Below are 115,343 nucleotides of genomic sequence, written 5' to 3' on the forward strand. Positions count from 1 at the left end.
GGTGAATCTTGTGTTGTGATTTGTCCTGCGGCACCGAACCGCGCGGCGGCGTTGGCGTCGGCATCTGACTGATAACCGAAAATCGCGAGTTCTTTTAGGATCATCTCACGGACTGGCAGTGAGTTTTCGCCAATTCCACCCGTGAAAACAATCCCATCCAAGCGAGATAAAGGCACCATGTAACTTGCGATGTATTTTGCGACGCGATAAGCAAACATTTCCAGCGCGAGTTGCGCACCTCTGTGGCCTTCTTCCGCGGCTTCAACCAGCCCACGACAATCATTAGTGAGCTCAGACACACCAAGGAGCCCTGCTTTATCGATCAGCTCATGATGGATTTGATCCATACTGAGGCCTTTTTTCGATAAAAACTCTAGAATAGATGGGTCGATATCACCACAGCGAGTGCCCATCATCAGACCGGCCAATGGGGTGAATCCCATGCTGGTATCGACACTTTGACCGTCTTTCACTGCACACAATGACGCACCATTGCCCAAATGCACCGTGATCACGTTGGTTTGTTCTGGTGCTTGTTTTAGCCATTTTGCTGCTTCTCGGCTGACATAATAATGGCTGGTGCCATGAAAACCATAGCGACGAATGCCATAATCATTGTAGAGCTGACGCGAGATCGCGTAGTGATACGCTTTTTCCGGCATGGTTTGATGGAATGCAGTGTCGAAAACCGCGACTTGAGGAAGGTTGGGGAAAGCTTTACGCGCGGCATTAATACCAACGACGTGAGCGGGGTTGTGCAGTGGCGCCAAGGATTTCAAGGCATCGATCTGTGCAAGTACGGCATCATCGATAAGCGTCGCCTGACTGAAGGTTTCGCCACCATGGACCACTCGGTGCCCAACAGCTTGTAATTTATCACTGAGTTGGTTGTTTTCGATAAGGCCCACAATAATGTCCATGGCCTCTTGATGGTGGTCGCTTCCTGCACTCAATGTCTTTTCAGTTTTGTTGCCGTCGACTTTCCAGCTCATGCATGCGTCATCACGACCAAAACACTCTCCGGCGCCTGAAATCACAGCATCGCCTGTTTGCGCGTCCATCAGTGCAAACTTTAAAGACGAACTGCCTGAATTTATAACGAGTACCAGTGCATCACTCATAGGTTTACCTTATTGGTAGAATTGGGATCGCGGCTTGTGGCCGCCTCTACATTATTAAAATATTTTTGAATAATTCAACTATCGTTATAGTGATAGCATAATTGCCCAACAATTTACTGCGTAAGATCAAGCTAAGTGCGCATCAACTAGGCAAAAACAAGAATGACAAGTAACCAACGACCCCCATGGTGCTGATTACTAGCGACATAATCGTGACGACTTTGCGGTGCGCGCGAAGTGTCTCCATCATATGCAAAAGGAGGTTGGTCCTTGGTGGTATCACTCCAAGGCGGTGCGCATATTCATCCGCTTGCCGCTGATGGCCTTGCTCGCCCAATATATCGAGCAAATGTTGAACATGAGCCACCGAGCAGTGCCGCAGAACACCCATAGATTCCTCGATTGGCATTACGGTGAGTAGCTCGGCTTGCCGAGTTAATTCGTATTGTAAAAAGGCATTACGAGCCGCGACGATCTCGGAGGTTGAGAAAGTTGCAGTGTTATCAAGGGTGTTGTTCATTACCGTCATGGCGAATCTCCCGATTGGCAACAGGTAACGACCATCAACAACGTCTAGCGCCTAAAAGGCAGCATTATGCGTTAGAGCGAGAGGAGAAAAATAAAGCAGGTGGGGCCAGCTATCAACAACGGCTGGTAAACTGGCAGAGACAATACCAACGGTCGCTATTTTTCTCCGTTTCGACTCGGAGGATGGTCGGTATTGTTCATAATTATCTCCAAAAAATGTATTGCTTTGAAAGCATGATTAATATAACAAAAAAGTTACGCTCTGTCTGTCAGTTGGGCGTTAATTTTATCGCCGCGTCTGCTMGCTAACCTGATCGGACCGGGCACTCTATACAGTTACTTCGCATGCCCCTCACTTTTTTGACGGCACAGTAACAGGCTCGCACCTAATAATTGCGAAAAAGCGACGGTGAGATCCGTTTGCATATGCTGCTCACACTCTTTTTGTAAGGCTTTTAGAATTCTAAATGCGGCACCATTGTCCGCTTTACCACTAATCAGTAGATAGAAACAGAGTTTGAGCGTGGCTTTGAAGTCACCGTTTGCATGCATCGCCTGCATCCAACTGGTCATAAACGCATTTATGGTGCTGGTTGTATCAAGCGGCATGCGCAAGCTGTCGACGATAAACGGCTCCAGCGCGACCATAAAATCTTGTTTTCGAGGAAAATGATGACTAATCCCGGTACGCGATACGCCGGTCGCCTCGCTTAGCGTGGTATACGACATTCCCTCATAGCCAAGCATTAATAATTGGTGTTTCGCCTCTGCTAGGATGAGCTCAATGGTCTGTTGCGTTTGCGCTTTACTCCGTTTAGGCATATGTAACCTGTTCTCCCGTCAATCGCCACTGTTGGCGCAGTGCTGTAACGCGCGCCCGTCTGGCTCGCACTTGCGTCTGGCTCGCGATAAAGCCTAGCCCTTAGTAAAAATAGTACAGACTCACCAATAAAGCCTGACAGTAAACGTCTTATGTGAATACGGAGGCCGATCAAGCTTTTGGCATTGGCTCCTGAAAATGGGGTAAAAAAACTGAAAAGTCAGGCAAAAAACACCGCAAATAGTGTCATCAGTCATAATTTAGACAGTCGTTTAAATGATTATCTTGCGTATGGTGCCCGAAGATCCGTAAGTTAACATTATTATAACGTTTTAACGTATCTCCACGTTGCGACAATGAGGAAGTCCAATGTCACATATCAAACCACATGATCAGATCTTACGTTGGGCCGATGAGCGCCCAAACCATGTTTTTCTGCGCCAAATCCACGGGCGCCGCTTTCATGATTATACCTTTGCCGAGGTCGCCGAGCAGGCCCAGAAAATGGTAACAGCGCTCCGCGATATGGGGCTTAAGCCGGGTGACAAAATCGCACTGATATCAAAAAACTGTGCTGAGTGGTTTATCGCAGATTTAGCAATGATGATGGGAAGCTACATAAGTGTGCCCATATTTCCTACCGCGGGCACCGACACTATCGATCATGTCATCAACCACAGCGAATCGAAAGCAATGTTTGTGGGTAAATTAGATGACAGTAAAGCGCTAACGGCCTCGTTAGAAAGTCTGCCGAACCTAAAAACAATTGCTCTCCCTTATCCTACCGTAAACTGTCATTACGAATGGCACGATCTGATCGCCAACCACGCACCGTCAGACGAACGTCCTGTTCATCTTGATGGCGATCTCATGTCGCTAGTTTATACATCGGGCACCTCAGGGCCGCCTAAAGGAGCCATGTTAAGCTACGGCGGTTACTGCTGGTCTGCGCAACGGTTGATCGATCATATTGGTATCGAACCTGACGATCGTTTGTTCTCTTACCTACCACTGGCCCATATTACCGAGCGTGTATACATCATGGGGTCAGCCATTATCGGCGGGATCCCGACGGCATTTCCTGAATCACTCGATACTTTCATTGAAGATGTCAAAATGCATCGCCCAACCCTGTTTATTTCGGTCCCGAGGCTTTGGACCCTATTTCAACAGCGAATCCAGGAGAAGCTGCCGGACGGTAAGTTGAACCTACTGCTCCGTATTCCGTTAGTGAGTACGATCGTCAAAAATAAAGTCGCTAAAAACTTAGGCTTGGATCAAGCACGTGTATTAGGTTGTGGGTCCGCCCCTGTCGCACCGGCATTGCTGGAGTGGTACCGCAAGATTGGGTTGAATGTCACCGAAGCGTGGGGCATGACCGAAAGTTATGCCTACAGCACCATTAATTATCCTTTCCGGGCCGATAAAATTGGTACCGTTGGCAATGCTGGCCCAGGGGTTGAAATCAAGATCGCAGACGACCAAGAAATCTTAGTAAAAAGCCAAGGACTGTTTAGCGGTTATTATAAAAATGAAGAAGCAACCAAAGAAACCTTGGTCGACGGTTGGTTGCATACTGGTGATTTAGGGGAGCTCGACAGCGATGGCTACCTCAGTATCTCAGGGCGCAAAAATGATACGTTCAAAACCGCCAAAGGTAAATTTGTCGCCCCTGTACCGATTGAAAAGCGCTTATTTGAATTATCAAACGCTGAAATGTTGTGCGTAATTGGCTCAGGCATGCCAGCACCGATTCTACTTGCGCTCCCACACCATTTCCCTCATTTTGATCGCGCTCGTTACGAGCGTCGAGTAAAAAAAGTGGTGGATACTATCAATGGTGAACTTGAGTCACACCAGCAAATTAAAGGTGTGTTAATGATTAAAGAACCATGGAGTATTGAAAACGGTAAACTGACACCGACCTTAAAAATTCGTCGCCATAAGCTGGAGCAGGAGTACCACGATCTTGGCACTCACTGGCCAAAAGGCACGCTCGTGCAGTGGGAAGAAGACTTGCTATAGCTTCACCGGCGCCCCGTCATCTATGTTGGGGCGCCGCAAGACAATACGATTAGCACCACCCCTTTCTTTTTTCGATGCTATTTTTGATTGGTTCACCGGTAGTTTTTCCATCATTAATACAGAAAAGATATCAAAACCTGACCTATCTCAATGTGCCACAGGCAGGTGTTTGCTAAAGATCGTACCACTGGTTTGCAGCCACGTCTTAAACGTGACGTTATTGGCTGCGTTTACGTAGGGGAACACCATGAAAGAGAACCAAACTGACGCTTGCGATGCTTGCGGTGTAAGTGCTGAGATTGGCTACATCATCTCAGAGGGCGATGATATAGCAGAAGTCACCATTCAAGCCAACAGCCCTGAGGCGATAGCGGCGCGCTTCGAGCAGTATCTTGATCTAGCAAAAAGTATTAATCCTGCTGTGAAGCATGACTTTGATAGTCAGCACATTAAAAACGATGCACTGACGATTAAGATGCAATTTGAATGCAGTGCTGAAAAGCTGATTTTTGAACTGCGTAGCCGCAGTTTGAACAACGCCTAGGCATTAAGCACGCTTTAGTGGCATGCAGGCGATTACGCAGGCTTGCTTCAAAAACGTGAAGCAGGGTGCATATTCACTCACCCTGCTCATTATTTGTCTATGATTCGAGCACCCTGGCTCAGTGAGCGCGCTCGCCGCCGGTTAAAGCCTTAAGCTCTGCCACGCTTCACACATTTCACGGAATGTTGTCGCATCCCCCTCAGGGCGATCCGGATGCCATTTTAGGGCCATCTTCCGCCACTGGCGACGAATTTCATGTTCGCTCGCATTTTCGTCCAAACCTAACACGTTAAGTGCTTTGTTTCGCTCCAGCATCGCAGTCCCTGGCGTATCATTACCGATGTGGCGCTGGTAATGCTTCCAAAAAGAAGACAGCAATTCTTTGACATCATCTTGGCTGGCATCATAGTTGTTCCAGTCCATGTAGTAATCGCGTAATGGATCCTGGTAATCGATTTCTTTGGCCACAAAACCATGACCTCCCACACGCCATTGTAATTGAATATCCATGGATTCAACCTGCAACCATTGCTGGGGCAGCAACATTTCTTGCAGTTGATATAGGGCGTTCATGATCAGGAAATTGCGTTTAAACAGATCAAGATGGGGGTCATCATCGAGTTGGGCCATCATGGTATCTTTTCGCAACTCACCCAGCAGGTGATGCACTTTCCAACTTTGTCGTGTCGACTCTAAAATACTGAGTATCGGCCAAATCAGGGGGTTGTCTATTTCATCCCGTTTTTCAGCAAGCATGACGTTCGTCCTCTGTCACTGGCCAGCTATTTTAAACCGGCACGTCTTAGGTTTGGTCGTAAACCACCTTACTTAAGGTATAAACCAATTCTGAGTGTTTTGTAGTCATAATCGGAAAATCCATTGTTGTTGGCCAGTATACCGCCATTACAATGACACTTTCTGATTGCCGGTTAAAATCTAAGCATATCTGGTGCCAACTTATTTTTTAAAATCATAATGTTCCGTATATTACTGATTAATCGTATAAAGAATCTTTAAGGTTACGTCAGTGAATATATTTACTTGAAAGCACCATGTTTCAAGGCACCACGATGGATTAAGCCTGCATTAAGCAACAGTAAACCGTGCTTACTCGAATACTTTGCGCCATTTAATTCGCATTCTATTGAGAACGCCATTAATCTTGATATAAACATAAAAATTTAATTATTTGATTAATGGCATAAGCTTATGGCATCAACGAGTTCACAATGTGAGGCGTGTAAAAGTGCGCAGCCACTTTCCTTTGCCTTTACGATGGCTTTTCAACCGATCATCCAACTTTCAACGGCAACCGTGTTTGCTTATGAGGCGTTGGCGCGTGGTATTGATGGCAGTGGAGCAGGCAGTGTGTTTAAGCATGTCAACGCAGATAATCAGTATAAATTTGATCAAACCTGCCGAATCAAGGCTGTCAAATTAGCGGCAGATCTTGCAATCCCTTGTTATCTCAGCATTAACTTTATGCCTAATGCTGTTTACAAGCCTGAGCGTTGTATTCAAACAACGCTGAAAGCGGCACGCGATAACCAGTTTCCGCTCGATAAAATCCTCTTCGAGTTTACTGAGGGCGAAGAAGTGCTTGATTACGAACACATTCAACGCATCATTCACCATTATCACTCTCAAGGCTTTCTGACCGCGATTGATGATTTTGGCTCGGGCTATTCGGGGCTAACAGCTCTCGCCAATATCGACACGCATATCATCAAATTAGATATGGCCTTGGTGCGCGATATTGATACGGACACCACGAAACAGGCCATTGTTCGCCATAGTATTGCCATGTGCCGCGAACTTGGCCGTCAAATTATTGCCGAGGGCGTAGAAACGGAAGCCGAGCTTGCTTGTTTAGCCGAACTGGGTATCGATTTATTCCAAGGCTACTACATTGCTAAGCCAGGTTTTGAATCATTACCTGCAATTAATCAATCACCTGGTTTAGAGGCCTTCCATCGTCAATAACTCGACGGGATGGCGCACTAACAATAAAACGGCGAGCCGACACGCTCGCCGTTGCTGTTTATTGTTCCTTAACGAATGACAAGCTACGCTTTTGAGAGAATGAATAAATCCCGCAAAGTTTGATTGCATCTTACATGCAAAAATTATAAATTAGCATAATCTAAATAATAAGGAGCGATTGGGAATGAGTAAAAAAGACTACCAAGAGATTAACCAACAACAGTTAGCTCTCAACAAGCAATTTAAGGCACACAGCAGCGAGACACTGACTGCATTTGGCCAGCTTCATCGCGCCGCAATGGCAGAAGGCGATCTCGATGTAAAAACCAAAGAATTGATTGCATTAGGGATTGGGATTGCCGCGCGCTGTGATGGCTGTATCGGCGCACACGTCGCCGCCGCTTTAAAGCACGGCGCGACTAAGCAAGAATGCGTAGAAGCAATTAATGTTGCCATTGTGATGGGCGGTGGTCCGTCGTTGATTTACGGCTCTCAAGCTCTGGAAGCCGTCGAGCAGTTGAGTGAGGTGTAACACTTAAAATAAACGACATTAAAAAAGCGCAGCCGCTGCCAACTGCGCTTCTTCATCTATATATAAGCCACCGATTTACCCGCGGTAATACCGCTGCGGCACAAACGGCATTTTTTCGACCGTCATAGGCAATTTCTTGCCACGCACTTCAGCGTATACCTCGGTGCCGGGGGCAATAAACTCAGGTGGGAGGTAACCCATCGCCACGGGCATCCCTTTAGTCGGGCCAAAGGTGCCACTGGTCACGATGCCAATTTGGTTGTCGTCCGCATCAAACAGTTTACTTCCTTCACGGACCGGCGCTTTGCTTTGACCGACTAAACCAATCCGCTTCCGACTCACCGCTTTAGTCGCTATTTGATCCAAAATGATTTGCTCACCGGGAAAGCCACCTGCGCGCTCACCATCAGCGCGACGAACTTTACTGATTGCCCAGATTAAGGTTGCTTCAACCGGCGTAGTGGTGGTGTCCAAATCATGACCATACAGGCATAAGCCACACTCCAAACGCAATGAATCCCGCGCACCTAAGCCAATCCATTCTACTGCCTCATCATCGAGCAACGCTTTTGCCAACGACGCCGCATGCTCGGCCGGCACCGAAATCTCAAACCCATCTTCGCCAGTGTAACCTGAGCGGCTCACCACACACTCAATGCCGTTGACCGTAATAGGCTGAATATCCATAAAGACCATCTCACTGACCTGCGGGTTAAAGGTCGCCAGCACCTCGGCCGCTTTTGGTCCTTGCAAGGCCAGCAAAGCGCGATCGTCAACAACATCAACAGTCACATCCCCTTTAAGATTATCGCGCAAATGCTGAATATCCTGGGCTTTGCAGGCGGCATTGACCACCAAGAACAAGTGATCGCCTAAGTTCGCAATCATGAGATCATCAAGAATCCCACCTTGCTCATTGGTGAATACGGCATAGCGTTGTTTACCTTGAGGGAGATCCAACACATCAACTGGGACGAGCGCTTCTAATGCTTTGGCCGCGTCCGTGCCATGAAGACGAATTTGCCCCATATGAGAAACATCAAACAACCCTGCATGCTCACGGCAATGAAGGTGCTCTTTGCGCACACCCAGCGGATACTGAACTGGCATGTCATAGCCAGCGAAAGGAACCATTTTTGCGCCCATATCAAGGTGCAGGCTGTGTAACGGGGTCGTGAGTAACTCTGCCATTATTCTCTCCATATTGTGCCCGCAGGCATCTTGCCCAAGTTAAGCAATGCGTTTATGTGGTTAGTTAAGACGCTGTTACCCATAAGATCAGTGCATCGTCATCACTGACGGAAGCTAGCATGTGCCCCATGGTGGCGTCGTAATATACGCTGTCACCCTCATTGAGAGTGATCGCTTCATAAAACTCAGAAAAAAATTGGATGCTGCCTTCCAGCACCAATAAAAACTCTTCCCCGTCGTGTCGAATCCAGTCGCTATAATCCTCAAACGCACGTGCCCTGACCCGCGACTTAAACGGCATCATCTTTTTGTTGCTTAGCTGTGTTGCCAATAACTCATGTTCGTAGGTACCCGTAGGGTGTGCTTTTCCCTGACCCGCTAGCGTCACATCTCGCCGACCTGTTGCTTGCCGCTTTTTTGGTGGGGCAAACAGTTGCGGAATATCGATATCCAAGCCGTGCGCGAGTTTCTGCATCGCTTGGAAAGTCGGGGATATCTGTTCATTTTCAATTTTGGATAAGGTTGAACGCGCCAAGCCAGTGCGCTGGCTTGCCTCCTCAAGCGTCAGCCCAAGCCCGACCCTGACGGCTTTTAAACGCGGGCCCAGCCGCAATGGTGCAATGGGTTCGCGCGCGTCACCCTCGCGTTGCGATCGCTCAACCTGCATCGACGGGTACACATCCTGTGTTGATTGGTCTGTTGTCACCTGCTTTCGCCTCTATCGGTTGTCCCGCTGTATTTGCCGCTTTAACACTTTTAACAAAAAAGTTTCCTATCGGAAAATATCGATATCATAAACGTGACCTAGCCAGCGAATTGATCAAGGAAGCCGACCTGTCACTCTCACTCGGCACCTTGAGTTCATCATGATCTTACTCGCAAAAACAAGGTATTACAGAGATATTCATTAATCATTCACTTAATAAAAAGCGAGTATATTCCCCGGCGTTGCTGGCATTGATTTGCAATTTACCCTCGCTTAGGATAAAAAGGCAAACGTTTGCGCCGTTGTTAGATAGTATCAAAAGGAGGAGGTTTTGTCTCCAGGATCACAACATAGGTTTCTTATTGGAAATTTATTTTGCGGAAAAGTGAACGCTTAGGTACGTTAACAAAATGTTTAAATCAACAGTAAGCGCAATCATCGCCAATCTGTTGAATGCTACGTGAAGCAATGTCGGCATCGTCGATGTCAGGACAACAACAATCATGACAACAACGTACCTTACTGATTGAGGAGACAGGCCATGAGTCACAGCATGTTTGACCTGTTTAAGATAGGCGTCGGGCCATCTAGCTCACACACCGTTGGTCCGATGGTGGCCTGCGCACGTTTTAGCCACTATGCGGCGCAAACACTGTCCGTGACCGATATCGAGCGTGTCAAAGTGGACTTATACGGCTCACTGGCGCTCACCGGGAAAGGCCATGCCACCGACGTGGCGTGTGTGATGGGGTTAATGGGCGAAATGCCCGCGACTATCGAATCAGATGAAATCGATACCATGACTAATATGGTTAAAAATGGTGGCGAACTGCCCTTTGCCGGCCGGCATTATATTCGATTTAACTGGGAGGCAGATATTGCCTTTCATTATGATCAGGTTCTCCCCGCGCATCCTAATGGCATGACTGTCAGCGCATATGATAAAGCCGGTGACTGCTTGACCAGCAAGACCTATTTCTCTGTCGGTGGCGGCTTTGTGGTCGAAGAGGGCGAAACGGATGCCTTGGCAACCAATTTCACGCCACCTTATCCATTTGATAGTGCGGCAACGCTGCTGGCGCAATGTGATCGAACCGGGATGAGTATTAGCGAATTGATGTTCACCAACGAAATTGCGCGCGCCCAGTATCATGACTCGGCAGCAACGCATGAAACCGTCAATCAAGGGCTCGACCATATATGGCAAGTGATGCGTGAGTGTATTGATCGCGGGGTTCAACAAGGCGGCGTGCTGCCAGGCGGTTTAAACATTAAGCGACGTGCCAAAGGCATGTACGACGCCATTCACGATAAACAAGCCCATGGATTACCGACAGATACCAATGATTGGGTCAACCTCTTTGCGATGGCGGTTAATGAAGAGAATGCCGCCGGTGGTCGAGTGGTCACCGCCCCAACCAATGGCGCCGCGGGCGTGATCCCTGCCGTGCTTGCTTATTACGATAAGTTTGTCTCGCCCAATAACCCAGACGGGATCCGCACCTTTATGGCCACGTCCGCGGCTATCGGCTCTTTATACAAGACCAATGCCTCGATTTCGGCAGCAGAAGTCGGTTGTCAGGGAGAGATTGGCGTGGCGTGTTCGATGGCAGCAGCCGGATTAGCCGCAGCCATGGGCGCAAGTAATCAACAAATTGAAAATGCGGCAGAAATCGGCATGGAGCATAACCTCGGCCTCACTTGTGACCCGATTGATGGCCTGGTGCAAGTCCCTTGCATTGAGCGCAATACCATGGGTGCCGTGAAAGCGATTAACGCGACTCGGTTGGCAATGGGTGGTGACGGCCAACACCATGTCTCACTCGATAGCGTGATTAAAACCATGCACGAGACCGGCCTCGACATGATGAGCAAATATAAAGAAACCTCACAAGGTGGCCTCGCTACCAATGTGATCCCGATTAATGTTGTGGCCTGTTAGCCACCATCGCCAACAAGGAAAGCGAAATGAAACCGAGCTACCCGAATGTAGAATTGGAGCAGTTTTTCTCCACCAATTTATCGGAATCCGATGGTGCCGTGATGTCCGCCGTGCAAGCCGAACACAAACGCCAACAACAGCAAATCGAGCTTATCGCATCAGAAAACATCGTTTCGCAAGCGGTGATGCAAGCACAAGGCACCTGCCTAACCAATAAGTACGCCGAAGGCTATCCGGGCCGTCGCTATTACGGCGGCTGCGAGCACGTCGATGAAGTCGAAGCCATCGCTCAAGCCCGCGCCAAACAGCTGTTTAGCTGCGAGTATGTCAATGTTCAGCCACACTCTGGCGCACAAGCCAACGGTGCGGTGATGCTGGCGCTGCTGCAACCTGGTGACACTATTTTGGGTATGTCACTGGATGCCGGAGGCCATCTTACTCACGGGGCACGCCCTGCGTTATCAGGCAAGTGGTTTAATGCCGTGCAATACGGTGTTAATCAAGAAACGCTAGAAATTGATTATGACGATGTCGCGGCTCTTGCGCGTGAACACCAACCTAAGATGATCATCGCCGGCGGCAGCGCTATCCCACGCCCAATTGATTTTGCTCGCTTCCGCGCGATTGCCGATGAAGTAGGCGCTTATCTGATGGTCGATATGGCACACATTGCCGGTTTAGTGGCCACCAGCGCCCACCCATCACCACTGCCGCATGCGCATGTGGTCACCACCACCACGCATAAAACCCTGCGTGGCCCACGCGGTGGTATGATCCTCACCAATCACGAGGATATCAATAAGAAGATCAATTCGGCGGTATTCCCCGGCCTGCAAGGCGGTCCATTAATGCACGTGATTGCCGCGAAAGCCGTGGCATTTGGTGAGGCGCTAGAGCCTGAGTTTAAATTGTATATTGATCAGGTGGTTGCTAACGCCAAAGTACTGGCCGAAGTTCTACAAACGCGTGGCTGCGACATTGTCACGGGCGGCACTGACACTCATCTGATGTTGGTTGATTTGCGCCCGAAAGGTCTAAAAGGCAACCAAACCGAACAAGCACTCGAGCGCGCGGGGATCACTTGTAACAAGAACGGTATTCCATTCGACACCGAGAAGCCAATGATCACATCGGGTATTCGCCTCGGTACACCAGCCGGCACCAGCCGCGGCTTCGGCACCGAAGAATTCCGTCAAATCGGTGAATGGATTGGCGATGTATTAGATGCCTTAGTTGAGGAACCAGACGGCAACGCTGAGGTTGAAGCGCGGATTCGTAAACAAGTGCAACAGCTATGTGCCCGCTTCCCACTTTATCGCCAATAAAGGCATAGCAATAAACATCCATATATCAATTACTTAGGATTGTGAGGCGGTAAATAGTATTTGCCTCAATTTACAATGTAAATTGCTCATAAATCGAGCAGTTCGTAATTTAGCAGGAGAGTAGCAAATGGACGCGACACTGAAGTATTCCGAAAGCCATGAGTGGGTCAAAGACAACGGCGATGGCACAGTCACCATGGGGATCACTGATCATGCCCAAGGCCTACTTGGCGATGTCGTGTTTGTCGATCTACCTGAGGTGGGTGACAGTACTGAAAAAGGTGAAAGCTTTTCTCTGGTGGAATCGGTAAAAGCCGCCTCTGATATCTATGCACCGGTTGATGGTGAAGTTGTCGCCATTAACGACGATTTAGAAGACAGCCCAGAGTTAGTTAATGACGAACCTTTTGAGGGCGGGTGGATTGCCAAGATTAAACTCGCTGACGACACCAACTTGGATCATCTGATGGATGCGGATGCTTATGCTGCCGCCATCGACGACTAATTCAGGACGAATATCATGACTAAAACGCGTTTACTCGATAGCTTAGTGGCTGATAACGATTTTATTGCTCGCCACAATGGACCGGATATCAAACAACAAGACGCGATGCTGGCGGCGATCAATGCCACCAGCCTTGAGCATGTGATTGAAGAAACCGTTCCTGCGGATATCCGTTTGCCAAAGCCGCTTAATCTGAGTGCGCCGAAAAGCGAAACCCAGATGCTGGCGGAACTGAGCGACATTGCTGCGCAAAATACGATAAAGCGAAGCTTGATTGGCCAGGGTTACTACCACACTCATACCCCACCGCCTATTTTACGTAATGTGCTGGAAAACCCTGGCTGGTATACCGCTTATACGCCTTATCAGCCCGAGATCTCGCAAGGCCGATTAGAATCCTTACTGAACTTCCAGCAAATGGTGATGGACTTAACGGGGATGGATTTGGCCAACGCGTCGCTGCTCGACGAAGCCACTGCCGCGGCAGAAGCCATGACCCTGTGTAAGCGTGGCGGCAAGCACAAAGGCAACGCCTTTTTTGTTGCCAGCGATGTGCACCCACAAACCTTGGATGTGATTAAAACGCGTGCCAACTTCTTAGGTTTTGACATCATTGTTGATGACACGGACAAGCTGGATCAGCACGATGTATTTGGCGCCCTACTCCAATACCCCGGCACCACCGGCGAAGTGCGCGATCTCAGTGCGCTTATCGCAGAAGCACAAAGCAAGAAGACGCTGGTCGCGGTTGCTACCGATCTGCTTTCACTCACTTTGCTTAAAGCGCCGGGTGAAATGGGCGCGGATGTAGTGATTGGGTCGGCACAACGCTTTGGTGTGCCTATGGGTTACGGGGGCCCACACGCCGCCTTTATGGCGACACGCGACAAGCTAAAGCGCACCATGCCTGGCCGTGTGATTGGCGTATCGGTCGATAGCAAAGGCAAACAAGCCCTGCGCATGGCGATGCAAACGCGTGAGCAACATATTCGCCGTGAAAAAGCGACTTCCAATATTTGTACCGCTCAAGCCTTGCTGGCCAACATGGCTGCTTTTTACGCGGTGTATCACGGTCCAGAAGGCTTAAAGAAAATTGCTCGCCGCGTGCATCACCTCACCGCGCTGTTCGCCAAATCGATACAAGCAGCCGGGTTGAGCCTCGCGCACGATAGCTTCTTTGATACCGTCACGCTCAACACAGGCGAGCAAACCGATGCCTTGTACCAACAAGCGCAAGATGCTGGTTTTAACTTGCGTAAACTGGATGGCCAACTTGGCGCGAGCTTTGATGAAGCGAGCACACTGGCAGAAGTCAATCAACTGCTCACCGCACTCACCGGTCAAGGCGATGCAGGTGCCGTGGCGAGCGACATTGAAGCCGATGAATTTGCCGCGATCCCTGCCGTATGCCGCCGCAGTAGCGCGTACCTAACGCACCCTGTCTTTAACCGCTATCACAGTGAAACCAAGCTGATGCGGTATATGAAGGCGCTGGAAAACAAAGACTTTTCCCTCACCCACGGCATGATCCCGCTAGGTAGCTGTACCATGAAGCTCAACGCCGCAGCTGAGATGATCCCTGTCACCTGGCCAGAGTTTGGCGCCCTGCACCCGTTTGTGCCATTGGAGCAAGCCAAAGGCTATCAAACACTGGGCAAATCACTGCGTGACATGCTGTGTGAAATCACCGGCTACGACGAGATCTCTATGCAGCCGAACTCAGGCGCGCAAGGAGAGTATGCGGGCTTAATCGCGATTCAGCGCTACCATGAAAGCCGAGGCGACAGTCACCGCAACGTGTGCTTGATCCCAAGCTCCGCGCACGGCACCAACCCTGCCTCCGCGGCCATGGTTTCGATGAAAGTGGTTGTAGTAGGCTGTGATGACGATGGCAATATCGACATTGACGATCTGAAAGCCAAGATCGACAAACACCGCGATGCGCTCTCGTGCATAATGATCACCTACCCATCGACACATGGTGTGTACGAAGAAACCGTGCAGCAAGTGTGCGAGCTGGTGCACGAGGCAGGCGGCCAAGTTTACTTGGATGGCGCCAACATGAATGCGCAAGTGGGTCTGACAACGCCGGGCTACATTGGCTCAGACGTCTCGCACCTCAACCTGCACAAAACCTTCTGTATTCCCCACGGTGGCGGCGGCCCAGGTATGGGACCGATTGGCGTGAAATCGCACCTTGCGCCTTTCCTTCCCGGTCATGTGGAGCAAGGCGACGAATTTGCCGTCTCGGCTGCACCAATGGGTAGCGCCTCGATTCTTCCTATTTCATGGGCGTACATCGCCATGATGGGTGAACAAGGCCTGACGCGCGCGACCGAGTTGGCGATTCTCAGCGCCAACTATGTGATGGAGCGTTTGCGTCCCTACTACCCCGTTCTCTATCGCGGCAAAAACGGACGCATTGCGCACGAATGTATTATCGACATTCGTCCGCTCAAAGAGGCATCAGGTATCAGCGAAGAAGACATCGCCAAACGCTTGATGGATTATGGCTTCCACGCGCCGACCATGTCGTTCCCGGTCGCGGGTACGCTGATGGTTGAGCCGACCGAAAGTGAAAGCCAAGAGGAATTGGATCGCTTCTGTGATGCCATGATTGCCATCCGCGAGGAAATTGCCAAGGTACAAGATGGTGAATGGACGCTGGAAGACAACCCATTGGTCAATGCCCCCCACACCCAAGCAGACCTGATGGCTGACGAGTGGTCCCACGCTTATTCACGTGAGCTAGCTTGCTTCCCATCTGCCCATAACAAGGCAAGCAAATACTGGCCATCGGTCAACCGTGTCGATAACGTCTACGGTGACCGCAACCTGATTTGCTCTTGCCCTAGCATTGAAAACTATATGGATGAGTAATCCGTTCCGCTCGCGAAAAGAGTGATGTTAAAGGCGAGCCGCTCGGCTCGCCTTTTTTATGAATGGCTTTCTCTGGGCAAACGCTGACATAAGCGTATGAACTTTTAAATGTCGCTGACATACGCTTGACAGATTGTTCTCCGAACACCGCTACATTCTGTGCCATCTGAAAAAGCAGTATTAAGGCACACTATGAAACCTATCGCTCTCGGTCTCCTGCTCGCACTTGGTCTCACGACTCAAGCGGTGGCGCAAGAAAAAACCAGCATCTCGGCGGGTCTCGCCGTTGATCAACAACTAAGCGCTGTACTGGAAATCGACGATCAATACCGTTTTACCCTCGGCAATGATGGCACCGCATTTGATTATCTTTTTCAACAAGGCACTTTTGATAACCCCGATGTCCCGGTTGATTGGTATGTAGGCGCCGGTGGCTGGGCGGAGTGGGACGACGACTATGGCGTTCGTTTACCGATAGGATTAGATTGGGAAATCACCAAGCAGATCACTGCCTACGGCCAAGTCCATCCAGAGCTTAACTTCCACGGCGGTCCAGAGTTGCAACTTGGCGGCGCGCTGGGCGTGACGTATTCGTTTTAGATAAACCTATGCTCATCACGCCAAACCATGCACATCAGCGAGCCTTATTAGGGCTCGCTCTCATTTAAGGATGATGTATCATCCAGCTATTGCATCCGGCATGAAGAAAATATGTCGTTGTCGGGCTGATAGACACGCGTTTTTATGTCCATCACGCCAAGTAACGAATGAAAAATATTGTCGTGGGAGTAATGGTCTTTCTCCATCGCTTTTTCGCGCAAACACGAGGCATTGAGAGACTTGGCTTACTTAAAACCATCCGAGAGCCATACCATTAGCGGTACTTTCTTTTGATAATCAAGAGCAAAGCGATACGGAAGACCATGCAAGTAAACGCCATTTTCACCCAGTGATTCACCATGATCAGAGACGTACATCATCGCGGTATTATACTGATCGCTTTTATCTTTCAGCGTTTCAATCACTTTGCTCAACACATAGTCCGTATAACGGATGGTGTTATCGTAGCTGTTGATGATAATTTCTCTTTCACAGTTTTCGATATCTGAGCGCGCACAGTCAGGCTGAAAATACGCCATGTCTTTAGGGTAACGCTGAAAGTACGTTGGACCATAACTACCAATGGGATGTAAGAATATGATCCGATTACCTTGCATTTCATCGATATCGTTGTTGATGTGTTCAATTAGGGCCATGTCGTAGCACGTACTTCCATTACACAGTTCATCTTGTCTACGCCTATCAATTTCTATTTTTTTACATTCTTAGCTACGCCCTTATCACCGCCATCGTTTTCTTTCCACAGTATATCTACACCAGCGCGCTTTAAAATATCTATTGCGTTATCCTGGTATTCGGCGCGATGCCGGTCAAAGCTTTCGCGTGGTGATAGAGAAAACATGCACGGCACAGAAATAGCTGTTGCTGTACCGCAAGACGTCACATCGAGAAATGAAATGACACCCTGAGAGGCGGTATAAGGCGTCGTTGGTCTCGTATAGCCGTTTGCTTGATAATTTTGAGATCGCGCTGTTTCACCAACGACAAAGACTAACAAGTTGGGTTTATCTTTTGAATGATGAAGAGCTAAATCTGATTGCTTCGCATCTTCCCCCACGTTTACATAAGGGATGGGAGAGGAAAAAAACCGCTCTTTTACATAGCCAGAAAGACTATAAACATATTGTGTCGGTATAATGAGTTTACGCACTTCGAGAAGTGGGCGCGGAATCATTGTTTCATTCTTACTCTGGCTCAACTTACTCTGCAAGATAAATTTCGACATTACTCCATGACACGGCGGAAACCACGCTCGCGAAAACTGAGCAAGGGAGAAAGTTCTATTTGGAGCATACTTCCAAAGTGCTTTTCTTTGGTGAGTCTATCGATGCACCTCTGCCGACTGGCACAACTGCATCCAGGCCTCGGCGGTGCGTGAGACATAGCGCTCGCCGTGCCAGACTAACCCAAGTTGCCATTCAATCGCCGGGCTTATCGGTTTCACCAGCAATAACTCACTGTCTTCCAAGCTGGCGCTGAGGCGCTGGCACAAGGGCGCAGGTAAGAACGCCACCCCAGCACCACTTTTCACCAAGGCGGCTAAAAAATCCCACTGACTGCTACGCGCGGCAATGGTGGGCTGATAACCATGCTCTTCGCAGCGGGCAATAATCCGGTCGCTTAAGGTAAATTCAGCGCTATACAGATAAAACGGCTCGTCTTTGACAGCCTGCCATGTCAGGCTTTTTTGCGCACGCCACGCGGCTTGATTAGGCAGCACAGCATAAATGGGGTGAGTTTGTAGGGGTAAGCTTTGTAAGCGCTCGGGCTGGGTATCGGTGAGCATGGTGATTGCTAGATCAATCTCACCATTAATCAATGCTTGTTCGGTGCGCCGCCCCCCGTATTCGACAATACTGARCGCCACGTTCGGATATCGCTGGCGGTATTCACGCAACACGTTGGCGTACAGCGGCCCTATCATCGGTGGCATCCCCAATCTAAGCTGGCCGCGCGCCAGTTGGTTGAGATCGTCGAGCTCGGTATTTAGCTGCTCGAACTCAGCAATAATGCTCTGCGCGCGCTGATACACCACCTCACCAGCATCGGTTAACCAAAACCGCCTTCCCTCTCGGTGCAACAACGGCTGACCCACATCTTGCTCAAGATTACGCACCATTTTGCTGATTGTCGGTTGCGTCACATGCAACGACGCCGATGCCGCAGTAAAACTCTGCTTTTCCACCAAGGCAATAAAATAGCGCAACGCACGAATATCCATAAACGGCCCTTAAAAGCTAATCATTAACCATGCCATTTTGGCATAGTTTAAATAAAAAAAAGTCACTTTATTCACTCTCTGCCAAGACGTAAACTATGAGCCATCTCACAGATTCTTGGCACGCTTTCGATGCAATTGATTAAAAACGTCTTACTTACCCTACTACAAGTCTTTGTCCTTGCTGGCATTTGGTTCTTGTCTGATTGGTTGGTCACAACCTTTGCTATTCCGCTGCCAGCCAACCTCACCGGTATGTTGCTGTTGTTAGGCGCATTAATGTTGAAAATTATCCGTGCCGATTGGTTGCGTCGCGGGGCAGCCTGGCTGTTAGCCGAGATGTTGCTGTTTTTTGTGCCGGCGGTGGTGGCGGTGGTCAACTACCAAGATTTATTGCTGCGAGAAGGCGGTAAGATCATGGTTGTACTGATTTTAAGTACCGCGATGGTGATTGCGTCAACCGCTTGGGTGGTCGATAAAGTGTATCGTTTTGAGGTTAAAATGGCGCGCCGCCGCAGTAACCATCACACGCACCACCCTGATCTAAAACCGGAGTGCTAAGCCATGATGTCTGCTTTACCTACTTGGCTTCATGCCTCGTTATTAAGCGTTACCTGCTTTTTAATGACCCTTGGCTTTTATTATATGAGCAAATGGCTGTATCGCCGTCACCCCTCCATTCTGGTAATGCCACTGTTGCTCGCGCCCTTGCTGATTGTCGCGGTAGTGGTTGGGTTTAATATCCCGTATCAAGACTACATGGCGCAATCGTACTGGCTGCTGTGGCTGCTGGGTCCAGCGACTGTGGCGTTTGCGATCCCAGTGTATGATAACCGGGCGCTTATCCGCCGCCATTGGTTATCCCTGTCAATCGGTGTCACTGTGTCGGTGCTGGTCGCGATTACCAGTACTGTGGTGTTAGCGCGGGTGTTTGAGCTGTCTGAACTGCTGCAACGCAGTTTGGCGATGCGCTCAATTACTACCCCTTTTGCCGTAGAAGCCACCAAAGCGATTGGCGGGCAAAGCGATCTCACCGCGCTGTTTGTGGTTCTCACGGGGGTCATTGGGATGGCGATTGGTGAAAGTATTTTGACCGTGATTGCGATTCGATCACGCTTGGGACGCGGCGCCAGTTTGGGTGCATCGGCCCACGGTGCCGGTACCGCTAAAGCATATCAAATTGGTCACGAAGAAGGGGTAGTATCTAGCGTGGTGATGATGATTGCCGGCATGGTCACTGTGTTACTTGCACCTGTGTTAGGCCAGTTGCTTTGGTGATCCTAACCGCTTTAATGATCCTTATATGACTTTGTACGCTATGTAATGCTATCAATAAAAAATGAGTGAGTTGATGAAAGTTTCTGCGCAGTAAGCAGGTCTTACACAGACAAACTCTGATAACGAGGCAATAATGAAACAGCGTAAGTCAATTTGGCGAGTCATCGCGTTCACAATATTCAGCTTGCTATCGATAGCAAGTTATGCGGCGGTAAAAGATACCGCCACCACAGACCAAGGCTACCAAAAGGCGACCCTCGCTGGCGGCTGCTTTTGGTGCACGGAAGCTGATCTTGAAAAGCTCGACGGCGTGATTGATGTGGTGTCTGGCTACTCAGGCGGTGAGCTGGAAAATCCCACCTATAAAGAGGTTTCGTCCGGCACCAGTGGGCATATTGAGGTGATTGATGTCACCTATGACCCAAAAGTCGTGGATTACGAACAGGTGCTGGATCAGTTTTTCCGTCATATCGATCCCACCGATGACCAAGGCTCGTTCGTTGACCGTGGCCCGCAATATCGTCCCGCGATCTTTTATCGCTCTGAAACACAAAAACAAATTTCCGCGGATTTTATGGCGGAAATTGAAGCGTTAGGCGTGTTCAAAAAGCCGCTCAAAACCGAGTTAATCCCGTTTGAGAAATTCTGGCCAGCAGAAAGTTATCATCAGGACTACTACAAAAACCACAGCATTCGCTATAGCTACTACCGCTATGCATCAGGGCGTGACCAGTATCTGGACGAGATTTTTGGTGATGATCGCAAAGACAATCCGGTCACCTTGCGTGAGATGATTGATGCGCAAAAAGCGGAAGAGATGACATCAACGAACACCCGCTACTCGCGCCCCTCGGATGAGAAAATTCGCGCGATGTTGTCAGATATGGAATATGAAGTCACCCAAGAAGATGGCACTGAGCCTGCGTTCCAAAATCCGTATTGGGACAACAAGCAAGCGGGGATTTATGTGGATATCGTTTCGGGCGAGCCGCTGTTCTCATCCACTCATAAATACAAATCTGGTACTGGCTGGCCGAGCTTCACACAGCCCATTAATGAGCAGTATGTGGTTACCAGGCCGGATAACTCCCTGTTCTACACGCGCACCGAGGTCCGCAGCAAAGTCGCCGATTCGCACCTTGGCCATGTGTTTGAGGATGGTCCCGCACCCACCGGCTTGCGCTATTGTATGAATTCAGCCGCGATGCGCTTTGTGCCCGTCGATAAAATGGCCGAGGCGGGTTATGAGGATTATCTCTATCTGTTTGAATAAACCAACCTTTGCGTGATTGGCTTGGAAACCTGCGGTAGAGTACAGCTCTACCGCTTTTTTATGCGAGGCATTGGATGCACACGATATTGATAACCGGATTTGAACCGTTCGGCGGCGAGAGTGACAACCCGTCTTGGCAAGTGGCAAAAGCATTAGAAGGCTGGCAGCCCAATGAGGAGTGCATCGTTAAAGCCGTCCGGCTGCCCTGCACCTTTGAAGACAGCTTACCGACGTTACACAGCGCGTTAGAATCGCTCAGTCCGGTGATGGTGATCGCCCTTGGCCAAGCCGGTGGCCGCGCCGAGATAAGCTTTGAGAAGGTGGCGATCAATTATCAGAACGCGCCCATTCCCGACAACGCCGGTAAGCAGCCGCATGGTACGCCGGTGGTGTCATCTGGGCCCAATGCCTATTTTTCTACCTTGCCCCTCAACCGTTTAGTGAACGCGTTACACGAAGCCCATCATCCTGCCAGTATGTCTTACACCGCGGGCACCTTTGTGTGTAACCAGGTGTTTTATGGCTTGATGCATGCGCTGGCTCATCATTCCGAGGTACGCGCCGGCTTTATTCATATTCCCTACAGCCCAGCACAAGCGTGCAAACATCGCGCCCCGAGCATGCCGGTGGCTGATGTGGTGGCAGCTATGAAGATAGTCATCGAGTTGAGTTTATTGGATGATGATGTCACCACCGTGTGTGAAGGTATGTTGCATTAACGCAGGGTAGATGGCGCTCAGACGATGAAGCTCAAACAATGACGCTTAGTAGGCGGAGCACAGTGGCGGATACCGTGCTCCCAACCTAGTCGCTTAAAACAGCCACTCAGTGACGAGATCGTTGTCGGTCAGCACGCTATCGAGAAAGGCAAACAAGTGCGCATTCATCGGTGCCGTGTCAAAAGCGCGAATGGAGGCAGGGTCTTGAATAAAGCGCTTATTAGCGGCCTCATCCTCTGGATAGGCGGCTTGCAGTAAACCTTCAACCGCCAGAGGCGTCAACTCAAGGTGGCATTGAAAGCCATACACCCGTGGTCCGTACTTCACGATCTGGCGCGGACAGCCTTCGCTGCTAGCCAGTACACGACTATTGGGTGTCAGCCCCGGCATATCATGGTGCCAATGGCCCACAATTTCTTGTGGGGCAAAATGCGGCATATGCTCATCAATATGGCCATCTTCAGTTAACTGGATGGGGAAATAACCAATCTCAGGCTCAGGACTTTTCTGATACGGCGCGCCCAAGGCTTCACCAATCAGTTGCGCACCGAGGCAAATCCCCAATACCGCACTACCTTGCTCGATACACTGCTTAATCAGCGCTTGCTCACGCTGGCTATCAAAATGGGGGCACTCAGACTGTGGCGTATTTGGACTTTGCGGCCCGCCGAGTACCACTAGCAGATCAATGCCTTCACCGCTTTCCGGCAATGGCTCGTCCCGATATAAGTGACTGGTAGTCACATGATAAGCACGCTCATCACACCAACCTAAAATAGCACCTGGGCCTTCAAACGCCTCGTGAATAACAAGATGGACGCGCATTCCTCTCTCCTTGGGATTTGTTTTAGGCACGATGGTGCTAAAGCATACTATATTGAGCCGCGGCCTCAAGCCTTGCCCACCACGAGTGGAGGCCTCGCTAGAAACGCTTGAGTCAACAACTGAAACAGCTGTTCGGTTGTCGGCAGTTCATCTAGGTGCGCCGACAATGGGGTATGCACCTCGGCCTCAATGCGATCGGAGTAACCACAAAGCCGATTACACAGCGATACAGGGGCAACAATATGTTGGCAATCGGCATCAATCAGCAGGCAAGCCTGCGCCAGCATTACCGTTTGTTTGGCTGCGCCCATGCCTGCACCCGCGCCTAAACGCAGAATACGTTGAGCGGTTCCCACCACTTTTTTGCCGGCAATATTGAGGTTGTAGTCACCATCACAATACGATCTGGGCGTATCACCCACCGTGGTCGTAATGCCTAACTGGTGGAAAAAAGACTGTAAAATGGTGCAAAAATACTGGTAAGCCGTCTGGATATGATACGGCGTGTTAGCCGGCCACACCGTCAGATAAGACACGTTAATCACGCCGGGCAGTTGCGGCACCGGCGCGCCGCCAGTTCGGCGGCTCTGTACTTGCCACCCTAACGCTGATAGGGCGCGGAGTAATTCAGGGGTTTGTGGCCATTTTTGGCCCGCCGGCAGCACCAAGGTTTGCGCATCCGGCTGCCAAAGCAGTAATGCCTCGTTGAGCTCGCCCTGCTCTATCCGGCGGATCAGCGCCTGCTCTTTATCGAACGCAGACGCCACCGACAGCGAGGGATAACGCAAAATCGTTTTTTGAGTCGCCATCATGCACCTGCTGTCGTTATATTCCTATTATTCGACTGTTAACCGAACAAACGCTGCCAAATGCTTGGGTTGCGTTTGTCGTGGTACTCTTCACGCAAGGCATCGATTTGGCGCATGCCTTGTTTTGCTTGGTCGAGGTCACCTTGGCTCAGCGCCGTCTCAATCTCATCCAGGGTCACCGCCAGTTTATCGAACCCTTCCATAAAGGTATCCGCTTTTTCTGGTGGGTAGCTGCCGGCTTTGGCTTGCGCGACCAAGGTTTCTAATTTCGCGACCGGTACTTGCATCGCTTCAATGCTTTGTGCACTGGCGGCTTCTTTGAAGGTCATTTTCATTTCTTTCATGATCGGCTTGAGCTCAGTGGCTGACACGTTCAGCGACAGCAACACCGCCACCGCGCTCATAAGTATAACTTTCTTCATTTTTGCTCCATGTAATTGTTTTTTAGCAATAATAATGCGCCATTATATTACTCACTTCTCACGGCATTGCCTAGCTAAGAAGCGTAAAACAATGTAAAGCACTTACACATCTCGCATCCAGGTGGTATGATTAATTGCAAATGATAATGATTTTAAGTTAGATAATATGAAACAGCCTAGCTCTCACCTCACTCACGTTATTGATACCCAAACCGTCACACCCAATATGCAACGCTTGACCTTACAAAGCGACGCATTCGCGAACTTCCCCGCTGACTGTGAAGGCAGCTATATCAAGTTACTGTTTGATAAAGCGGGCAGCACGGATCTGAGCGGAGTAGCAGAAGGCGAGCGCCCCGTAATGCGTACCTACACCATTCGCCGCTTTATGCCTGGCCAGCAACAAATTGAGGTGGATATGGTTCGCCACCAAATCGAACGAACCGACTGTGGCTTTGCCGCGCGCTGGGCACTGAATGCCCAAGTAGGTGATACCATTAACATTGCCGGCCCTGGAACGATTGCGCCGATTAATCGCGATGCGGACTGGTTCTTTATGGCGGCCGATATGACCGCGTTGCCGGCACTATCGGCCAAGATCAAAACCCTACCTCGCGATGCCAAAGGCTATGCGGTGATCCAACTCGATACCGAAGAGGATACTCAACCACTCGACGCTCCCACAGGCATGGAGATCATTTGGCTAACTACCCCGACGTTGGCCGAGACGGTAAAAGCACAGCCTTGGTTAGCCGGGCAAGTGTCGGTATGGTGTGCCTGTGAATTTGAAAGCATGCGCGCACTGCGCCAATACTTCCGCAACGATCGTGATGTTGAGCGCGAGTTTATCTACATCAGCAGCTATTGGAAAAATGGCGTAACCGAAGAAGGCCACAAAGTGATCAAGCGCGAAGATGCAGAGAACAATCAGTAGGCCYAAACACCTAGTTTTTATCGACATTGAGCGTGCTTATCGCGTCTCTAACCGCATAAAAAAAGCGCCGATAGCGGCGCTTTTTTCGATCTTCAATGTTTAGTCGTCAACTTAGTTACCCTGCTTATCGAGCAAATCAAAGAAGAAGGCATATTCCAGTGCGTCTTCTTTAATACGCTTAAAGCGTCCCGATGCGCCGCCGTGGCCGGCTTCCATGTCGGTTTTAAACACCAGCGTATGGTTGTCGGTTTTCAGCTCACGCAGTTTCGCGACCCATTTCATCGGCTCAAAGTACTGCACTTGTGAGTCATGCAAGCCTGTGGTGGCCAACAAGTTGGGGTAGTCTTGCGCGCTGACATTGTCGTACGGTGAATAACTGAGCATGTACTCGTAGTAGGTTTTGTCATTCGGGTTGCCCCACTCGTCATACTCGTTAGTGGTCAGCGGAATCGACTCATCCAACATGGTGGTGACAATATCCACAAACGGCACATGCGCGGCCACCCCTAAATACAGCTCTGGCGCTTGGTTGATGATCGCCCCCATTAACAGACCACCGGCTGAGCCGCCGACGGCAAATACCTTGTCTTTATCGCCATAGCCTTGCGCGGTGAGCGCTTGGGTCACATCAATAAAGTCGTTAAAGGTATTCTTTTTGGTAAGCTTTTTACCATCGTCATACCAAGGACGACCTAGCATTTCAGAACCGCGAATATGCGCAATCGCAAACACAAAGCCGCGATCCAACAAGCTTAAACGCGTGGTGGAGAACGTGGGCTCCATGGTGGCGCCGTATGAACCATAGCCGTATTGATAAAGCGGATTAGTGCCGTCTTTTTTGAAGCGGTCTGTGCGATACACCAAAGACACAGGCACCTGCGCACCATCACGTGCGGTGATCATCACCCGCTCTGACTGGTAGTTGTCCGGATTGAAATCGCCCAGCACTTGGTTTTGTTTGAGCATTTCACGCTCGCCCGACGCCAAGTCAAACTCGTAGTAGGTGCCCGGCGTGGTCAAGCTGGTGTAGTACACACGCACAGCGGTATTATCCATTTCTGCGTTGCCCGTCAGATAAGCCGCATAAGCCGAATCATCAAACTGCAACGGATATTCATCACCGTTAATCAGGTTTTGCACCGTGGTACGCGGCAAGCCATTTTCACGCTGCTCGTACACTAGATGGTTGTCGAACAGGGTGAAATCAACCAACTGCACCTTATCGTTTGGCGCGATCACATCTTGCCATTGGCTGCGATCGTCACGCTCGCTTTGGTGTACCTTCATCAAGCGGAAGTTGACTGCTTGGTAGTTGGTATAGATGTAATACCACTCGCCACGCTTCGCCACTTCATATTCTATGCCGGTTTCTCGCGGATAAAACGTTTGGGCGGTAGCATTCGGATCATTGGCATCCACGAGCGATACGCCGCTGGTTTCAGTGCTGGCGTGCCAAATAAAGATTTGTTCACCGTCTTTGCTTTTGCTCAAGCCGGTGTAGTAGCTGGTATCGGTTTCTTCGTAAATTAAATCATCAGCGGATTGTGGAGTCCCCAAACGGTGGCGATACACCTGATACCCTAGCAAGGTTTGCGGATCTTTTTTGATGTAGTAAAAGGCTTGGTTGTCGTTCTGCCACACAATACTGCTCGAGGCGCCTTCAACCTTATCATCGAGGTACTCACCGGTAGTGAGGTCTTTAACTTGAATGGTATAAACGCGGCGGCTGAGAGTATCTTCTCCATACGCTAATAGGTTTTCGTTTGGACTGACGCTCAGTTGGCCAATGCTGTAAAACTCATGCCCTTTTGCGAGCGCGTTGACATCCAAAATCACCGTTTTGTCGGTGCTCGCAAAGTCTTTCGCACGCACATAGGTGCGATATTCATCGTCGCCTTCCACTTCACTGGAATAGAAATAACTACCTTTTTTTACGGGCACCGAGGCATCGTCTTTGACGATACGCCCTTTGATTTCATCGAATAGTTTGGCCTGCATTGGCTCAGTGTGCGCGAGCACCTGATCGGCATAGGCGTTTTCTTGATTAAGATGAGCGATCACATCAGGATCTTGGCGTGCATCGTCACGCATCCAATAGTAGTTATCCACGCGCGTGTCGCCGTGAATGGTCATTTCATGAGGGATTTTTTTCGCGACAGGCGCACTCAGTTCGCCTGGGCTGGAAGCTTTCACGTGTGACTCTCCTTGAAAACTGCACCCTGAGAGCAAGGACACCGCCAGTGCTCCGGTGAGTAAAATGTGTCGGGACATACTTTTCCTTCAGGTTTATTTAGCCATAACAGTAATTTAACAAACAAGCATCCTATTAATGACCTGAGGGCATCAAGCAAGTTCCAATAAACAATGTTCTTTTTATCGTTCGCCAAATGACTGACTGACACATCGTTTCTTAATACCAGTCCATGTTTTAAGCCTAAAAAAGCTAATTCTTATCTTTTAGCTATAAAAGGCTAATTATAGAAAAGTGAGGCTTTGTGTGATCACAATGCCCACTAATGTCGTGATCACTACCGACAATAACGAACCAATTAAAACGTATTCGGTTAGGCTGCGATCGGCAGAACGCGTCAGCTCACCAAAGCGGAAAATCGACTTAGCTGCCAGGACAAAACCGACGGCCGTATAGCTGCCAAGTAAGGTAAAGGTCAGGATCAAAATACGCTCTAAATAGCCAATCAACGCTCCCGCAGCCACGAGGCCATGATAATCGTGTTGATGATCAGAGGGTGAATCCAACGTGACCGTAAAGCGCTGTAACACATGACCAATCAATACTGATGTCGGCTTTAAGATCAATAAATAGCCCGTGCCAATTACGACGATCTCGCTAAACAGAGGCATCTCGGTCAGTCCAATCCAAGGCGGCTGCGCCACAAAACTCAGGGCAATTAGCCCTAGTACCACAAGGTGTATGCCTTGGCTCACCGTGAAACGGACCAGTGATGACTGCGCGACAAGTTGACCATCAAGCACGGCCACTACGCGCTTGGTGATTATGCCAACCGCCAATACGCCCAACAGCGGCGAGATGTTTTGAGTCCAAAACACCGCAGGCACCAGTAAACATAAACCGTAGAGGAGCGGTCCTACCGTCCAATCCATTATTCGCGCGCGTGGTGTCGATTTCGTCCACCAATTCGTAGGCTGTAGATAGAAATCATAAATAAGATGAGTTAGTAACAAGGGAACCAGCAAAGAAAGGAAGGCCATCATACGTGTGCCCCCACAGTTTGCTGAAACTCGGCCAACAATGCCTCAATAAGCTCCCAGCCCGCCGCTTTAAGGGACTTACTCACGGTTGCATTCGCGACCCCAAGCGCGGCCGCTAACTCGCCGTACGCAAGTGGTTGATCACGCTGTAATAAAGGCAACATCATTTCGCATTGACGAGATGTCACATCGCTGAGTTGCCGGTCAAGATAACGGATCAGCAATGCAAATCTGTCTTCAAGATCGGTATTGGCGCAGAAAAAAGCCAGCCGCTGGTTTTTCATTGCTTTTAAGCCACGACCAGATAACACAAAAGCCTGTCCCATTGACTCTGACACCGACTCACGCAAATCCGCTTGCTCGGCAATCGCAAAGCTGATGCGACAATCAAACGGTTTTCCCAGTGCTTTGATGGCGACACGATACATCACGACATAGTGAAGCGCGTTCGCCACATCATGGATCACAGATTGAAACTCATCACCGCGTATAATGCTGTGCTGATTAGCGCGATGCGCTTGTGAAATATGGGCTTGTATGGTTTTGATTTGCGCGAGTACTCGCTCATACTCATCTCGATTTAAGGCAGTCGAATCCACCAGATCGCCACTGATCACCGCAATGGGTGACTTGCGTGCTGTCGCCATCATTCATCCCTGTTAACCAATTCCGTCAAATTTAGCTTTTTTTGGCAAAAAATACAAATTTACCCATAAATAGCAAAAAGATAGTTCCCCTTGCAGCATTTTCAACAGGGTACTTTTCCCCACACCGTTCGCACCCGTCACGCCAACATGCTCACCATGATGTAGCACTATGCTCGCATCTTGGTACAACACTTTATCCTCAATTTAGAAACGGATGTTTTCAATCACTAATAAGCTCATGTTTCTTATCCATAAAAAAAGCCGGTAACAAGTACCGGCATTTCGTCATCATTAAAATGGATGCATTCTGCTGTGATCAGAATGCAAAAAGGCCGGTGATGGAGCATCACCGGCCTCACTCTCTATCGCGTCTTTACATCAGATACTGGAAGCCCTGCGAAGAGTACGCATGGCAATACCTGATGAAGATGTGATGTTAAGCTCCGAGCAACACTTCATCGTGTATTTGCGCGGAGCCAAGCCTTCTTACGAAGTTCTTAAATAGAATATAAATCATCATAGAGAGTCGAAATATCAACATGAGCGTCGGAGGATAATGAACCTCATCGGTGAAGTCAATTTTGTGCATGAAATCTAAATATGCATACATCAAGCGATATTAGGTATATGCTTGGCGTCATGAGGGACGCTTTCCAGTGCCGAGACGTACACTTTAAAGGTATTTTTTCCATCATACTTCGCCTGATAAAGCGCATCATCGGCTTGGGCCAACAACACCTTGACCATCAATCACTGGTTCGAACACGTCAGCACAATGAATCAGTACTTTATCACCAACAGAATGGCCGCTCGCAACAGCATTACGCCGGCACGAGCATCATCGCCGATTGGGCTGCAACATCAATATGTTGCTCGCTCGAGACCGTGACGCCCGTTAGCAGATCAGTCCAATCATTTTCCAGCGTCACTGAGAGTGATTGAGGATTGAGTGATTTATTTAACACCAATATTCCAGCGTCGCCCCGCTTTATCACCAACCGGTCATCGGTCGCTTCCAAGACACGCATGGGCTCACCATGGGTCAAATTATGGAAGGCGATCATTTGCACCATCTTTGGATCTTTCCACGCATTTTGCCAGCGTGGTTGGCCGTCTTCCCCTTTGATACCACTGGTATCAAGATCGGTATAAATCAGTGGCACGCCACCATCACGCCCCAAGATATATGCGTAAGCCAGCCACTCGCTCGCTTCGTCCATCACCAAATCCAAGAAAACATCATTGTTGGGAATGTCATGGGTAATGGCAAAAGTAATTGCACGCCCTCGTGATAACGCTTGGCCAAAGCAGTAAGGGTCAATCAAGGATTTGAGGCTGCCTGGGTTGGAAAAAGCCTGATAAAGCGTTGAGAACAGCGGAAAGTCGTAGGCACCTAAACATGTTTCTTGTAAATAGGGAGCCAGAAAGAGTTCATACTCTTCTTTGCTTGCGCCACCATCTGTGATGATTTCGCCAAAAATATGCGCATCATGGGTAATATCATCGGTCCACACGCGTTTGAGGTGCTCTAAGGTCATGTGCTTGGCCGCATCAATCCGAAAACCTTTCACGCCAATTACTTTTAACGCCTTAAGGTAGGCACGTTGCTGCGCTATCACATGATCACACACCCGCAGTGTCGGCAACCCCGGATCGCTAGGTCCGCCACTAATGCGCCCGTTTTGTACTTGCCAGGTGTCTTTCCAATCTTGTATGCCAAACGCATCGACGAAGTCCTGCTCAGTAAACAGTGGCTGAGATAAGTCGCCAAATAATGTCAGTTCGCGATAGCGTTCTTCATGGGTTTGATAGGTTGCCATCACCGTTCGGCTTGGATAATTCAAGTCAGTGCGGGCATGCGCCTCATTGGCCATATGATTGAAAACCACATCGACGTACGTAAACACACCAACACGGTTTAACGCTGCAACCATCGCTTTAAAGTCCGTGGTGTTTCCGAGTGCATTTTCAATGACACGATAATCTTGCGGCTGGTACCTTAGCCACCAGCATTCATCTTGCTCGCTTTTCATCGGAGGGGACACCAGCACCGAGCCATATCCTAGCGCGCTGATCTCCGCCGCGCGTTGGGCAATATCCGCGTACTTCCAATCAAAAGCATGCAAGATAACATTGGCTCCCATTGATTGGGTATCTTGTAAACCGTTCATATCTGTCTTCTCATCGCGTTTAGGCATCGACTGTGATCCCGTTGTTGATGGCTAATTCAATAGCCAAAATTATAAACGCTATACACGCGCCGCCCTCCTCCTTTGGCTTCTTGTGTAAGGATGATAAGCAAGGCGTAGTGGGTGTTTGGCTGAGGGTTATCCAGTGTCTGACACGCTTAACCGCGTGATCTCGCGAATGCCAGTGAGTGCGAGCAACGTTAGGTGCGGTAAAGTACTTTAATGATATGCCAGCCGAATTTGGTTTTTATCGGCCCAAGAGGATGCAGTAATTCACCACTGAATACTGCTTTATCGAAAGGCGGTGCCATGTCACCACGACGAAATTCGCCCAGGTCACCACCGCGTTTCCCCGATGGACATTGCGAGTGCTTTTTCGCAAGCGTTTGAAAGTTTGCACCTTTTTTAAGCTGGTCTAGCAAAGAAGTTGCTTGCGATTTGTCTTTCACCAATATATGAAGGGCTGCTGCTTTTTTGGCCATCAGGACGTCTCGTAAAATTAAAGCCGCTTAGTATACCGGATTTCTTCCGCTGGATAACAAGAATTGTAAGGCGACCAGAGCCGACTTATACGAAGGGAACCCAGGCAATGATATCGGCGAAGATGAGGATTAGCACAAAAATCAGCACATATTGATTAGAGGTGGAAACATAAAATAGGAAAAACCCCCCTCCTCCGGCCTTTTTAATGCCAGCTCTATCCAGTTTAGTCATTCCCGACTGCTTTTGGTTGCCATCTATCGCTACCGCATCAACACCCCTTAAAATGCTGATTTGATCGCATTTTTGTGAAAAAAAACGTTAGAGAAAACAGCGCTCATCATCATAAAAAGCATCAAAAAGAGATCTATATCACACTGCTGACACGTTGATATTCATCTGGCTTTAATAATTACACCTCTGATGGTTAAGCTGTTTGTATTGTCTGTTATTTGTGTAAAAACATTGGCAGATGCTTTTACGGGTATAGGAGAGAGAGGCCAGAACTGCCACCTCACTCACTGAGAAAAGGATCTTAATCACACTCTCGTTCACCACGATTGAAAGCTAATCCACATATCGGAGGGACATGATGTCCATTTATAGCCACCTTAAGCAATTGACTGCAATTTCATGCGTTGCCGCCGCATTAGGCTTCTCAGCCATGGCCAATGCCGACACTTGGCGTTATGCCCACGAGGAGTACGAAGGTGACGTGCAGGACGTCTATGCACACAAATTTAAGGAGTACATTGAAGATAACTCAGACCACTCATTGCAAATTTATCGCTTTGGCGAGCTCGGCGAGTCTGACGATATCATGGAGCAAACTCAAGCGGGCATCTTGCAATTTGTTAACCAATCACCCGGCTTTACTGGTTCGTTAATCCCTGAAGCACAAATCTTCTTTATCCCTTATCTGATGCCAACGGAAATGGACACTGTGGTAGAGTTCTTCCGCCAGAGTAAAGCGGTCAATGAAAACTTCCCTGAGCTTTATGAAGAGCAGGGCCTTGAGCTACTCAAAATGTATCCAGAGGGTGAAATGGTGATGACAGCAGACGAGCCTGTCACCGAACCTGCAGACCTGGAAGGGAAGAAAATTCGTGTGATGACTAATCCACTGCTGTCATCTACCTACGAAGCGTTTGGTGCAACGCCAACGCCATTACCGTGGGGTGAGGTATACGGCGCGCTACAAACCAACATGATTCAAGGCCAAGAAAACCCGATTTTCTGGATTGAATCAGGCGGTTTGWACGAAGTATCACCTAACTTAATCTTCACACACCATGGTTGGTTCACCACTGCATCAATGGCGAACAAAGAGTTCTTTGATGGTTTGTCTTCTGATGATCAAGCAATGATCCGTGATGCCGCTGATTATGCCTTCAACGAAACGGTTCAACACATCCGTGGTCTTGCAGAGAAATCGCTCGATAAAATTCAGTCGGCAAGTGACGAGGTGACCGTGACACGCTTGACCGATGCACAGATCGAGAAATTTAAAGCACGTGCACCACAAGTGGAAGAAACCTTCTATGAAATGACCGGTGAAAGCGGTAAAGCACTTCTTAACCAGTTTAAGAAAGACTTGGAAGCCGTTACTAACTAGTTGTCAGTCGTACAGGCACCGCCCCACGCGGTGCCTGTTTATTTGAGGAATACGCAATGACCGATTCCGACTCTCTCAAGTACCACTCCGAGCTACCTGGCCTCCTTGGCAAACTGGATACCCTGATTTGTAAAATCGAATCCTTTATGTTGGCTGCCGGTGTGCTCTTAATGGCCCTGAATACCTGTGTTAACGTTATTGCACGCTTTGGTTTTGGGCAGGGCTTGTTTTTTTCTGGCGAAATCAATCGTATTTTAATTGTTTTAATCACCTTTGCAGGGATTGGCTACGCGGCGAGACATGGTCGCCACATTCGTATGTCTGCTCTGTATGACACTCTGCCTTTCAAAGGCAGAAAAATTCTAATGACAAGCATCGCGCTGATCACAGGCCTTATCATGCTGGTGTTGGCGTATTTTTCTTATCAATACATTGTCTCCGTATATGACCGCGGTCGTATCTTGCCAGCACTTGGCTTCGAGATTTGGTGGATTTATATCTGGGTACCACTGGGCTTTATCGTCACCGGCATTCAGTACGGGTTGACTGTCTATAAAAATCTCACATCACCCGATGTTTATCTCTCCGCTGGCGTGCTTGACGGTTACGCTGAGACTGAAAGTGAAGTTTAAATAGGCACCAACCACTATGGCCATGACTTTAATGCTCATCATGATTGTCTTGCTCGTGCTCGGCTTTCCGATGATGATTCCACTTACGGCTGCCGCCTTAACCGGTTTTTACATGATGTTTGGCGGTGTCGGTCAAATGGATACCTTTATTCAGCAAGTGTTAGGCGGCATTCGGCCTGCCTCGTTAATTGCTGTTCCTATGTTTATTCTTGCTGCTGATATCATGACTCGGGGGCAATCAGCGAATCGCTTAATTGATATGGTCATGACCTTTATCGGCCATATTCGTGGTGGCTTAGCGATCAGCACCGCGACCTCTTGTACCTTATTTGGTGCGGTATCAGGTTCTACCCAAGCCACCGTTGTCGCAGTAGGCTCAGCCCTACGCCCTAAATTGCTTCGCGCTGGCTACAGTGATTCGTTTTCGCTTGCCTTAATCATCAATGCCAGTGATATCGCCTTTTTGATCCCACCCAGTATCGGCATGATTATTTATGGCGTGATCTCGGAAACATCGATTGCTGAACTCTTTATCGCCGGGATAGGCCCAGGCCTAATGATCCTCACCTTCTTCTCGCTTTACTGTTTGTATTACGCCACTGTCAATAAAGTACCAACGGAACCCAAAGCCAGTTGGAGCGAACGTCTCACGGCGACGCGCAAAGCATTATGGCCACTGATGTTCCCACTCATCATTGTTGGGGGTATTTATGGCGGCGTCTTTAGTCCAACCGAAGCAGCGGCCGTGTGTGTGCTTTATGCCATGATTCTTGAGTTTGGCGTATTCCGATCATTGAGCCGTAAAGACGTGTTCATCATTGCACGGTCAACGGGCTTAATCACCGCGGTGGTCTTTATTCTTGTCGGCGTCGGTAATGGATTTTCTTGGATTATTTCATTCGCGCAAATTCCGCAGACCATTCTCGAGGCCGTGGGGATCAGCCAAATGGGGCCGATGGGTGTCTTGGCATCTATCTCTATCGCCTTTTTCGTTGCTTGTATGTTCGTTGATCCGATTGTAGTGATTTTGGTATTAACGCCCATATTTGCACCTGCGATAGAAGCGACTAGTCTTGATCCTGTCCATGTTGGGATTGTGATCACCTTGCAAGTCGCGATTGGCTCAGCCACTCCGCCATTTGGTTGTGATATTTTCACGGCCATTGCCATTTTCAAAAAACCCTATTGGGAAGTTATCCGCGGAACGGGGCCTTTTATCGCGATGCTGCTTCTATCAGCCGCGCTGTTGGTGATGTTCCCGCAGATTGCGTTATTCCTACGTGATATCGCGTTTGGGTAACTAAACAACAGGAGTCATTGATGTTTAAACGAATACTGGTAGCCGTCGATGGCTCATATTCTGCATTAAATGCGTTAGATAAAGCGATTGAGCTGCAGCAACTCACCCATGCTGAACTCTACTTATTGTGTGTGTTTAAACATCACAGCTTGTTCGAGGCGTCATTGTCGATGGTTCGCCCCGATCGATTACAAATCCCAGATCAAACCTTAAGCGAATACGCTCGCAACATTGTCGAGCAAGCCAAGCAACACGCACTTGAAAATGGCGGCGAAGGCGTGCGCGGGTTTGTCAAAGGCGGGCGTCCTTCCAAAACCATTATCAAGTTTGCGAAAAGCAAAGAAGTGGATTTGATTGTCATGGGCGCACATGGCACGCACTCCGATAAAGACGGGATGTTTCTTGGCAGTGTGTCTCACCGTGTGGCAGGGCGGGCACATTGCCCCACGATGGTGGTTTAACCCTGTGTTGATGACCTAGTACCTGTATTAACGGCGTCCCTGTATTGACGGCGTAGTATTGGCCATTCAATCACCCATACTATCGACGATAAAAACGCCGGTCGTTTGAGACCGGCGTTTTTTGCTTACAACGAGGTTTTTCTCGAACAGAACGCAGGCCTATTGAATATGGAAATAGTGGCTATTGAGTACTAAATGCACACCAATCGCTGCGATATAGCCCAACATGATCACCGGCGCCCATTTTAAGTGCCCAAAGAAGGTATATTTACCGTGCGCTTGCCCCATCAGCGCGACACCGGCCGCAGAGCCAAGAGACAACAAGCTACCCCCCACACCCGCTGTTAACGTAACTAACAGCCAGTTACCGTGTGACATCTCAGGGCTCATGGTTAATACCGCAAACATAACAGGAATGTTGTCTACCACCGCTGACAGCACACCGACAAGTGTATTGGCCCAGATCGGATCCCATTCTAAATACATCACATTCGACACCAGCGACAAATAACCAATCAAACTCAAGCCACCCACGCACATCACGACCCCATAAAAGAACAGCAGCGTGTCCCACTCTGCATGGGAAATACGGCGAAAGACATCAAACGGGACCACTGAACCGAGACGACTCAGCGCGGCTTCATCATTTTTGGCTTCAGCAATCGCCCGTTTCCGCGCCAGAGAGCGTGGTAACGTTCGGCGCAAGTAAAAGCCAAAGAATTGTAAATAAGCAAGCCCCATCATCATGCCCATCACAGGTGGGAAATGGATTAAACCGTGGAAGGCAACTGCCGTTGCAATGGTGAGTAGAAAAAGCACCATGATCCGACGCGCACCACGCTTAAGTTCGACATACTCTTGCATCACGTCCGGCTGCGTACGTGGAATAAAGAGTGACATAATGAAGGCGGGGATCACGTAGTTCACCACTGAAGGGATAAACAAAGCACCAAATTCGGTGAAGGTAACCTTCCCCGCCTGCCACACCATTAAGGTGGTGATATCACCAAAGGGACTAAACGCGCCACCGGCGTTCGCTGCAACCACAATATTGATACACGCGAGGTTTACAAAACGTGGATTGTCGCCTCCAATTTTCAACACAATGGTACACATCAGCAGTGCGGTTGTGAGGTTATCAGCAATCGGCGAGATAAAGAAAGAAAGTACCCCAGTAAGCCAAAACAAGGTTCTTAGGTCATAGCCTTTACTTAAGATCCATGCCTTTAATCCATCGAACAGGCGCCTCTCTTCCATCGCCGAGATATAGGTCATTGCCACCAGCAAGAAAAGCAATAACTCTGCGTACTCCAGCAAGTTGTGCTCAAGCGCGGCATGCGCCGGTGCCATATTTCCCCATTGTGAGTATGCAAACCCGATCAGTAACCAAATCAGCCCCGCGGCTAACAATACAGGCTTTGATTTTCTTAAGTGGAGCTTTTCTTCCAACATGACTAGGCTGTAAGCAACCGCAAAGATTGCCAAAGACACATACCCTACCCATGACTGGGTGAGATCCAGTCCGTCGCCTGTTGTAGCGGCAAAAGCCGTTGGCGACACTACCGCCAACGCCGCAACCAAACGCTTCATCCTTGAGCCTCCAAATTTTATTTCCTTATTTTTGATATAACAAACAGCGCGCTCTGTGGCATTCATTCCGAACGATAATTGTTTATTTTGTCGTCTTAGGTCACCACAGAACAAAAACGAACATAATATTAACAAATATGGCGATAACGTCTATTGCTTACTGTAGGGAAACCGCAAAAAAGAGTGACATTTACTACTGTCAAGATTAATAATATCACCTTACTAGTCCATATTCGCTGTCACCGTTGGCAAAAATCGACTAGGTTTAAAAAAAGTGTACGAAATGTGCCATCGCACGCTGTTCGACTAACAATAACAAATAGACAACATCGCAACTGCATCGCCGCGGTTGCGCAAGGATGTGTGGGTAACAAGAAGGGAGTCACCATGAAAACACTGAAAATTGCTGCCGTTATATGTGCAGGGCTCCTATCGCTGGGGCATGCACCATTCGCATTTGCCGAGACCGCTCGCGTCGCCGTATCCCAAATCGTTGAACACCCCGCTCTTGACGCGACCCGCAACGGTCTGCTTGATGGCTTGGAGAAGAAAGGATATATCCAAGGGGACAACTTGTCGTTTAAATATCAAACTGCGCAAGGTAATCCAGCCATTGCGGTGCAGATTGCGCGTCAATATGTTGGAGAACAACCTGACGTCTTAGTCGGTATCGCGACACCATCAGCGCAAGCGCTCGCGGCTGCAACACGCGACGTACCCGTCATTTTTACGGCGGTAACAGATCCTATCGGTGCCAAATTAGTGAAAGATATGGCTGTGCCAACGGGTAACGTCACCGGCTTATCTGATCTTTCTCCTGTTGCCCAGCATGTGGCGCTGGCCAAAGAGCTGCTTCCCAACCTGTCGACGATTGGAGTGGTTTATAACCCTGGTGAAGCAAATGCAGTGACATTGGTTGATCTGTTAAAAGACGCGGCAGCAGAGCACGGGATAAAAGTGATCGAAGGCACGGCATTGAAAAGCGCAGATGTGCAATCTGCTGCGCAAGTTGTTGCCACCCAATCCGATATTATCTATGCGCCAACAGACAATACTGTTGCCAGTGCGATTGATGGTTTAGTGGCCGCTGCAAACTCAGCAGATACCCCTGTCCTAGGTGGATCGACGTCCTATATCCCCAATGGCGCGGTCGTTGCACTTGGCTTTGATTATTACTCCGTCGGGGTGCAAACAGCGGACTATGTTGCGGCCATCTTAGACGGCGAGCCGATTTCATCTCTGCCTGCCAAAGTTGCGGAAGGGTCTGACTTAGCCGTGAACCGTTCGGCTGCAGACAAATTGGGGATCGACGTGCCAGCTTCTATCTTGGATCGCGCCTCACGAATCGTAGAGTAGCTAGGCTCAATCGAGGAGTAGTAAATGACGGCAATTGCGTTTTTCGGCACCCTAGAAGTCGGCCTAGTTTATGGCTTGGTTGCACTGGGTGTCTATCTCACTTTTCGTGTACTCGATTTTCCCGACTTAACGGTTGACGGCAGTTTCCCGATGGGCGCCGCCGTTGCCGCGACGCTTATTGTGGCGGATTATAATCCATGGTTTGCGACCGCAATGGCCATTTTAGCGGGTGGTATCACAGGGTTGGTCACTGCTTTTTTAACCGTAAAGTGTGGCATCCTTAATTTACTCGCGAGTATTTTGACCATGATTGCCGCATTTTCGGTGAACATTCGCATTATGGGGCGACCCAATATTGCCCTACTCGGCGAGGAAACCATTCTAACGCCCTTTGAGACACTCGGTATTGCCTCCGTCTATTTGCGGCCCTTAGTCGTGGGCGTGTTAGTGATTATCAGTGGGCTACTCGTGGTCCGCTTATTAGCCAGTGATTTTGGCTTGGGGTTACGCGCAACGGGCGTTAATGCGCGAATGGTTCAAGCACAAGGCGGCAGCACGGCAATGTACACTTATTTTGGCCTCGCCCTTTCTAATGCCTTTGTTGGCTTTGCCGGTGCATTATTTGCGCAAACCAACAGTTTTGCCGATGTAACCTCTGGCGTAGGGACCATTGTCGTCGGCCTCGCCGCCGTGATACTTGGACAAACATTGCTGCCTGGACGTAAAGTCTGGGTGGCTGTTGTAGCGGTGATTCTAGGTTCCATTTTATATCGCCTCGCTGTCGGGTTTGCCTTGTCGAGCGGCATGTTTGGTCTTCAAGCCTCTGATCTCAACTTGGTTACCGCGGTGCTGGTTGCCGTGGCATTGATCGCTCCCAAAATGCGCCAACAGTATCAAAAGTCCAAACGCGCAAAACAGGCGGAGGTGTCAGGATGATCTCGCTGAACAATATTCAGGTCACGTTTAATCCAGGGACCGTCCTCGAAAACCGTGCTCTGCGCGGCGTAAGCTTAACCATTCCCGAAAACGAGTTTGTCACCATCATTGGTTCCAATGGTGCAGGCAAATCAACCTTACTGGGCGCCGTCACCGGTGAAACGCCGATGATTGGCGGCCAAGTTATGATTGACGATATTAATGTGACCAAGAAGGCTGTGCATCAGCGCGCCACCCTTGCCGCACGCGYATTTCAAGATCCACTTGCGGGTACCTGCGCGTCGTTAACCATCGAAGAAAACTTGGCGCTGGCTTATCGGCGAGGTAAAGGGCGCGGTTGGTCACGTGCGCTTGGGAGTAAACGTCGTCAATTATTCCAAGAGCGCATTGCGATTTTGGGGTTAGGTTTGGAAGATAGACTAGGGGATAGCATTGGTCTGCTGTCTGGCGGTCAGCGACAAGCGGTAAGTTTGATGATGGCCACCTTGTCAGACAGCAAGCTTTTATTGCTCGATGAACACACCGCCGCTCTGGATCCACGCATGGCCGCGTTCGTGATTGATTTAACCAAAACCATCGTCAATGAGTTTAACCTCACTGCCATGATGGTCACGCACTCGATGAAAGACGCACTGGCGTGCGGTGATCGAACCGTAATGCTACACCAAGGTAACATTGTGCTAGATGTCCATGGTGATGAGCGCAAAAATATGGACGTGCCACACCTTTTGGACATGTTCAACAAAGTGCGCGGCGAAACCCTCGCCGACGACAGCTTGCTGCTCGGTTAACTTGCTACGGCGCTTGCTGTTATATAAGCGCCTAGTCATCTATTTTCTATGACTTATTTTTGCTCGGCCACCACTGATTAATCAGGCGTCCTCCTAATGAGGGCTGGTAACGCCAACAGTGATCGAACATGGCCATTAATTCAGGGTTGCCATATTTGGATAAGCTGACGGCATGGAAGCGGTTTTGCCTTACTTTCAATTCCTCGGCTTTTTCGATCATGGTATCGGATTGCTTCGGGGCGATGAAGTCAGAAACCACCACTAAGTCCGCGTTTTGATAGCGTTCACCGGCCATCAGATTAAGCGCTTTTTCGATCACAGGTGCCATATCTGTCCCGCCGTGGAACCGATATGAAAGAAAGCTCATCGCTTCTTGCAAACCGCGCTCACCGGTTAACTCGTAGCTGATATGGTCAGTGGAAAAGAGCATGACATAGCAATCACGATGCTCGGTCGCGGCAATCCGCATCAATACATAGGCGAGTGCTTTGGCGCATTGCTCTGGGAATCCACTCATCGAGCCTGAGGCATCGACGGCTATGATAAAGGGTCCCTTTTTTTGCTCTGGCTTGGATTGACTGGGGGCATACGTCTCTACTTTTTTCCGGCGATGGGCTTGGCCCGTCATTTGATAATTTAGCAGTTGTTTATCGACAAGCTGTTTATAAAAAACAACCTCGAGCGCAGGATCAGCCAGCAATACCGCCTCATTGGGTAAGAGACGGTCAACACGATCACTTTGGCAGATGCCGGTGATGTCATCAGGGACATCAACTTGCTTTTCCGGCACGGTTTTTAGCGTTTCCGTCGGCTGCTCGCTGGGCCCTTGCGCATCAACATGGTTTGCCATTCGCCCTAACTGTTCGGCAATCGCCTGAAGCTCTGGGTTTTTCTCTAAAAAAGTAATAAACCGTTTAAGTAAGGTGACGTCTTGCTGGGAAAGCGAGCTGGCCGCCATATCCCATAGCCGCCCCACTTTGCTGATATCACCCGATTGATCCACGCCATTCATTTTTTGATAGGTCGAGATACGGCGATAGAGATCGTCGAGTAATTTTTGTTTTTGTGCTTCAACACTGTCGGACTGGTTTTTTTGTATTTCCGCTTTTAAATGCGCGTGCCATTTGTTGCAAAAGTACGACTGAAACATAGGATCAGCATGTTGAGCTTGATGGGCTGCGAGCCTTTCTGCCTGCGGATAGAAAGAAGAAACAGATTTTAATTGGCTTAGTAAAGTATCAATGTTTTTTTCAAACGCGCGCGCGGTTTTTTCGGTGGCCTGCTCGTAGTATTGAATTTCTTGCTTCAGAGAGGCTGACAACCCTTGTTGAACCAGTTTGCGCTTTGTTTGCCCCCGCCAGCGGTGAAGCTGTTTTTTTACTGCTCGCTTAATCGCTGGGCTTCGTTCTGTCAACACAAGTAACTGGGGATGAGACATCAACTCTGTCATCGCCGCATCCAGTAACCCAGACTCGGCGAGCATCAACCCCATGTTCAGGCTCTCAGCGCTCAGCATCACTGGCTCCTGAGAAGAACTCACCTAAGCGCGCTAAACGATTAACTTGGCGCTCTAGGTTATTAATCTGCGTTTTGACCTCATGTTCGACGTCGACCAAACTCGCTGACGCGGTTTCAAGCAGATCCGGTTGCGCAAATAAATGGGGCAACCCAGCATTGAGCTGACTGCGCGCGCGACGAATTAAAAACTGCGCATGCTGCAATTGTTCAAGCGCATGATCTGTTTGTTGTGTCCATGTGACCAGCTGTTCCTCGCTCGGATCGTTCACGCCCACCAGGGCCATAGGCACCGGACGATTGGCAATGTCTTTGATGACTAAGGCATGCTGCGCATCCCACTCCAAAGTGAGCCGGCACAGGTGATTGTTTTTATTCACATAGCCATACAAGTCTGTGCTGCCTGTTTTCAACTTTTTCTCAATGTCGGCCGCATCAAGATACACCCAACGACTGTCACCTTTTTCTTGCTCTGAAACCGATGGGTTGGCTCGAAGTAGAACAAAACGAACCAAATCTCGACTTTGGTTGACCGTGAAGCGAGGCGACTGGCTCAAGTCAATCATCGCTTTGCGCGTGAGCCCAGCGTTGGCCGTCTCTTGTCGATAGGTCAGCGCTTCAGCTATGTCTTGCTCAATATCTTCTAACGCCACTTTGACGTCATCGAGCAAGGCAAGCACTTCTTGTTGATCGAACAGAACTTCTTTGGCAAATGCCTGCATCACGGTTTTCACCACATCACGCGATTCTGGGCTATGCCATAGGCAGTCTTCCAGTAACAATAAGTCCAGTGGGGCGACTTCATCACGACCATTGAAAAAAGCGGCCGCTTTTAGCAAACGCACCGCCTTTTTCCACCGGCGATCGGACACATAAAGTTCACTTGGGTCGAATTGTGATTGTTCACTGCCGGCATTTTCTACCCGCTGTTTTAGTGTGTAGAGTTTTTCGAATATCGCATCCGGCAGACCCAAGGTGGGAATAATGGTCTGCCAATCCTGATATTCTTGATGGCTAATTTTCAACTTATCGGCCACCGCCACTTCGTCCTGGCTGGGCTCGGTAAGCATCAGTTTGAAGTTTTTCTTCTCTTGGATACGATTGACGAAAACGCGGAGTAACATGCGATCATAGAGCGCATCAAGGCCACTATCGGGATCAGGCAGTTCATTGGACGCGGTCACTAACAAGCGCATAGGGACAGGATAAACATGCTCACCGTTTTTAAAGGTGCGTTCATTTACAACGGTTAAAAGAGTGTTAAGAATGGCAGGTCCGGCTTTCCATATTTCATCCAAAAATACCACATCAGCATTGGGTAGGTAGCCGTCGGTTAGGCGTACGTATTTGCCTTCATCTTTTAGCGCTTGAATCGAAAGCGGGCCAAACACTTCTTCCGGGGTCGAAAAGCGCGTCATTAAGTATTCAAAAAATTGGCTGTTATCAAACGCCTCGATCAAACGTTTGGCAATATAGCTTTTGGCAATGCCTGGCGGGCCGAGTAAAAACACACTTTCACCCGCGAGTGCGGCCAATAGACACATTTTGATAGTGTGCTCGCGTTCGTATACCCCACTAGATAGAGCATCAATAAGGCTTGCAATACGCTCGGGTAATAGCGCGCGACGGCTGACGGTGGCAAGATTTTGAGACAAGTGGCACTCCGCTATTTGTGGCTAGGTGTCATCGTTAACGCATTTGATTAAAATCGGTAAAAGCTTCACTGCTCTTTAACCATGGCAAGATTCCACTACTTTGCCATTCGCTAGCGGTTTTTATGTGCAAAAAACCGCCTGATATGTAACTTAATATTGCTGTATGTGTCGATATATCATTAGCGCACCGGCTAGATAGTGACATAGATCACCATCAAGTCAATCTTGCCACTTATCGCATTCGCGTTTGAATAGCTTTTAGCCTTTCTGGACAACAGGCCAAGATTGATGGCCGCCCCACTCCGTCCAAGAGCCGTCATACACCGCAAGCGGATAAGCAAAATAATGCTCTGCCACCGCGGCTAAAATACAGGCTGTCACACCCGACCCACAGCTTGCTACGTTCAAACGTGTATCACTGAGGTGAGGTAAAACGATGTTACGCGCTACCTCTTGACTGATCACAAAACCGCGCGGATCGGTTAATTCGCTAAAAGGTAGGTTAATAGCACCGGGCATATGACCACTTCGTATACCTTCTCGAGGCTCTGGCACCTGTGCATAAAATCGTGTTTCAGGACGGACATCAATGACATTGATTGCGGCCAGCTTTTCGGCCAGCGTGTCGCCATCAATGTAACGATACGCTTTAAAATCGGCGTGGTAAGTTGCCTCGACACGCGGCTGAGGCGGTGTATTATCTATCAGCCCCTCTGATGCCATCCAAGCAGGTAGTCCGCCATCAAGAATAAATACATCCCGATGGCCCATCACTTTACACATCCACCACACGCGAGCGGCAGAGAATAAGCCTTGCGTGTCATAGACCACTAACGTGTCTTGCGAGGCAATACCTAACGTTCCCATATGTCGAGCAAAACTCGTTTCATCCGGTAACATATGCGGCAAGGAGGAGCTCTGATCTTTGATGGTGTTATCAAAGTCAAAGTAGGCGGCACCGGGAATACGTCGTTGGCGCCACTCTTGGAAACTATCTCGCGAGACATCTGGCATAAACCAGCTAGCATCGACAGGAACGACGGTATCGAGGCGCTGAGCGAGCCATTCAGGGGTTACAAATACTGGCATCTTGACGGTTCCTTTTCATCGTTGATTGGCGGATGACAACACTTTCACAAGATATTGACTTATCTCATCTAGTATCAGCCTAATTTTTTACTCATACTGAAAGCCTCGCATTAAAGATGCAACTTAATGAGGATGAGAATGACGCCGTCTCGCGTGTTTCCTAGCACTATTTTATTGTTTCCCACACTGCTACTGGCACCCACAGCGGCTTTTAGCGCGGGGGGCGGTGTAACAATTGAAAACGACAGTCCATTAGGCGTTGATAATCAATACACCAGTGGCGTTTATGCGCACTGGCATGCGGATTGGTCTGATGATGTCACCACTACCGCTATCGCACCCATTCGTTGGTTTGCCCAACAGCTACCGCTTAACCAACATGCACGACAAAGCTGGAGCATCGATGTCGGACAAATGATGTGGACGCCCAACGATATTGAGTGGGAAACACCTCAACCCAATGAGCGCCCCTATGCCGGTTTGATTTTTATCGAGCCAAGCATTTATCAGCAGACACCAAAACGGGTTGATAAGTGGTCATTGATGCTCGGTATGGTTGGTCCCGCGTCGAGAACTGAAGAAGGACAATCTTACGTTCATGACCTCATCGACTCGCCTGATCCTAAAGGGTGGGACTACCAAGTGGAAAACACGCCAGTGGCACAGTTTGCTTATGAACGCCACCAGCTCTTGCACCGTAGCGAGCACCAAGAATGGGGGGTGACCGGACGTGCTGATATCGGCAACTACCGCAGTGAACTCTCTACAGGATTGAGTTATCGTATTGGTCTTGATCTGGTTAATACCTTTGGCGGCATTAGCTTCGAGCCAGGCCGCCATTTAGACAGCCGTTTGTTCGACGCAAGCGAACAGGGCGCATTCTTTTATGCCGCGATGCAAGGCCGATATCGGGCCAATGACATCACCATCAATGGCGATAAACCGCCAGAGAATGCCGACATCGATATGACCCACTGGCAAGCAAGTGCCGCTACCGGGCTAGCATTTTACCAGCCTCGCTGGGGCACAGATATCAGTGTTGTTGTACACACGAAAGACTATAAGCAAGCTCCCGATGACACCTATAGCTACGTATCTTGGACCGTGCATTATCGGTATTAACATCCATACTCTCGTTTCGCTTTCCGTCGCCACTATCGAGGTGTGGCAGCAACGGCTTGTTTAGGCGACTGACTCTTTCGTTTATCCGTGAGTTTCATCAACACCAATGACGCTAAAATCATCGCAATACCTAACCACTGTAACGGCTGTAACGTTTCATTGATCCACAGCACACCAAGGGTTACCGCCGTAAGCGGATTAAGAAACATAATGATAGATTGACGATTTGGGCCAAGTACAGTGATCGAGCGAATATAGGCCCAGTAACCGACAGCAGTATTGAGTAAAATAACCCAAGCAAGTCCTGGTACGGCCTCCATGGTTATCGCCTGTGGCGGTCCCGCAAAGAGCCAAGAAAAAGGAATAAGCATGATGCCACCAAGGACTAACTGCCAAGCGGTTAAACCAAAAATGTCTTTCGCTTCCCAGCGCTTCATCCATAGTGTCGACTGAGCAACAAAAAATGTGGCAAGTAACATGGCACCGGCCCCTATCCAATCGATATTGGAAGATGGATTCAATAATAATACCACGCCGAAAAGCCCTAAAATCGCCAGCCCAAGTAGTTTCGGCTGAGGCCGTTTCCCTTCTGTTAACCACTGAAGCAGCATCAGTACCAAAGGTAAGGTCGCGCCTAAAGTCCCAGCGATAGCACCGGGTAGCCGATAAGCGGCAATAAAAAGCAGTAAAAAGAAAGCCGCGATATTAAAAAAGCTTACAGCAAGCATTCTCGGTAAACTTAAAGGTAAACCACGTCGACTGATCATCAGCATTAACAGGCCTGCTGGCAATGCTCGCCATACTGCCATCCAATAAGGGGAAAGATCCCCCAGAAACAGAGCAACCGCTGAATAAGTACTGCCCCAAAAAATCGGAGCAAGAATAGCGATAAAATAATGCATAACCTTTCTCTATGTATCTTCACGTAAAGATACAGTAGCTATTATGTTAGTTGACATCAAGTATCTTAATACTAAGAAAAATGCATTAGCGCTCAAAAAGACAACGCCATAGCGAGAAGGTGCTATGCTTATTTACGTGATAAAACAGGGGGATAAAACAATGATCAATACTGAGAATGCGGTCGTTTTGTTGATTGATGTACAAGGCAAACTGGCACAAAAGGTAACAGGCAGCGAAGCACTACACCAAAAGCTGGCCCAACTAATGCGTGCCTGTCAGTACTTTGATGTGCCCGTGGTGTGGGTCGAGCAACTGCCCGATAAGCTCGGCGCGACCACTGAGAGTTTGGCTGAGTTAATCCCAACGGATACGCCCATTGCCAAGCAGACATTTAGTGCTTACGCAAACCCCGATGTTAAAAAACGACTCGATGATCTTAACCGTAAACAAGTCATCCTATGTGGCATCGAAACCCATATTTGTGTTTATCAAACAGCCCGCGATCTACTCAGAGCCCACTATCACGTTCACCTAGTCACGGATGCAACCTCATCCTGTGACGCGTCTCATTACCACACCGGAATTGCCATGATGCAGCAACATGGCGCCTGGATCACTTTGGTCGAAGCCTTGTTGTTTGAGTGGCAACAAGCAGCCGGCGGTTCAGACTTTCGATCTTTTTTAACGTTAATCAAGTAGAAAGCAAATAGATCTCTAAGTAATGGGCATGAAGATCTAGGGGTTGAATACGTATACTTCTAAAATATCGAGTATTTATGAGATATAGATCGCACAGTAGGCGCTAACATTTTCATTAGTGGTCTAATATTATTCATGGCGAATGTATAAAAGAGAAAGGAAACACTATGTACAAACGACTACTCTCTGCAGCCCTATTAACGCTGTCTGCAGCCCCGGCCAGTGCCGATAACCATGGGTGTGGCAACGTCACGATTGCCGATATGAACTGGAATTCAGCGAGCCTGATTGCCAACATTGATCAGTTTATTTTAGAGCATGGCTACGGCTGTGATGCTGAACTCGTACCCGGTGATACCATGCCAACCGGCACATCCATGATAGAAAAAGGCGAGCCCGATATTGCACCGGAGTTTTGGAGTAACTCCATGCGTGAAGGCCTTCAGCGAGGTATTGACGAACGACGTATACGCTATGCAGGACAAGCCTTTGTTGAAGGCGGCGAAGAGGGATTTTGGGTCCCTAAATACATGGTCGATCAGCACCCCGAACTTAAAACCATTTCGGGTATTAAAGCCAATGCCGATCTTTTCCCTCATCCCGAAGATCCGTCAAAAGCAGCCTTTTACGGATGTCCCGCGGGATGGAGCTGCCAAATTACCTCGGAAAATAATTTTAAAGCATTGGATCTCGCCGACAGTGGCTTTGAAATTGTCGACCCTGGCTCCGGTGCTGGCTTAGCCGGCTCCATTGCCAAAGCTTATGAACGCGAAGAAGCTTGGTTTGGTTACTACTGGGCACCGACGGCCGTGTTAGGCAAATATGAAATGGTTAAAGTCGATTTCGAAACGGGTACGGATGTCGAGCACTATAAGTCATGTATTACATCTGACGAGTGCATAACGTCGAAAGCAACAATGTATCCAGCCGCTGATGTTGAGACTGTCGTGACAGAACGCTTTGCTAAACGAGCTCCCGAGGCCATGGCCTATATAGAAAATCGTGGTTTTACCAACGACCAGATGAATGGATTACTGGCATGGATGGAAGATAACCAGGCTGACGGTGAATATGCGATGATCAATTTTTTAATTAATCATGAAGATATTTGGACCCAGTGGGTGCCAAATGATGTGGCGAGCAAAGTAAAAGACGCGTTGTAACTCAATAACCCGCACAGTATTGCCACTGTGCGGGATTTCTTTTAGCAGTATAGGAATAATAACAATGGCGACTTCATGGCTAACGGATGTGCCAGAAATGAGCAGGCGCGATCTGCTCACCATCCGACAAACATTGGATGGTGCCTATCGGAATTTTTCTCGCGAATATGGCGAAGGTATCGAAGCCTTTTTTGACCCCCTCCTCCACTTTCTTGTTTGGTTCGAAGACTTACTCCTTGCCACACCTTGGTGGCTGGTGATTGCCGTACTTGCCGGTATCGCGTATCTCGCCAGTCGCTCTTGGAAGCTCCCTGCGGCTGTGGTTGTTTCTTTCACTCTAATTGCTTACTTAGGGATGTGGGAAGATACCATGAGCACCATGAGTATCATTTTGGTCTGTACGCTTGTCGCGATAGGTGTCGGTGTACCTATCGGGATTGCGATGGCGAAGTCCAATCGGACCCAAGCGGTGGTTACGCCACTTCTTGATATCATGCAGACCATGCCCGCTTTCGTCTATTTAATTCCTGTTGTGATGCTACTGGGCATTGGTAAAATTCCGGGGGTCATTGCCGTCGTGATTTACGCCATTCCACCGGTCATCCGCTTAACGAACCTTGGGATTAGGCTGGTCGATAAAGATGTGCTTGAAGCAGCGACTGCGTATGGCGCCAATGGCGTTCAGCGCCTTTTTCAGATTCAGCTACCACTGGCAATGCCCACTATTATGGCCGGCATTAACCAAACGATTATGATGGCACTCGCCATGGTCGTGATCGCCTCGATGATCGGTGTTTCTGGCCTGGGTCAACCCGTTCTTAAATCGATCACTAACCAATATTTCACCTTGGGCCTGCTCAATGGCCTCGCGATCGTCGTGATTGCTATTATTTTCGATCGCGTCTCGCAAAGCTATGCCAAGCGATCACAGCAGCACTTAAAGGGAGGTGATCATGACTGATTCTGAGCAGAACACCTTGATCGAAATTCACGGTCTTTACAAAGTGTTTGGCAACCATCCGCGTAAGCTCATGCCCGATGTTAAAGCAGGTAAAAGCAAAGACGCATTGCTACAAGAAACAGGACATACTATCGGACTTAGTGACATCAATCTGTCTATTCGGCGCGGTGAAGTGTTCGTCATCATGGGCTTATCTGGCTCAGGAAAATCAACACTGATTCGCCATTTCAATCGTTTGATCGATCCGACAGAAGGTGAAATTCGCATTGATGGCACGGATATAATGCAGTACTCACAAAAAGAGTTGCAGCAATTTCGTCGTCATAAAATGTCGATGGTTTTCCAGCGATTCGGCTTGCTTCCTCACCGTACTGTCAAAGAAAACGTCGGTTTTGGTCTTCGCATTCAAGGAGAAGCCAAAGCACTGCGAGATGAAAAGGCTCAACAGTGGCTCTCCACGGTTGGCTTAGAGGGCTATGCTGACCAATACCCTGCCCAGTTATCCGGTGGGCAACAGCAACGCGTCGGTTTAGCACGGGCCTTGTGTACGGATGCGGAGATCCTATTGATGGACGAAGCGTTTTCTGCACTGGATCCGCTCATTCGCAGTGAGATGCAAGACCAACTCATTGAGCTACAAGAAAAGCTGCATAAAACGATTATCTTTATTACCCATGATCTCGACGAAGCGTTACGTCTTGGTGATCGTATTGCCATTTTACGGGACGGTAAGCTGGTACAAGTGGGTGAGCCGGTTGATATTCTACTTCAACCAGCAGACGACTATGTCGAAGCATTTGTTAAAGACGTGAACCGTGCTCGAGCCCTAACCGTTGAAACCGTGATGCAGCCGCAAATCTGTCGTATCAGTGCGACCACAATTGGTGATGCCATTCAGCAGATGCGCCACCAAAAAGTTAATTATGGCTACTACATTACCGAGGAGGGTTACCAAGGTACCTTGAGCCAAAAAGCGCTGAGTGACAAAGATCCAAGTGGCCATATCGAGGCTAGCTTACTTGAGGATGTTCCCGCGATTGATCAAGATTCTTTGCTCGAGAGTGTGATTCCAGACACCTTGGAGTCGAAATGGCCACTGCCCGTCTTCGACGATCATGGGGAGCTTATCGGGCATCTCTCACGACAGACTGTTGCCAACATTCTCAGCGAAACAGGAAAAAGCGCGACCGAAACGTTATCCACAAACCCACCGCAAAAAGCGAGCTAATTATATCAATGCGCCCTACCTATTGGGGCGCATTAACCCAGCTGACCGATCAGTTTCAGACGTGACGGCGAAATAGCGAATCGTGATCACCTAGCGCCCTGTTGTCCGGAAGCTAGGTGTTTCGAAAATAGATATGATTACGTCTTATTCACTCGTTCAAAACCAGCGGCAAGATCAGCGATTAAATCCTCCACCTGTTCGAGACCAATATGCAGTCGAACGAGTGTCCCACTGAAACTCACTTTAGCCACGGGCCGGATCCGATTAAGCTGTTCGGGTTGATTGGCAAGTAACAAAGACTCGTAACCTCCCCATGAATAAGCCATGCTAAAATACTTCATAGAGTCGCAGAATGCTTCTAATTGCGTATCGGACAAACGTTCCTTAAAAACGAATGAGAACAGTCCGTTACTGCCACTAAAATCACGGGCAAAATAGCGATGCCCCGGACAATCAGTGAATGCGGGATGAAGCACTTTCGCCACTTCAGCCTGCTCATTCAGCCAGTTGGCAACATGTAACGCATTTTCTTGATGTTGCGCTAGCCGTACATCGAGCGTTCTCAGTCCTCGCGCCGCCTGGTAGGCAGTGTCAGGATCAACGGTTTGTCCCATCAAGTAGGCACGCTCTCTCAGCGTTGGCCAACAGCGCGCATTGGCGACGGCGGCGCCTAGCATATTATCTGAATGACCAATAATGTACTTGGTGCCAGACTGAATAGAAATATCGACACCCTGTGTTAACGGCTGGTATAAGCGACCTGCCGCCCACGTATTATCCATCATGATCACAGCATCTGGGGCGCGATTGCGAACCGCTCGCACAATAGCTGGCGTATCGTGCACTTCCATGGTGTACGACCCGGGTGACTCTAAGAACACGATACGTGTATTCGGCTTGATACGATGACTAATCTCGTCACCTTCAAGTGGGTCAAAATACTCGGTCTCGATCTGCATGTCGGCCAGTATTTTCTCACAAAAGTCCTGAGTAGGCTCATACGCCGAACCCGATACCAGTATGTGATCGCCCGTTTTAACAAATGCGAGAATACTGTTAGCAATCGCCGCCGCGCCACACGGAAATAACGCACAACCTGTTCCCTGCTCAAGCTCTGTCATTGCGTCTTGCAGCGCAAAGTGAGTGGTCGTACCTCGTCGGCCATAAAACAGCGTTTGTTGGTGACGATTTGCAACCGCGTGTTTCTTTTCTGCTAATGAATCAAAAATGATTGAAGAAGCGCGCTGTACGACTGGATTAACCCCGCCTAAGGTGTAGCCTTTTTGGCGTCCAGCATGGATTAGCTGCGTACGATTTTGTTTCTTTTCCATGGCTCACTCATCCTATGTTGCCCATATCTCTAGCCTAAGCGTTTCGCCGTAAGCAGTAAAGACATTTAGACGTCCATGCTGTAATTTTCTACCTATCGATTCAACGATATGTCATCGCGCTAAACGCTAAGCCAGCGCGGCTAGCGAAGCGTGTTTAGGTTGATGACTACCCACTCCGCATTTTGGTTCGAACACTAAACAGATCACATTTTTATCTATTTGACTGGAAATACAAGATAAGTGTATATACATTATATATCTAATCGATAGGCTAAAAGACATGGCAAAAAAAGAAAAAGTTAAAAAAGACAGCCAATTACTGATACGAATCAATAGTGAGCAACGTGATGCGTTTCTGCAAACATGTGACGAGCTTGATACCTCAGCGGCTCGAGAAGTCAGACGGTTTATCAAACAATTTTTAAAAGACCACGAAACAAAAAAAGAATCATAACATCCAGTTTACGGTGCAACTTGCCGGCACCCGACCACAGCATTGAAGCTGTATTGCAGTGGCAAACGCTTCGGCAATCTATACTTAAGGAGAGAAAATCATGGCGAAAGTATCAAAGAAAGATCTGAAAAAATCGATCAAGAAAACCAAAGCAAAAGTTGCGAAACAAGAAGGCAAGCTGAAAAAATTGAAAAAGCAACTAAAGCAAGCCTAAGCCACGTTTAGTTAAGCAATAAGCATAAAAAAGCTCGGGGATTTCCCGAGCTTTTTGTTTGTTATGGTCACGCTTTATTGACGCTGCGCTTACGTTTCAGCGCGTCCGATTTTAATCCTCAATTTTCTGCTTCACCCTCAGGTAACGATAAAACGGGCTCAACAGTAAACCGGCCTACATCCACACCGATCACTTTCACTTGCTCACCAGGCTGCAGGATAATATCCCCTGCGTTAGCACTAAGTTGCAATTGCCATGTCACTCCAGAGTACTTGGCCGACGACAGTTGCTCGCGACTTAATGGTGCAGTCAGGACGAAGGTCAGTCCAATAAAGTCGCTATGACGATTGTCCGGACTACGTTCTTTATGCTGTAACCGTTTAAGCGGTCGCCACAGCGCTAAAGTAAGTAATCCTGCGCCGATGCCAGTACCACTAAACAATGCGGTCACGGTTTCGGGCAAGACCCCGATCATGGCCAGTAACCCAACTAAAACCGCAGCACAACCGGTAGCTAATAAGACAATCGTTGACAAACCGAGCAGCCAAACTTCAGCGGCTAACAACAGTAAACCAATGATAATAGTTAACTCTGCAAGATAGTAACTCACGTATTTACCCTAACTACTTTTTGTTTTGTTAAGCGATTCAATGATGGTCATCGCTTCTGCAACCACGTTCGCAGCTCCCGTGCCCGAATCAGGCAACAAGACGACCGATGACTCTTTGGCAATTGCTTGTTTCGCGCGAATTGCTTTCTCTGCTAAATCAAGCTGAATCGCTTTTTGACCTTCTTCGGTGATAGCTCGTGTCCCGACAATTTCAAGCGCTTCGGCTTGAGCTTGAGCGACGGCTAGAATGGCTTGCGCTTCACCCTCCGCATTCAGAATTTGTTCCGCTTTTTCCGCTTCTGCCGCTAAAACCCGTGACTGCTTCTGACCCTCTGCCACGTTAATATCTGATTGACGAGCCCCTTCAGACTCAAGGATCACGGCACGTTTCTCACGTTCGGCCTTCATCTGACGCTCCATTGCTTCGAGCACCGACCGTGGAGGATCAATATCTTTTATCTCGTAACGAAGCACTTGTACACCCCAAGGCTGAGCCGCTTCGTTGATGGCCGAGACAATGGCAATGTTCAAGCTTTCACGTTCTTCAAACGTTTTATCCAGCTCCATTTTACCTACTTCACTACGCATGGTGGTTTGCGCAAGTTGCGTGACGGAATAGACATAATCATTCACGCCATAGCAGGCTTTGAAGGGATCAAGCACTTTAATATAGAGTACACCGTCCACACCCAACGAAATGTTGTCACGCGTAATCGCAGACTGACTAGGCACATCATACGCTTGTTCTTTCAAAGTCCGTGTATACGCTACACGGTCGATAAAGGGAACAATGACGTTGAGCCCCGCTTCCATCGTTTTATAGTACTTACCAAACCTTTCCACCACATAGGCAGTATTTTGTGGCACAAACGTAATGGCACTGCGCAATACGACAACCACTAAGATCGCCAGTACTATCCACACGCCAATAAAACTCGATATTTCAAAAAAAACGTTATCCATTAAGGGATCCTATGACTGTCGCTAACACGACGCTGATAGAGGGTGACAATGACTCAGACATGACGACAACGCTTGCATGCCTGAAGTTTAAGCATACGCCAATGTCAGTATAGAAAGACAGATAACGATAGTAAATTTGACACTCGTCTCATTCAGGTCGCTTTTTCCCTTCTTTTTATCTCGATTGGACGACATGACTCTCTGAGCGTGATCCCACTTTTGTAAAAGCCTGTCGCAACGATGGCCATATCATTGGAAAAAGGATTTTACCTTATCTTTTTTTGGGTGTACTCTTAGCCCTGTTCAACCGTGTTGGTTGGCGGTACTCATTACTGTTGACACCTTGATATATGGTGTCAAAAAATGAGCAAACTAACGCGCAAACAACGCGTGGTCCTGTTGAAGCTGTTTTTGAGCTTTAATAATCGGAAATTTATGCAGCAATTGAATATAGATACATCGAAACACCCCACCGTTAGGCTGGAAAGTTAGTTGTCCTGAAGATATTCGCTATATTTGCCCATAGAGTCGATTAACGGCACTCGCGTCACTGCAACACCTAGTTAATATATTCAGGAGACATCATGTCCAAAGCTAATGGTTCCGTTAAGTGGTTTAACGAAGAGAAAGGTTTCGGTTTTATCCAGCAAGAGAACGGTCCAGACGTATTCGTTCACTTCCGTGCTATCGTTGGTGAAGGCTTCCGCACACTAGCAGAAGGCCAGCAGGTTGAGTTCGATATCGAGCAAGGTCAAAAAGGCCCACAGGCTGCGAACGTCGTTCGCCTGTAAGTCAAACCAAATTTAAGAAGAAAGGCGCTCATCAGAGCGCCTTTTTTTATACCTGTTATTTAACGTTATTACACTAAGCCACATTGATATCGCATTCAGCCCCTATGCGAGTAGACGCTCTTGTTGCTATCCACTAGGCTGTGAGTACATCATATTGTCAGGAGGACGTATGCTATCTCCGTGCTTAATTGTCGACGATCATGAGATGATCCGAGACACGATTGGATTAATGGCACAGGCACTCGGTATTAAATCAGTGATCACCGCAGCAGACGGCGCCGAGGCGATATCTCGCGCCTATCATGACGAGCCGAGCCTTATCATTACCGATTTACAAATGGATCCTATCGATGGTTTAGAAATGTTGCGTCTCATGCGAAGTGGCCGCTATCATCTACGTCACGACACACCCATCATTATTCTGACCGCAAACGCCTCCAAAGCCGTGATCAGCGAGTGTATCCGATTTGATGTTGACGCGTTCATGAAAAAACCTGTTAAAAAGCAAGATCTTGAAAATCGTGTCAAGCAACTGTCCAAACATACCAAGGCGAAAAAACCCCCACAGTTCTATTTCGAGATGTACCAGTCTGATCCGGCCAAATCGACAGAGTTCGAGCACAATGGTGCGGTTGTATTTACGGAAGAAGAACAACAGCAAATCGAATGCATCACCGAACCTGTAGAAGAGACGCCGATAGCGCCCGATACACTAGGAGATGTAAAGGCATCACCGCAACCCTCTAGTGAGCCCAAAGATCGTAAATTTATACGCTGGCAAGAGAAGTACACAGTCGGTCATCAAGAATTGGATAACAGCAATAAGCAATTGTTGGTTATTATCAACGATACCTACGAGGCCATTGCTTACCATCACGATGATGACAAAGCTGACTTCGATGCCTTAGCTCAACGTTTCCGTGACTACATCGCTTCGCACTTTCTGCTAGAAGAAGACATCCTTGAAGCACGCGCCTACCCCACATACAAAGAGCATGCAACCATCCATCAACGTCTAGCGCGACAGGCTCAATGTGTACTGCTTCAGTGCCAGGCCGATCCCACGCTTTATCGCTCCGAGTTTTTTAAATTTCTACGCTATTGGTGGATTCATCACGTGGTTCACGAAGACACGAAATATCGCGACTTCCTGGTACAAGGTCTTTAATACTTGCATCCCGACTCACAGCCTTGCTCAGCGCTGTGAGTCTGCCCTACATCTACAACTTACCATCCACTAGACAGCAAAAACAGTCTGTTTAGCAAACCATCGTATCGATTGGGAACCCGCCCACACCTTTAGGCCAGTAAACGTTATGCCTCGAAATACTGGCTTTAACAAAAAATTTAACAATATAAATATTATTGTAAATCAATACTTTATTTGTTATTGACAGGCCGAACACAAAAATTTGGGGTTGATAAACCAAATCAATCGCCTATTATAGAAATTGAATTCGTTAGAGAACAAAACAATTATGTGGCGATCAAAAACGACAGATACGGCAGTGCTGGATTCTCAAGTACTCGACCGTAAACAGACAAAATCTAACACGCAGTTCGTGTTTCGTAAGCCTGCCATCGGCGATGGTGGCAACATTTATCGACTAATCACGCAATGCCCGCCGCTAGACGTGAACTCCGCTTACTGTAATTTTTTACAGGCGACGCATTTTAAAGAAACGTGTGTTGTTGCAGAGCGAGAAGGCGATGTGCAGGGCTTCATCTCCGGTTATATCCGCCCTGAGCAGCCAGATACCTTTTTCGTCTGGCAAGTTGCGGTGTCGCCAAAAGCACGTGGTGAGGGGCTTGCCCTATCGATGATTGAGGCGCTACTGGCTCGTAAAGTCGCGCAAAACGTTCACTTCATCGAAACCACAATCACAGAAGACAACGCCGGTTCTTGGGCGCTGTTTAAAAAGGTAGACCGCCTCTATGGCTCTGGTGGTCAACGCTCGGTGTTCCTTGATGAACAAGAGCATTTCAACGGTGAGCACGACACCGAATACCTTTTCCGAATTCCACTCAAAAAATAACAGGATGAGTTATGGATATCTTTAAGTCGCAGGAATCAAATGTTCAATGTTATGCCAACAACTTTCCCGTTGTATTTGAGAGTGCAAAAGGCTGTTGGATGACTGACGTAGACGGTAAGCGCTACCTTGATTTTCTAGCCGGCGCTGGTTCACTGAACTATGGACACAATAATCCGACGCTGAAAAAAGCGCTGATCGAKTATATCGAGAAAGACGGCATTACACACGGCCTAGACATGTATACAGAGGCGAAAGCACGCTTTCTCGAAGTATTTAAAAATCACATCTTGGCCCCACGTGGTTTGGACTACAAGTTCCAATTCACAGGCCCTACTGGTACCAACGCTGTGGAAGCGGCAATGAAGCTAGCTCGCAAAGTGACTGGGCGTTCAAACATTGTTTCTTTTACTAATGGCTTCCACGGTTGTACTTATGGTGCACTCGCGGTGACAGGTAACCATCACCATCGTGGTGGCGGCGGTATTCCAGTCAATAATTCAGTCACGCGTATTCCGTATGACGGCTATGCGAACGTTGATGGTCTCACCTTGTTTGAGACGATGCTTAATGACGCTTCAAGCGGTTTAACCGGTGGTGATAAACCTGCCGCTGTATTACTTGAGGTCGTTCAAGGTGAAGGTGGCTTAAATGCCGCATCTAATGAATGGTTACAACGCTTACAAACTATCTGTAAAGCACACGATATCCTGGTGATTGTCGATGATATTCAAGCAGGTTGTGGGCGTACGGGGACTTTCTTTAGCTTTGAGCCTTCAGGCATCAACCCTGATATTGTGACCATGTCCAAATCCATTGGTGGTTACGGCTTACCTATGGCAGTCGTTCTACTCAAACCTGAGCTAGATCAATGGGCACCAGGTGAGCATAACGGTACATTCCGTGGTAACAACCATGCCTTTGTGACCGCTGCCGAAGCCATCGAAACCTATTGGCTAGATGATCAGTTCCAAACCCATATTCAAGCGCGTGCGGATCAGCTCAACAAAGTCCTGCAAGATATGCTTGCTAAAAATAGCGACTTATTTGAGATAATTAAAGGACGAGGATTGATGCAGGGTATTGCCTGTAAGAACGGTGATATTGCCGACGACATTACCAGCTTGTGCTTTGATAATGGCATGATCATCGAAACAGCCGGCCCAGAAGACGAAGTGATTAAATTCTTCTCTCCGCTGACCGTCAGTGAAGCTGAAATGGAGAAAGGCTTACAAATTTTCGTTAAGTCCGTTGAGCAGTACAAGAAAGAGAAGCTCAAAAAAGCATCATAAAGACATAACGAATAGACAAATAATAAGGAACAATAATGATTGTCCGCACATTAGAAGAATGTCAAAACAGTGATCGCCGCGTGGTCGCAGAAAATTGGGAAAGCGTACGCATGTTGCTACGTGATGATAACATGGGATTTTCATTCCATATCACCACCATTTATGCGAACACAGATACGCATATCCATTATCAAAATCATCTAGAATCAGTCTATTGCATGTCTGGTGAGGGTGAGATTGAAACGACTGACGATGGCAAGGTTTATCCGATCAAACCCGGCACGCTGTATATTCTAGATAAACATGACGAGCACCAGCTACGCGCAAATAAAGGTGTTGATATGGTCATGGCCTGTGTGTTCAACCCGCCCATCACAGGGAAAGAGACACACGATGAGAACGGTGTTTATCCATTAGTCGATTAACCGTCAAGGGGCAGCGGGATGCTGCCCCTGTAAACCCAATCGACCTTTTTGTTCATAAAGCCCACAAGGAGCTCACATGAATCATACCGTTGAAAAGATCGGCGGTACGTCGATGTCAGCCTATGACGCTGTCATGGATAACATCTTTTTGTACCCGTCAAACCCATATAACCGAATTTTTGTTGTTTCTGCTTACGCTGGCATCACGGATGCATTGCTGGAGTGTAAGCGTTCGGGTAAACCAGGCATTTATCGCTTACTYGCCGCGAACAACCCAAAATGGCGTGATGCATTGGATGAGCTAGAGCAGCGTATGCTATTAATTAATAGTAACATGTTCCCTGACCCTATTTTTCGTGAGCGTGCCGATAATTTTATTCGCCAGCGAATGGAAAAAGCGCATAGCTGTATCGAAGGCATACTCGAAACCTGTAACTATGGGCAGTTTTCTCTGGAAAGCTATTTGCCGCAAGTCCGTGAGTTCCTGTCGTCAATTGGTGAAGCACATAGTGCACAYAACTCGACGCTGCTCCTCGAAAGTGTTGGCATCAACTCACGATTTGTCGACCTGTCTGGTTGGGACAATCCGGATGAAGGTAAAGGAGATCTCAATACAGTCATCGCCAATGCGATGGACGACATTGATTTCAGCAATGAGCTGCCCATCGTTACCGGCTACGTCTACTGTGATGAAGGTCTGATGAAGACCTACGACCGCGGCTACAGTGAAATGACCTTTAGCCGAATTGCAGTGCTGACCAAGGCAAGCAGCGCCGTGATTCATAAAGAATACCATTTGAGCAGTGCAGACCCCCGCATTGTCGGCCCTGAACGTGTACAGCCTATGGGCCTCAGCAACTACGATGTGGCCGATCAACTGGCAAACCTTGGCATGGAAGCGATTCATCCTAACGCGGCCTCTGGCATGCGTGCTGTAGGCATTGAGCTGGTCGTTAAAAATACCTTTGAACCTGAGCATGCTGGTACGGTGATCTCTCACAAATACCGTCCAAAGGACAATGAGATCGAAATCATTGCTGGCCGTGACAAAGTGCTTGCGCTACACATTTTTGACCAATCAATGGTTGGACATTGTGATCAAGTCAGTTACGACGTGATGGAAATCATTCGTGAAGAGAACGTTCAGCTAATCAGTAAAGAGATGAACGCTAACTCCATTACTTACTACTTAGATGGTAAGACCGCGAGCCAAGATAAGGTCATCAATCGGGTTGAAAAGCTATATCCAAAAGCGAAGATTACCGGTGAAATGGTCGCACTAATTTCTGTTATCGGCAGCCGTATCGACTCAAACCAGACAATGAGTAAAGGGATGCTTGCGCTACTTGATGCGGAGATCAACCCTAAAGCGGCTCACTCTTCAATGCGCGATGTGGATGTGCAATACGTTGTCCTTGATAAGTATTACCATGCCGCTATCTGTGCATTACACGCTTGCTTTATTGAAAAGCCCGCACCAAAACCGACAGTGCGTGCTGCATAACCCAGCAGCAACACATTGTGAGTTTGAAAATGCCTCCAACTTGGGGGCATTTTTATGCGTATTTTTCGCGTAGTTGGCCAAGCTTACCCTTATAAACCACCAGCCTAATGTTTAATCATTATTGATAATGCCTAGATAGAAGGTAGAATGCCGCACTTTATTTGGTTAAGTGYTCTTCGTTTATGATCGACCCTAATTTGCTTCCTGTTTACTTAACAGCCGTTGCCGCGCTGCTATTCGTCCCCGGGCCAGATATGTTATTGATTATTAGCGCGAGTCTTAGCTATGGTCGACGGGTCGGTGTTGCAGCGAGTTTAGGCAACGCTACCTCTGGACTGATTCTTACCGTATTAGCGGCCACTGGCGTTTCAGCCGTGATTGCAATGTCCCCGATTGCGTTAACGGYTCTCCAGTATGTTGGTTCAGCGTATCTACTCAAAATGAGTATTGATACGTGGAGAGCATCACCTGCTGAAAGCGAAGCGGTACAGTATCAACAAAAAATGGGGCGCTATCTCTAYAAGCGTGCCGTGATGACGAACCTGCTCAACCCTAAAGCGTTACTCTTTTTTGTTTTATTCTTGCCGCAGTTTATCTCACAGCAGATACAAGCATCATCGAGCACTCAGCTATTAACGCTCGGCCTTCTACTTAATGTACTCGGCCTTGCGTTTAATATCATACTGGTCGCGATCGTAGGTAAACTTGGCAAACAGATGCTGACTAACACCCGCATTCAAAACTATCAACACAAAATTATGGCTATCGTCTTTGCATTATTGGCTATTTGGCTTTTTACTCAGCAGTTATCTGTATAGCGAGCTCCGCAACGAAGCGGTAAGCCTGCAAAGGTGGAAATCCAGCAATCAACAAACGTGAACTTAGACATCAAACTTTGTCATAATGGTCGCTCAGCTATCAATAGGAGAACGTGTAATGGATGAAAACACCGCCACGCTACTTAACTTGCGTGTTATAGAAGTTGGCGATTATCAACCCTTAGCAGAGTTGATGGACCTCGTCTTTCCGGATGTCGGCGGTGCTTGGCCAAAAAGCACGATCATGCAACTGGTAACGGCCTTCCCTGATGGCCAGATATGCATTGAAGATAACGGAAAAATCGTCGCCGCTGCCCTCACACTCAAAGTCTCTTACAACCGTTTTTCTCTCCCTCATACTTATAGCGATATCATTACTGACGACGGCGTAGTATTCCATGATGCGAAAGGTGATGCGCTTTACGGGTTAGATGTGTTCGTGCATCCGGACTACCGCGGGCACCGCTTGGGACGTCGTCTCTATGAGGCGCGCAAAGATCTTTGCCAAGCATTAAATCTAAAGGCAATTCTAGCGGGTGGGCGCATTCCTGGCTATCACAAACATACCGATGTGTCAGTGACCGACTACATTAATAAGGTAAGACGTAAAGAGATTCACGATCCTATCCTCTCGTTTCAACTGTCTAATGACTTTGACGTCAAACGGTTAATGAATCGTTATTTGCCCGAAGATGATAAATCCGCAGGCTACGCAACATTATTGGAGTGGGATAACTTCTTTTATGAAAAAGACGCTTCATCGGTGCACGATATTGATAAAACCATTGTGCGCCTCGGGGTTGTGCAATGGCAGATGCGCCACGTGTTATCCGTTGACGACCTGCTCAACCAAGTCGAGTTTTTTGTTTCTTCTTTAGCCAATTATCAATCGGATTTTGCCCTATTCCCGGAGTTTTTCTGTGCGCCGTTAATGGGGCTTGCACCAGATAAACGCTCGGTGGAGGCGATACGTTTTCTAAGTGAGTTTACCCAAGCCATTAAACAACGCTTTTCTCAGCTGGCGGTGACTTACAACATCAATATTATCGCAGGGAGTATGCCAGTCCTCGAAGATGGCAAGCTCTACAATGTGTCTTACCTGATGCATCGAGACGGCAGCATTGACGAACAGTACAAAATCCATATCACGCCACATGAGCAACGAGACTGGGTGATCGATGGCGGTGATACAGTAAAAGTTATCGAAACCGACGCAGGCCGCGTTGGCATTCTTACTTGTTATGATGCGGAATTCCCAGAGTTAGGGCGGATCCTTGCCGAGCAAGGGGTACAGATTTTATTTGTTCCTTTCTGGACAGACACCAAAAATGGTTATCTTCGAGTCCGTTTGTGCGCTCAAGCTCGCGCAATTGAAAACGAATGTTATGTTGCTATTGGTGGTAGTGTCGGCAACTTGCCCCGTGTCGATAACGTTGATATTCAATATGCCCAGTCGGCGGTCTTTTCACCGTCTGATGTGTATTTCCCTCACGATGCGACACTCGCAGAGGCGAACGCAAATACTGAGATGATGATCTTCGCGGATGTTGACCTTGATAAACTCAAAATGCTGCATGAACGAGGCTCAGTCACCAACTTGAAGCACCGCAGGCCTAAGCTCTATGCCAGTCATTTAAGCCAAGAATAAGCCAAAGCCCAGTGACTCAGGCAAGGGCCATTTAGACGCCAAGAGAGYATKATTCGTGTCTATCGCACTGACTTTGTCCAAGGTCAGTGCATTTACTGGTGCAAAGGAACACTCTCTTGATAGAATCACCCCGTATCTGCGAAAGCGTTATTAAGAGAGATTCCCAATGGGACGAAGTTTTGAAGTTCGTAAAGCGTCAATGGCCAAAACCCAAGGCGCAAAAATTAAGGTTTACTCAAAATACGGTAAAGAGATTTACGTATGTGCTAAAAATGGTGGCTCAGATCCAGAGAGTAATCTATCACTGCGCCGCTTGATGGAAAAAGCCAAAAAAGATCAAGTGCCTGGGCATGTCATTGACAAGGCACTTGATAAAGCTAATGGCTCTGGTGGTGAGAACTATGAAGTAGCTCGGTACGAAGGATTCGGCCCTGGTAGCTGTGCGGTGATTGTTGATTGTTTAACCGACAACAACAGCCGTACCTACATGGATGTTCGCCAATGCTTTGTCAAAAATGATGCGAAAATTGGTACACCGGGCGCGGTGTCTCATATGTTTGAACATCAAGCGGTGTTTCAATTTCAAGGTACAGATGAAGAAGGCACGCTGGAAGCCCTGGTCATGGCTGATGTGGATGTCTCCGACATCGAAGCAGACGAAGGGGTGATTACGGTTTTCGCGCCTCATACAGAGTTTTTCAAAGTGAAAAATGCGCTGAGCGACTTTCTTGGCGACACGCCGATTGATCTTGAGGAGATCACCTTTGTCCCTCAAATCGATACTGAGGTCAGTGGCGATGATATTGAACGTTTTGAAAAGTTCCTCGACATGCTTAATGATTGCGACGACGTACAAAACGTCTATCACAACGCTGAGCTAGTATAGCTCCGTACTTGACACATTAGAGCGCCTCACCTCAGAGATGGCGCTCTATTTTTCATCAAGTTGGGTTAATAACATTTGTGAAAACAACGCCCAACTCTGACGAAACCGATCCTCGCCTTGCGATAAATAGCTTTGTAAGCCCGCCCCAAGAAAGAAAGCGTCCACCACCCGAATTGCCGTATCTATCTGATACTGCGGAATCTTCCCTTGATAAAAGTACTCAATTGCTCGGGTATATTCGGTTAAGCCGTGCTGAGAGAAACGTTGTATTGCCGCACGAAATTGCCCATCAAATAATGCTTGAGTCGTGAAGCTATACATCGCCTTCATCGCATAAGGCTCGCATTGCATGGTCATGTATAAGGTATCGCCTGTCACCGCTAAATAACTTTCAAAGTCCTCGAAATTAGCCGGTTCAGCCACGGCTAAAAACATCGAAATGAGCTCATCCACAGCCGCATATTTTACTGCATCAAGATTATCAAAGTGATGATAGAGCGCGCCTTTGCTGATCCCCGCTTTTTTACCCAGCTTTGTTGCTGTGAGTGCCGCAAGCCCTTCATTACCAACGATTTCYAATGTGGTTGAAAGAATATGTTGCCGCATCGCCCGCGACGCAATTTCATGCTTATTCATCGTTATTTGATCAAATTTGAAAGTCCAAGTGAAAAAATAAAACATACCGAATGTTCATTCAAATATTTACGCGCAAAATGTGACCGAYAACCGAATGATTTATCGACAGCTATGCGTGCCAAAAAAGGATAAGTGAAAGTCGATGTTGTAAAATAACAGCCGAGCACGCAAAGACAGGTGCGGTCTCTGTGTCTACACTAACAAGAGGAAAATCAACGAAAGTCGGATAGGAACGATGAAAAGATTATGGGCTTTATTACTGATTATGAGTGTCTCGGTATCCGTGAATGCCAAAACGACTTATGTGGTCGGCGTACAGAGCTTTTCTCAGTATTATCCCTTTTCAGCGTATTCTAATCGCAGTTATTCAGGGTTTAATCGCGAGTTACTCGATATGTTCGCCAACACGCATCACTATCGATTTGTGTACAAAGCTTTACCACTCACAAGCCTTCCTTCCCGTTTTGTCGATGGTGTCGTTGATCTTAAATATCCAGATAGTCCTGATTGGGATCGCGACATCAAAAAAGGCGTCAATGTCATTTATAGCGAGCCTGTGGTTGATTATATCGACGGCGTCATGGTTATCGACCAAAACTATGGCCAACCTATTGACCAATTACAGCGACTAGGAGCCGTCGTRGGCTTTACCCCTGAACTTTATCAATCACGTATCCGTTCGGGCCAAACACGCTTAAATGAGAGTTACAAATATGATTCTTTGATGATGAAGCTTGTCAGCGGTCGCATTGATGGCGGCTATGCCAATATCGCTGTTGCACAGTTTTATCTTGACCAAATGGGCTTTAAAAAAGGGTCAGTACGCTTTGATGATACCTTGCCCCATGAAAAAGGGACTCAGCGGCTATCCACCATCCATCATCCCAAGCTCATCGACGAATTCAATCAGTTTCTATCCGATAAGCAAGAGGCGATATCTGCACTAAAAGCGCGCTATGGCATAGAGTAAGTGAGAATTATCAGAGCAACGCTGTCAACGCCTTCTTTTGAGGGAGCGAATCAGTTAATGCTTCAATTCAGTATACGATATTGTATACTCGAGCCGCCCATTCAGGCAGGATAAGTGTGTTGTGCCAATATAGTGAAGAGTACTCTTGAATAATCAGCTTATCAGTTTGGATTTATTTTACGCGATAGAGCATCTGATGCCCGGTAAGCGCACGGCGGCATTGTTTCGTCGATCTATCAAACATCTCCCTGTCACGACCTTATCTCTCCCTCACTATGATTCTGCAGCCGGACTTCAGCTCGCGCTCTTTCGCCACTGTCGAAACTATGTCGCGTTTACGCAAGGCAAACCCATCTCACCCGATTTTGACTTTTCTGGTACYGCTGAACAGATCCTAGCGGCAGAGTCGGTAATGAAGGCATTTATTCGCGGCGCCTATTGGTGGGTTGAGTATCATATGGGGCTATATCGTGAAGACTGGAGTCAAGAGCAGACGCAACGTTGGTTAAGAGATTTACGGCTGTTGGTACAAGTTATTATTGGGATTGGTAATTGCACGAATGCTGCCTTTTTGATCACCCACCGTGGCCCGATTCAAGCGCTCACTTATGATACGCATTTAGAACCYTTCCTAAACAATTATTAGCGCGGTGATYGAGCGCGCTATTCATTGATCGTTTCGCTGTTTCGTCATGTTTTTTCGATAGCCTGAGTCCAATACTCATGAAATAGGCTCTTGTATGAAGCGATTRAAACGCTATCAATATGAGCGATACGCYATACTCTGTCGTGCCTCTTACCCTACCTATTTTGAYCACACCCAGTATGGATTCAGTCCCCATGGYCGGCGTGATATTTATGACCGATGGGGACGATGTATTATCCGGGTGCTKTGGCGGGAAAACGATGACGCGGTCGTGGTCTTTCGTGGTTCGCAAACCGCCTGGGATTGGTTGGTCAACTGTGCGTGCACGCCTAAAACGATCACTATCGATGGTAAGAAGTGTCACGTCCATTGGGGGTTTCACTATCTTCTCACACAAAAAAGTTTGTCATGGCAACCGCACAAACGCCAATACCGACACATGACAGACAGCCAATTTGCGGATATTGCCCAAGCGGCCGATCACACCGTGCTTGAAGGAGAGACAGTACTCACTAAATTAATCTCTGCGTTAACCCCTTTTTTACAYGCAGGTAAACATATTTCTTTTATCGGCCATTCTTCAGGGGGCGCCATGGCGATTRTCGCTGCAGCAAAGCTAAATCATCAATTTGGCGGGGCRATCAAGCGCATCGTGACGTTTGGACAGCCGGCTGCCGGAATGTGGCGTTTTAAGCAATTATACCCTTTCTCAACACGTACCTATCGTATCTGTTGTGATGTCGATATGGTCACATTCTTACCTGCCATTCCCTTCGTGTACTGGCATGTAGGACGATTACTTTGGTTACACGAGAATAAAATTTATACCAATACACCCTCTTTATTYCGAATCTTGCGCGTCCTCTATAGTTGGTTAACGCGCCCGATTGCCTACCATTACATGGATAAATATATCCGGCGCAAGGATTACTTTGACCAGCACTAGYCCTCACATCAGTCAGGCGGTGAAGTGTAAACTATGTTGAAGCGTGATCCTGTGCGCACGGATCCCGGCTGACTCARGAAGTTAACCAATGATTCATGAGGTTTTAACAGTGGCTCACCATCCTTTTGATCGCGCCCACAATTTATGATGGGWCARTATAACTMTTTAATCACGATCAGAAAGGAACCATGCCGTGAGCAAGCATATTGATCAACGWCCATTAGATACAGAGCCTGAGTTCAACCGCTTTATTGATGCAGCATTAAGTCGTCGCCGTTTTTTACAAGGCACCGGAGCGGCYAGTGCTGTCGCTTTTTTTGCTGCCAATCCAGTTGCGAAAGCAGTAGCAGATACAATGAGCCAAAGTGAACTGCTCGGCTTTGAGGCGATCCCAACATCAACAACTGATACAGTGAACGTACCTTCAGGATATAAAGCTGACGTACTGGTCTCTTGGGGCGATCCTCTTTTCGCTAACGCACCTGCTTTTTCCCAACAAAATGGCGCCGATGCCCAAGCACTCCAATTTGGTGATAACAATGATGGCATGACGTTTTTTCCTCTAGCCAGTGATCGTGCTTTATTAGCGGTAAATAATGAATACATCAATGATGAATATTTATTTGAGCACGGCGGTAAAAATATTWCGGCCGATGATGCACGTAAGTCACAAGCGGCGCATGGCGTCTCTTTGGTTGAGTTGAAAAAAATGGATGGCCGCTGGCACGTCAACCAAGAGGGCCGCTTGAATCGTCGTATTACGGCCTACACTGAAATGGCCATGACGGGCCCCGCAGCCGGGCATTCGTTACTCAAAACCGCCGCCGATCCTTCAGGAAAAAMGATYCTGGGCACCTTTAACAATTGTGCTAATGGCGAAACACCCTGGGGCACGTACCTGACCTGCGAAGAAAACTTTAACGGCTATTTTGCCAGCGCAAAAAACGTTACCTTGGGCAAAACGTATCAGCGCTACGGTATCAGCGATTCTGATTGGGGCTATGATTGGTACAAACATGACGAACGCTTCGATGTGGCTAAACATCCCAACGAGCCACATCGCTTTGGTTGGGTGGTTGAAATTGATCCTATGGATCCGAACTCAACGCCGAAAAAGCGCAGTGCACTAGGGCGCTTTAAACACGAGAATGCCGCACTCACTGTTAATGACGATGGTCATGTTGTGGTTTACATGGGTGACGACGAGCGTGGCGAACACCTTTATAAGTTTGTCTCTGAGGGAAAATACGATCCGAGTAAAGGTAGCGCTAATCGTGATTTGCTCGAAAATGGCACCTTGTATGTCGCCAAATTTACTGGCAGCGACGACGAGCTAAACGGCCAAGGTGAATGGTTAGCGCTGACCTTTGGCAAAAACGGTCTCACGCCAGAAAACGGCTTTCCTGATGAGGCCAGCGTGCTCATTTTTGCCCGAGAAGCAGCAACACAAGTGGGGGCCACTACCATGGACCGCCCAGAATGGGTGGCCGTGCATGCCGACAAAAAACACGTTTTCTGCACGTTAACCAATAATAAGTACCGCGGCGTCAAAGACAATCAACCCCTCAATGCCGCTAACCCCCGCACGGAAAATCCTTATGGCCATATTATTCGTTGGGCTCCTACTCAAGGCGATCATACCCGTGACACCTTTGAGTGGGATATTTTTGTGATGGCAGGCCATCCTGAAAAGCAATCTGGCTTAATGGCAGGCACAGACAACATCAACAAAGACAATATGTTTAATAGCCCGGACGGCATCGGCTTTGATCGCGCCGGACGTCTTTGGATCCAAACCGACGGCAATTATTCCAACGAAGGCGATTTTGCCGGTATGGGCAATAACCAAATGTTATGCGCGGATACTCAAACAGGCGAAATTCGTCGCTTCCTCACGGGGCCTACCTCATGTGAGATCACAGGGCTGACGTTTACCCCTGATTCACGCACTATGTTTGTCGGCGTCCAACACCCTGGTGCTCACTTTCCTGCTGGTGGCAACGCTATACCGCGCTCTTCGGTCATCATGATCACCAAAGAAGACGGCGGAGTCATTGGCAGTTAAGCCGTTTAACTCACAAACCCCCGTCAAAGCCCTTGTTTTTATGAGGGMTTTTTTAYATGTCCTTCAAACCACCACACCCGACGCTCAAACACGCACGACCCATAAGCTTATATCTTGGTGACGGACAGCGGAATGAACACTATTTGCAAAGTATGCGTTTTATTTTTGTTCACTTRGGGGCARAATAGCGCMAYCACTCGGGTAGGMGTTAACGGAAACCATGGAGATAGATTTTTTGTCTGAGTTAAGCAATATTGTCCAACTACTGTTAGAAAACAAGTTATTAACCACCGTCGGAGTGGTTGTCGTAGTCAGTMTCGTTCGCCGACTGATCCTACGCCACATTCGTGGTGACAGTAATTTTCTTAGCGAAGATCAGCGTAAATGGATGTCTCGCACGAAAAACGGGGCGTTTACTACCCTGTTACTTTTTCTATTCCTGTTTTGGAACACCGAAATCAATGAATTTGCGTTATCATTGACTGCCATCGCCGTTGCTGTTGTCGTCGCCTCAAAAGAGATCATTTTATGTTTCACCGGTTCAATTCAACGCGCGAGCTCTCGCTCGTTTCGTATTGGCGATTGGATTGAAGTCGGTAATACACGCGGTGAAGTGATCGAACACAATTTAATGGCGACGAAAATTCAAGAAATTGATACCCATAATGGCCATTATTGCTATACCGGAAAAACCGCGACCCTCCCAAATAGCTTGTTCTTTGCCACCACGGTGAAAAATCTTAACTTTATGAAACGGTATGTGTATCACCATTTTCATCTGGTGATCCGCGGCGATATTAATTTATATCCGCATATTCCCGCGTTATTGGCACGTATTGACGATCATAGTGAAGATTTTATGGATATCGCTCGGCGATACAATCATGTGATAGAGCGTCATGCGGGCGTCGATTTACCCGGCCCTGAGCCACATTTATATTTATCGCACACCGAAACAGGCGAACAGCTTGTTCACGTTCGACTCTTTTGCCCAACAGAGCGCGCAGCGGAACTGGAGCAGCTGATCCGTGAAGATATTATGACATTGTATTGCGAGAAGCTGCTTCCCATCGCAGACGGTAAACAACTGGAAGCGGAAGAGCCACAGACAACAGATACCTCTGTGCCGTTGGCCAACGCGTAATAACTAAAAGCGCTCATTCCCTTCATGAGCGCTTTTTTGATCGAAAGCACTTTTTTCGAAAGATTTTGGGGTCGAAAAAAGCAAATTATCGTCGGAAAAATTATAGCAGAAACAGTGTCCCTAAACCCAAAAAGGCGACAAAGCCGACAATGTCCGTCACCGTGGTTAAGATCACTGAGCCGGAGAGTGCTGGGTCAATTTTCAGTTTATTTAATAGCACTGGAATAAATATTCCTGCCAAGGCAGCACTGATAATATTAGCGACTATTGCACTCCCAATCACCGCACCTAAGCCCCAACTATCAAACCAATATCCTGCAATAACACCAATCACCACAGCCCATAAAATCCCATTAAATAAGCCGACTTTAAACTCTTTCGTAAGCAGGGGTTTTAAGTTGGCCTTAGAAATTTGTCCAAGTGCTAAACCACGTACGATCAAGGTGAGCGTTTGGCTGCCGGCAATTCCTCCCATGGATGCAACAACTGGCATTAATACCGCCAGCGCCACCACTTGTTGTAGCGTAGCTTCAAACAAACCGATAAACCAGGAGGCGAGAAAGGCCGTCATTAAGTTGATACCCAGCCATAGTGCGCGATTTCGAGCACTTTTCATCACCGGCGAGAATAAGTCCTCGTCTTCATCTAGACCCGCAGAGGCCATAATTTGCGCTTCGGCACGCTCGGCCTGCATCTCATAGGCGGTGCCCAAATCGAAACGACCAATCAAGAGACCGCCCTCGTCGAGTACGGGTAGGGCAATCTCTTCACTGTTTGCCACTTTGTCAGCACTGGCGTAGATGTCATCGCGCGCATTCAAGCTGGGGAATTGGTCTCGAACCAGCTCACTAATTTTTAATCGTCCATCCGCGCCAAATAACTGGTGGATTGGCACCGCACCCACCCAAAAGCCTCGACTATCGACCACAAATACGTGATCACAATACTTAGGCATGACACGCCGCAACCATCGTAATACCACGTTAATTTTCGTTTTTGCAGGAACGACCAAAGGCTGATGATCACACCAATGCCCAACCTGATTATCTGCATACTGCTGGGCGGAGGCATAACGTTGCTTTTGCTCTGAATCCATCCGACCTAGCGCTTCTTCCAGTAACGGCTCGGTCAGCACATCTTGCAGCTCAAGTAAGGTATCAGCATCCAAGTCGGCGAATAGTGCATGCAGCTGATCATCATCCACCGCGCGGATAATCGCTTCACTGGCATCATCTCGCATTTCAGCCAACACAGGCAGCTGCAATGACGACGACAGTTGTTCCCAGAATCCCACACGATCGGTTAACGGTAAGGCTTCTAACAATAACGCAAGACTATCTAAACTATGTGCTTGCTCAATGTCTTGCACGATATCAAACGAACCTTGATCGACTTTTGACAGCAGATCATCAATCACTTCTTGTCTCTCACTGGTTTGCATGGTATTCCCTTTATAACGAAACGATGGGCGGAAAACGCATTGGCCAGGCCCGATGAGGATCATCCGTCGCCTCCAAAATGCCATGACATCGCCGCAATTGGTATGCGATGGTTATCACATATCATCGCTGATTTTTCTGAATCTTACCACGCATAATCATTATCGCGTCTATGGTGAGACAAGAGCTAAATAACAACGAGTAATGATGACAATGCCTGTAAAATCGAACGATAAAATCTGTGTCGGTTGGCGCGAATGGATGAGCCTCCCTGAGCTCGATATAGCCCGCATCAAAGCGAAAATCGATACGGGTGCACGCACCTCCTGTTTACACACGTTTAAAATTGAAGAGTTCGAGAAAAGCGGCCAGGCGTGGGTAAGATTCTGGGTCCATCCAAACCAAGGCGATGACGAAACCGCCATTCAAGCCGAAGCACCGGTTCTCGCACGACGCCTCGTGCGTGATTCCGGAGGACACGAGCAACTACGATATGTGATACAAACAACGATAAAAGCGGGAACCTTGTGTTATCCCATCGAAATGACACTCACCGCACGCGATAACATGCGATTTCGTATGTTACTGGGACGCACCGCAATGGCAGGTAAGATCATTGTCGATCCCATGTCTTCATTCCTCCTCGGTAAATAAGGAACCCCAAGCGCAATGAAACTCGGTATTCTTTCGCGTAACAAAAATCTTTACTCTACGCGCCGCCTCATCGAAGCCTGCGAACAACGTGGCCATGATTACAAGATCATCGACGCATTACGCTGCTATATGAGTATCAACTCAACCCAACCGTCTATTCATTTGGCAGGGGAAGATCTCGGTGGGTTCGATGCGATTATTCCACGTATTGGCGCGTCCGTTACCTACTATGGCTGTGCTGTCTTACGCCAGTTTGAAATGATGGGCGTCTTTCCGATGAACGAGTCTGTCGCCATCACACGTTCGCGGGATAAGCTGCGTTCTATGCAGCTGCTATCACGCAAAGGCATCGGTATGCCGCACACTGGTTTTGCCAGTAAACCGGGTGATATTGCCGATTTGCTGACGATGGTCGGAGGCACGCCAGTGGTGGTGAAACTGCTTGAGGGAACCCAAGGTATTGGCGTTGTGCTCGCCGAAACCAAAAAAGCTGCAGAAAGTGTGATCGAAGCATTTATGGGCCTTAAAGCCGATATCTTAGTGCAAGAATATATTCGAGAATCAAGCGGTGCTGATATTCGCTGCTTTGTTATCGGCGATAAGGTGATTGCGTCGATGAAACGCCAAGCACAACCTGGCGAGTTTCGATCGAATCTCCATCGTGGCGGGACCGCGACTCTCGTTCGGATCACACCTACGGAGCGCAGAACCGCAGTGGCGGCAGCCAAAGCCATGGGACTGAATGTCGCGGGCGTCGATCTGTTACGTTCAGAACGTGGCCCGTTGGTCATGGAAGTCAATTCATCACCAGGTTTAGAAGGCATCGAGCGCGCAACAGGAAAAGATGTTGCCGGACTAGTGGTTGATTATATAGAAAAAAATGCCAAACCTCAGAGGACACGCACGCGTGGCAAGGGCTAAACAAGGCGACGCCATCGAGCTCGGTGGACAACATATTCAAGCCGGTCAGCGAGCGAGTCTCGAACTTGAAATTGCTCGTTTGTACACACATTCACCGCTTAACGTCAGTGTTGAAGTACTGCATGGTAAATTAAATGGCCCTGTGCTGCTTGTTTGTGCCGCCATCCACGGAGATGAGCTCAACGGCATTGAAGTGGTTCGTCAAGTCATGGCCAAAATCAATCCGAAAAAGCTACATGGCACCTTAATCGCGATTCCTGTAGTGAATGTGTTTGGGTTTATTCACAAATCACGTTATCTCCCTGACCGCCGAGATTTAAATCGCTCATTCCCCGGCTCAGAGCGAGGATCAATAGCGGGAAGAATGGCGTATCAGCTCTTTGAGCAAGTGATTCGCCAATGTAGCCATGTTATCGATTTACATACCGCGGCCATTCATCGCACCAACTTGCCTCAGATTAGAGCCAATCTGGAGAATCAAGAGGCGGCGGCGATGGCAACCGCATTTGGCGCGCCTGTGGTGGTCGATGCCGCATTGCGTGAAGGATCGCTACGCGCCGAAGCTGAGCGTATTGATATTCCCGTGATCACCTATGAAGCCGGTGAGGCGCTTCGTTTTGAGCCTTATGCGATTAATGCCGGTGTACGAGGGGTGATTCGTGTGATGCGCTACCTGGGCATGTTACGCCAAACACGTCGAAAAACGCCTTATCAGCCCGTCACAGCCCGATCAACAAAATGGGTGCGTGCAGAAGCTGATGGTTTATTGAGAAGTCACGTGGCGCTCGGACAAAGTGTCAACCGCGATCAAGTCATTGGCATTATCAGTGATCCCGCAGGCACAACAGAAACCGAAATCAAAGCCCAGCAAAGTGGTATCGTCATTGGTCAGCATACCCTCCCTGTGGTGAATGAAGGGGATGCGATTTTCCATATTGCGTTCTTCTCACAGCCCGATGACTTGATTGAGCAACATATGGAAGATTATCGCGATCAAGTGAAAGATGATCTCGATGATGAAATAAAATGGGGGATTGGCACCCTATCAAGTTGATCCCAGCAGTAAAAAGCAGTCGTACTACTTGCATCGATCACCAGGATTCATAACACTAGACGCCTGTAGCACGGACGCCTGTCCGGTCAACAAGAGGAATAACATCATGCTGACATGGCAAGACATCGTCGCTCGAAGTGAAAACGGCAATCTCACACCGCCGTCGCGAGTCGAAAAAACCGAACAAGAGTGGCAAGCACAACTCAGTGATGACGCTTTCCGAGTGACACGCCAAAAGGGCACAGAACGCGCGTTTAGCTCGGGCATGTGTACCCTATTTGAGCCAGGCCTCTACGGCTGCGTGTGCTGCGGCACCTTGCTGTTTGATGCCGGCGAAAAGTTCGATTCAGGCACAGGTTGGCCGTCGTTTACCCAGCCAGCGCAAGACAATGCCATTGCCTATCACAAAGATACAACCCATGGCATGACGCGTATTGAAACCACCTGTGCCAGCTGTGATGCTCACCTGGGTCACGTCTTCCCTGATGGTCCCGAGCCATCCGGCTTACGTTTTTGTATGAATGCCATTGCACTTAAAAAAATGGATTAATGCTTTAAAGGGCGAGTCTTCCTCGCCCCGTATTTTACTCAGCAATACCGCCTTGTGTCAGTTTGGTTGGATCAAGCAACTCAGCCAGCTTTTCTCGACCTAGGTCAGTTTCTTCTTCGGCAACATCCAAAATAGGGCGGCCTTGTTGATACGCTTTTTTCGCGATGTCAGCCGCTTTCAAGTATCCAACTACAGGATTAAGCGCCGTCACTAAAATCGGATTGCGAGATAGCGCAGCTTGCAAATTGTCCTCTCTGACCTTAAAACTACGAATGGCTTTATCTGCCAGCAGTCGGCTAGATCCTGCGAGTAAATGAATACTTTGCAGTAAGTTTGAGGCAATCACAGGTAACATCACATTCAATTCAAAATTCCCCGATTGCCCCGCCACCGTGATGGTAGTGTCGTTGCCCATGACTTGTGCCGCGACCATAGCAGCGGATTCTGGAATAACAGGATTCACTTTCCCCGGCATAATAGACGATCCCGGCTGTAACCCCTCTAGCTCAATTTCTCCTAACCCGGCAAGTGGGCCCGAGTTCATCCAACGTAAATCGTTACTCAGTTTCATGGTTGCCACTGCGGTGGTCTTTAACTGACCATGCAGTGCCACCAGCGCATCCTGACTACCAATGGCGAAAAAGGGATACTCACTCGCCGTGAATGAGGAGTGGCTACACGCACAGACTGCGTTGGCAAAACGCTCGGCAAATAATTGATGCGCATTGATCCCAGTGCCTACGGCCGTTCCTCCTTGAGCGAGCGCACGCAACGGCGATAAAGTTTGTGTCACTTGAGCCATCGCATGTTCTATTTGCTGCGACCAAGCCTCCAGCTCCTGTCCAAGCGTCACAGGCATCGCATCCATCAAATGGGTACGACCCGTTTTCACAATATGGCCGACTTTGCGTTTCTTTTCCTGTAACGCGTCACGTAAATGCGCTAACGCGGGAAGTAAGACTTTTTCACAGCCCAAAGTAGCACTGATCTGGATAGCCGTAGGAACAGAGTCGTTACTGCTTTGGCTCATATTGACATGATCGTTGGGGCTGACCGTTTCACCACACTTTTCAGAGGCCAAGGTTGCCAGCACTTCATTCATATTCATATTTGAGCTAGTGCCTGAGCCGGTCTGAAATACATCCACCGGAAACTGCGCTAAATGCTCACCATCCATAATGGCTTCGGCACTTTGGCGAATCGCATGGGCGATATTGCCATCCAGTAAGCCCAGCTCTTCGTTAGCCGTTGCCGCTGCATGCTTCACCAGAGCTAACGCGCGAATAAAATCCTCAGGCATCGTCTGGTCACTGACCACAAAGTTATTCACGGCTCGCTGTGTTTGTGCTTGATACAGCGCGTCCGCGGGTACCTCAACATTCCCCATACTGTCTTTTTCGATACGAGTTTTTGTCATGGTCATATCCTTTTGTTTCACTATACTTTTCGATAATAGTTATCATTAACATATTAGCCACGGTTATTGAAACGTATACGCCTTACGCATTTCAAAAATGTCGTGCTAGGGCTTGTTTGATGTCCTAAGATAGCGCCACGATAAAAAACAACGAGTAAAACCATGCAAGAAGAAGCCAGTACGCGTATCGAAGATCTGATTACGGTCGTCGAGAATCAAATTACTGACCAAGAGCCTAAAAAAGTCGCCGAGACAGTTATGCGTCTGCGTATGACCGGCTATTCCCGCGAAGAAGCTATTGAATATATCGCGTGCGCATTGATGGTTGAGATTTACGACGTTAGTCAAAATAACGGGCAGTTCACACTATCACGTTACGAAGCCAACTTAGACACCTTGCCGGACATGCCATGGGCCGATGAGATGAATTTGGACTTAGGTGAGTAAACAAAAACGTTCCTGTTCATAACTCACGATCACAAAAAAGCCGCTCAGCGCGGCTTTGATGTTTAGAATGGATAAACTTTCTCAAACTCTTCAAGCACCACATCAGAGTGCTCATCAAAATGCAGGCCGTGTGTTTTGGCGTACTGGGAGAAGTAACCCCAATGCGCATCGTGCCAACACTGGTGAGAGCCATCTCCCTCACCTTCACGTGCCGCAAATTCGGCGCTAACTTGGTTAAACGGACAATGACTCACCTGGGTGGTTTTGACGATACACACGGGTCGCTGGTGACCATTAAGAACAATCTTATAATGTCCTTTTTGCGGGATCACCGCACTTTTATCTTCCAAAGAGCTGCGCAATCGGCAGTGGGCTTTCTTTTTATTCAAACTAACCAATGTCGCAACTTCGTTCGCTCTCACCGTGTGATGACTTAAGGTGTCCGCCACTACTTGATCATCAGTTGGCCGTTGGTCCGTGGGAAGAGTCGCAAGATATTGATGCCAAAGGGCGTTTTGTTCTTCAGTCATGGGTCTCGCCTTGATTATTATTGGTTTCTTTTTAAATGATTTCTTTCTGAACAGCTTCTTGGGCAGTGCTAACAGTGATGATCATAACGTACGGATAGGCATTCGCCTATGCGCGAGCTAACGTTTCAAGGTTGCATTGTGAATAGATTCACACTTAAATCTCAATCGAGGCCAATTTTAACTAAAAAAAGCGGCCCTTTTGGCCGCTTGAGAGATTGATTAACCTTAATCGCTAATAAATGGCAATAAGGCTTGGTGTAGCCGGTCAATTTCATCAACGGTGTTGTAATGCATCATACCGATGCGGATCACACCGCCTTTGTCCAAAATATCAAGCTGCTCGCACAAACCTTGGGCATAAAAGTGGCCATTCCACACGCAAAAATGTTGCTTCCCTAACGCTTGCGCCACATCTGCGGGCGTGACACCTTCAATCCGGATCGCAAAGGTTGGGGTTCTATAAGCCAACTGGTCATCATCCGTGATCCCATAAATGTGAACATTGGGATAGGCCTGCATCAGGTCAATAAAATGGGCGGATAACTGTTGTTCATGCGCCTGATACTGGCGATAGCTTTGTGCCAATCTTTCTCTTAGTGAACAATCAGGATCGCCCCACTGCGCGAGATATTCCACCACCGCAATAAATCCGGCAATCGCCTCAAAACTCTGAGTACCCGTTTCAAATCGACCGGGACCTTGGTTTGTGGCTGGCTCGACTTTGTACGGTTTTAACGTCTGTACCCACTCAGGCGCCACATATACAAAACCTAAATGTGGGCCAAAAAACTTGTACGCCGAGCAGGCAAGAAAGTCACAGCCTAATGCTTGTACATCGACCAAATAATGCGGAGCGTAATGGACAGCATCGACATAGACTTTGGCACCAACCTTTCTTGCTATCTCTACCACGTTTGCTACATCCACCAAACTACCGGTGGTATTTGAGGCCAGGGTCACCGCAATCAGTTTGGTTTTTTCCGTAATAAGGCTGGCAAGATGTGTCATATCGATCGAATAATTGGATTCATCCACTCGCACCTGCTTAACGGTAGCCCCTTTATCGTGTGCGGCCTGCTGCCAGCTAGAGACATTGGAATAATGATCGAGTGCCGAGACAATCACCTCATCGCCAACTTGCCAATCACGGCTGATTGCGCGACTTAATGAAAACGTCAACGTTGTCATATTCGGGCCAAAGACCATACAGTCCGACGATGGCGCATTGACAAAAGCAGCGGCGCTCTCGCGTGCCTGTTGCATCATTGCGGTAGTGTGATGCCCAGAAAAAAATTGTCCCCCCAAGTTCGCATTATAATGCCCCAGATAAGTCACCATGGCATCCAGTACAGATTGCGGTACTTGCGCCCCCCCTGGCCCGTCAAAAAAAGCAACGGGTTGGCCGCCAATAGTTTGCGTCAATGCAGGAAAATGGCCTCGTACTGCATGGGGAGAAAAAACTGCCGGTATCATCGTTACTTCCTTGTTGCTGTGAGTACAAATACATCCATCGTGCCTGATTGCGCATGATTAACGGGAGTAATCGGTTCAGCATAATGCCAAAGGGCACGATCATCGAGGGCCGCCATTTCACCCGGTATCAATGGGAGACTAAAGAGTGGTGCGCTGGTTTTGTGACGAAACACCTGAAAATCACCGCCATCAATATTATCGCGTCCAATGCTCACAATGGCGATATGATCAAAGCCGTCTTGGTGAACGCCTTCTGGAGCGACCTGCACAGATTGATTATCCGCCTGAATACGAATCTGGTGGATTTCGATATCATTATCATCACTAAGTTGATAGAGATCGCGAAAGGTTCGGCACATCGCATGAAACCCTGGCGTTTGTACTGTCTCGGGCTCGATATCTTCAAACGTCCGTGCCACATCACCTTGGAATTCATTGATATCAGAAGTTTGCATAAATGGTCGTGGCGGCAGCTTTTCAACCCCGCTGTCAAAGACATGGACGATCGAGTAACGACGCAGGCGAAATCCACCATCCGCATGCGAAGTGCCAGGTAACCGGTTAAATGAAGGTTGCAGTTGCTTGATATGATGATCATCTAACTGATTAAGCTGCATGAGTAGGGTTGAGGTATTCATGGCTGTCTCCTTTTATCATGCCGAAGCACACAGTGATGCAATGCAATTGTCAGACAAAAAATTTAACAAATGCGCTACATGGAATGATCAATTAAATCCCCTACTATTTCCAGTTTTACCCCTAGATTTATCGACCAAAAAAGGCCTAATCAGCATTTTAGACTAGTTAAACACGTTAAGCGATTGAAACACTCCAGATGCGTGATTAACATTTCCAAAACATTAGCATTAATGGCTAACAAAGATGAAAATAGCGATATTTTCCATAGGCAGAATGACTAATCACTGTCACGAAAAGTTGACATTTAGAATAAATCAGTATGTTTATTGATACCAAACAAGCCCTTTTCAGCGGAAGCGTTCGCTGATACAGAGCTTTCTATACTCTCATTGAGTGCGCTATTTGCGCACGTTGTGAAACAAAAGGATTGATCAATGAGAACCATTGACCGTGTCGTGATAACGAACCTTTAACTTCAACAAAACCCCATTTACAATAGTGAGGTTAAAATAAGCAATCCCCAAGAGAAACTGTTGCCTGCAACGCATGATGACCGTTTCTTTTACTCACAATAACCGACCAGGGGAGGCACCCGTGAGCAATACACCTGATTCCAAAAGCCAAGATAGCTTCAATACCCGACGTACCCTACACGTCAACGGTGAGAGCTATGATTATTATCGACTTGATGCATTGCCCGAGCCATTCGATATCAGTCGCTTACCCTACTGTTTAAAAGTGCTGTTAGAAAACTTACTACGTAAAGAAGACGGTAAGAATGTCTCTGCGGATGACATTCGCACGCTTTGTCAGTGGCAAGCCGACCACGCCGGACAAGATCAGGTCAATTTCACTCCGGCGCGCGTTGTCCTTCAAGATTTCACCGGCGTACCTGCCGTGGTTGACTTAGCCGCCATGCGTGCTGCCATGCGCGATTTAAACGGTGATCCGGCCAAAATCAACCCACTCGGCGCGGTTGACTTGGTCATTGACCACTCCGTTATGGTGGACGACTACGGCCACGTTGATTCTCTACAGAAAAATACCGAGATTGAGTTCCAGCGTAACGGCGAGCGTTATCAATTTTTACGTTGGGGCCAACAAGCATTCTCTAATTTCCGTGTCGTGCCTCCAGGTACTGGGATCGTGCACCAAGTCAATCTCGAATATCTCGCTCCCGGCGTACTCGTCGAAGAAAAAGGTGGCAACAAGTTAGCCATGCCAGACACACTGGTTGGTACAGATTCTCACACCACCATGATTAACGGGCTCGGTGTGCTTGGCTGGGGGGTTGGCGGTATTGAGGCCGAAGCCGCAATGCTTGGGCAGCCTATTACTATGTTGATCCCTGAAGTGGTCGGCTTTGAACTAAAAGGCGAATTGCCCGCGTCAGCTACTGCCACTGACCTAGTACTCACCGTCACCCAAATGCTGCGTGAACGTGGTGTGGTGGGTAAGTTTGTTGAATTTTATGGCCCGGGCCTCGCGAAGCTGCCGTTGGCTGATCGCGCGACCATTGCCAATATGGCACCAGAGTATGGCGCAACATGCGGCATTTTCCCGATTGATGAAGAAACGCTCAGTTATATGCGCCTGACAGGCCGTACCGAGGATCAAATTACCTTGGTCGAAACCTATGCCAAAGCACAGGGCTTGTGGCGCGATGATGATGCACCGGTGGCAGATTACAGCGATACCTTGCAACTTGACCTTGGCGATGTGGTGCCAAGTCTTGCCGGTCCGAAACGGCCACAAGATCGCATCGCCTTAACCGAGGCAAAAAGTCAGTTTGATCAGTTGTTAGAAAAAGAGCAAGCAGCGGCGAATAATGTGATTGCAAGCTTTGCCAGCGAAGGCGGGCAAACAGCCGTGGACAACCCCAGCCTACGCGAACAGGGCAAAGTGGCGGTCGAATACAAAGGGGAAACGTTCAACCTTGAGCACGGCGCGGTTGTGATTGCTGCGATCACCTCTTGCACCAACACCTCGAACCCTGCCGTATTGGTGGCAGCCGGATTAGTGGCACAAAAAGCGCGAGATTTAGGCTTAAATACTAAGCCTTGGGTTAAGACATCATTCGCCCCGGGCTCACAAGTAGTGCCGGCTTATTTAGAAAACGTCGGCCTGCTCGAGCCGCTTGCAGCGCTTGGCTTTAATATCGTTGGCTTTGGCTGTACCACCTGTATTGGTAACTCAGGACCATTGCCTGAGCCAATTGCAGAAGCCATTCGTTCCGCAGATTTATTAGCCACTAGCGTGCTATCGGGCAACCGGAATTTCGAAGGCCGTATTCATCAAGATGTGAAAGCTAACTATCTAGCGTCACCACCACTAGTCGTTGCCTACGCACTGGCGGGCAATATGAATATTGATGTTCTCAAAGAGCCGCTAGGAAACGATCAGCAAGGCAAGCCCGTCTATCTTAATGATATATGGCCAACGCCGAAAGAAGTGGCAGACACCATTCAAGCAGCAATGACCGACGGGCTTTATAAAAACAAATACGCAGATGTGTTTGCAGGGACCGAGGCATGGCAACAATTACCAGTACCACAAGATGAGATCTATTCATGGCCCGATTCAACCTACGTTAAAAAGCCAACGTACTTTGACGGCATGACCATGGCACTTCCTGAGATAAAACCTATCAAGGGGGCGCGCTGTGTGGTCAAAGTAGGTGACTCTATTACTACTGACCATATCTCACCCGCCGGCGCAATTAAGCCAGATAGCCCCGCGGGCGAATACTTGAAATCTAAAGGTGTAGAGCCGAAAGATTTCAACAGTTATGGCTCGCGCCGCGGTAACCACGAAGTCATGGTGCGCGGTACCTTTGCCAACGTACGTTTAAAAAACCAAATGGCGCCGGGCACCGAGGGCGGTATGACTACCTATTTGCCCACCAATGAGCAAATGAGCATCTATGAAGCGGCTCAGCGCTATCAAGCCGAGGGGACACCACTTGTGGTGCTTGCGGGTAGAGAGTACGGCACGGGATCAAGTCGTGACTGGGCTGCAAAAGGCACTAACCTATTAGGCATCAAAGCCGTCATTGCTGAAAGTTTTGAACGTATTCACCGCTCTAACTTAGTGGGCTTTGGCGTGTTGCCACTGCAATTTAAAGAGGGTGATTCCGTCGAATCACTTGGGTTGGATGGGACAGAAGTGTTCGACTTTGACGAGATCAAGGGCGAACCCTCTACCCTCAAGATACGTGCGGTTCGGGATGATAAAACCATGGAGTTTGACGTCAACGTCCGCATCGATACTGCGGTTGAATGGGATTACTACCGCCATGGCGGCATTCTCCACTACGTGCTGCGCCAACTCGCTAGCTAATACTGGCACCAATACCCAAAAGGCCCCGCGGGGCCTTTTTTATTGCTTCGCCACCATGGTTTCAAACGCGTCGATCACCTGCTGAGTGTCAATGGCGGCCATCACATGATCGCCTTTCACCCGCGTGCTCCATGCTAGCTGATCAACGGGCTTACCATGTTGCTGTTCAGCAAAGGTTTCGTAAACACTGACCACATCCGCGAGATTGTTATAAGGGCCGGTGCGCTTCGGGTTGCTATGGCCATAAAGGCCTAAGACGGGCGTGCCTTGTGTGGTTGCTATGTGCGCGGGGCCAGAATCGGGAGCCAGCACCGCATCGGCGCGTGCGAGCACCGCAGCTAATTGCTTGAGGCTGGTTTGTCCCACCAAGTTAACCAGTGGCGCGTTAGCGGCGGCGATAATGCGCGCGGCCAGCGTTTTTTCACGCGCCGCCGGTGAACCACAAAGTGCCACCTGATATCCTTTATCGACTGCGTAGTCGGCAAATTCAGCGTAGCGCTCTGGCAGCCAGTTACGCTCATCTTTACTTGCGGCAGGACTGATCACGACAGTAGGCTTGTCACCCAGTTGCGCGTTGGCAAAGGCATGATCGTCTTCAGAAAGTGGTAGTTGCCACTGCGGTGGCGTAATCGGCACGCCCAAGTATTGGGTAAAGGCGAACAAGCTATCTAACACATGGCAAGATTGAGTATCGGGGATCCGTTTATTGGTAAACAGCCACTGCCCTTCTTTCGCTCGGTGACGATGAAACCCCACGCGATGGCGCGCGCCGATCCCCACCGTCAGTAAACTAGCGCGTAAAGCAAGCTGCATATGCACTAGCGCATCAAACCGGCGCCCTTTCAGCTGCCGCCAGACTTGACGCATGCCTGCCAATCCCGCTTTTTTATCAAACACCACCAGCTCCACCCCATCAAGCCCGGCTAAAAGCTGTGCTTCGACTTTACCAACCACCCAAGTGATCTGCGTCTGCGGCCAGTGGCGCTGCACGGCTTGAATCGCCGCGACCGCATGACAAACATCACCAATCGCAGACAGGCGTAAAAAACACAGGGAGCGTGGGGCGTGAGTAAACAGAGGCATAACAAATTCCAATTAAGTTATCGCGCCGATTATGCAGTTGGCTCGGTTAAATGTAAAATACCGGTCTATCGATCAAATTGTTACGAGAATGTATTTATGGGCGCTAATACATCCCCCTCAGAAAAGCCGCGAGGACTGATACGTATCATTAAAGCCACTGGCTATTCTTGGGCTGGATTAAAAGCGGCATATCACCATGAAGCCGCGATCCGTCAAGAAGTTGTATTATTGGCTGAGGCGCTAGTCGTATTGCTCTGGCTGCAATTACCACTGACGGAATCCTTGATGATGTTCAGCGTCATTGTGTTAGTGATTATCGTCGAACTACTTAACTCGGCCATTGAAGCCGTGGTCGACAGAGTGGGTGTAGAGCGCCATGAACTCAGTGGCAGAGCCAAGGACATCGGCTCTGCGGCGGTGTTTGTCAGTTTGCTTTTAGCCGGTGTGGTCTGGCTTACCATCTTATGGCATCACTTTGGTGTCCCACTTATTCAATAACACACGTCGTCATACAACCCGGCAACGCGCCCGTTACGTTGCCAATTGATTAACTCAACTGTGATGAGAAACCATGTCTTTTAAATCGCGACTTCAAACACATAGCTGGTTTATTGCCATTAACGCTCTTGCATTGATGGCAATAGCTAGCCGCTACTTTGCGTTTCTACCTAGCTTTCCTACTGAGCCACTTGGCATCACCTTTATCGTGGTCAGTACCTTTAGCCAGATGGCCTTACTTGCCGCTATTGTTGGCTTGCTAACACTTCCGCTGTTACTGCTGTCAAGCAAAGTGTACCGGCCATTACTTGCCCTGATAGCCTCAGTGGGTGTGATCACGCTTTTCATCGATACCATCGTCTTCGCACAGTATCGATTCCATATCAATGCCATGGTGCTGGATTTGATCCTCGCCGGGCAAATTGTCAGCTTCCCGCTGATCACTTGGCTGATGGTAGTAGGTGGCGTGCTTGCCTGTGTCGCTGCGCAATGGTGGCTACTGGCTGCGTTGTCACGGACACGTTTTTCTTCCCAACAGAAAATCGGCAAAAAATTCGCGCTGCTCACGTTTCTTACCTTGCTTGCCACCCACGGGATTCACATTTGGGCTGCAGCCTACGCGTACCAACCTGTGACAACAGTGAAACGTTATTTGCCGCTTTTCTATCCAGCTACGGCCAACAGCATGATGCGCAAAAACGGCTGGATTGATGAACAAGCTCTAGCGCGCCAAAAAGCCATGGATGTAGATCGCGAAGCCGACCTTAACTATCCCCTTTCACCGCTGGACACGACCGAGGTTACACAGCCAGTGAATATCATGTTTTTGGTGGTAGACTCATGGCGCGCGGATACCTTCAATGCTGACAACACGCCCAACCTTTGGGCACTGGCACAAAATGGTCGTACCTATTCACATCATCTTGCGACGGGGAACGCCACCCGTACCGGCATTTTTGGCTTGTTTTATGGCATGCCTGGTACCTATTGGCATAGCTTTCTTGCCAATCAGCAATCTCCGGTATTGATGGACCGCCTGCAGGCACTCGATTATCAACTGGGTATTTTTACCGCCGCGCAATTGGAAAAGCCGGAATTCAACCAAACCGTATTTACCAGGGTGTCCGATTTACGTAACGGCTCTGAGGGCGATTCTCCCGCCGAGCTAGACGCAGATCTGACCCAAGATTGGATCCGTTGGCATAAGCAGCGTGAGTCCAATCGTCCCACCTTCTCATTTTTGTTTTACGATGCGCCACATGGCTATGATTTTCCTGCGGACTTTATCCCCAAGTATCAACCGATGTTGGACGAAATTAACTATCTCAAGTTAAATAACGAGACCGATCCGACACCGTTTTTCAATCGCTACAAGACCAGCGTACGCTACGTTGATAGCTTGGTTGCTAAGGTCATTGATGAGCTAAAACAAAGCGGAGAGTTCGACAATACCTTGATTGTGATCACTGGCGATCACGGCCAAGAAATGAATGACAATCAACTGAATTTTTGGGGACATAACAGTAACTTTACTGACCCACAAATTCACGTACCTTTCGCGATGATAGGCCCCGGCATCGATGCAAAACAGATCGATACCGGCAAGCAGCTRACCAGCCACCAAGATGTTGCGCCCACCCTGATGAAGCATTATTTGGGCGTCACGTCCGATCCGGCCAGCTACGCGATTGGTCATGACTTACTTGCACCCAACCCCGGGCAAGATTGGGTGTTATCGTCAAACTATAGCGGCTATGCGTTGGTCACCGACGACACCATTTTAGAAGTGGGTGCAGGAGGGCAATATCAATACATGGACAATACCAACCGACCCATAGAAAACGCATCACCTGACTTTGCGCAAATGGAAAAAGCCCTCGAGCAAATTAGCCGTTTCCGCTAGTCCACTGTTTGCGCGTGACTCCCATTCGCGAGCCTCTGTCTTCCAGAGGCTCGTCTATCCGTTTTTTGCAGGCTAGACCCAGTCAAAAAACTGCACAAACGCTTGCCATTGCGCCGATGCATCCGCCAGCCTCGCCGGATAAAAACGCACGGCCTGACCGGGTCGCGTTTGCGCCAACATGCTCAAGCTGGCACGGGTTAAACAGCCAAGCTTAGGATAACCACCAAGTGTTTGCCGATCGTTGAGTAATACAATCGGCTGACCGTCAGGGGGCACTTGCACGGCCCCGAGCGCAATGCTTTCGGAGACAATACCCGGTTGCTTGCTCACAACGCTCGGTCCGTTGAGCCGCACGCCCATACGATCACTGTGCTGATCGACCGTGTATTCGCCATCAAAAAATGCCGTCAGCGCCTCGGCGCTAAAACTATCAAATTGATACCCCGGCACAAGCGCTAGTGGGGTCAGGGCATGGTAGTCAGGAATAAAACGTGTCGGCACACCGCGCACCCTTGGCAACAGCGCATGAGGTCGACAAGGCAACATATCTCCTTTGGTGAGCGCCATGCCTCCCGCCTGTTCACCTAATCCGGAATGGAGGCCGCCGAGTTGATTGCGCATCACCGTCGCGGCACTGCCAAATGCGCCATCTACCGCCAACCCGCCACGCACCGCGAGATAGGCCCGCAAGCCACGGCGTGCGTAGCGTAAACGCAATTCATCCCCCGCATTTAGTGTCAACGTCTGCCACATACCCACGCGCTGACCATTAATACAAGGTTGCATGTCTGCGCCGGTAATAGCGATCGAAATAGCATGCTCAGCACGAAAACGTGCTTGACCCATGGTTATCTCGACCAACGGCGCCTTTGCGGGGTTATCGAGTAAATAATTCGCCCAAGCAAATGCGTGGCAATCGACCGGCCCGCCTTGGCTTAAGCCAAGCTGGCCCACCCCGTAGCGCCCTGTGTCTTGCACCAAGCTCAATACGCCGGGGTCAAGCACCGTTAATCCTGCCACCATTGACCTCCTGCCGCGCGGTAATCAGACTCTGACATCGGCTCAAAACGGACGGTATCACCTACATCAAACGGCATCATGGGCGATTGACGGGAATTAAATAGCACTTTGGGGCAGTTGCCAATAATTTGCCAGCCCGCGGGTGACGCTGCCGGATACACCGCGGTTTGCTGTTGTGCAATGCCCACACTGCCGGCAGGGATCTGATGACGAGGCGTGGTATGACGGGGCATAGCTATTGTCTCATCCACCGACGCAAGAAAGGCAAAGCCGGGCGCGAAACCAATCGCACAGACGGTGTAAGTTTGTTGACTGTGTCGCGCAATCACCTCTTGCTCACTTACGCCGGCAAACTCGGCGACCGCAGCCAGATCGGGCCCAACCGAGGGATGATAATACACCGGCAGCGTCACCTGTTTTCCACTCCCTGAGTCTCGGGTGACTCGCAGTGAATCGCCTTGATTCATCACCCACGTTTTCAACGTTTCTGGCGATAGTGAGCGAACATTCACTTCCACCAGAACGCTGGTGTAGGCGGGAATTAACTCAACTACACCACGACCAAAATGTTGCTGGATTCGCTCACACAGCGCAGATAACTGTGGGACTAAGGCAAGATCGATCTTATTGCCCAACCGGATCATTACCGTGGTTTCACTGACCTGCTCAACCTTGAGTGTCATGGTGTTAAGGCCTTTCTGAGTTGTTTTATCGCCTCGACCGATTGTGGGTTATCGCCATGCACACACACCGTATCCGGCGAAAGCGAGAGCGTTTGTCCCTCAAGGGTTGTCACCGTGCCATGTTGAGATAACTGCAACACCTGCGCAATCATCGCGTTGGCGTCATCTAACACAGCGCCCGGTTGACCGCGCGGCGCCAATTGCCCTGACGCCAGATAGGCTCTATCGGCAAAGGCCTCAAAAATCAGCGGCACACCGGCTTGTTGGGCAAGTTGGCGATGTGGACGGTTATCAGGCAGTGCCAGCACCATTAATGGCGTATTAGGCAGCGTATCAGCCACCGCGGCCAACACCGCTTCAAAGCAATCATTGTCCACCATCATAGTGTTATACAGCGCACCATGGGGCTTCACATAATCAAGGCTCGCATTAAAGCGTGCACAGATCCCTTGTAATGCGCCGATTTGATAGCCAACGAGGTGACTAATTTGTGCAGGGGTATGATCAATATGACGACGGCCAAAGCCCTGCTTATCGGCGTAGCCGGGATGAGCACCAATACTCACATTATGCTTTACTGCAAGTGCCACCGTGGCCGCCATTACATCAGGATCAGAGGCATGAAAACCACACGCGATATTGGCCATATCAATCCATGGCATCAGCGCGCTATCCATTCCCATCGTCCACGCACCAAAGCTCTCACCCATGTCTGCGTTTAGTTTCATCATTCCCTCGATTTCACTGACTTTGCTTTACCTTACGGCTTTTTAACCCGCGGATAAACCAACAAAATAGTCAGGATGTGAGTCTTGTGTCGTACTCATAAGACTGATAGTTTAAACCACTATGAAAACGGTATTTGATACACACACTCTATTGATTTTTCGCACCCAGTGGTGGCGCGCGCTTTAGCGTGCCATTGAGTCTGGGTATTCATTGGCCGCCGGTAGGCAGTCAATGAATCGTTTTCAACTTCCCTGTCTCCGTCGGCCTTTATCCTCAAGGAGACAACAATGCACACCCCCTACGCTATCGATAAAAACGCTATCGACAAAAACGACGTTATTCTGACCGGCGATCGCGCCACTGGCCGCTTACATCTTGGTCATTACAGTGGCTCACTTAGCCAACGACTTGCCTTACAAGGACAATGTGCTCAAACCATTCTGGTCGCAGATATGCAGGGATTAACCGACAATGGTCATCAACCGGGTCACGTCGCCACGCATATTTTAGGCTTGGTCGCGGACTATCTCGCGGTTGGGCTTGACCCTGACAAGGTCACAATTTGTCAGCAATCCCAACTTCCTGCGCTCGCAGAACTCACCATGTTTTATAGTAATTTAGTGAGTTACGCACGACTGATCCGCAATCCAACGGTAAAGCACGAAATCAACGACAAACAGTTTGGACAGCAAGTCCCCGTCGGTTTTTTAACCTATCCAATCAGTCAAGCTGCCGACATCACCGCATTTGGCGCTAACCTCGTGCCAGTAGGCGATGATCAACTTCCTATGATCGAGCAAACCAACGACATTGTGCGCAAATTTAATCACGTTGTCGGCGAGCCTGTATTACGCGAATGTCGTGCACTCACCAGCAAAGCATCGCGCTTGCCGGGTGTTGATGGTAAAAGCAAAATGTCAAAATCTTTGGGTAACGCCATCTATCTTAGCGATGACAATGACACCATACGTGACGCGGTACGATCCATGTACACAGACCCTCAACATCTGCGCGTCTCAGATCCCGGCCAAGTCGAGGGCAATGTCGTTTTTACCTACTTGGATGCTTTCCACTCTGACGCTCAACACGTCGCCGAACTCAAAGCCCATTATCAGCGCGGCGGTCTAGGGGATATGGCAGTGAAAAACGTGCTGACCGATATCTTAACCTCCCTGATATCGCCCATTCGAGAACGGCGAAAAGCACTCTTGAACGCCCCTGATTACTTGTCTGATGTCCTAAAAGATGGGCAACAAAAGGCGCGTATACAGACAGACCAAACATGCCAGAACGTTAAGCGTTCGTTGGGCCTACTTGTCGGATAAAGAGGTAAGAGGAGTGAGTGAAAAAAGGCGCTGACGGATTCAGCGCCTTTTTTCTGTTCCGCCATCGGCTTAGCGTTCTACTTCAGGCAGCGCGCGCGCCATTAATGCGCCGAGTAAACCAAAAACGGACAACACCGAAATGACGACCATGATCCCCCATTGACTAAGCCACGCAGTAGCCGCGCCCATCAATAACAAAACGAGACCAATGAGTGTATTGCTGACTGAAACATAATCAGTGCGCCGATTACCTTCGGCCATATTCACAATGTAGGTTTTACGCCCAAGACGCACGCCCTCGTGAGCAATGGTCAGGACAAAATAGACGCCAGGTAACACCCACGCCAATGAGAACAGCGTCGGGTACCACTGACTAATACTGACCACCACCAGCCCCAGTACCGCCGTGACCACGGCGGCGATCATCATCACTTGGCGGCTAGAATGATCGGCAAAAAGTCCCCAAAAAGGTGCAGAAATGAGGCTCGCAACGCCGCTAATTGCGACAAAACTTGCGGTGGTGATCGCCAACGCTTGGCTATGCTGACTGGCTAACAACACATAATAGGGCGCGGATAAGGCCGAACACAGTAACAGGGAGCGCGTGATCACAAAATGGCGCAGCCGTCTATCATCCACCAGTAAGCGTAGTTTAGAAAGCGCATGCGTCAGCGCATTGGCACCGCCTTCAGTGGCTCCTTCGTATTCATCAACTTGGCTATACATCGCCGCAGCGACCCACCAAAGTACCGCGCCGAACGCCAATAGCGCGCAATACACCCACACATGCTGCTGATCCGAAACACTGAACAATCCAATACCGGCGGCAATCGTCACCGCCCCCGCCAAGCTTGACGACCATCCATTCAAGCGTCCTCGCTGCGGTTTAGGGATGGTTTTCCCCAGCACATCTTTCGAAGCGACCGAGCACAAGCCTCGCGCCAGACTAAATACCACCAGCAAGCCGATAATGCTCCAGCCGGCCACTTGACCGGTTAAAAGCAACGCGGCGATCGCCATCGCCAGAATACACGTCCCTTGAATGACAGAGCCCGCCACCCATGCCCACTTACGTACCGCAAATTGGCGGACATAACCGGCGATACCTAACTGAGGCACTAACGAACCTGCCTCGCGAATAGGTACCAATAAGCCAATTAACGCTAACGGGGCGCCCACTGCAGTGAGAATCGCTGGCAAGACAATTTTCGGGTTAGATACCGCGTCGCCAATTTTGGTGAGTCCTTGACTGACGATGATGCGGAAAAAATTGCCCGGTACTTCACGACACGCACTGCCATCAATGTCTTTACACGCCCGCGCGTCTTCCTCGTTAAATAGCTTTTGATGAAGATCATCCGCGAGTTTATCCACACATCCCCCCAACTCTATGATTTATTTGCTTGATAGCAGCACTAGAGTCAATCATTGTAAATCTTTATGTCGAAAACGTGTTAACCAATATTCGCGGTAACGAAAGTAACAATAGGTCGACGCAAACAAAAAGAAAAGATAAGACAAAGAAAACACAAACGGGGAGGTAATAAGCGAGTGCTTTAACCCGATGAGTACACCCGCCGCAGTCACTGTCATTTTAGCCGCCACACCGAGCAACAACAAAAATAAAGCAAACTGCGGATAATGCGTGCTACGAAAGGTGATCCAATAACAAACTCCCACGGCTGTACTAGCGACGCCAAAGCCTAAAAGATAAGAATGAAAGTGTTCACCTGCCAGCACGCCACCCAAAACGGTAAGTGCTGTTATGACGAGAAAAACCATACGCTGCCGCCTTTTCTTTTCAGTATGACACTGAATAGCCTTATCGAGCAGCGGGAGACTAAGAGATTGCGATCTTGTTAGCAGGCTTGATACATACCGATGGGATAGACGCCTCGCGGTGGGTCCACAAAGCACCATACCGGTTGTTCAATGCATCGACCGTAACCACTTGCCCCTGACGCCGAATACGCATATTTGTCCCCAACTCAATACCAGTCAATCCTACCGCGTCAAACACACCATCCACATAATTAAAGCTATCGACAGCTAAATCAACAATACGAAATGCTCGACGGCGAACACTCAAACAAGCAACCCAGCATTTAGCCGCTAAAACTTGGCCAGGAGATTCGGCACGCACAGCAAAACGCCATCCTTCACCGTCGCCGTAAAAATCCATTGGGAAATGGCGCTTAAACATCTTTTTATTGTTGTAAGATTTCATCGCAATCAATCCTATACAGATGCGCTATCATATCTAAAAGGGAAAAAACATACGAGGATTGGTAATAAGAATGAAAAACACACTGTTGGTATGAATTATTGCGTCTGTGGCCATGCTCTTCAATACGCTTGCCTACGCGACGACGCAACAACAGGCGAGAGTACTTTTTATCAATCCAGGCTTTGCCAATAAGAGCTTTTGGCAGGATGTAGGCGATTACGCCAAGGCTGCTGCCAAGACGTTGAATCTTGACCTTACCATTCGACATGCAGATCGTAATCACTTTGCAATGCGCCAAATTCTCTCTGCCACTTTAAATAAACCGACTCGTCCCGATTATGTCATCATCGTTAATGAGAAATTAGCCGCGGATGATCTGCTACCGATGTTACGCGATTATCCCATTTACGTTCAGGTCATCTTAAATGATATAGATGAACAGACAAAAAATATCCATAGAAAAAGAGACGTATTGGCAAGAATATCTCCTAGCTWGCATCATTCCGGATAACGAGGCCATTGGTCATACGATCGCGAAGGCAATGGTAAACGCAGGTAACAATGAGTCTGGCGACGCTGTTATGATTTCGGGCGATCTCACCACGCCAGCCTCCGTTCAACGCGATGCGGGGGGTCAACGTTTTTTTGATGAGCAACCAAATATTACTTTGCGTCAGATTGTCCATGGTCAATGGGACGAGTCCATTAGCCAAGAGCAGATGCACACCTTGTTGCAACGTTACCCGGATGTACGTTACGTGTGGACGGCCAATGACCACATGGCATTTGGCGCAATAAAAGCCGCGAAGCAAGCAGGAAAGACACCAGGCGAGGATATTTTCTTTGCCACAGTCAACACACCAGAAAAGGTGCTCGCTTTACGTGAGAAAGGTAATATTTCAGCACTGGGAGGGGGGGGCATTTCACTGCAGCCGGCCTTGCATTGAGCCATATTTATGCGCACGATAGTGGCTTACCAATACCAAAAAGATGCGACGATGCACTTTTTCGTTTAACTTCACCTAATTCACGTTTTTTCAAACAGTTACGCGAACAAGCTTGGCACGAGATTCCATTTATAAAAATGGCTCGACGGACCGAAAACCAATGCACGCCTCATTCAACGGATATGGATAACTAAGTGACAAAACGCGCTATAAACTTACGTGGTCTTCAAACTCGCGTCGCCTTTATCGTGCTCGCCATTAGTTTGCTCTTTGCTATTGGGACGACCCTGACGCAAATGTATATTAACTATCAGCGAGCACTAACAACCACAACGCAGCTGGTGGAAACCCGTAGCCAAAATTCAGCTCGGATCATTAGCCATGCATTATGGATTGTTGATTTAGAACTCGTACGCCGCAGTGTCAAAGGGTTAGCGATGACGCCCACCGTCTGTCGGGTCGACGTCACAGGTTTTGATGGCACGACGGTTACCGAAGTTAATCACACCAGTCGTCATTGTGACGCCAACCACCAAGCACTGCTGAGTGTTCAAGGTAATAATATTGGTACTCTGAATATCGTTCTTGAWCACAGCGAGGTAAAGCGTGAAGCATTGAGTAGTACCGTGCCTATTGCTGCCGTTCATTTTACCGAAACATTGATGATTTCATTGTTGATTCTCTGGGTGCTAAATCGGCTTTGCTCTCGGCCACTCAAGCAACTTGTAACGACTTTAGACTATTACCAAGCCGATAGAATCAGTCAAAGTAGTGTGCCGATTCAATTAATTCAACGTAATGATGAGATTGGTAAAGTTTCTCGTTCAATCAATTCGCTCCAGTCCCGAATCAAAGACGATTTATTACAAAAACGCATCATAGAACGCGAGCTACGCCAACATCAAACGTTGCTCGAAGAACAAGTAGAATAACGCACAAAAGCACTGAGTTGGCAGTCGAATGCGAGCTCATTATTGGCTGATATCTCGATTCAATTTCTACGCGCTAACTCTCAACATATCACCGAGGACGTTGAGCTTATTTTCCCGCAAATGGCGTCACCATTAGGAGTAGAGACCATCGGCTGGTATGCCTTTGATTCTAACCGCGCTGAACGTCGCTGTTATTGGCCAGAAGAGGCCGACTTTGCACCAAAAACAGTGGATTTAAGTGACATGCACATGATAAAACGCTGGCTTGCAGATACCGATACATTGGTGGCCCCTAACGTTGGCCAGCTGGGCGATGATGCCATGAATGAACGATCGTGGTTGCGTCAACGACATATTCTCTCTTTTGCGGCTTTTCCACTAACCGACGGCCGCAAGAGCTTTGGGATGATCACGGTGGCGAATCGTCAATTACCGTTTATCTGGGATAACAACAAAACGTTACTATTGAAGCGCTTTGCGACGGCGATTAGTGAAGTCATGATTCGAGAGCGCAACCACTTTGCTATGGAACAGTTGCAAGAAGAACTGATCGCAACCAACGAAAAACTGAAAGTACAGGCAGAGACAGATGACCTCACCCGCCTGAGCACACGCCGCCCCTTTAAACGTGAGCTAAAGAGCCATATCCGTCATGGTATTGAGAATGACTTACCTGTTGCGGTAATGATGATCGATGTCGATCACTTCAAAGCGTACAACGATGAGTATGGGCATCTAAAAGGCGATGATGTACTCACTAAGATTGCGCGGGTACTGCTCAAGCAAACTAAAGCCTTTCAAGGCTCAGTTGCAAGGTTTGGGGGAGAAGAGTTTGCTATCACGCTTTCAACCCACTACGCCTCTCAGCTTCATGCATTAGCTGATGCGATTCATGATGACATTGCGGCACTTGGCCTCACCCATGCGAAAAACCCAGATGGCAAGACGATTACAGTGAGCATTGGCGGGATCATTTTGCAACCGACCGATGAAACCACTGACTCTTATCTGCTAGAAATGGCAGACCAACGTCTGTATCAAGCGAAAGAGGAAGGACGGAATCGTATTAATATACTTGACCGCCATCATCAAAAATAGCGAGCTCGCTCACGTCATGTCCTTTATCCTTCTGGCGTTTCATGACAGCATCATGACGGTATGCTACAACCCAATGTCAAATGAGGTTGTAGCAACCGTTGGTCCAAATGGATGTCACTTGCTAAACATGTCCGCAAGCTGATGGCCATGATCGACGCTAGAGAAGGAAGTCCGATGAAAGTCGTCTTTGTCCGCCATGGAAAAACCGATTACGCTTTGGCAGATGCTCGTCAGATGAGTCAGTTAGAAAAAGATTATGCGCCACTACAACGTGCGTGTATTCCAGACATCCAGGCCTTGGCCAATCACACTGCCTTACAACAAGCGGATATTATATTGTCGTCGCCCTATACGCGCGCCCTGCAAACAGCAGAAATTCTCAACCGACAGCTGCAAAAAGATCTGTTTGTTGAGCACGATTTACGCGAATGGCAAGCGGATATAAAGGGGAGCTATATTCCTCTTTCTGAACGAGATCGTCGCTGGATTGAGTATAGAGAGCTGTTTGCCAACGGTAATGAGGTTACTAACGCCGGTTATGAATCCGCAACAGCTTTGCACCGTCGCGTGAGCGCTGTGCTCGACATGTATCACGAGTATTCAACCATTGCCGTCGTCGCACATTTTAATGTGATAGAGGCGATCGTGGGTTATCGTGAACAAGGCATTGAATACGGCGAAGTGATTGAATTTGATTATCAACCTAACGTGTAAACCATCATCTTCATCCTAGCGGTCGTATAGCGATAAAAGCAAAAGGGACGCCGAACGCGTCCCTTTTAGCCTATCCTCTAGCCCGTCAAGCCATTGTTGGCAATGACCTGTTTATACCAGTCAAAGCTTTTTTTACGGGAGCGAGAAAAGTCACCACTGCCATCGTCATGACGATCAACATAAATGAACCCATACCGCTTGCGGTATTCTCCGGTGGTGAAAGATACACAATCAATACATCCCCAAGGCGTGTATCCCATCACATCCACACCATCGAGTGAAATCGCCTCTTCAAGCGCTTCAATGTGTTGCGACAAATAGTCGATACGATAATCATCGTTGATTGCGCCGGTTTGATCGGGAATATCCACCGCCCCTAGACCATTTTCAACCACAAAAATGGGCAATTCATAGCGTTCGTACAACTCTGAAAGTGCATAACGTAGCCCTTTCGGATCGATCTGCCAGCCCCAATCCGACGCCGGCAAATGTGGATTCAATCGACTAGCGCTGAACAAGGCATTTTCATCTTGTTCTGGCGGATTAGCATCGACAATATTGGTCATGTAGTAACTGATTGCCAAAAAATCCGCCTGACCATTTTTTAAGATCTGCGCATCATCATCGTGCATCACCACCTTAATCCCTTTGCTTGCCCATTGAGGCCAAATGTAGTGAGGGTAATGACCCCTTATCTGTACATCACTGCACAGGTATTTATCTCGCATCGCTTGCTGTGATGCTAACATGTCATCCGGATGGCACGACGCAGGATATAAAGGCATCATGTGGATCATGCTGCCAATGCTAAATTCAGGATTAATCACATGCCCCAGTGCGACCACTTTGGCACTGGCCACAAATTGGTGATGTAGCACTTGATACAAGGTTTGCTCAGGGTGGTCGTGCTCGGTAAACACCACCCCCGAATTACAATAACCAAATAAAGGATAATCCCAGTTAAGCTGGTTATTGATCTCGTTAAAGGTAATCCAATAGGTGACTTTGTCACGGTAGCGCGTTAATACGGCTTCACAAAAACGAACGAAGTGATCCACGACCGCTCGATTTGCCCAGCCACCATATTCACTGACAAGGTGGTGCGGCATCTCAAAGTGCGACAATGTAATGACAGGCTCGATATCATGCTCTAACAAGCAATCAATCATTCCATCATAAAACGCCAGCCCCGCTTCGTTAGGGGTCGCTTCATCCCCATTTGGGAAAATGCGGGACCACGCAATCGACGTCCGAAAGCATTTAAATCCCATCTCTGCGAACATCGCAATGTCGTCGCGGTAACGATGGTAAAAATCAACCGCTTGATGGTTGGGATACGTTTCTTCAGCCTGGACTTGCTCGGTAATCTTACGCGGCACGCCGTGCTCACCTTTGGTAAGCACATCAACGATACTCACGCCTTTACCATCACAGTTCCATCCACCCTCGACCTGATGCGCGGCAACCGCGCCACCCCATAAGAAATTGTCAGGAAACTTATTACTCATGCCTTACCTCTCCTTTATTTTTGTCTCAGCCTAACCGGTTCAATACTGCTGAAGTGTGAACTGGCGCAAAGATTGCCTAAATACTTTTCCTCTCTTAATCTTTGAATAAAAAACCAATATAAAAGAAAAATTATTCTATTAATCTCTACCAGTATCGATGCTAAGCTAGCACCACGACATAAGCGGATGTTTTTCTATTCAACACAAGGAGTTCTCATGAGTCGCTTCAGTCAAGTAGCCATCGTCGGTGGCACCCATGGCAATGAGTTTAGCGGGATTTACGCACTAAAACAGTGGCAAACCAATACATCTGTTACGACTCGGGATAGTTTTTCAACGGAGCATGTGTTCGCGAATCCGTCGGCTTATCATGCAAACAAACGTTACCTCGATTGCGACTTAAATCGACAATTCGATCCTCAAGGGCTCGCCGATCTTACCCTAACAAACTACGAGCAAAGTCGCGCAAAAGTCCTCAATCAACAGCTAGGTCCTAAAGGCGATCCTCGCGTCGATTTCATCATCGATTTACACAACACCACCAGCAACATGGGGCCTACGCTCATTTTGCTCGCATTAGACACATTCAATAAACAGCTTGCTGCCTATATCAGTGAGCGTATGCCCGATGCCATTATTTTAGTAGAAGATCATCTCGAGCCGCTTCAACACGCTTTTTTATGCTCAGTGGCGAAGCAAGGCGTCATTGTTGAGGTTGGTCCTCAACCGCAATCCGTATTACGCCATGATGTAATGGAATCCATGCAAGAAATGACGACGCATATTCTCGATTTTGTGCATCTCTTTAATATCGACAAGGTGCCAGAGCTGCCCGCGCAAGTAACGGCTTATCGCTATAAAGAAACCTTACATCTACCCCAAAATGCACAAGGAGAGCGCATCGGTATGGTGCACCAAAACGTGCAAGACAAAGACTTTGAGCCGATAGTACCTGGCGATCCTTTATTCATGTGCTTTGACGGTCGCGAAGTCGCTTGGGAAGGAAAGTACACTGCRTATCCGCACTTTATTAACGAGGCGGCGTATTACGATAACAATATTGCGATGTCGATGGCAGAGAGGTTTAGTCTAACGGTGTAATTAGGGGAGACGTATAATCTATGTTCGCTGATTCTGCGCCTAATGGATGCTGACACAGTGCACAGGGCGTTGAAGAAGGCGGAGAGGCAGGCATACAGATAATAATACTTAAAAAGAGGGTCGCACCGATAACTGCGACCCTCGTAACCAGTATCTGGTTCAATTACGCGAAGTTGTCACGCAAGTATTCAATAATGTCGTCCGATTCATACATCCACTGGGTTTCGCCGCCTTGGTCAATACGCAGACAAGGCACCATGCCTTTGCCGCCTTCGGTCTGTAGGCGTTGCCATTCTTCGGCATTAGCGTTCATATCCACCAGCGGAATATCTAACTTAAGCTCTGTCATGACTGCACGCACTTTATGGCAAAATGGGCAGTGCTCTTTGTGGTACAAACTTAGTCCGTTCAAATCAGCCATTATGTTTCCTTCTTGGTCATCAAGGCGGCTCTTCAAATACCACCAACTGTGTAAATTCACTCCACGTAATGATGGCATTGAACTTGGTCCCAACGCTAGTCGTTAGCCTGTTTAATTTCATAGTTATAGCTATCTATTAATCTTTTCCAGAGAAATTTTCTTATCTCGTCGTCGTACTACTATTTACAGTGTAAATTTATTGACAACGCGTCGACCTAACGAGACGCCTGACGAACAAATGCTCACAATCCTGACGCACTCCTGAACACATAGTGACATTGATCACATAAATTATTGCAGTTTAATGAAGCTCACCGTACTATCAATCCAAATGACATTTTTGGGATAAGGGTCACACATAGGTTGGTGACACCTGCTACGGACGGGCAGATCGTTTTATCGAATTGAGGATAATATGACATTACCACGATCTTCATGTGCTGCACGTACGGTGCTTAAAGGCGCCGGACAATTTTTTGCAATCGCCCTTTACTTCGCAGGTATTGCAGGCATTGTTCATTACAGTGTCGCGTCGCACAACGTTGCTTCCGAATCATCATTGATTGAGCTTTCCCAACTGGGTCTACTCGCCGCGACGGTATTTGCGTTTCGTCGTGTCGCTAAGTTCAGTCAATCCCTTCACCACGCAGCTGGGCTAATGAGTGCCTTTTTTTTGGTATTAATGATCCGAGAGCTGGATGCTGCACTTGATATGGTGATGCATGGTTTTTGGAAAGTGCCGGCATTAATTGTAACGGGGCTCGCCATTTGGCCCGCATTGAAACACTGGCGTGAAACCCTCACTAGCCTTACGCACGCAATCCATTCAAGACACAGCACGGTTTTAATGATCGCATTAGCGCTGTTACTCGTGTATTCGCGTTTGTTTGGTATGGGCGAGTTATGGGAACAAGCGATGGGCGCCAACTACGTACGAGATGTGAAAAATATCGCTGAAGAAAGTACTGAGTTAGTCGCTTATTCACTCATTTGGCTTTCGGCTCTCGGGTATCTTGTTGAGGCAAAGAAGTTGAGTTTCGTACCAAAAACTCGGCCAAGCTCAACGACAATCGAAAGTGATATCTCAGTCTAATCACCCTCTTCCCCAAATACTTATCTTGTTTTGACGTCGCCAGTGGGCGACGTCGCTGCTTAATGCTAAGATTGAAACAAATAGCATAGGAAGCCGAAAGCATGATGAGAACATTTGCGGTTTTTATTCTCCTTATGAGTGTCTTCGCTCACGCCAATACAGAGGATAAACCAAAAGTCGAACAGCTGGTGACAGGAAAGAACGAGGCTATTTGCAAATCGACGTTTGGACAAGAAATGATCAGCCAGCAAATGACATTCAGCAACCAAACGAACACGCAAAATATCCGTCGGATTGCCGAACGCAAGATTGCTGCAGCACGCAAAACATTTGCTGACACCGGTAGCTATTGTGATGCCGCACACGTGTTGTTGACATTCGAGCCAGAGTCTCTGTCCGGTAAAGATGGCGACGCGCAATTTCGTGATAACTGATGTGCCATAGATGTGGCACTCAGCTTCTCGTTTTGATAGCCAATTAGCCCCCCTTATCTACTACGCCGTCGATAGACGCTGATTGATACCCCATACCTAGTATTGGCTGTGGTACACTTCGACCACAACTTAACAAGGGGTATAACGATGAGAAAAACGCTATTGATTTTGGCTTTAACGGCAACCCTAGTCGGTTGTGAAAACGATGAAGTGGGCGATGTCAGCTTAGGCATGTTCACCATGAAAGACATTAAACTCAATCACCTTGTTGATCCTGTGGTCAGTGGCGTCACATGCCATGTTGCGTCTGTTGAGGCTGATTTGAGCTTTTCTGATCCAAGCGACAGCGCGATTTCATGCCGACAAACTGGCGAGATTACGCCCGAGATGCTTGCCAATATCGATAAAAGTACATCCGGCGAAATAGTATTTAGAAAGTCGAAAAGTATATTTTTTAAGTCAATGAAAATTCGTCGTATTTTCGATGCTAAAAATCAAACGCTTATGTATTTGTCGTACTCGACCAAAGAAACGTCAGGCAGCTTTAAACATAGTCTTTCGACAGTTCCGCTATGGGGAACCAAAGCCTACCAATCTCAGCCACAAAAACACTAATAACCCAAGACGTAGTCGTTATCTGCTAATGCGCCACTCCTATGAGCGATCTTTTATGAATACGGTACAAACACAAATGGATACATGGCTCGATGATGTCGTGATCGGACTGAATCTCTGTCCATTCGCTGCCAAGCCCCGTCGCAACCAACAAATTCGGCTAGATATCTGTTATGCAAAGGAAGATGACGCCATCCTCGAAGCGGTTTATCACGCATTTGTGCATCTGACGCAGACAGACGCCATCATCACAGATACAACCGTGGTCGTCGTACCCGATGCACTAGCAGACTTTGATCACTACCTTGCACTGGTTGAAGCTACCGATGCGCTGATTGATCATTACGGTTGGCGTGGCCGGTTCCAGGTCGCGAGTTTTCATCCTGAATACTGTTTTGACGGCTGCGCCCCAGAAGATAGCGAAAACCTTACCAATCGCTCTCCTTATCCATGCTTCCATTTAATTCGAGAAGCAAGCATGTCGCGTGCGCTTGAGCATTATGGTCAAGATCCTGCTCTTATCCCTGAGCGCAACGTTGCCTGCGTTGAAGCGCTGACACCCTCTCAACGTCAAACACTGTTCCCTTGGATAAACGATGATCAAAATTAAATGATGACCTGCGTTTGATTGAAGTGCCTACCTTTAATTGAAGTGTCAGCGGTGATCATCCATCGCCAATATTGGGTGTGGCAAAAGTCGATCCCTGACTAACTTTGATAATGAAACAGGCAAGAATGTAAGACACAGTTAGCATTTCCGATGTCATCGACTTGTTGATTGACCGTGCGCATCTAAGGATACAAGGAGAGGAACAAGGGAGTGACTATGTCTTACAACAGATTTGAGGCCCCAGTTGGCTGCGTCATATTCGATTGCGACGGCACGCTGGTTGACTCAGAGAAACTATCGCATAAAGCCTTGGTGGAAACTTTCGCGACATTTGGCGTCGTGATTAGCTTACAAGAATCTCTTGATCACTTCGAAGGTGGAAAGCTCTCAGATGTACTACAAAGCACGTGTGAGCGAAGCGGCGCACATATCCCTATCGACCAGCTCGAGCCGCGTTTTCGTGATTTATGCCATCAGTACTTTGAAGCGGAGCTACAACCAGTTAAAGGCATAGAAACGCTAATCAAGGCGCTTAATCAGCAAGGTATTGATACCTGTGTCGCCTCCAATGGCCCTGTTGAAAAAATGGAACACGCATTAGCACTCACCAAGCTGCTGCCTTATTTCCAACATCGCTTGTTCAGTGCTTTTGACACCAACAGCTGGAAGCCTGCCCCTGATCTCCTTCACTATGCCGCAATGAATATGGCCTGCCCCACAGAGCAATGCATCTTTATCGACGATACCAACAAAGGGATCCAAGCAGGGATTAACGCACACATGCGTACTGTTCATTTTAACGCTAACCCTAATGTGCGGACGACTGATCATCCTTTAGTGACGCGCGCATTCAGTATTGAAGACTTAATCGCCCTATTGTGCTGATCCGCTCTTCTGGTTGGTGGATCGTCCACACAGCACAACTGCATGTTGCCGCCACCATTCTTGATCAATACGCACGGTTTGCCACGTGTCTGCTTGCGGTATCCGCCAATAGCGTGTCAACGTCAATGCCGGTGTGCCTGGCGCGATCTCTAAGCCAACACTTTGCGACGAGGCGAGCGCCTCCCAAGCACTTGACCAACTGACCTCAGCCATTGCAAGCGCCCGGTTAGTGCGTATCGTATGATCTAGCCTTGCCTTGTCACCAGTCTCCCACACAGCGGGGAAGAAATCAGGGTGCAGAAACGTCCGTATCCATCCCACCGGTAATTGCTCGATACATACGCGCCCCTCACCTTCATACACTTGACCGAAAGGAGGAAGTAACATGTGATCGCTGATCGCAGCATCAGCCATCTTCTTGGTTTGAGCATGCCAAACAAACTGGCCACCATACGGTCCAAAATACTCCTGCCAATCGCTTAGCTGAGTCGGATCATAAGAACACGGCGTGGGTGCGACAAACCAACCTCGACGATCTCGCCGATACAAGCGCCCCTCTGCTTCTAATACAGCAAGCGCTTCGCGCAAAGTCACGCGCGTAGTCGAAAACGTCTCCGCGAGCTGTCGCTCCCCCGGTAACTTTTTCCCCGGAGCCAGTAGCCCGCGATCGATTTGTGTTAATAATTGCTGGCGAATCGCCATAAACTGCATCATCAAAGGTCACATCTGCTTGATGTTCATATTTTTGGTGTGATCTCTCTCAACTTGCTGTTAAAACCTGACCACAATGTCCAAGAATCAATCAGTGATTAAGATAGAATCGCCAGTCTACTTGCAATCGGAGCAAAGAACAAAAGATGCATCCAAGGAACGTACAAAAACTTTTCCCCACACGACTAGCCCAACGTCTTGTATGCACTGTACTTTTTTGCTGGCTTGGTTTTACACCGTTAGGCTATGCGGATGATAACCCGCTTTCTGACTATTTTATTGAAACATGGACAACAGCCAACGGGTTGCCGCATAACAGCATCAATGCCATTGAACAAACCTCTGATGACTACTTGTGGTTTGCAACTTGGGAAGGCGCCGCTTATCTTTCGTTTCATAACCTTTTTACCAAAGCATTTTATGTTTCCAGTAGTCAAGATGGCGCATTGTTAGTGGGATCAGAAAGCGGTGCATGGCGCTATAAAAACGAACGTTGGACGCCATTGGCAAGCGCATTGCTCAACCAAGCGATCACCATGGTCGAACAAGAGCAAGCGCAGTATGTTTTTGGCTTTTCTCACGAGCCGGGGTACGTTTGGATGGCCACCGAACGCGATATTGTGCGCTATCGACAAGCTGACGGCCACCAAGCTTTAGTCGGCAGACCGCAGGGCCTACCAATTGATAAGTTCTTTCAAATTGTGAAAGGTGATGATCAAAGCTTTTGGTTATCCAGTAATCGCGGTATCTGGCGTATCAATTATGATCACGCCCATCAAGTTGCAGATAAAACACGCTCGCGTATCGACTTTGAACATTACGATCAAAGTGACGGCATGCTGAACAGCCAAGCTAACAGGGGCTCAAACCCCGCGGCAACCAAAACATCACGTGGAGACATTATTTTTGCCACTGCTAAAGGCGTGACTAGCGTTAATCCGACTCGGTTATCCGTCACCCCTTGCCCATTGTCATGCAAAGCGTACGATTCGATAGCAAAGACATGAACCCTGAAACGACGGGAAAGGCACCAGCGGGGACCAACCGTATCTTGTTTTCCTATGCCGCCCTCGGATATACCATGCCGGAGCAAATCCAATATCGAACGCAGTTAGAGGGGTTCGAATCTGATTGGGCATACCGACATGAAAACCATATTGTCGAATATACGAACCTACCACCAGGTGATTACACTTTTAAAGTAAGTGCTCGCTATCCTTATAGCGACTGGAGTGATGATGTGCTCAGTTATCACTTCAGCGTTATGCCATCACTTTGGCAACGCGCTGATGTGCGAGCGCTAGACTTTTTGCTGACTGTGCTTGCGGCCTACGCCGCGTTTATGTGGCGTATTCGACACATGAAGAAAAAAGCTATCCAACTCGAAGCGTTAGTCGAAGAGAAAACCCAGGCCTTACAAGCCCAAGACGATGACTTCGAACGAATGTCTAAAGAAGACGCCCTCACTGGACTGGCCAATCGACGAGCCTTTGACGAATATTGGCATCATGTATTCGAAGAATCGCGCCAATCCGGGACAGATTTGCAAGTCGCGATCTTAGACATTGATCATTTTAAACGCATTAATGATCACTATTCTCACCTGGTGGGAGATCAAATTATCCAGCGAATCGGTAGCTTACTTCTTTGCGAGCAGACTCATTTGCGTCATATTGCCCGTTGGGGCGGTGAAGAATTTACGCTGTTATTGGCGGGAACGCCTGCAGACGGTTATCGCTATTTTGACGGCTTAAGACGCCGAATTGCGGCGTTAGATCTAAACGATATTGCTCCATCGCTTAGTCTTACCGTCAGTATTGGCGTGGCAAGTAACCATCAGACATCAGACTATGTCGATGGGTTAAAAAAGGCCGATCAAGTCTGATACCGGGCCAAACGTGATGATGATGTAAAAAGGGAGCGTTAAACGCTCCCTGATAAGTTCCACATGCAGGATAAACCAATGGGCTTATACGCTCATTGCGTTTAAGGCATAGTCTTTAAGCTCTTTTCATACGATTCATATTGTTTAGTAACAGAATCAGTTGGCCCGCCCGTCAACTTACTTACGATAATGGCACTCAAGCCCGCAAACAAGAAGCCAGGGACGATTTCATACAACTCGAAGATACCGCCAGATATTTGTTTCCAAACCACCACGGTAATCCCGCCCACAAGAATCGCAGCCAGCGCACCATTGCGGTTCATTTCACGCCAAAACAGGCTGAGCAACAAGGCTGGACCAAATGCGGCACCAAATCCAGCCCACGCATAAGACACCAGCCCCAGAACAGAGCTATCAGGATCCATGGCTAAGCCAAGCGCAATCGCAGACAGCAAGATAACCGCACCACGACCGACCATGACCACTTCTTGAGTCGATGCGTCCGGACGGAAAACTTGCTTGTAAAAATCTTCCGCGAGCGCAGACGACGATACCAATAGTTGAGAATCTGCTGTACTCATAATTGCCGCTAAAATTGCTGCCAACAGGATACCTGCAATCACTGGATGGAATGCCGCATTGACCAACAACATGAAGATTTTTTCACCGTCAGCCAGGGCGCCTGACATATCATTCTGCACGTACAAAATACCCACTAAACCGATCAAGACCGCACCGACCATGGATAATGTAGACCAACCCACTGCGATACGACGCGCCGTGGTAATGTCTTTATTGGAGCGAGTCGCTTGGAAACGCGCCAAGATATGTGGCTGGCCAAAGTAGCCTAAGCCCCAGGCCGCCAAAGAGGCGATACTGATCCAAGTGAGTGGCTCACCATCTGTATCACGCCATAACGTCATCAGCTCAGGATTGATTGCGGCAACATCACGGCCCAATTTGAAAATGCTGCCGTCCATAATAACAAACGGCACGATCAACAAGGCCGCGGCCATCAACAGTCCTTGCACCAAGTCAGTCCAAGATACCGCCAAGAAGCCACCAAACAAGGTGTATGACACAACACAAATCGTGCCAATCACCACCGCGGTTGTGTAATCAAACCCGAATACCGTGGTGAACAGTTTACCCCCTGCAACCAAGCCTGAGCTGGTGTAGAAAAGGAAGAAAAGCAAAATGAAGAAAGCAGAGATGGTTTGCAGCAATTTTGATTTATCCTCAAAACGGCGAGCAAAAAATTCCGGTAACGTCAGCGCGTTATCTGCTTCAATACTGTAAGTCCGCAGGCGTTTGGCACAAATTAACCAGTTAAGATAAGTGCCCAACAACAAACCACCCGCAAGCCAAAGTGATTCCATTCCCGCGGCGTAAGCATAGCCAGGAAGCCCAAGCAGCAACCACCCACTCATGTCTGATGCCCCTGCTGACAACGCAGCGGGCCATGGGCCTAACGACCGGCCACCGAGGAAATAATCTTCGGAGTTAGAAGTCCGTTTGTAGGCATACACACCAATGGCAAGCATCACGATGAGATATGCCAGAAAAGTTGCACTGATGGCATAGCTATTGTCTATCATATGTGTCCCTCAATTGCATGGCCCCAATTGGGGCCATTTCCGGAAAGTTAATGTTCACCACTACCGAGTTCCAGAAGCGTGGCATTACCACCTACAGCAGTGATATTTATGGTTCGGGTGCATTCGGTCACGAAACGCAACACATAGTCAGGGCTACCAATCACTGAATACTGCTCAGTGTCGGTTTCCGCAACCAGTGTCGCAATCACACCGTGTCGTTGTGCGAGCTGACGATTGACGTCTCGCACATATTCTTTGGTTCCAGTCGTCGCTACACCAACGACCTGCGGATGCTTGAATAGATCACTGTACATCTCTAGATCGACACGTACAGCGACTCTATCTGGACATCCAGCTTTAACAAGATCCGCCATGACCGCGTCGGCTTTGTCCGCATGCGAACCTTCCACGCTCACGACGACACAGTTACCCGCCACTAACGCAGCCGCTAACTGACCACACAAAGCAATAGACGTCAGAGACGCATCACCTGTCATGGCGATAGTCCCTCTTCCTGCCGTATACAGCTCGTTCGTTTCACCGGTCGGGCCAGGCAATTCGTGTACCTTATCGAGCAAGCGCTGAGCGTTCTCACACTGAAAACGAATCATCTTCGCTGCATGGGCAAAGTCATCGCCGCGAGCGGCGACCGTGTCAGACCACCGTTGCAATAACGCAATGCGACCGGCGACAGTTTGATCATTCCAGTCTTCCCAAACCGCTTCACACTGCTCTAAAACGCTATTTAATTGATGCATGACGCTTCTCCTGATCCTGATATCAACCGACTTGTTGCACGTTTACTGATGCTTGCGTAAAGCGATACAGATAGTGTGGTCCACCCGCTTTAGGCCCAGTTCCCGATAAGCCGCGACCGCCAAAGGGTTGAACGCCAACGACAGCGCCGACCTGATCACGGTTGACATAACAGTTACCTACCCGAACACGATGCTCAATATGGGCGCAGGTCGTTTCATTGCGGCTATGCACCCCCATGGTTAAGCCAAAACCTGTTTGGTTGATATCATCAATCACCTTATCGAGCGCATCCGCGCGATAGCGAACAATATGTAGAATGGGACCAAAATGCTCCTCACTCAGTTGATCAATACTGCGGATTTCAAACGCCGTTGGTGGTACAAACGTTCCTTTATCACAATCTGCAGAGAGTGGCACCTGCGTGACCAACTTACCGCTGCGCTTCATCTGTTCTATGTGAGCAAGAAGCTTGTCTTTCGCCGTTTGATCAATCACCGGCCCCACATCGGTTGATAGCCGCTCTGGGCGTCCCACAGACAGCTCCGCCATCGCCCCTTTTATTAAGTCAATCACGCGGTCAGCAATGTCTTCTTGAATATAAAGCACACGCAATGCTGAACAGCGCTGACCCGCAGAGGCGAAAGCAGAACGCAATACATCGCGCACCACCTGCTCGGGCAATGCCGTACTGTCCACCAGCATTGCATTCTGCCCCCCGGTTTCCGCGATAACTGGCACAGGATCGGCATCGCGCTCTGCCAAGGTGCGGATAATACGCTGTGCTGTTGGTGTGGATCCGGTAAATGCGACCCCTGCAATACGCGTATCCTCGGTGAGAGGCGCTCCCACCACAGGGCCACTGCCAGGTAATAGCTGAATCACCCCAGCAGGGATCCCAGTGTCTAACAGCAACTCAATCGCGCGATAAGCAATAATAGATGTCTGTTCGGCCGGCTTGGCCACGACAGTATTACCGGCCACAAGCGCCGCGCCAACTTGGCCGAGGAAAATCGCTAATGGGAAGTTCCAAGGGCTGATACATGTAAAGACACCGCGTCCTTGATAGGTCACCGATTGTGCTTGTCCATCGAAGCCTTGATAGGCCAGTGGCTCCGTTTGCAACGCTTTAGCCTGCTCGGGGTAATAACGTAAAAAATCGACGGCCTCTCGGACTTCATCAATGCTATCGTGGATAGTTTTACCTGCCTCACGATGACAGATCGCCACCAGCTCACCCAGATTTGCTTCTAGTTTATCAGCAAGGTCAAGTAAGTACTTACCACGCTGGCTAACCTCGGTATCTCGCCATGTCGGATAAGCCTGTGCCGCAATATCGAGGGCGTTATTCACCTGTTCAGCCGTTGCCCAATCAACGTGACCTACGGACTCATTGCGATCATAGGGCGCGGTTATCTCGTGCGTATCGCCTTTCAGGCGCTGACCGTTAACAATGGGGCCAGCCTGCCATTGATACTCACCCATGAAGGGGACAACACTGTCCTGGAAGGGTTGCCATTCTGATTCGATATCCGTTGCGATTCCTTGCGAGTTTTTACGGGCGGGCCCAAAAATATCTTGCGGCATAGGAATGCGATCGTTGTGCAAGGTGTGATTTGCACACAAAGTATCAACCGGATCGGCAATCAAATCGTCAATCGGGCAACGTGCATCAACCAAACGATGTACAAACGAACTATTGGCACCGTTCTCTAACAAACGGCGAACCAGATAAGGCAACAAATCTTTATGGCTGCCGACTGGCGCATAAATACGCACTTCGGTGTTGAACAAGGCTTTGGCGTGATTGTAAAGCGCATCGCCCATGCCATGTAGGCGCTGGAACTCAAAGTCATTATGTGTCGCCATAGACGCAATCGCCGCAATCGTGTGGGCATTATGGCTGGCAAATTGCGGATAAATCAGACCGCGTATATGCTCGCTAAGTAGGAAGCGTGCACAGGCGAGGTAAGAAACGTCTGTCCCTTCTTTGCGGGTAAATACCGGATAACCGTGATGCCCAGTTTGCTGACACAGTTTAATTTCACTGTCCCAATAAGCGCCTTTTACTAACCGCATTGGGATCACATCACCTTGTTCTTTTGCTAAAGCCGCTAACCAAGTGATCACAGGTAGCGCGCGTTTAGAGTACGCTTGCACCACTAAACCAAACTTACCCCAACCTTTCACCACAGGGTCGCGATATAGCTTTTCAAACAGCGCAAGCGAAAGCTCCAACCTATCCGCTTCTTCCGCATCAATGGTGATCGCAACATCTTTTTCACGCGCACGTTTTAGCAAAACCAGAACCGTCTCAAACATTTCTGTCATCATGCGATCTTGATTTGCCGCTTCATAACGTGGATGCAAGGCAGACAACTTGATTGAGACGGATGGTGACGGTCCTTGATAACTGGCTTTCGCCTCGCCGACGGACTCAATCGCCTGTAAGTAATCGTTTAGATAGGCTTTGGCATCATCTTGGGTTAATGCCGCTTCACCGAGCATGTCGAACGAGTACGTAAAGCCATTCGTGCGCGGGCCTTCGCCGTTTTTCTGCGCCTCATCAATGTCGCGCCCAAGCACAAACTGATGACCCATGATTTTCATCGCTTGATGCATCGCTTGACGAATCACAGGCTCTGACATTTTATTCACAAGGCGATTGATCACTGACGCCGGTTTGCCTTCGGTGCTTTCATCTAAGGTCACCACTTTACCTGTTAGCATTAACCCCCAGGTGGAAGCGTTGACAAATAAGGAATCAGAGTGACGCAAATGTGCTTTCCAGTCAGCAACACTGAGTTTGTCACGAATAAGCGCATCAGCAGTATGCGCGTCGGGGACTCGCATCAGAGCTTCGGCAAGACACATCAACAAAATGCCTTCCCGTGTGTCTAAACTGTATTCCAACAACAGCGCATCAATCATTTGTACGGCTTTTTTATCAGCACGTACCCGCTCAATTAACTGAGTCGCTTGACGACGTGTTTGCTCTCGCTCATTTTCTGAGGCTTGCGCAAGCGGAATGAGTTCTTTCAGCCACTCACTTTCGTCAACACAATAAAGCGGAGAGATTTCAGACCAAATCTTCGCTAATGGGCGCTCGATAAACGAGGGCTGCATAGCATCGATGGCGTTAAACATAGCGGTATCCTCACTCACGTCCTCCCAAACTCGGGCAGGAAAAATGTTACGTCATTGTTACTCTGCAATCGATTCTATGCGTGGTCTATCAGTAAGGTCTTACAAAAATCACCGGTATTATTGCAAAATCCTCCGATGATTAACAAATAAAGCCGCCGATCGCTATAGAGGCGTAACAAATGATCGTCAGCTGAGTCGATGTGATGCAACGTAATGCTGGGTAAATTGCGATATGCTTTGGCTTAAGGTGTGCATTTAAACCTGGCGGGCGACAAACCAAAATAGCGTGAAAACGCATTAGTAAATCCACTTTGACTAGAAAAACCACAACTGTCTGCAATTTGAGCCATGGTCAGATCACTGTCTTTAATAAGCTGCTTTGCCAATGCAAAGCGTTTATCCAGTACATATTGATGCGGAGTGGTCCCGACTTGTTGTTTAAATAATTGATGAAACTGGCTTTCTGCCAAGAAAACACTGCCCGCTAATTGTGCAACTGTGATCTTACGGCTGATATGCTGATGAATATAGCGATCGATAATATCCATATTTAATCGATGGCCATCGCGACGAGGAGAGACATGATCCCGGAAGTGACGGTGCAACACACACATTAACGTATCGGCACAGGCACGACTGAGCAAAGGATCGGAGGGATTGGCAACCATCTCTGCCGATAACGCCTTGACCAGTATTTGTGCATGAGTATCCAATTGAAAATAAGGCTCACGAGCAAATAAGCGCGCAATATTTTCATGCATTAATGCTTGCTCTGACCATTCTTGCGAAGGAAGGTTAATCACTAAAATTTCGTTTCGTCCCACCCCAGTAAAAGCATGTTCTTGAGATTCCGCGACCAAACAGCCCTGTCCTGGACCAATAAGACTTCCTCGTCCACCAACATCAAACTCCGTTTGCCCCTGCAGCCCAATGACCACTTGTTTGTAGTCATGACTATGGTGTCGTGGCTGTCTGGGTAAGGCAATGACTTCTGAAACCTTCGGTGATGCAGCCATGATGCTCCTCTCTTATATTCACGATCTTTGGCCCATCGTCTGTTAATCCTTCTTTATTCTGGCACGCTTTCTTCCCATTCGCGAATGCTTCTCTGTTCTTAGCTAACCCTTGTTTTCAGCTAACTATTGTTCTCGGCTAACTATTGTTCTCGGCTAACTAATAGCTAAAACGACCAATCACACAGGATGTGGCTTCCATCATGGCAATTTTACGGAACTATGATCAAGTACCGCATTTTTTACGGCGAATGTCATTTTGACCTTAAAAATGCGAAGGATCCCTCATGTTTTTACGATTGATCATCGAAAAGGCAAGACTAACAAGATGAAAAAATACGATGAATACCTAACTAAACAACTTAATATCAATGCGTTAGTCAAGGTTCGATGAGGGTAAACCTCTCTTGATCATCGTTTCGGTGCGATCGCGGGCGATCAAACCCTTGATCATTCTTCCGATTTAATCCGTCATCATGCAATCTTATTTGAAGCATGGGACCGCTTAAGGTAATCTTCCATAAACCTAAAACCATGAGCACAGTTGCACCGATCACGTCGCAGAATGCTGACTGCCGTCAAATAATTAACACGGTTTGCGTGGCAACACGGGTTTCCGTGATAGTCTACTTTTTGGACATAGGTATTATTATTGCGACATGCGTAAGCAAGGGAACTATGACAACGAAATATTTAAAAGCGTTATGCTTAGCGCTCCCTCCCCTACTGCTAACCGAGTTGGCGTTCGCTGAAAACGCGTCTTCCGCTGATAATCTCGATCCGGTCAGTGAGTTGGTAGAGAAACTCCGTGATAAAGAAGATTCACTGGCGTCTCGAAACGATGAACTGGCTCTGCAGCAGGCGAAGTTGGATGACCTTCTGGTTAAGCGTGCGACGTTAGAAGATGAGCTGAGCAACCTGAAGCGCAAACGCAGCAATGCAAAAGCAGAGCTCGATGCAAAATTTCAGGATTTAATTGCCGATCCGAGCACAGATATTAGCCCGTATCAGCAGGCCTACCAACAAACATGGCAGAAGGTGAATGATCAGCAGCGCGAACAGGCTGCCAACGAAACCGCGATTATTGAGCAGAAAAAACATCTGGCAAAACTCGAGCGTGAGCAAGCATTGCTGGCAACGACGTTAGAAAACTTGCATGAAGCGATGCGCGAAGCCCGTGCAGAGCGTCTGCGCAAAGAGCTAACGCAGAAAGACACCATTGAGGTTGTCCATAGCCTGACTTGTTCGCCAAACATGACATTGTCTTCCTGTGCAAATCAAGGCAAGACCTTGACCATGCAGAAAGCCATTCGAGAGTTCCGTGGTCAGGTAACCAACTTTGTTACCGAATCAGACGCTGTGAAACAAAATATTGATAACGTGGCGTTCAATATTCACGTGACCAACAGCGAGATCATGGACGCGGGCTTTACCGGCGGCACTGATTATACTACTCGGATAAAAGCAGAGCTGGTGAGTCGTCCGGATAAGACAGCCTCATGCCGTTTGCTTGATTTGGAAGACAGATACTGTGTTGAGAAGACACAAGCACAAAAACAAGCACAGCGTAAGCAGCAGGCAAAACGTTGGGTAAACGTGACTGTCCGCTCTAACCGTTATGATGACAACGTAACCATCAATGATGTGACTTATGGCAGTACACCCGTCGAGCTGATGTTACCGGTTGGTAATCACGATCTGACGGTGACCAAACCCGGCTTTATTCCCTATGATCGAGAAATTTATCTAGGCAAAGACCAAGTGGTTTGGGCCAAGCTTAGAGAGCAACCAAATCAGCCGCCCAGTCCAGGCAAAAAGTTTACTGATCCCGTTGCAAAAAACCTGGAAGCACCGCAAATGGTCGTCATTGGTGCCGGTGAGTACAAAGTAGGCCCTGATGCGCGCGAAAAAGTGGCAATTCAGCAATCATTTGCGATAGGCGCCACACCTGTCACCGTCGAGCAGTTTGATGCCTTTGTCACTGCGTCTGGGTATGTCACTGCCGCAGAGCAAGGCAATGGCTGTAATACGCTGGTAAACGGTGAAATCAGTCAAAGCTTAGAATCAGATTGGCGTCAGCCAGGCTTTGATCAAGCGGCTGATTCGCCCGTTGTGTGTGTTAACCAAGACGACGCCAACGCCTATATTGATTGGCTTAGCCAGCAGACTGGGCAACATTATGCACTTCCTAACGACGTTGAATGGGAAATCGCGGCACGCGGCGGCACGGAAAGTGACTATTGGTGGGGCAATGACATTGGCGTGGGAAATGCGAATACCGGTTGGAGCGGCACAGTCTGGTCTAACGATCGTACCTCCCCCGTGAAAAGCTTTCCGCCTAATCCATTCGGTGTTTATGACACCGCGGGTAACGTCTGGGAGTGGGTTGGCAGTGATACGCCGGTTGCACGTGGTGGTGCTTGGAACTTCTCTCCTCAGCGTTCACGTGCCTCTGAGCGTCTAGAATTGGGGGAGAACACCAGTGCTAATTACCTTGGTTTTCGAGTTATCAGACACATTAAAACTCACTAAATTAAGCATACACCCACATATAAAACAAACGCCGCTAAAAAAGCGGCGTTTTTTATATCGGACGTTTCTTACTTACGCTTACTACGTTTACCCACCCAAAGTTAACCCGCCTATTACCGGCTCTGCCATCTTACAGCAAAACAATCTTGATATTAAGTTGCTTTATCCTGTGTCAATAGGTCAAAGCCCCCCTACCCAACGTCTAATCTTCTAGATATAGTAAAGTCTGTAAACGCAATTTGTCCCGATAGACGCGTTTGCAGTTCCTAACACTGTTAGGTGCAGTCAGATAAGGAGCTTATATCAACTACCCTCATGGTATGAGTGAATTATCTAGACAACCTCTTCTACACGTCGTACAGGATAACTCCCTTCGGGGAAATCTTGTCTTTGCCGGCTTTATGCCGGCTTTTTTTTATGCTCCAATAGCTTGTCGACTTTTCACTATCGACCCAGAATCGTTACTCTCAAAACAATAATAACGCGTCGGTAAGCTATATGAATCACCCGCTCTCTCCCTCCCCAGTACCTCCAGCTTTGTCTATGCTTGAGCAGCTCCCCGGTTGTTGGGGCTGTAAAGACACGCATTCAGTGTTTGTTTATGCCAACATGGAATATTGCCGGCTCATCGGCCTCAAACAGCCACAAGACTGTATCGGTAAAACTGACTACGATATGCCTAGCCCTACCACACGGTTTGCGCGTCAATTTCAGGCACAGGATCATTACGTGATGGAAACGGGTAAGCGTCTTCGTGTACTTGACATTCATCCTTACGCGAACGGCCGCTGGTACGCGCACTTATTTACAAAAACGCCTTGGTATAATGACAAGGGTGAAGTGTGCGGTGTGATGTTTTGTGGGCAAGAGCTGAGTGATACTGCTATTTTAGAAGTGGGTCACTGGATATGTCATGCGGTGACACACCCGGAAGAAGCGCAAACGGATCATCATCATCACCAATCACATATCCATCTCACTGCGCGTGAGCAGGAAGTCCTATTCCTTCATTTACACGGCAAAAAGCCGCAGATCATTGCAAACACCTTATCCGTTTCCGTCAAAACCATCGAAAACCACTTTGCGCACTTACGCGAGAAGTTCGAGGCTGACTCCAAAGCGGCGCTACTTGAACGGGCACTCGCGCAAGGATTTGGATCGGCAATACCAGAAAGCCTGTTAACCCAACAGCTCTCTGTCGTGCTTCGAGATTAATGACACAAAACGACAAACAAAGAGGCCAATATATCGCTATATTGGCCTCTTCCGCAG

General features: G+C 48.5%; 110 protein-coding genes and 1 pseudogene. 65 read left to right on the forward strand and 46 right to left on the reverse strand.

Features of this window, described 5'->3' with window-relative positions:
• The 3 genes from BZG77_RS03050 to BZG77_RS03065 form a co-directional block, all read right to left on the reverse strand.
• Positions 1-1,121 (reverse strand): acetate kinase (locus BZG77_RS03050; protein WP_077646140.1); only part of this gene is annotated, 1,121 nt, incomplete at its 3' end.
• A 142-nt stretch (positions 1,122-1,263) separates the two neighbouring features.
• Positions 1,264-1,650: a hypothetical protein gene (locus BZG77_RS03055; protein ID WP_077646141.1), complete on the reverse strand. Its 387-nt coding sequence runs from the start codon at positions 1,648-1,650 to the stop codon at positions 1,264-1,266.
• A gap of 335 nt (positions 1,651-1,985) precedes the next feature.
• Complete coding sequence (locus BZG77_RS03065) at positions 1,986-2,471, reverse strand: TetR/AcrR family transcriptional regulator (protein ID WP_077646143.1); 486 nt, start codon at positions 2,469-2,471, stop codon at positions 1,986-1,988.
• Between the two features lie 367 nt (positions 2,472-2,838).
• Here BZG77_RS03065 and BZG77_RS03070 point away from each other — a divergent pair, with 367 nt between their 5' ends.
• Both BZG77_RS03070 and BZG77_RS03075 read left to right on the forward strand, forming a co-directional pair.
• Positions 2,839-4,494: an AMP-binding protein gene (locus BZG77_RS03070; RefSeq protein WP_077646144.1), complete on the forward strand. Its 1,656-nt coding sequence runs from the start codon at positions 2,839-2,841 to the stop codon at positions 4,492-4,494.
• Positions 4,495-4,741: 247 nt separating this feature from the next.
• Positions 4,742-5,038 (forward strand): DUF406 family protein, encoded by a 297-nt coding sequence (locus BZG77_RS03075; RefSeq protein WP_077646145.1) that lies wholly within the window; start codon positions 4,742-4,744, stop codon positions 5,036-5,038.
• A 141-nt stretch (positions 5,039-5,179) separates the two neighbouring features.
• Here BZG77_RS03075 and BZG77_RS03080 read toward each other — a convergent pair whose 3' ends face one another.
• Positions 5,180-5,794: a DNA-J related domain-containing protein gene (locus tag BZG77_RS03080; RefSeq protein WP_077460921.1), complete on the reverse strand. Its 615-nt coding sequence runs from the start codon at positions 5,792-5,794 to the stop codon at positions 5,180-5,182.
• Between the two features lie 453 nt (positions 5,795-6,247).
• Between BZG77_RS03080 and BZG77_RS03085 the strand changes: the two genes are divergently transcribed.
• Positions 6,248-7,021, forward strand: a complete 774-nt coding sequence (locus BZG77_RS03085; RefSeq protein WP_077646146.1) for an EAL domain-containing protein — start codon at positions 6,248-6,250, stop codon at positions 7,019-7,021.
• A 184-nt stretch (positions 7,022-7,205) separates the two neighbouring features.
• Complete coding sequence (locus tag BZG77_RS03090; protein ID WP_077646147.1) at positions 7,206-7,553, forward strand: carboxymuconolactone decarboxylase family protein; 348 nt, start codon at positions 7,206-7,208, stop codon at positions 7,551-7,553.
• Between the two features lie 75 nt (positions 7,554-7,628).
• On the opposite strand, the gene gcvT is transcribed toward BZG77_RS03090, so the two are convergent.
• Positions 7,629-8,744: a glycine cleavage system aminomethyltransferase GcvT gene (gcvT, locus tag BZG77_RS03095; RefSeq protein WP_077646148.1), complete on the reverse strand. Its 1,116-nt coding sequence runs from the start codon at positions 8,742-8,744 to the stop codon at positions 7,629-7,631.
• Between the two features lie 64 nt (positions 8,745-8,808).
• Positions 8,809-9,411, reverse strand: coding sequence for a helix-turn-helix domain-containing protein (locus BZG77_RS03100; protein WP_069361010.1), 603 nt, complete (start codon positions 9,409-9,411; stop codon positions 8,809-8,811).
• Between the two features lie 580 nt (positions 9,412-9,991).
• Between BZG77_RS03100 and BZG77_RS03105 the strand changes: the two genes are divergently transcribed.
• From BZG77_RS03105 to BZG77_RS03125, 5 genes are all read left to right on the forward strand, one after another.
• Positions 9,992-11,392 carry an L-serine ammonia-lyase gene (locus tag BZG77_RS03105; RefSeq protein WP_077646149.1) on the forward strand — a complete coding sequence of 467 codons (1,401 nt, stop codon included), beginning with the start codon at positions 9,992-9,994 and terminating at the stop codon, positions 11,390-11,392.
• A gap of 26 nt (positions 11,393-11,418) precedes the next feature.
• Positions 11,419-12,717 carry a serine hydroxymethyltransferase gene (locus tag BZG77_RS03110; RefSeq protein ID WP_077646150.1) on the forward strand — a complete coding sequence of 433 codons (1,299 nt, stop codon included), beginning with the start codon at positions 11,419-11,421 and terminating at the stop codon, positions 12,715-12,717.
• Between the two features lie 127 nt (positions 12,718-12,844).
• Positions 12,845-13,222, forward strand: coding sequence for a glycine cleavage system protein GcvH (gene gcvH / locus BZG77_RS03115; RefSeq protein WP_021022957.1), 378 nt, complete (start codon positions 12,845-12,847; stop codon positions 13,220-13,222).
• A 15-nt stretch (positions 13,223-13,237) separates the two neighbouring features.
• Positions 13,238-16,102: an aminomethyl-transferring glycine dehydrogenase gene (gcvP, locus tag BZG77_RS03120; protein WP_077646151.1), complete on the forward strand. Its 2,865-nt coding sequence runs from the start codon at positions 13,238-13,240 to the stop codon at positions 16,100-16,102.
• 192 nt (positions 16,103-16,294) lie between these two features.
• Positions 16,295-16,702 carry a hypothetical protein gene (locus BZG77_RS03125; RefSeq protein ID WP_077646152.1) on the forward strand — a complete coding sequence of 136 codons (408 nt, stop codon included), beginning with the start codon at positions 16,295-16,297 and terminating at the stop codon, positions 16,700-16,702.
• An 86-nt stretch (positions 16,703-16,788) separates the two neighbouring features.
• Here the strand turns inward: BZG77_RS03125 and BZG77_RS03130 are convergent.
• Positions 16,789-17,873: pseudogene (locus BZG77_RS03130) on the reverse strand (phosphoethanolamine transferase); the annotation flags it as partial.
• 171 nt (positions 17,874-18,044) lie between these two features.
• Positions 18,045-18,944, reverse strand: coding sequence for a LysR family transcriptional regulator (locus BZG77_RS03135; RefSeq protein WP_077646153.1), 900 nt, complete (start codon positions 18,942-18,944; stop codon positions 18,045-18,047).
• Between the two features lie 129 nt (positions 18,945-19,073).
• On the opposite strand from BZG77_RS03135, the gene BZG77_RS03140 reads away from it, so the two are divergent.
• From BZG77_RS03140 to pcp, 4 genes are all read left to right on the forward strand, one after another.
• On the forward strand, positions 19,074-19,502 hold the full coding sequence (locus BZG77_RS03140; RefSeq protein ID WP_077646154.1) for a CidA/LrgA family protein: 429 nt from the start codon (positions 19,074-19,076) through the stop codon (positions 19,500-19,502).
• Between the two features lie 6 nt (positions 19,503-19,508).
• The gene (locus tag BZG77_RS03145) at positions 19,509-20,219 is read left to right on the forward strand and encodes an LrgB family protein (RefSeq protein ID WP_077646231.1); all 711 of its coding nucleotides are present in this window, start codon (positions 19,509-19,511) and stop codon (positions 20,217-20,219) included.
• 133 nt (positions 20,220-20,352) lie between these two features.
• Positions 20,353-21,492 carry a peptide-methionine (R)-S-oxide reductase MsrB gene (gene msrB / locus BZG77_RS03150; RefSeq protein ID WP_077646155.1) on the forward strand — a complete coding sequence of 380 codons (1,140 nt, stop codon included), beginning with the start codon at positions 20,353-20,355 and terminating at the stop codon, positions 21,490-21,492.
• Between the two features lie 74 nt (positions 21,493-21,566).
• A complete protein-coding gene (pcp, locus tag BZG77_RS03155) occupies positions 21,567-22,211 on the forward strand; it encodes a pyroglutamyl-peptidase I (RefSeq protein WP_077646156.1) in 645 nt (214 codons plus the stop codon).
• 93 nt (positions 22,212-22,304) lie between these two features.
• Here pcp and BZG77_RS03160 read toward each other — a convergent pair whose 3' ends face one another.
• The 3 genes from BZG77_RS03160 to BZG77_RS03170 all read right to left on the reverse strand — a co-directional run bounded on the left by BZG77_RS03160 (position 22,305) and on the right by BZG77_RS03170 (position 24,267).
• A complete protein-coding gene (locus BZG77_RS03160; protein ID WP_077646157.1) occupies positions 22,305-23,036 on the reverse strand; it encodes a glutamine amidotransferase-related protein in 732 nt (243 codons plus the stop codon).
• Positions 23,037-23,101: 65 nt separating this feature from the next.
• A complete protein-coding gene (locus BZG77_RS03165; protein ID WP_439438230.1) occupies positions 23,102-23,845 on the reverse strand; it encodes a lipoate--protein ligase family protein in 744 nt (247 codons plus the stop codon).
• Positions 23,846-23,883: 38 nt separating this feature from the next.
• Positions 23,884-24,267: a cytochrome b562 gene (locus BZG77_RS03170; protein WP_077646159.1), complete on the reverse strand. Its 384-nt coding sequence runs from the start codon at positions 24,265-24,267 to the stop codon at positions 23,884-23,886.
• Between the two features lie 166 nt (positions 24,268-24,433).
• On the opposite strand from BZG77_RS03170, the gene BZG77_RS03175 reads away from it, so the two are divergent.
• Positions 24,434-25,201 carry a siderophore-interacting protein gene (locus BZG77_RS03175; protein WP_077646160.1) on the forward strand — a complete coding sequence of 256 codons (768 nt, stop codon included), beginning with the start codon at positions 24,434-24,436 and terminating at the stop codon, positions 25,199-25,201.
• Positions 25,202-25,312: 111 nt separating this feature from the next.
• On the opposite strand, the gene BZG77_RS03180 is transcribed toward BZG77_RS03175, so the two are convergent.
• The 7 genes from BZG77_RS03180 to ppiC all read right to left on the reverse strand — a co-directional run bounded on the left by BZG77_RS03180 (position 25,313) and on the right by ppiC (position 31,750).
• On the reverse strand, positions 25,313-27,472 hold the full coding sequence (locus tag BZG77_RS03180) for a S9 family peptidase (protein WP_077646161.1): 2,160 nt from the start codon (positions 27,470-27,472) through the stop codon (positions 25,313-25,315).
• Positions 27,473-27,676: 204 nt separating this feature from the next.
• Positions 27,677-28,435 carry a DUF3307 domain-containing protein gene (locus BZG77_RS03185; RefSeq protein WP_077646162.1) on the reverse strand — a complete coding sequence of 253 codons (759 nt, stop codon included), beginning with the start codon at positions 28,433-28,435 and terminating at the stop codon, positions 27,677-27,679.
• Positions 28,432-29,079 carry a hypothetical protein gene (locus BZG77_RS03190; protein WP_241844092.1) on the reverse strand — a complete coding sequence of 216 codons (648 nt, stop codon included), beginning with the start codon at positions 29,077-29,079 and terminating at the stop codon, positions 28,432-28,434. The genes BZG77_RS03185 and BZG77_RS03190 overlap by 4 nt, the downstream gene beginning before the upstream one ends.
• A 12-nt stretch (positions 29,080-29,091) precedes the next feature.
• A complete protein-coding gene (locus BZG77_RS15020; RefSeq protein ID WP_338012818.1) occupies positions 29,092-29,271 on the reverse strand; it encodes an ATP-binding cassette domain-containing protein in 180 nt (59 codons plus the stop codon).
• Between the two features lie 417 nt (positions 29,272-29,688).
• Positions 29,689-29,826: a hypothetical protein gene (locus BZG77_RS14820; RefSeq protein ID WP_021024498.1), complete on the reverse strand. Its 138-nt coding sequence runs from the start codon at positions 29,824-29,826 to the stop codon at positions 29,689-29,691.
• A gap of 74 nt (positions 29,827-29,900) precedes the next feature.
• Positions 29,901-31,250 carry an alpha-amylase family protein gene (locus BZG77_RS03200; RefSeq protein ID WP_077646232.1) on the reverse strand — a complete coding sequence of 450 codons (1,350 nt, stop codon included), beginning with the start codon at positions 31,248-31,250 and terminating at the stop codon, positions 29,901-29,903.
• A 218-nt stretch (positions 31,251-31,468) separates the two neighbouring features.
• On the reverse strand, positions 31,469-31,750 hold the full coding sequence (gene ppiC / locus BZG77_RS03205) for a peptidylprolyl isomerase PpiC (protein WP_077646164.1): 282 nt from the start codon (positions 31,748-31,750) through the stop codon (positions 31,469-31,471).
• 587 nt (positions 31,751-32,337) lie between these two features.
• Here ppiC and BZG77_RS03210 point away from each other — a divergent pair.
• From BZG77_RS03210 to BZG77_RS03225, 4 genes are read left to right on the forward strand one after another with little or no spacing between them, the layout of a single operon-like run.
• Positions 32,338-33,363, forward strand: coding sequence for a TRAP transporter substrate-binding protein (locus BZG77_RS03210; protein WP_198532379.1), 1,026 nt, complete (start codon positions 32,338-32,340; stop codon positions 33,361-33,363).
• Between the two features lie 56 nt (positions 33,364-33,419).
• A complete protein-coding gene (locus BZG77_RS03215; protein WP_077646166.1) occupies positions 33,420-33,995 on the forward strand; it encodes a TRAP transporter small permease in 576 nt (191 codons plus the stop codon).
• A gap of 16 nt (positions 33,996-34,011) precedes the next feature.
• Positions 34,012-35,295 carry a TRAP transporter large permease gene (locus BZG77_RS03220; protein ID WP_077461401.1) on the forward strand — a complete coding sequence of 428 codons (1,284 nt, stop codon included), beginning with the start codon at positions 34,012-34,014 and terminating at the stop codon, positions 35,293-35,295.
• A 20-nt stretch (positions 35,296-35,315) separates the two neighbouring features.
• Positions 35,316-35,756 (forward strand): universal stress protein, encoded by a 441-nt coding sequence (locus tag BZG77_RS03225; RefSeq protein WP_077461402.1) that lies wholly within the window; start codon positions 35,316-35,318, stop codon positions 35,754-35,756.
• A 159-nt stretch (positions 35,757-35,915) separates the two neighbouring features.
• On the opposite strand, the gene nhaD is transcribed toward BZG77_RS03225, so the two are convergent.
• Positions 35,916-37,346 (reverse strand): sodium:proton antiporter NhaD, encoded by a 1,431-nt coding sequence (gene nhaD, locus BZG77_RS03230; protein WP_077646167.1) that lies wholly within the window; start codon positions 37,344-37,346, stop codon positions 35,916-35,918.
• 387 nt (positions 37,347-37,733) lie between these two features.
• On the opposite strand from nhaD, the gene BZG77_RS03235 reads away from it, so the two are divergent.
• From BZG77_RS03235 to BZG77_RS03245, 3 genes are read left to right on the forward strand one after another with little or no spacing between them, the layout of a single operon-like run.
• Complete coding sequence (locus BZG77_RS03235) at positions 37,734-38,702, forward strand: ABC transporter substrate binding protein (protein WP_077646168.1); 969 nt, start codon at positions 37,734-37,736, stop codon at positions 38,700-38,702.
• Positions 38,703-38,726: 24 nt separating this feature from the next.
• Positions 38,727-39,638: an ABC transporter permease gene (locus tag BZG77_RS03240; RefSeq protein WP_077646169.1), complete on the forward strand. Its 912-nt coding sequence runs from the start codon at positions 38,727-38,729 to the stop codon at positions 39,636-39,638.
• Positions 39,635-40,429: an ABC transporter ATP-binding protein gene (locus BZG77_RS03245; protein WP_077646170.1), complete on the forward strand. Its 795-nt coding sequence runs from the start codon at positions 39,635-39,637 to the stop codon at positions 40,427-40,429. The genes BZG77_RS03240 and BZG77_RS03245 overlap by 4 nt, the downstream gene beginning before the upstream one ends.
• A gap of 46 nt (positions 40,430-40,475) precedes the next feature.
• Here BZG77_RS03245 and viaA read toward each other — a convergent pair whose 3' ends face one another.
• The 3 genes from viaA to BZG77_RS03260 all read right to left on the reverse strand — a co-directional run bounded on the left by viaA (position 40,476) and on the right by BZG77_RS03260 (position 44,688).
• Positions 40,476-41,945 carry an ATPase RavA stimulator ViaA gene (gene viaA, locus BZG77_RS03250; protein ID WP_077646171.1) on the reverse strand — a complete coding sequence of 490 codons (1,470 nt, stop codon included), beginning with the start codon at positions 41,943-41,945 and terminating at the stop codon, positions 40,476-40,478.
• Positions 41,932-43,599, reverse strand: coding sequence for an ATPase RavA domain-containing protein (locus tag BZG77_RS03255; RefSeq protein ID WP_077646172.1), 1,668 nt, complete (start codon positions 43,597-43,599; stop codon positions 41,932-41,934). The genes viaA and BZG77_RS03255 overlap by 14 nt, the downstream gene beginning before the upstream one ends.
• 258 nt (positions 43,600-43,857) lie before the next feature.
• On the reverse strand, positions 43,858-44,688 hold the full coding sequence (locus BZG77_RS03260; protein WP_077646173.1) for a sulfurtransferase: 831 nt from the start codon (positions 44,686-44,688) through the stop codon (positions 43,858-43,860).
• A gap of 138 nt (positions 44,689-44,826) precedes the next feature.
• Here BZG77_RS03260 and BZG77_RS03265 point away from each other — a divergent pair, with 138 nt between their 5' ends.
• Positions 44,827-45,810: a lipid A deacylase LpxR family protein gene (locus BZG77_RS03265; RefSeq protein ID WP_158011410.1), complete on the forward strand. Its 984-nt coding sequence runs from the start codon at positions 44,827-44,829 to the stop codon at positions 45,808-45,810.
• 32 nt (positions 45,811-45,842) lie between these two features.
• Here the strand turns inward: BZG77_RS03265 and BZG77_RS03270 are convergent, their stop codons facing one another.
• Positions 45,843-46,712: a DMT family transporter gene (locus BZG77_RS03270; protein ID WP_077646175.1), complete on the reverse strand. Its 870-nt coding sequence runs from the start codon at positions 46,710-46,712 to the stop codon at positions 45,843-45,845.
• Positions 46,713-46,872: 160 nt separating this feature from the next.
• Between BZG77_RS03270 and BZG77_RS03275 the strand changes: the two genes are divergently transcribed.
• The 4 genes from BZG77_RS03275 (at position 46,873) to BZG77_RS03290 (ending at position 50,764) form a co-directional block, all read left to right on the forward strand.
• Entirely contained in the window at positions 46,873-47,412 is a 540-nt protein-coding gene (locus BZG77_RS03275; RefSeq protein ID WP_077646233.1) for an isochorismatase family protein, read from the forward strand.
• A 167-nt stretch (positions 47,413-47,579) separates the two neighbouring features.
• On the forward strand, positions 47,580-48,575 hold the full coding sequence (locus tag BZG77_RS03280) for an ABC transporter substrate-binding protein (RefSeq protein WP_077646176.1): 996 nt from the start codon (positions 47,580-47,582) through the stop codon (positions 48,573-48,575).
• Between the two features lie 64 nt (positions 48,576-48,639).
• A complete protein-coding gene (locus tag BZG77_RS03285; RefSeq protein ID WP_025744837.1) occupies positions 48,640-49,536 on the forward strand; it encodes an ABC transporter permease in 897 nt (298 codons plus the stop codon).
• Positions 49,529-50,764, forward strand: a complete 1,236-nt coding sequence (locus BZG77_RS03290; protein WP_077576701.1) for a quaternary amine ABC transporter ATP-binding protein — start codon at positions 49,529-49,531, stop codon at positions 50,762-50,764. The genes BZG77_RS03285 and BZG77_RS03290 overlap by 8 nt, the downstream gene beginning before the upstream one ends.
• 137 nt (positions 50,765-50,901) lie before the next feature.
• On the opposite strand, the gene metC is transcribed toward BZG77_RS03290, so the two are convergent.
• On the reverse strand, positions 50,902-52,095 hold the full coding sequence (gene metC, locus BZG77_RS03295) for a cystathionine beta-lyase (protein ID WP_077646177.1): 1,194 nt from the start codon (positions 52,093-52,095) through the stop codon (positions 50,902-50,904).
• 280 nt (positions 52,096-52,375) lie between these two features.
• Between metC and BZG77_RS14890 the strand changes: the two genes are divergently transcribed.
• Complete coding sequence (locus BZG77_RS14890; protein WP_164837586.1) at positions 52,376-52,549, forward strand: hypothetical protein; 174 nt, start codon at positions 52,376-52,378, stop codon at positions 52,547-52,549.
• Between the two features lie 332 nt (positions 52,550-52,881).
• Here the strand turns inward: BZG77_RS14890 and BZG77_RS03300 are convergent, their stop codons facing one another.
• Together BZG77_RS03300 and BZG77_RS03305 are read right to left on the reverse strand one after the other, a co-directional pair.
• The gene (locus BZG77_RS03300; protein ID WP_077646178.1) at positions 52,882-53,373 is read right to left on the reverse strand and encodes an NfeD family protein; all 492 of its coding nucleotides are present in this window, start codon (positions 53,371-53,373) and stop codon (positions 52,882-52,884) included.
• 9 nt (positions 53,374-53,382) lie between these two features.
• On the reverse strand, positions 53,383-54,336 hold the full coding sequence (locus BZG77_RS03305; protein ID WP_077646179.1) for a stomatin-like protein: 954 nt from the start codon (positions 54,334-54,336) through the stop codon (positions 53,383-53,385).
• A 584-nt stretch (positions 54,337-54,920) separates the two neighbouring features.
• On the opposite strand from BZG77_RS03305, the gene cspE reads away from it, so the two are divergent.
• The 9 genes from cspE to BZG77_RS03350 all read left to right on the forward strand — a co-directional run bounded on the left by cspE (position 54,921) and on the right by BZG77_RS03350 (position 63,733).
• A complete protein-coding gene (cspE, locus tag BZG77_RS03310; RefSeq protein ID WP_025744354.1) occupies positions 54,921-55,127 on the forward strand; it encodes a transcription antiterminator/RNA stability regulator CspE in 207 nt (68 codons plus the stop codon).
• A gap of 169 nt (positions 55,128-55,296) precedes the next feature.
• Positions 55,297-56,295, forward strand: a complete 999-nt coding sequence (locus tag BZG77_RS03315) for a response regulator (RefSeq protein WP_077646180.1) — start codon at positions 55,297-55,299, stop codon at positions 56,293-56,295.
• Positions 56,296-56,605: 310 nt separating this feature from the next.
• The gene (ectA, locus tag BZG77_RS03320; protein WP_077646181.1) at positions 56,606-57,163 is read left to right on the forward strand and encodes a diaminobutyrate acetyltransferase; all 558 of its coding nucleotides are present in this window, start codon (positions 56,606-56,608) and stop codon (positions 57,161-57,163) included.
• Between the two features lie 11 nt (positions 57,164-57,174).
• Entirely contained in the window at positions 57,175-58,452 is a 1,278-nt protein-coding gene (ectB, locus tag BZG77_RS03325) for a diaminobutyrate--2-oxoglutarate transaminase (protein ID WP_077646182.1), read from the forward strand.
• Positions 58,453-58,487: 35 nt separating this feature from the next.
• Positions 58,488-58,877 (forward strand): ectoine synthase, encoded by a 390-nt coding sequence (locus BZG77_RS03330; protein ID WP_021024031.1) that lies wholly within the window; start codon positions 58,488-58,490, stop codon positions 58,875-58,877.
• A gap of 76 nt (positions 58,878-58,953) precedes the next feature.
• Positions 58,954-60,381: an aspartate kinase gene (locus BZG77_RS03335; protein ID WP_077646183.1), complete on the forward strand. Its 1,428-nt coding sequence runs from the start codon at positions 58,954-58,956 to the stop codon at positions 60,379-60,381.
• 182 nt (positions 60,382-60,563) lie between these two features.
• Positions 60,564-61,199, forward strand: a complete 636-nt coding sequence (locus BZG77_RS03340) for a LysE family translocator (protein ID WP_077646184.1) — start codon at positions 60,564-60,566, stop codon at positions 61,197-61,199.
• 118 nt (positions 61,200-61,317) lie between these two features.
• Positions 61,318-62,847, forward strand: a complete 1,530-nt coding sequence (locus BZG77_RS03345) for a bifunctional GNAT family N-acetyltransferase/carbon-nitrogen hydrolase family protein (protein ID WP_077646185.1) — start codon at positions 61,318-61,320, stop codon at positions 62,845-62,847.
• A gap of 166 nt (positions 62,848-63,013) precedes the next feature.
• A complete protein-coding gene (locus tag BZG77_RS03350) occupies positions 63,014-63,733 on the forward strand; it encodes a YebC/PmpR family DNA-binding transcriptional regulator (RefSeq protein WP_077646186.1) in 720 nt (239 codons plus the stop codon).
• A gap of 45 nt (positions 63,734-63,778) precedes the next feature.
• Here the strand turns inward: BZG77_RS03350 and BZG77_RS03355 are convergent, their stop codons facing one another.
• The gene (locus BZG77_RS03355) at positions 63,779-64,369 is read right to left on the reverse strand and encodes a TetR/AcrR family transcriptional regulator (RefSeq protein ID WP_158011411.1); all 591 of its coding nucleotides are present in this window, start codon (positions 64,367-64,369) and stop codon (positions 63,779-63,781) included.
• Positions 64,370-64,604: 235 nt separating this feature from the next.
• Here BZG77_RS03355 and BZG77_RS03360 point away from each other — a divergent pair, with 235 nt between their 5' ends.
• The 5 genes from BZG77_RS03360 to BZG77_RS03380 all read left to right on the forward strand — a co-directional run bounded on the left by BZG77_RS03360 (position 64,605) and on the right by BZG77_RS03380 (position 70,140).
• The gene (locus BZG77_RS03360) at positions 64,605-65,339 is read left to right on the forward strand and encodes a transporter substrate-binding domain-containing protein (protein WP_077646188.1); all 735 of its coding nucleotides are present in this window, start codon (positions 64,605-64,607) and stop codon (positions 65,337-65,339) included.
• 145 nt (positions 65,340-65,484) lie between these two features.
• On the forward strand, positions 65,485-65,985 hold the full coding sequence (locus BZG77_RS03365) for a hypothetical protein (RefSeq protein WP_025744358.1): 501 nt from the start codon (positions 65,485-65,487) through the stop codon (positions 65,983-65,985).
• Between the two features lie 94 nt (positions 65,986-66,079).
• Positions 66,080-66,931 carry a lipase family protein gene (locus BZG77_RS03370; RefSeq protein WP_077646189.1) on the forward strand — a complete coding sequence of 284 codons (852 nt, stop codon included), beginning with the start codon at positions 66,080-66,082 and terminating at the stop codon, positions 66,929-66,931.
• 193 nt (positions 66,932-67,124) lie between these two features.
• Positions 67,125-68,996 (forward strand): PhoX family protein, encoded by a 1,872-nt coding sequence (locus BZG77_RS03375; RefSeq protein WP_077646190.1) that lies wholly within the window; start codon positions 67,125-67,127, stop codon positions 68,994-68,996.
• Positions 68,997-69,216: 220 nt separating this feature from the next.
• Positions 69,217-70,140 (forward strand): mechanosensitive ion channel family protein, encoded by a 924-nt coding sequence (locus tag BZG77_RS03380; RefSeq protein ID WP_108743931.1) that lies wholly within the window; start codon positions 69,217-69,219, stop codon positions 70,138-70,140.
• Positions 70,141-70,240: 100 nt separating this feature from the next.
• Here the strand turns inward: BZG77_RS03380 and BZG77_RS03385 are convergent, their stop codons facing one another.
• Positions 70,241-71,581, reverse strand: a complete 1,341-nt coding sequence (locus BZG77_RS03385; protein WP_077646235.1) for a magnesium transporter — start codon at positions 71,579-71,581, stop codon at positions 70,241-70,243.
• Positions 71,582-71,792: 211 nt separating this feature from the next.
• Here BZG77_RS03385 and BZG77_RS03390 point away from each other — a divergent pair, with 211 nt between their 5' ends.
• The 4 genes from BZG77_RS03390 (at position 71,793) to msrB (BZG77_RS03405) (ending at position 74,758) form a co-directional block, all read left to right on the forward strand.
• The gene (locus tag BZG77_RS03390; RefSeq protein ID WP_198532380.1) at positions 71,793-72,233 is read left to right on the forward strand and encodes an ATP-dependent zinc protease family protein; all 441 of its coding nucleotides are present in this window, start codon (positions 71,793-71,795) and stop codon (positions 72,231-72,233) included.
• Between the two features lie 15 nt (positions 72,234-72,248).
• Complete coding sequence (gene rimK, locus BZG77_RS03395) at positions 72,249-73,154, forward strand: 30S ribosomal protein S6--L-glutamate ligase (RefSeq protein ID WP_077646192.1); 906 nt, start codon at positions 72,249-72,251, stop codon at positions 73,152-73,154.
• A complete protein-coding gene (locus BZG77_RS03400) occupies positions 73,141-74,208 on the forward strand; it encodes a succinylglutamate desuccinylase/aspartoacylase family protein (protein ID WP_077646193.1) in 1,068 nt (355 codons plus the stop codon). The genes rimK and BZG77_RS03400 overlap by 14 nt, the downstream gene beginning before the upstream one ends.
• A 106-nt stretch (positions 74,209-74,314) precedes the next feature.
• The gene (gene msrB, locus BZG77_RS03405; protein WP_025744776.1) at positions 74,315-74,758 is read left to right on the forward strand and encodes a peptide-methionine (R)-S-oxide reductase MsrB; all 444 of its coding nucleotides are present in this window, start codon (positions 74,315-74,317) and stop codon (positions 74,756-74,758) included.
• A gap of 34 nt (positions 74,759-74,792) precedes the next feature.
• On the opposite strand, the gene BZG77_RS03410 is transcribed toward msrB (BZG77_RS03405), so the two are convergent.
• Positions 74,793-76,181: a class II fumarate hydratase gene (locus tag BZG77_RS03410; protein ID WP_077646194.1), complete on the reverse strand. Its 1,389-nt coding sequence runs from the start codon at positions 76,179-76,181 to the stop codon at positions 74,793-74,795.
• 156 nt (positions 76,182-76,337) lie between these two features.
• Here BZG77_RS03410 and BZG77_RS03415 point away from each other — a divergent pair, with 156 nt between their 5' ends.
• Positions 76,338-76,622, forward strand: coding sequence for a hypothetical protein (locus BZG77_RS03415; protein WP_077576714.1), 285 nt, complete (start codon positions 76,338-76,340; stop codon positions 76,620-76,622).
• Between the two features lie 62 nt (positions 76,623-76,684).
• Here the strand turns inward: BZG77_RS03415 and BZG77_RS03420 are convergent, their stop codons facing one another.
• The 3 genes from BZG77_RS03420 to BZG77_RS03430 form a co-directional block, all read right to left on the reverse strand.
• Positions 76,685-77,152, reverse strand: a complete 468-nt coding sequence (locus tag BZG77_RS03420) for an ASCH domain-containing protein (RefSeq protein ID WP_077646195.1) — start codon at positions 77,150-77,152, stop codon at positions 76,685-76,687.
• A gap of 225 nt (positions 77,153-77,377) precedes the next feature.
• Positions 77,378-78,625, reverse strand: a complete 1,248-nt coding sequence (locus BZG77_RS03425; RefSeq protein ID WP_077646196.1) for a cysteine desulfurase-like protein — start codon at positions 78,623-78,625, stop codon at positions 77,378-77,380.
• Positions 78,626-78,627: 2 nt separating this feature from the next.
• Positions 78,628-79,263, reverse strand: coding sequence for a 2OG-Fe dioxygenase family protein (locus tag BZG77_RS03430; RefSeq protein ID WP_077646197.1), 636 nt, complete (start codon positions 79,261-79,263; stop codon positions 78,628-78,630).
• A gap of 595 nt (positions 79,264-79,858) precedes the next feature.
• On the opposite strand from BZG77_RS03430, the gene acnA reads away from it, so the two are divergent.
• On the forward strand, positions 79,859-82,603 hold the full coding sequence (gene acnA, locus BZG77_RS03435) for an aconitate hydratase AcnA (protein WP_241844094.1): 2,745 nt from the start codon (positions 79,859-79,861) through the stop codon (positions 82,601-82,603).
• 39 nt (positions 82,604-82,642) lie between these two features.
• Here the strand turns inward: acnA and BZG77_RS03440 are convergent, their stop codons facing one another.
• On the reverse strand, positions 82,643-83,686 hold the full coding sequence (locus BZG77_RS03440; protein ID WP_077646198.1) for a glycosyltransferase family 9 protein: 1,044 nt from the start codon (positions 83,684-83,686) through the stop codon (positions 82,643-82,645).
• A gap of 96 nt (positions 83,687-83,782) precedes the next feature.
• Here BZG77_RS03440 and BZG77_RS03445 point away from each other — a divergent pair, with 96 nt between their 5' ends.
• Together BZG77_RS03445 and BZG77_RS03450 are read left to right on the forward strand one after the other, a co-directional pair.
• Complete coding sequence (locus BZG77_RS03445; protein WP_077646199.1) at positions 83,783-84,184, forward strand: diacylglycerol kinase; 402 nt, start codon at positions 83,783-83,785, stop codon at positions 84,182-84,184.
• A gap of 73 nt (positions 84,185-84,257) precedes the next feature.
• Positions 84,258-86,087: a DUF3413 domain-containing protein gene (locus BZG77_RS03450; protein WP_077646200.1), complete on the forward strand. Its 1,830-nt coding sequence runs from the start codon at positions 84,258-84,260 to the stop codon at positions 86,085-86,087.
• Positions 86,088-86,159: 72 nt separating this feature from the next.
• On the opposite strand, the gene BZG77_RS03455 is transcribed toward BZG77_RS03450, so the two are convergent.
• The 3 genes from BZG77_RS03455 to BZG77_RS03465 are packed head-to-tail and all read right to left on the reverse strand — an operon-like array spanning position 86,160 to position 88,518.
• A complete protein-coding gene (locus BZG77_RS03455; protein ID WP_077646201.1) occupies positions 86,160-87,110 on the reverse strand; it encodes a biotin-dependent carboxyltransferase family protein in 951 nt (316 codons plus the stop codon).
• Positions 87,095-87,790: a 5-oxoprolinase subunit PxpB gene (pxpB, locus tag BZG77_RS03460; protein ID WP_077646202.1), complete on the reverse strand. Its 696-nt coding sequence runs from the start codon at positions 87,788-87,790 to the stop codon at positions 87,095-87,097. The genes BZG77_RS03455 and pxpB overlap by 16 nt, the downstream gene beginning before the upstream one ends.
• Positions 87,787-88,518: a 5-oxoprolinase subunit PxpA gene (locus BZG77_RS03465; RefSeq protein ID WP_077646203.1), complete on the reverse strand. Its 732-nt coding sequence runs from the start codon at positions 88,516-88,518 to the stop codon at positions 87,787-87,789. Before BZG77_RS03465 ends, pxpB begins: the two co-directional genes overlap by 4 nt.
• A 288-nt stretch (positions 88,519-88,806) precedes the next feature.
• Between BZG77_RS03465 and trpS the strand changes: the two genes are divergently transcribed.
• Positions 88,807-89,844: a tryptophan--tRNA ligase gene (gene trpS / locus BZG77_RS03470; protein ID WP_077646204.1), complete on the forward strand. Its 1,038-nt coding sequence runs from the start codon at positions 88,807-88,809 to the stop codon at positions 89,842-89,844.
• 69 nt (positions 89,845-89,913) lie between these two features.
• On the opposite strand, the gene BZG77_RS03475 is transcribed toward trpS, so the two are convergent.
• From BZG77_RS03475 to BZG77_RS03485, 3 genes are read right to left on the reverse strand one after another with little or no spacing between them, the layout of a single operon-like run.
• Positions 89,914-91,218, reverse strand: a complete 1,305-nt coding sequence (locus BZG77_RS03475) for an MFS transporter (protein WP_077646205.1) — start codon at positions 91,216-91,218, stop codon at positions 89,914-89,916.
• Positions 91,219-91,269: 51 nt separating this feature from the next.
• Positions 91,270-91,626 carry an NADH:ubiquinone oxidoreductase gene (locus BZG77_RS03480; RefSeq protein WP_077646206.1) on the reverse strand — a complete coding sequence of 119 codons (357 nt, stop codon included), beginning with the start codon at positions 91,624-91,626 and terminating at the stop codon, positions 91,270-91,272.
• A 58-nt stretch (positions 91,627-91,684) separates the two neighbouring features.
• Positions 91,685-92,071, reverse strand: a complete 387-nt coding sequence (locus tag BZG77_RS03485) for a hypothetical protein (protein WP_077646207.1) — start codon at positions 92,069-92,071, stop codon at positions 91,685-91,687.
• 106 nt (positions 92,072-92,177) lie between these two features.
• Here BZG77_RS03485 and BZG77_RS14780 point away from each other — a divergent pair, with 106 nt between their 5' ends.
• The 5 genes from BZG77_RS14780 (at position 92,178) to BZG77_RS03510 (ending at position 95,762) form a co-directional block, all read left to right on the forward strand.
• A complete protein-coding gene (locus BZG77_RS14780) occupies positions 92,178-92,582 on the forward strand; it encodes a hypothetical protein (protein WP_198532381.1) in 405 nt (134 codons plus the stop codon).
• 31 nt (positions 92,583-92,613) lie between these two features.
• Positions 92,614-93,018, forward strand: a complete 405-nt coding sequence (locus BZG77_RS03495; protein ID WP_241844095.1) for a substrate-binding domain-containing protein — start codon at positions 92,614-92,616, stop codon at positions 93,016-93,018.
• 194 nt (positions 93,019-93,212) lie between these two features.
• Positions 93,213-93,950 carry a HAMP domain-containing protein gene (locus tag BZG77_RS03500; RefSeq protein WP_077646210.1) on the forward strand — a complete coding sequence of 246 codons (738 nt, stop codon included), beginning with the start codon at positions 93,213-93,215 and terminating at the stop codon, positions 93,948-93,950.
• 42 nt (positions 93,951-93,992) lie between these two features.
• Complete coding sequence (locus BZG77_RS03505) at positions 93,993-95,048, forward strand: GGDEF domain-containing protein (protein ID WP_077646211.1); 1,056 nt, start codon at positions 93,993-93,995, stop codon at positions 95,046-95,048.
• Positions 95,049-95,222: 174 nt separating this feature from the next.
• Positions 95,223-95,762 carry a histidine phosphatase family protein gene (locus BZG77_RS03510; RefSeq protein ID WP_021024289.1) on the forward strand — a complete coding sequence of 180 codons (540 nt, stop codon included), beginning with the start codon at positions 95,223-95,225 and terminating at the stop codon, positions 95,760-95,762.
• 77 nt (positions 95,763-95,839) lie between these two features.
• Here the strand turns inward: BZG77_RS03510 and BZG77_RS03515 are convergent, their stop codons facing one another.
• Positions 95,840-97,270, reverse strand: coding sequence for a 6-phospho-beta-glucosidase (locus BZG77_RS03515; protein ID WP_077646212.1), 1,431 nt, complete (start codon positions 97,268-97,270; stop codon positions 95,840-95,842).
• Positions 97,271-97,486: 216 nt separating this feature from the next.
• Between BZG77_RS03515 and BZG77_RS03520 the strand changes: the two genes are divergently transcribed.
• Entirely contained in the window at positions 97,487-98,371 is an 885-nt protein-coding gene (locus BZG77_RS03520; protein ID WP_077646213.1) for an aspartoacylase, read from the forward strand.
• Positions 98,372-98,534: 163 nt separating this feature from the next.
• Here BZG77_RS03520 and BZG77_RS03525 read toward each other — a convergent pair whose 3' ends face one another.
• Entirely contained in the window at positions 98,535-98,792 is a 258-nt protein-coding gene (locus tag BZG77_RS03525) for a glutathione S-transferase N-terminal domain-containing protein (RefSeq protein WP_025744429.1), read from the reverse strand.
• 415 nt (positions 98,793-99,207) lie between these two features.
• Between BZG77_RS03525 and BZG77_RS03530 the strand changes: the two genes are divergently transcribed.
• From BZG77_RS03530 to BZG77_RS03550, 5 genes are all read left to right on the forward strand, one after another.
• Entirely contained in the window at positions 99,208-99,885 is a 678-nt protein-coding gene (locus BZG77_RS03530) for a hypothetical protein (protein WP_077646214.1), read from the forward strand.
• Between the two features lie 101 nt (positions 99,886-99,986).
• Positions 99,987-100,319: a hypothetical protein gene (locus BZG77_RS03535; RefSeq protein ID WP_077646215.1), complete on the forward strand. Its 333-nt coding sequence runs from the start codon at positions 99,987-99,989 to the stop codon at positions 100,317-100,319.
• Positions 100,320-100,466: 147 nt separating this feature from the next.
• The gene (locus BZG77_RS03540; protein ID WP_077460804.1) at positions 100,467-100,934 is read left to right on the forward strand and encodes a CreA family protein; all 468 of its coding nucleotides are present in this window, start codon (positions 100,467-100,469) and stop codon (positions 100,932-100,934) included.
• A 55-nt stretch (positions 100,935-100,989) separates the two neighbouring features.
• Positions 100,990-101,544 carry a DUF1415 domain-containing protein gene (locus BZG77_RS03545; RefSeq protein WP_241844096.1) on the forward strand — a complete coding sequence of 185 codons (555 nt, stop codon included), beginning with the start codon at positions 100,990-100,992 and terminating at the stop codon, positions 101,542-101,544.
• A 216-nt stretch (positions 101,545-101,760) separates the two neighbouring features.
• A complete protein-coding gene (locus BZG77_RS03550; protein WP_077646216.1) occupies positions 101,761-102,429 on the forward strand; it encodes an HAD-IA family hydrolase in 669 nt (222 codons plus the stop codon).
• Here the strand turns inward: BZG77_RS03550 and BZG77_RS03555 are convergent.
• Positions 102,418-103,143: a GntR family transcriptional regulator gene (locus BZG77_RS03555; protein WP_108743933.1), complete on the reverse strand. Its 726-nt coding sequence runs from the start codon at positions 103,141-103,143 to the stop codon at positions 102,418-102,420. The two genes, BZG77_RS03550 and BZG77_RS03555, sit on opposite strands and share 12 nt — an antisense overlap.
• A 143-nt stretch (positions 103,144-103,286) precedes the next feature.
• Between BZG77_RS03555 and BZG77_RS03560 the strand changes: the two genes are divergently transcribed.
• Both BZG77_RS03560 and BZG77_RS03565 read left to right on the forward strand, forming a co-directional pair.
• Positions 103,287-104,147, forward strand: coding sequence for a two-component regulator propeller domain-containing protein (locus tag BZG77_RS03560; RefSeq protein ID WP_077646217.1), 861 nt, complete (start codon positions 103,287-103,289; stop codon positions 104,145-104,147).
• Positions 104,144-105,025 carry a GGDEF domain-containing protein gene (locus BZG77_RS03565; protein WP_198532382.1) on the forward strand — a complete coding sequence of 294 codons (882 nt, stop codon included), beginning with the start codon at positions 104,144-104,146 and terminating at the stop codon, positions 105,023-105,025. Before BZG77_RS03560 ends, BZG77_RS03565 begins: the two co-directional genes overlap by 4 nt.
• Before the next feature lie 101 nt (positions 105,026-105,126).
• Here BZG77_RS03565 and putP read toward each other — a convergent pair whose 3' ends face one another.
• The 4 genes from putP to BZG77_RS03585 form a co-directional block, all read right to left on the reverse strand.
• The gene (gene putP, locus BZG77_RS03570; RefSeq protein ID WP_077646219.1) at positions 105,127-106,623 is read right to left on the reverse strand and encodes a sodium/proline symporter PutP; all 1,497 of its coding nucleotides are present in this window, start codon (positions 106,621-106,623) and stop codon (positions 105,127-105,129) included.
• 47 nt (positions 106,624-106,670) lie between these two features.
• The gene (locus tag BZG77_RS03575; protein ID WP_077646220.1) at positions 106,671-107,381 is read right to left on the reverse strand and encodes an aldehyde dehydrogenase family protein; all 711 of its coding nucleotides are present in this window, start codon (positions 107,379-107,381) and stop codon (positions 106,671-106,673) included.
• Positions 107,382-107,403: 22 nt separating this feature from the next.
• Positions 107,404-110,526 (reverse strand): bifunctional proline dehydrogenase/L-glutamate gamma-semialdehyde dehydrogenase PutA, encoded by a 3,123-nt coding sequence (gene putA / locus BZG77_RS03580; protein ID WP_077646221.1) that lies wholly within the window; start codon positions 110,524-110,526, stop codon positions 107,404-107,406.
• Positions 110,527-110,768: 242 nt separating this feature from the next.
• Complete coding sequence (locus tag BZG77_RS03585; protein ID WP_077646222.1) at positions 110,769-111,542, reverse strand: AraC family transcriptional regulator; 774 nt, start codon at positions 111,540-111,542, stop codon at positions 110,769-110,771.
• Between the two features lie 675 nt (positions 111,543-112,217).
• Between BZG77_RS03585 and BZG77_RS03590 the strand changes: the two genes are divergently transcribed.
• Complete coding sequence (locus tag BZG77_RS03590) at positions 112,218-114,071, forward strand: SUMF1/EgtB/PvdO family nonheme iron enzyme (protein ID WP_077646223.1); 1,854 nt, start codon at positions 112,218-112,220, stop codon at positions 114,069-114,071.
• Between the two features lie 498 nt (positions 114,072-114,569).
• Complete coding sequence (locus BZG77_RS03595; RefSeq protein WP_077646224.1) at positions 114,570-115,286, forward strand: helix-turn-helix transcriptional regulator; 717 nt, start codon at positions 114,570-114,572, stop codon at positions 115,284-115,286.
• Positions 115,287-115,343: the final 57 nt, after the last annotated feature.

This window comes from Salinivibrio sp. IB643 (assembly GCF_001996105.1).
In the GTDB taxonomy this organism is placed as follows: domain Bacteria; phylum Pseudomonadota; class Gammaproteobacteria; order Enterobacterales; family Vibrionaceae; genus Salinivibrio; species Salinivibrio costicola.

Bases quoted from the DNA above. Each gene is read 5' to 3' on its own strand.
- pcp (WP_077646156.1), top strand. From the start codon at position 21,567: ATGCACACGATATTGATAACCGGATTTGAACCGTTCGGCGGCGAGAGT.
- BZG77_RS03085 (WP_077646146.1), top strand. From the start codon at position 6,248: ATGGCATCAACGAGTTCACAATGTGAGGCGTGTAAAAGTGCGCAGCCA.
- BZG77_RS03445 (WP_077646199.1), top strand. From the start codon at position 83,783: ATGGGCGCTAATACATCCCCCTCAGAAAAGCCGCGAGGACTGATACGT.
- metC (WP_077646177.1), bottom strand. From the start codon at position 52,095: ATGGAAAAGAAACAAAATCGTACGCAGCTAATCCATGCTGGACGCCAA.
- BZG77_RS03285 (WP_025744837.1), top strand. From the start codon at position 48,640: ATGGCGACTTCATGGCTAACGGATGTGCCAGAAATGAGCAGGCGCGAT.
- ppiC (WP_077646164.1), bottom strand. From the start codon at position 31,750: ATGGCCAAAAAAGCAGCAGCCCTTCATATATTGGTGAAAGACAAATCG.
- BZG77_RS03525 (WP_025744429.1), bottom strand. From the start codon at position 98,792: ATGGCTGATTTGAACGGACTAAGTTTGTACCACAAAGAGCACTGCCCA.
- BZG77_RS03220 (WP_077461401.1), top strand. From the start codon at position 34,012: ATGGCCATGACTTTAATGCTCATCATGATTGTCTTGCTCGTGCTCGGC.
- BZG77_RS03270 (WP_077646175.1), bottom strand. From the start codon at position 46,712: ATGCATTATTTTATCGCTATTCTTGCTCCGATTTTTTGGGGCAGTACT.
- BZG77_RS03125 (WP_077646152.1), top strand. From the start codon at position 16,295: ATGAAACCTATCGCTCTCGGTCTCCTGCTCGCACTTGGTCTCACGACT.
- BZG77_RS03075 (WP_077646145.1), top strand. From the start codon at position 4,742: ATGAAAGAGAACCAAACTGACGCTTGCGATGCTTGCGGTGTAAGTGCT.
- BZG77_RS03110 (WP_077646150.1), top strand. From the start codon at position 11,419: ATGAAACCGAGCTACCCGAATGTAGAATTGGAGCAGTTTTTCTCCACC.
- BZG77_RS03420 (WP_077646195.1), bottom strand. From the start codon at position 77,152: ATGACTGAAGAACAAAACGCCCTTTGGCATCAATATCTTGCGACTCTT.
- BZG77_RS03215 (WP_077646166.1), top strand. From the start codon at position 33,420: ATGACCGATTCCGACTCTCTCAAGTACCACTCCGAGCTACCTGGCCTC.
- BZG77_RS03170 (WP_077646159.1), bottom strand. From the start codon at position 24,267: ATGAAGAAAGTTATACTTATGAGCGCGGTGGCGGTGTTGCTGTCGCTG.
- cspE (WP_025744354.1), top strand. From the start codon at position 54,921: ATGTCCAAAGCTAATGGTTCCGTTAAGTGGTTTAACGAAGAGAAAGGT.
- BZG77_RS03185 (WP_077646162.1), bottom strand. From the start codon at position 28,435: ATGATGGCCTTCCTTTCTTTGCTGGTTCCCTTGTTACTAACTCATCTT.
- BZG77_RS03585 (WP_077646222.1), bottom strand. From the start codon at position 111,542: ATGGCTGCATCACCGAAGGTTTCAGAAGTCATTGCCTTACCCAGACAG.
- BZG77_RS03090 (WP_077646147.1), top strand. From the start codon at position 7,206: ATGAGTAAAAAAGACTACCAAGAGATTAACCAACAACAGTTAGCTCTC.
- BZG77_RS03080 (WP_077460921.1), bottom strand. From the start codon at position 5,794: ATGCTTGCTGAAAAACGGGATGAAATAGACAACCCCCTGATTTGGCCG.
- rimK (WP_077646192.1), top strand. From the start codon at position 72,249: ATGAAACTCGGTATTCTTTCGCGTAACAAAAATCTTTACTCTACGCGC.
- BZG77_RS03535 (WP_077646215.1), top strand. From the start codon at position 99,987: ATGATGAGAACATTTGCGGTTTTTATTCTCCTTATGAGTGTCTTCGCT.
- gcvT (WP_077646148.1), bottom strand. From the start codon at position 8,744: ATGGCAGAGTTACTCACGACCCCGTTACACAGCCTGCACCTTGATATG.
- BZG77_RS03560 (WP_077646217.1), top strand. From the start codon at position 103,287: ATGCATCCAAGGAACGTACAAAAACTTTTCCCCACACGACTAGCCCAA.
- BZG77_RS03350 (WP_077646186.1), top strand. From the start codon at position 63,014: ATGGGACGAAGTTTTGAAGTTCGTAAAGCGTCAATGGCCAAAACCCAA.
- BZG77_RS14890 (WP_164837586.1), top strand. From the start codon at position 52,376: ATGGCAAAAAAAGAAAAAGTTAAAAAAGACAGCCAATTACTGATACGA.
- BZG77_RS03440 (WP_077646198.1), bottom strand. From the start codon at position 83,686: ATGCCTCTGTTTACTCACGCCCCACGCTCCCTGTGTTTTTTACGCCTG.
- BZG77_RS03180 (WP_077646161.1), bottom strand. From the start codon at position 27,472: ATGTCCCGACACATTTTACTCACCGGAGCACTGGCGGTGTCCTTGCTC.
- BZG77_RS03385 (WP_077646235.1), bottom strand. From the start codon at position 71,581: ATGCAAACCAGTGAGAGACAAGAAGTGATTGATGATCTGCTGTCAAAA.
- BZG77_RS03175 (WP_077646160.1), top strand. From the start codon at position 24,434: ATGAAACAGCCTAGCTCTCACCTCACTCACGTTATTGATACCCAAACC.
- BZG77_RS03240 (WP_077646169.1), top strand. From the start codon at position 38,727: ATGACGGCAATTGCGTTTTTCGGCACCCTAGAAGTCGGCCTAGTTTAT.
- BZG77_RS03480 (WP_077646206.1), bottom strand. From the start codon at position 91,626: ATGGTTTTTCTCGTCATAACAGCACTTACCGTTTTGGGTGGCGTGCTG.
- BZG77_RS03410 (WP_077646194.1), bottom strand. From the start codon at position 76,181: ATGACCATGACAAAAACTCGTATCGAAAAAGACAGTATGGGGAATGTT.
- BZG77_RS03265 (WP_158011410.1), top strand. From the start codon at position 44,827: ATGACGCCGTCTCGCGTGTTTCCTAGCACTATTTTATTGTTTCCCACA.
- BZG77_RS03190 (WP_241844092.1), bottom strand. From the start codon at position 29,079: ATGGCGACAGCACGCAAGTCACCCATTGCGGTGATCAGTGGCGATCTG.
- BZG77_RS03465 (WP_077646203.1), bottom strand. From the start codon at position 88,518: ATGAAACTAAACGCAGACATGGGTGAGAGCTTTGGTGCGTGGACGATG.
- BZG77_RS03345 (WP_077646185.1), top strand. From the start codon at position 61,318: ATGGATGAAAACACCGCCACGCTACTTAACTTGCGTGTTATAGAAGTT.
- pxpB (WP_077646202.1), bottom strand. From the start codon at position 87,790: ATGACACTCAAGGTTGAGCAGGTCAGTGAAACCACGGTAATGATCCGG.
- BZG77_RS03100 (WP_069361010.1), bottom strand. From the start codon at position 9,411: ATGCAGGTTGAGCGATCGCAACGCGAGGGTGACGCGCGCGAACCCATT.
- BZG77_RS03200 (WP_077646232.1), bottom strand. From the start codon at position 31,250: ATGAACGGTTTACAAGATACCCAATCAATGGGAGCCAATGTTATCTTG.
- BZG77_RS03495 (WP_241844095.1), top strand. From the start codon at position 92,614: ATGGTAAACGCAGGTAACAATGAGTCTGGCGACGCTGTTATGATTTCG.
- BZG77_RS03160 (WP_077646157.1), bottom strand. From the start codon at position 23,036: ATGCGCGTCCATCTTGTTATTCACGAGGCGTTTGAAGGCCCAGGTGCT.
- BZG77_RS03530 (WP_077646214.1), top strand. From the start codon at position 99,208: ATGACATTACCACGATCTTCATGTGCTGCACGTACGGTGCTTAAAGGC.
- putP (WP_077646219.1), bottom strand. From the start codon at position 106,623: ATGATAGACAATAGCTATGCCATCAGTGCAACTTTTCTGGCATATCTC.
- BZG77_RS03555 (WP_108743933.1), bottom strand. From the start codon at position 103,143: ATGATGCAGTTTATGGCGATTCGCCAGCAATTATTAACACAAATCGAT.
- BZG77_RS03070 (WP_077646144.1), top strand. From the start codon at position 2,839: ATGTCACATATCAAACCACATGATCAGATCTTACGTTGGGCCGATGAG.
- BZG77_RS03165 (WP_439438230.1), bottom strand. From the start codon at position 23,845: ATGGCGACTCAAAAAACGATTTTGCGTTATCCCTCGCTGTCGGTGGCG.
- BZG77_RS03545 (WP_241844096.1), top strand. From the start codon at position 100,990: ATGAATACGGTACAAACACAAATGGATACATGGCTCGATGATGTCGTG.
- BZG77_RS03305 (WP_077646179.1), bottom strand. From the start codon at position 54,336: ATGGATAACGTTTTTTTTGAAATATCGAGTTTTATTGGCGTGTGGATA.
- BZG77_RS03260 (WP_077646173.1), bottom strand. From the start codon at position 44,688: ATGCCAGTATTTGTAACCCCTGAATGGCTCGCTCAGCGCCTCGATACC.
- BZG77_RS03140 (WP_077646154.1), top strand. From the start codon at position 19,074: ATGCAATTGATTAAAAACGTCTTACTTACCCTACTACAAGTCTTTGTC.
- BZG77_RS03105 (WP_077646149.1), top strand. From the start codon at position 9,992: ATGAGTCACAGCATGTTTGACCTGTTTAAGATAGGCGTCGGGCCATCT.
- BZG77_RS03275 (WP_077646233.1), top strand. From the start codon at position 46,873: ATGATCAATACTGAGAATGCGGTCGTTTTGTTGATTGATGTACAAGGC.
- BZG77_RS03575 (WP_077646220.1), bottom strand. From the start codon at position 107,381: ATGCATCAATTAAATAGCGTTTTAGAGCAGTGTGAAGCGGTTTGGGAA.
- BZG77_RS03235 (WP_077646168.1), top strand. From the start codon at position 37,734: ATGAAAACACTGAAAATTGCTGCCGTTATATGTGCAGGGCTCCTATCG.
- BZG77_RS03565 (WP_198532382.1), top strand. From the start codon at position 104,144: ATGAACCCTGAAACGACGGGAAAGGCACCAGCGGGGACCAACCGTATC.
- BZG77_RS03315 (WP_077646180.1), top strand. From the start codon at position 55,297: ATGCTATCTCCGTGCTTAATTGTCGACGATCATGAGATGATCCGAGAC.
- BZG77_RS03430 (WP_077646197.1), bottom strand. From the start codon at position 79,263: ATGAATACCTCAACCCTACTCATGCAGCTTAATCAGTTAGATGATCAT.
- BZG77_RS03540 (WP_077460804.1), top strand. From the start codon at position 100,467: ATGAGAAAAACGCTATTGATTTTGGCTTTAACGGCAACCCTAGTCGGT.
- BZG77_RS03455 (WP_077646201.1), bottom strand. From the start codon at position 87,110: ATGGTGGCAGGATTAACGGTGCTTGACCCCGGCGTATTGAGCTTGGTG.
- gcvH (WP_021022957.1), top strand. From the start codon at position 12,845: ATGGACGCGACACTGAAGTATTCCGAAAGCCATGAGTGGGTCAAAGAC.
- viaA (WP_077646171.1), bottom strand. From the start codon at position 41,945: ATGCTGAGCGCTGAGAGCCTGAACATGGGGTTGATGCTCGCCGAGTCT.
- gcvP (WP_077646151.1), top strand. From the start codon at position 13,238: ATGACTAAAACGCGTTTACTCGATAGCTTAGTGGCTGATAACGATTTT.
- BZG77_RS03515 (WP_077646212.1), bottom strand. From the start codon at position 97,270: ATGAGTAATAAGTTTCCTGACAATTTCTTATGGGGTGGCGCGGTTGCC.
- BZG77_RS03425 (WP_077646196.1), bottom strand. From the start codon at position 78,625: ATGATACCGGCAGTTTTTTCTCCCCATGCAGTACGAGGCCATTTTCCT.
- BZG77_RS03280 (WP_077646176.1), top strand. From the start codon at position 47,580: ATGTACAAACGACTACTCTCTGCAGCCCTATTAACGCTGTCTGCAGCC.
- BZG77_RS03415 (WP_077576714.1), top strand. From the start codon at position 76,338: ATGCAAGAAGAAGCCAGTACGCGTATCGAAGATCTGATTACGGTCGTC.
- BZG77_RS03290 (WP_077576701.1), top strand. From the start codon at position 49,529: ATGACTGATTCTGAGCAGAACACCTTGATCGAAATTCACGGTCTTTAC.
- nhaD (WP_077646167.1), bottom strand. From the start codon at position 37,346: ATGAAGCGTTTGGTTGCGGCGTTGGCGGTAGTGTCGCCAACGGCTTTT.
- BZG77_RS03510 (WP_021024289.1), top strand. From the start codon at position 95,223: ATGAAAGTCGTCTTTGTCCGCCATGGAAAAACCGATTACGCTTTGGCA.
- BZG77_RS03595 (WP_077646224.1), top strand. From the start codon at position 114,570: ATGAATCACCCGCTCTCTCCCTCCCCAGTACCTCCAGCTTTGTCTATG.
- BZG77_RS03485 (WP_077646207.1), bottom strand. From the start codon at position 92,071: ATGAAATCTTACAACAATAAAAAGATGTTTAAGCGCCATTTCCCAATG.
- ectA (WP_077646181.1), top strand. From the start codon at position 56,606: ATGTGGCGATCAAAAACGACAGATACGGCAGTGCTGGATTCTCAAGTA.
- BZG77_RS03145 (WP_077646231.1), top strand. From the start codon at position 19,509: ATGTCTGCTTTACCTACTTGGCTTCATGCCTCGTTATTAAGCGTTACC.
- BZG77_RS14820 (WP_021024498.1), bottom strand. From the start codon at position 29,826: ATGGTCAAGGTGTTGTTGGCCCAAGCCGATGATGCGCTTTATCAGGCG.
- BZG77_RS03225 (WP_077461402.1), top strand. From the start codon at position 35,316: ATGTTTAAACGAATACTGGTAGCCGTCGATGGCTCATATTCTGCATTA.
- putA (WP_077646221.1), bottom strand. From the start codon at position 110,526: ATGTTTAACGCCATCGATGCTATGCAGCCCTCGTTTATCGAGCGCCCA.
- BZG77_RS03590 (WP_077646223.1), top strand. From the start codon at position 112,218: ATGACAACGAAATATTTAAAAGCGTTATGCTTAGCGCTCCCTCCCCTA.
- trpS (WP_077646204.1), top strand. From the start codon at position 88,807: ATGCACACCCCCTACGCTATCGATAAAAACGCTATCGACAAAAACGAC.
- msrB (WP_025744776.1), top strand. From the start codon at position 74,315: ATGCTGACATGGCAAGACATCGTCGCTCGAAGTGAAAACGGCAATCTC.
- BZG77_RS03550 (WP_077646216.1), top strand. From the start codon at position 101,761: ATGTCTTACAACAGATTTGAGGCCCCAGTTGGCTGCGTCATATTCGAT.
- BZG77_RS03390 (WP_198532380.1), top strand. From the start codon at position 71,793: ATGCCTGTAAAATCGAACGATAAAATCTGTGTCGGTTGGCGCGAATGG.
- msrB (WP_077646155.1), top strand. From the start codon at position 20,353: ATGAAACAGCGTAAGTCAATTTGGCGAGTCATCGCGTTCACAATATTC.
- BZG77_RS03065 (WP_077646143.1), bottom strand. From the start codon at position 2,471: ATGCCTAAACGGAGTAAAGCGCAAACGCAACAGACCATTGAGCTCATC.
- BZG77_RS03055 (WP_077646141.1), bottom strand. From the start codon at position 1,650: ATGACGGTAATGAACAACACCCTTGATAACACTGCAACTTTCTCAACC.
- BZG77_RS03330 (WP_021024031.1), top strand. From the start codon at position 58,488: ATGATTGTCCGCACATTAGAAGAATGTCAAAACAGTGATCGCCGCGTG.